The 81,146-nt window shown below is 38.3% G+C and carries 81 protein-coding genes, 14 tRNA genes, 1 rRNA gene and 1 pseudogene; 9 read left to right on the top strand and 88 right to left on the bottom strand.

Annotation, left to right across the window (positions count from 1 at the left end):
* From H9648_RS18375 to H9648_RS18310, 14 genes are all read right to left on the bottom strand, one after another.
* Positions 1-61, bottom strand: a 16S ribosomal RNA gene (locus H9648_RS18375); the annotation flags it as partial.
* A gap of 187 nt (positions 62-248) precedes the next feature.
* Positions 249-325: transfer RNA gene (locus H9648_RS18370), tRNA-Ile, on the bottom strand.
* 11 nt (positions 326-336) lie between these two features.
* Positions 337-410: transfer RNA gene (locus H9648_RS18365), tRNA-Gly, on the bottom strand.
* Positions 411-417: 7 nt separating this feature from the next.
* Positions 418-494 (bottom strand) — tRNA-Pro (locus H9648_RS18360).
* Between the two features lie 10 nt (positions 495-504).
* Positions 505-581: transfer RNA gene (locus H9648_RS18355), tRNA-Arg, on the bottom strand.
* A gap of 34 nt (positions 582-615) precedes the next feature.
* Positions 616-701 (bottom strand) — tRNA-Leu (locus H9648_RS18350).
* Positions 702-752: 51 nt separating this feature from the next.
* Positions 753-836: transfer RNA gene (locus H9648_RS18345), tRNA-Leu, on the bottom strand.
* A gap of 15 nt (positions 837-851) precedes the next feature.
* Positions 852-927 (bottom strand) — tRNA-Lys (locus H9648_RS18340).
* Between the two features lie 42 nt (positions 928-969).
* Positions 970-1,044: transfer RNA gene (locus tag H9648_RS18335), tRNA-Gln, on the bottom strand.
* 15 nt (positions 1,045-1,059) lie between these two features.
* Positions 1,060-1,135, bottom strand: a tRNA-Asp gene (locus tag H9648_RS18330).
* Between the two features lie 34 nt (positions 1,136-1,169).
* Positions 1,170-1,244: transfer RNA gene (locus tag H9648_RS18325), tRNA-Glu, on the bottom strand.
* Positions 1,245-1,247: 3 nt separating this feature from the next.
* Positions 1,248-1,338: transfer RNA gene (locus tag H9648_RS18320), tRNA-Ser, on the bottom strand.
* A gap of 3 nt (positions 1,339-1,341) precedes the next feature.
* Positions 1,342-1,416, bottom strand: a tRNA-Asn gene (locus H9648_RS18315).
* 175 nt (positions 1,417-1,591) lie between these two features.
* On the bottom strand, positions 1,592-2,050 hold the full coding sequence (locus H9648_RS18310) for a SprT family protein (protein ID WP_191755230.1): 459 nt from the start codon (positions 2,048-2,050) through the stop codon (positions 1,592-1,594).
* Between the two features lie 96 nt (positions 2,051-2,146).
* Here H9648_RS18310 and cmpA point away from each other — a divergent pair, with 96 nt between their 5' ends.
* Entirely contained in the window at positions 2,147-2,269 is a 123-nt protein-coding gene (gene cmpA / locus H9648_RS18305) for a cortex morphogenetic protein CmpA (RefSeq protein WP_137792088.1), read from the top strand.
* 31 nt (positions 2,270-2,300) lie between these two features.
* Here the strand turns inward: cmpA and H9648_RS18300 are convergent, their stop codons facing one another.
* The 15 genes from H9648_RS18300 to acpS all read right to left on the bottom strand — a co-directional run bounded on the left by H9648_RS18300 (position 2,301) and on the right by acpS (position 13,750).
* Positions 2,301-4,430: a Tex family protein gene (locus H9648_RS18300; protein ID WP_191755234.1), complete on the bottom strand. Its 2,130-nt coding sequence runs from the start codon at positions 4,428-4,430 to the stop codon at positions 2,301-2,303.
* 129 nt (positions 4,431-4,559) lie between these two features.
* Positions 4,560-4,724, bottom strand: coding sequence for a hypothetical protein (locus tag H9648_RS18295; protein ID WP_191755229.1), 165 nt, complete (start codon positions 4,722-4,724; stop codon positions 4,560-4,562).
* 32 nt (positions 4,725-4,756) lie between these two features.
* The gene (locus H9648_RS18290; RefSeq protein WP_191755228.1) at positions 4,757-5,368 is read right to left on the bottom strand and encodes a SpoIIE family protein phosphatase; all 612 of its coding nucleotides are present in this window, start codon (positions 5,366-5,368) and stop codon (positions 4,757-4,759) included.
* Positions 5,365-6,156, bottom strand: coding sequence for an RNA polymerase sigma factor SigB (gene sigB, locus H9648_RS18285; RefSeq protein WP_191755227.1), 792 nt, complete (start codon positions 6,154-6,156; stop codon positions 5,365-5,367). The genes H9648_RS18290 and sigB overlap by 4 nt, the downstream gene beginning before the upstream one ends.
* A complete protein-coding gene (gene rsbW / locus H9648_RS18280; protein ID WP_191755226.1) occupies positions 6,122-6,607 on the bottom strand; it encodes an anti-sigma B factor RsbW in 486 nt (161 codons plus the stop codon). The genes sigB and rsbW overlap by 35 nt, the downstream gene beginning before the upstream one ends.
* On the bottom strand, positions 6,604-6,936 hold the full coding sequence (locus H9648_RS18275) for an STAS domain-containing protein (protein WP_191755225.1): 333 nt from the start codon (positions 6,934-6,936) through the stop codon (positions 6,604-6,606). The genes rsbW and H9648_RS18275 overlap by 4 nt, the downstream gene beginning before the upstream one ends.
* Before the next feature lie 63 nt (positions 6,937-6,999).
* Entirely contained in the window at positions 7,000-8,007 is a 1,008-nt protein-coding gene (locus H9648_RS18270) for a PP2C family protein-serine/threonine phosphatase (RefSeq protein ID WP_191755224.1), read from the bottom strand.
* A gap of 11 nt (positions 8,008-8,018) precedes the next feature.
* The gene (locus H9648_RS18265) at positions 8,019-8,420 is read right to left on the bottom strand and encodes an anti-sigma regulatory factor (RefSeq protein ID WP_191755223.1); all 402 of its coding nucleotides are present in this window, start codon (positions 8,418-8,420) and stop codon (positions 8,019-8,021) included.
* 2 nt (positions 8,421-8,422) lie between these two features.
* Positions 8,423-8,779 (bottom strand): STAS domain-containing protein, encoded by a 357-nt coding sequence (locus tag H9648_RS18260; RefSeq protein WP_066239455.1) that lies wholly within the window; start codon positions 8,777-8,779, stop codon positions 8,423-8,425.
* A gap of 17 nt (positions 8,780-8,796) precedes the next feature.
* On the bottom strand, positions 8,797-9,615 hold the full coding sequence (locus H9648_RS21020; protein WP_318243560.1) for an STAS domain-containing protein: 819 nt from the start codon (positions 9,613-9,615) through the stop codon (positions 8,797-8,799).
* 403 nt (positions 9,616-10,018) lie between these two features.
* Entirely contained in the window at positions 10,019-10,369 is a 351-nt protein-coding gene (locus H9648_RS18250) for a type II toxin-antitoxin system PemK/MazF family toxin (protein ID WP_066239453.1), read from the bottom strand.
* A 3-nt stretch (positions 10,370-10,372) separates the two neighbouring features.
* A complete protein-coding gene (locus H9648_RS18245; RefSeq protein ID WP_066390801.1) occupies positions 10,373-10,654 on the bottom strand; it encodes a CopG family ribbon-helix-helix protein in 282 nt (93 codons plus the stop codon).
* Between the two features lie 141 nt (positions 10,655-10,795).
* Positions 10,796-11,968: an alanine racemase gene (gene alr / locus H9648_RS18240; RefSeq protein WP_191755222.1), complete on the bottom strand. Its 1,173-nt coding sequence runs from the start codon at positions 11,966-11,968 to the stop codon at positions 10,796-10,798.
* Positions 11,969-12,256: 288 nt separating this feature from the next.
* Positions 12,257-13,264: a LolA family protein gene (locus tag H9648_RS18235; protein WP_144704754.1), complete on the bottom strand. Its 1,008-nt coding sequence runs from the start codon at positions 13,262-13,264 to the stop codon at positions 12,257-12,259.
* A gap of 126 nt (positions 13,265-13,390) precedes the next feature.
* Positions 13,391-13,750 carry a holo-ACP synthase gene (acpS, locus tag H9648_RS18230; RefSeq protein WP_191755221.1) on the bottom strand — a complete coding sequence of 120 codons (360 nt, stop codon included), beginning with the start codon at positions 13,748-13,750 and terminating at the stop codon, positions 13,391-13,393.
* A gap of 228 nt (positions 13,751-13,978) precedes the next feature.
* On the opposite strand from acpS, the gene H9648_RS18225 reads away from it, so the two are divergent.
* Positions 13,979-14,584, top strand: a complete 606-nt coding sequence (locus H9648_RS18225) for a rhomboid family intramembrane serine protease (protein ID WP_191755220.1) — start codon at positions 13,979-13,981, stop codon at positions 14,582-14,584.
* A 16-nt stretch (positions 14,585-14,600) separates the two neighbouring features.
* Here the strand turns inward: H9648_RS18225 and H9648_RS18220 are convergent, their stop codons facing one another.
* From H9648_RS18220 to H9648_RS18170, 11 genes are all read right to left on the bottom strand, one after another.
* On the bottom strand, positions 14,601-15,371 hold the full coding sequence (locus H9648_RS18220) for an STAS domain-containing protein (protein WP_191755219.1): 771 nt from the start codon (positions 15,369-15,371) through the stop codon (positions 14,601-14,603).
* Complete coding sequence (locus tag H9648_RS18215) at positions 15,368-16,018, bottom strand: cobalamin B12-binding domain-containing protein (protein WP_225218984.1); 651 nt, start codon at positions 16,016-16,018, stop codon at positions 15,368-15,370. The genes H9648_RS18220 and H9648_RS18215 overlap by 4 nt, the downstream gene beginning before the upstream one ends.
* 20 nt (positions 16,019-16,038) lie before the next feature.
* On the bottom strand, positions 16,039-16,419 hold the full coding sequence (locus tag H9648_RS18210) for a hypothetical protein (protein ID WP_191755218.1): 381 nt from the start codon (positions 16,417-16,419) through the stop codon (positions 16,039-16,041).
* Positions 16,416-16,721 (bottom strand): antibiotic biosynthesis monooxygenase family protein, encoded by a 306-nt coding sequence (locus H9648_RS18205; RefSeq protein WP_191755217.1) that lies wholly within the window; start codon positions 16,719-16,721, stop codon positions 16,416-16,418. Before H9648_RS18205 ends, H9648_RS18210 begins: the two co-directional genes overlap by 4 nt.
* Positions 16,722-17,016: 295 nt before the next feature.
* Positions 17,017-17,499, bottom strand: a complete 483-nt coding sequence (locus H9648_RS18200) for a DinB family protein (protein WP_191755216.1) — start codon at positions 17,497-17,499, stop codon at positions 17,017-17,019.
* A gap of 52 nt (positions 17,500-17,551) precedes the next feature.
* A complete protein-coding gene (locus tag H9648_RS18195) occupies positions 17,552-18,655 on the bottom strand; it encodes an HD-GYP domain-containing protein (protein ID WP_191755215.1) in 1,104 nt (367 codons plus the stop codon).
* A gap of 145 nt (positions 18,656-18,800) precedes the next feature.
* Entirely contained in the window at positions 18,801-20,009 is a 1,209-nt protein-coding gene (locus H9648_RS18190; RefSeq protein WP_191755214.1) for a D-alanyl-D-alanine carboxypeptidase family protein, read from the bottom strand.
* A 186-nt stretch (positions 20,010-20,195) separates the two neighbouring features.
* Positions 20,196-21,131, bottom strand: coding sequence for a magnesium transporter CorA family protein (locus tag H9648_RS18185; RefSeq protein ID WP_191755213.1), 936 nt, complete (start codon positions 21,129-21,131; stop codon positions 20,196-20,198).
* Positions 21,132-21,169: 38 nt separating this feature from the next.
* Complete coding sequence (locus tag H9648_RS18180; RefSeq protein ID WP_191755212.1) at positions 21,170-21,472, bottom strand: hypothetical protein; 303 nt, start codon at positions 21,470-21,472, stop codon at positions 21,170-21,172.
* Between the two features lie 47 nt (positions 21,473-21,519).
* Complete coding sequence (locus H9648_RS18175) at positions 21,520-21,930, bottom strand: NUDIX hydrolase (RefSeq protein ID WP_404825771.1); 411 nt, start codon at positions 21,928-21,930, stop codon at positions 21,520-21,522.
* 99 nt (positions 21,931-22,029) lie between these two features.
* Positions 22,030-22,932: a hypothetical protein gene (locus H9648_RS18170; RefSeq protein WP_191755210.1), complete on the bottom strand. Its 903-nt coding sequence runs from the start codon at positions 22,930-22,932 to the stop codon at positions 22,030-22,032.
* Positions 22,933-23,156: 224 nt separating this feature from the next.
* On the opposite strand from H9648_RS18170, the gene H9648_RS18165 reads away from it, so the two are divergent.
* Together H9648_RS18165 and H9648_RS18160 are read left to right on the top strand one after the other, a co-directional pair.
* Positions 23,157-24,422: a helix-turn-helix domain-containing protein gene (locus H9648_RS18165; protein ID WP_191755209.1), complete on the top strand. Its 1,266-nt coding sequence runs from the start codon at positions 23,157-23,159 to the stop codon at positions 24,420-24,422.
* Between the two features lie 16 nt (positions 24,423-24,438).
* Positions 24,439-24,651, top strand: a complete 213-nt coding sequence (locus tag H9648_RS18160; protein ID WP_191755208.1) for a hypothetical protein — start codon at positions 24,439-24,441, stop codon at positions 24,649-24,651.
* A 28-nt stretch (positions 24,652-24,679) separates the two neighbouring features.
* Here the strand turns inward: H9648_RS18160 and H9648_RS18155 are convergent, their stop codons facing one another.
* The 4 genes from H9648_RS18155 to H9648_RS18140 are packed head-to-tail and all read right to left on the bottom strand — an operon-like array spanning position 24,680 to position 26,579.
* A complete protein-coding gene (locus tag H9648_RS18155; protein WP_404825772.1) occupies positions 24,680-25,018 on the bottom strand; it encodes a L,D-transpeptidase in 339 nt (112 codons plus the stop codon).
* A gap of 44 nt (positions 25,019-25,062) precedes the next feature.
* A complete protein-coding gene (locus H9648_RS18150) occupies positions 25,063-25,560 on the bottom strand; it encodes a DNA-3-methyladenine glycosylase I (RefSeq protein ID WP_191755207.1) in 498 nt (165 codons plus the stop codon).
* A gap of 51 nt (positions 25,561-25,611) precedes the next feature.
* Positions 25,612-26,169, bottom strand: coding sequence for a signal peptidase I (gene lepB, locus H9648_RS18145; RefSeq protein ID WP_191755206.1), 558 nt, complete (start codon positions 26,167-26,169; stop codon positions 25,612-25,614).
* Positions 26,170-26,177: 8 nt separating this feature from the next.
* Positions 26,178-26,579: a VOC family protein gene (locus H9648_RS18140; protein ID WP_191755205.1), complete on the bottom strand. Its 402-nt coding sequence runs from the start codon at positions 26,577-26,579 to the stop codon at positions 26,178-26,180.
* Positions 26,580-26,691: 112 nt separating this feature from the next.
* Between H9648_RS18140 and H9648_RS18135 the strand changes: the two genes are divergently transcribed.
* Positions 26,692-28,527: an LTA synthase family protein gene (locus tag H9648_RS18135; protein ID WP_191755204.1), complete on the top strand. Its 1,836-nt coding sequence runs from the start codon at positions 26,692-26,694 to the stop codon at positions 28,525-28,527.
* Positions 28,528-28,573: 46 nt separating this feature from the next.
* Here the strand turns inward: H9648_RS18135 and H9648_RS18130 are convergent, their stop codons facing one another.
* Positions 28,574-28,750, bottom strand: coding sequence for a hypothetical protein (locus H9648_RS18130; protein ID WP_191755203.1), 177 nt, complete (start codon positions 28,748-28,750; stop codon positions 28,574-28,576).
* A gap of 77 nt (positions 28,751-28,827) precedes the next feature.
* Between H9648_RS18130 and H9648_RS18125 the strand changes: the two genes are divergently transcribed.
* Positions 28,828-29,574 carry a metallophosphoesterase family protein gene (locus H9648_RS18125; protein WP_191755202.1) on the top strand — a complete coding sequence of 249 codons (747 nt, stop codon included), beginning with the start codon at positions 28,828-28,830 and terminating at the stop codon, positions 29,572-29,574.
* Between the two features lie 60 nt (positions 29,575-29,634).
* Here the strand turns inward: H9648_RS18125 and H9648_RS18120 are convergent, their stop codons facing one another.
* From H9648_RS18120 to H9648_RS18070, 11 genes are all read right to left on the bottom strand, one after another.
* The gene (locus H9648_RS18120) at positions 29,635-30,090 is read right to left on the bottom strand and encodes a VOC family protein (RefSeq protein WP_191755201.1); all 456 of its coding nucleotides are present in this window, start codon (positions 30,088-30,090) and stop codon (positions 29,635-29,637) included.
* Positions 30,091-30,113: 23 nt separating this feature from the next.
* Complete coding sequence (locus H9648_RS18115; RefSeq protein WP_191755200.1) at positions 30,114-30,509, bottom strand: VOC family protein; 396 nt, start codon at positions 30,507-30,509, stop codon at positions 30,114-30,116.
* A 13-nt stretch (positions 30,510-30,522) separates the two neighbouring features.
* A complete protein-coding gene (locus H9648_RS18110) occupies positions 30,523-31,548 on the bottom strand; it encodes an S-adenosylmethionine:tRNA ribosyltransferase-isomerase (protein WP_191755199.1) in 1,026 nt (341 codons plus the stop codon).
* Complete coding sequence (locus H9648_RS18105) at positions 31,548-32,273, bottom strand: SDR family NAD(P)-dependent oxidoreductase (RefSeq protein ID WP_191755198.1); 726 nt, start codon at positions 32,271-32,273, stop codon at positions 31,548-31,550. The genes H9648_RS18110 and H9648_RS18105 overlap by 1 nt, the downstream gene beginning before the upstream one ends.
* A gap of 161 nt (positions 32,274-32,434) precedes the next feature.
* Positions 32,435-33,400: a UV DNA damage repair endonuclease UvsE gene (gene uvsE, locus H9648_RS18100; RefSeq protein WP_191755197.1), complete on the bottom strand. Its 966-nt coding sequence runs from the start codon at positions 33,398-33,400 to the stop codon at positions 32,435-32,437.
* Positions 33,401-33,541: 141 nt separating this feature from the next.
* Complete coding sequence (locus tag H9648_RS18095) at positions 33,542-34,000, bottom strand: C40 family peptidase (RefSeq protein WP_191755196.1); 459 nt, start codon at positions 33,998-34,000, stop codon at positions 33,542-33,544.
* 123 nt (positions 34,001-34,123) lie between these two features.
* Entirely contained in the window at positions 34,124-35,287 is a 1,164-nt protein-coding gene (locus H9648_RS18090; protein WP_191755195.1) for a GerMN domain-containing protein, read from the bottom strand.
* On the bottom strand, positions 35,274-35,819 hold the full coding sequence (locus H9648_RS18085; protein ID WP_066390760.1) for an RNA polymerase sigma factor SigX: 546 nt from the start codon (positions 35,817-35,819) through the stop codon (positions 35,274-35,276). Before H9648_RS18085 ends, H9648_RS18090 begins: the two co-directional genes overlap by 14 nt.
* Positions 35,820-36,264: 445 nt before the next feature.
* Entirely contained in the window at positions 36,265-36,876 is a 612-nt protein-coding gene (locus H9648_RS18080) for a TetR/AcrR family transcriptional regulator (protein ID WP_191755194.1), read from the bottom strand.
* Positions 36,877-36,933: 57 nt separating this feature from the next.
* Positions 36,934-37,842 (bottom strand): GNAT family N-acetyltransferase, encoded by a 909-nt coding sequence (locus H9648_RS18075; protein ID WP_191755193.1) that lies wholly within the window; start codon positions 37,840-37,842, stop codon positions 36,934-36,936.
* A 171-nt stretch (positions 37,843-38,013) separates the two neighbouring features.
* Positions 38,014-38,316: a hypothetical protein gene (locus H9648_RS18070; protein ID WP_191755192.1), complete on the bottom strand. Its 303-nt coding sequence runs from the start codon at positions 38,314-38,316 to the stop codon at positions 38,014-38,016.
* 111 nt (positions 38,317-38,427) lie between these two features.
* Here H9648_RS18070 and H9648_RS18065 point away from each other — a divergent pair, with 111 nt between their 5' ends.
* Positions 38,428-40,827, top strand: a complete 2,400-nt coding sequence (locus H9648_RS18065) for a transglycosylase domain-containing protein (RefSeq protein ID WP_191755191.1) — start codon at positions 38,428-38,430, stop codon at positions 40,825-40,827.
* Between the two features lie 30 nt (positions 40,828-40,857).
* On the opposite strand, the gene H9648_RS18060 is transcribed toward H9648_RS18065, so the two are convergent.
* Positions 40,858-41,727 (bottom strand): metal-dependent hydrolase, encoded by an 870-nt coding sequence (locus H9648_RS18060; protein WP_191755190.1) that lies wholly within the window; start codon positions 41,725-41,727, stop codon positions 40,858-40,860.
* Between the two features lie 132 nt (positions 41,728-41,859).
* On the bottom strand, positions 41,860-42,204 hold the full coding sequence (locus H9648_RS18055; protein ID WP_191755189.1) for a hypothetical protein: 345 nt from the start codon (positions 42,202-42,204) through the stop codon (positions 41,860-41,862).
* Between the two features lie 271 nt (positions 42,205-42,475).
* Between H9648_RS18055 and H9648_RS18050 the strand changes: the two genes are divergently transcribed.
* The gene (locus H9648_RS18050) at positions 42,476-42,652 is read left to right on the top strand and encodes a YjcZ family sporulation protein (RefSeq protein ID WP_144704659.1); all 177 of its coding nucleotides are present in this window, start codon (positions 42,476-42,478) and stop codon (positions 42,650-42,652) included.
* Positions 42,653-42,694: 42 nt separating this feature from the next.
* On the opposite strand, the gene H9648_RS18045 is transcribed toward H9648_RS18050, so the two are convergent.
* From H9648_RS18045 to sigW, 27 genes and pseudogenes are all read right to left on the bottom strand, one after another.
* Entirely contained in the window at positions 42,695-43,693 is a 999-nt protein-coding gene (locus H9648_RS18045) for an ABC transporter permease (RefSeq protein WP_191755188.1), read from the bottom strand.
* Complete coding sequence (locus tag H9648_RS18040; RefSeq protein ID WP_191755187.1) at positions 43,690-44,544, bottom strand: ABC transporter permease subunit; 855 nt, start codon at positions 44,542-44,544, stop codon at positions 43,690-43,692. The genes H9648_RS18045 and H9648_RS18040 overlap by 4 nt, the downstream gene beginning before the upstream one ends.
* A gap of 9 nt (positions 44,545-44,553) precedes the next feature.
* Positions 44,554-45,048 (bottom strand): hypothetical protein, encoded by a 495-nt coding sequence (locus tag H9648_RS18035; RefSeq protein ID WP_191755186.1) that lies wholly within the window; start codon positions 45,046-45,048, stop codon positions 44,554-44,556.
* Between the two features lie 136 nt (positions 45,049-45,184).
* Positions 45,185-45,607: a pyridoxamine 5'-phosphate oxidase family protein gene (locus H9648_RS18030; RefSeq protein ID WP_191755185.1), complete on the bottom strand. Its 423-nt coding sequence runs from the start codon at positions 45,605-45,607 to the stop codon at positions 45,185-45,187.
* Between the two features lie 168 nt (positions 45,608-45,775).
* Positions 45,776-47,485 (bottom strand): ABC transporter ATP-binding protein, encoded by a 1,710-nt coding sequence (locus H9648_RS18025; protein ID WP_191755184.1) that lies wholly within the window; start codon positions 47,483-47,485, stop codon positions 45,776-45,778.
* Positions 47,486-48,315: 830 nt separating this feature from the next.
* Positions 48,316-48,933 (bottom strand): hypothetical protein, encoded by a 618-nt coding sequence (locus H9648_RS18020; RefSeq protein WP_191755183.1) that lies wholly within the window; start codon positions 48,931-48,933, stop codon positions 48,316-48,318.
* Between the two features lie 43 nt (positions 48,934-48,976).
* Positions 48,977-49,645: a hypothetical protein gene (locus H9648_RS18015; RefSeq protein ID WP_191755182.1), complete on the bottom strand. Its 669-nt coding sequence runs from the start codon at positions 49,643-49,645 to the stop codon at positions 48,977-48,979.
* A 298-nt stretch (positions 49,646-49,943) separates the two neighbouring features.
* Positions 49,944-50,087: a hypothetical protein gene (locus tag H9648_RS18010; RefSeq protein WP_191755181.1), complete on the bottom strand. Its 144-nt coding sequence runs from the start codon at positions 50,085-50,087 to the stop codon at positions 49,944-49,946.
* Positions 50,088-50,414: 327 nt separating this feature from the next.
* Positions 50,415-50,576: pseudogene (locus H9648_RS18005) on the bottom strand (hypothetical protein); the annotation flags it as partial.
* Positions 50,577-50,622: 46 nt separating this feature from the next.
* Positions 50,623-51,729 carry a DUF3800 domain-containing protein gene (locus H9648_RS18000; RefSeq protein ID WP_191755180.1) on the bottom strand — a complete coding sequence of 369 codons (1,107 nt, stop codon included), beginning with the start codon at positions 51,727-51,729 and terminating at the stop codon, positions 50,623-50,625.
* Positions 51,730-52,491: 762 nt separating this feature from the next.
* Positions 52,492-53,676 (bottom strand): GIY-YIG nuclease family protein, encoded by a 1,185-nt coding sequence (locus H9648_RS17995; RefSeq protein WP_191755179.1) that lies wholly within the window; start codon positions 53,674-53,676, stop codon positions 52,492-52,494.
* A 15-nt stretch (positions 53,677-53,691) separates the two neighbouring features.
* The gene (locus H9648_RS17990; protein ID WP_191755178.1) at positions 53,692-55,761 is read right to left on the bottom strand and encodes a DEAD/DEAH box helicase; all 2,070 of its coding nucleotides are present in this window, start codon (positions 55,759-55,761) and stop codon (positions 53,692-53,694) included.
* Positions 55,762-58,527 carry a class I SAM-dependent DNA methyltransferase gene (locus tag H9648_RS17985; RefSeq protein ID WP_191755177.1) on the bottom strand — a complete coding sequence of 922 codons (2,766 nt, stop codon included), beginning with the start codon at positions 58,525-58,527 and terminating at the stop codon, positions 55,762-55,764.
* Positions 58,528-58,666: 139 nt separating this feature from the next.
* A complete protein-coding gene (locus tag H9648_RS17980; RefSeq protein WP_191755176.1) occupies positions 58,667-62,494 on the bottom strand; it encodes a hypothetical protein in 3,828 nt (1,275 codons plus the stop codon).
* A 310-nt stretch (positions 62,495-62,804) separates the two neighbouring features.
* The gene (locus tag H9648_RS17975; RefSeq protein ID WP_191755175.1) at positions 62,805-64,676 is read right to left on the bottom strand and encodes a TnsD family Tn7-like transposition protein; all 1,872 of its coding nucleotides are present in this window, start codon (positions 64,674-64,676) and stop codon (positions 62,805-62,807) included.
* A gap of 47 nt (positions 64,677-64,723) precedes the next feature.
* Positions 64,724-65,971, bottom strand: a complete 1,248-nt coding sequence (locus tag H9648_RS17970) for a TnsD family Tn7-like transposition protein (protein ID WP_191755174.1) — start codon at positions 65,969-65,971, stop codon at positions 64,724-64,726.
* A gap of 20 nt (positions 65,972-65,991) precedes the next feature.
* Entirely contained in the window at positions 65,992-66,669 is a 678-nt protein-coding gene (locus H9648_RS17965) for a TniQ family protein (protein WP_191755173.1), read from the bottom strand.
* A gap of 26 nt (positions 66,670-66,695) precedes the next feature.
* On the bottom strand, positions 66,696-68,420 hold the full coding sequence (locus tag H9648_RS17960) for an AAA family ATPase (protein WP_191755172.1): 1,725 nt from the start codon (positions 68,418-68,420) through the stop codon (positions 66,696-66,698).
* Positions 68,404-70,569 carry a Mu transposase C-terminal domain-containing protein gene (locus H9648_RS17955; protein ID WP_191755171.1) on the bottom strand — a complete coding sequence of 722 codons (2,166 nt, stop codon included), beginning with the start codon at positions 70,567-70,569 and terminating at the stop codon, positions 68,404-68,406. The genes H9648_RS17960 and H9648_RS17955 overlap by 17 nt, the downstream gene beginning before the upstream one ends.
* A 13-nt stretch (positions 70,570-70,582) precedes the next feature.
* Positions 70,583-70,867 carry a TnsA endonuclease C-terminal domain-containing protein gene (locus H9648_RS20795; RefSeq protein ID WP_225218983.1) on the bottom strand — a complete coding sequence of 95 codons (285 nt, stop codon included), beginning with the start codon at positions 70,865-70,867 and terminating at the stop codon, positions 70,583-70,585.
* Positions 70,868-70,876: 9 nt separating this feature from the next.
* Complete coding sequence (locus H9648_RS17950) at positions 70,877-71,422, bottom strand: TnsA endonuclease N-terminal domain-containing protein (protein ID WP_225218982.1); 546 nt, start codon at positions 71,420-71,422, stop codon at positions 70,877-70,879.
* Positions 71,423-71,827: 405 nt separating this feature from the next.
* On the bottom strand, positions 71,828-73,630 hold the full coding sequence (glmS, locus tag H9648_RS17945) for a glutamine--fructose-6-phosphate transaminase (isomerizing) (RefSeq protein WP_191755170.1): 1,803 nt from the start codon (positions 73,628-73,630) through the stop codon (positions 71,828-71,830).
* A 480-nt stretch (positions 73,631-74,110) separates the two neighbouring features.
* The gene (glmM, locus tag H9648_RS17940; RefSeq protein WP_191755169.1) at positions 74,111-75,451 is read right to left on the bottom strand and encodes a phosphoglucosamine mutase; all 1,341 of its coding nucleotides are present in this window, start codon (positions 75,449-75,451) and stop codon (positions 74,111-74,113) included.
* An 18-nt stretch (positions 75,452-75,469) separates the two neighbouring features.
* Positions 75,470-76,792: a CdaR family protein gene (locus H9648_RS17935; protein ID WP_191755168.1), complete on the bottom strand. Its 1,323-nt coding sequence runs from the start codon at positions 76,790-76,792 to the stop codon at positions 75,470-75,472.
* Complete coding sequence (gene cdaA / locus H9648_RS17930; RefSeq protein WP_191755167.1) at positions 76,776-77,609, bottom strand: diadenylate cyclase CdaA; 834 nt, start codon at positions 77,607-77,609, stop codon at positions 76,776-76,778. Before cdaA ends, H9648_RS17935 begins: the two co-directional genes overlap by 17 nt.
* Positions 77,610-77,837: 228 nt before the next feature.
* Positions 77,838-78,500: an anti-sigma factor family protein gene (locus H9648_RS17925; protein ID WP_191755166.1), complete on the bottom strand. Its 663-nt coding sequence runs from the start codon at positions 78,498-78,500 to the stop codon at positions 77,838-77,840.
* A 5-nt stretch (positions 78,501-78,505) separates the two neighbouring features.
* On the bottom strand, positions 78,506-79,081 hold the full coding sequence (gene sigW / locus H9648_RS17920; protein WP_144704627.1) for an RNA polymerase sigma factor SigW: 576 nt from the start codon (positions 79,079-79,081) through the stop codon (positions 78,506-78,508).
* Between the two features lie 200 nt (positions 79,082-79,281).
* Here sigW and H9648_RS17915 point away from each other — a divergent pair, with 200 nt between their 5' ends.
* The gene (locus H9648_RS17915; protein WP_171005666.1) at positions 79,282-79,452 is read left to right on the top strand and encodes an aspartyl-phosphate phosphatase Spo0E family protein; all 171 of its coding nucleotides are present in this window, start codon (positions 79,282-79,284) and stop codon (positions 79,450-79,452) included.
* A 32-nt stretch (positions 79,453-79,484) separates the two neighbouring features.
* On the opposite strand, the gene rocF is transcribed toward H9648_RS17915, so the two are convergent.
* From rocF to H9648_RS17900, 3 genes are all read right to left on the bottom strand, one after another.
* Positions 79,485-80,384 carry an arginase gene (gene rocF, locus H9648_RS17910; protein ID WP_191755165.1) on the bottom strand — a complete coding sequence of 300 codons (900 nt, stop codon included), beginning with the start codon at positions 80,382-80,384 and terminating at the stop codon, positions 79,485-79,487.
* A gap of 599 nt (positions 80,385-80,983) precedes the next feature.
* Positions 80,984-81,059, bottom strand: a tRNA-Ala gene (locus H9648_RS17905).
* A 13-nt stretch (positions 81,060-81,072) separates the two neighbouring features.
* Positions 81,073-81,146 (bottom strand) — tRNA-Gly (locus tag H9648_RS17900).

Here is an 81,146-nt window from a genome sequence, read left to right as displayed (position 1 = left end):
CTTGCATGTATTAGGCACGCCGCCAGCGTTCATCCTGAGCCAGGATCAAACTCTCCATAAAAGTGTTTGTCTTGCTCGATTTTAAAACTGACGGAATTAATTCTTAATTCCTTACCTATTTCTTTTGTTCAGTTTTCAAAGAACTGTTTTGCTTGTCTTTTTCCGAGACAGCTTTATTATCTTACCGAATGGAAGTTATAAAGTCAAGCACTTTTTGAAATTCTTTTTTGATCATTTTTACGATCATATGGTGGGCCTAAATGGACTCGAACCATCGACCTCACGCTTATCAGGCGTGCGCTCTAACCAGCTGAGCTATAGGCCCGTAAAAAATAATGGAGCGGGTGATGAGAATCGAACTCACGACCAGAGCTTGGAAGGCTCTTGTTTTACCACTAAACTACACCCGCATAAGTATGGTCGGGAAGACAGGATTTGAACCTGCGACCCCCTGGTCCCAAACCAGGTGCTCTACCAAGCTGAGCCACTTCCCGTAAGTAAATATGGCGCGCCCTGAGAGATTCGAACTCCCGACCTTTTGATTCGTAGTCAAACACTCTATCCAGCTGAGCTAAGGGCGCATATTTAAATGTATTCTATGTTATGAATTAAAGTTGGTGCGGTCGAGAGGACTCGAACCTCCACGGGGATACCCCCACTAGCCCCTCAAGCTAGCGCGTCTGCCATTCCGCCACGACCGCGCGGCTAGATGCCAGCGCATGAGCACTGCAACTTATTGAGAAAAATTAATATGGTGCGGGTGAAGGGACTCGAACCCCCACGTCAAAGACACTAGATCCTAAGTCTAGCGCGTCTGCCAATTCCGCCACACCCGCATATTAATTTGAAAATGGTGAGCCATGAAGGATTCGAACCTTCGACCCTCTGATTAAAAGTCAGATGCTCTACCAACTGAGCTAATGGCTCTCACTCGAAGTGTTTTTAAACACTTATCTTAAAAAGAAAAAATGGCTGGGCTAGCTGGATTCGAACCAACGCATGTCGCAGTCAAAGTGCGATGCCTTACCGCTTGGCTATAGCCCAACACCTTAGAAATAATGGCGGACCCGACCGGGGTCGAACCGGCGATCTCCTGCGTGACAGGCAGGCATGTTAACCACTACACCACGAGTCCATCAATCTATAGGTATTACTTTAATAAAAGTATATGGTGACCCGTACGGGATTCGAACCCGTGTTACCGCCGTGAAAGGGCGGTGTCTTAACCGCTTGACCAACGGGCCACATGGCAGAGAAGAAGGGATTCGAACCCTCGCACCGCGTTAGCGATCTACACCCTTAGCAGGGGCGCCCCTTGAGCCACTTGGGTACTTCTCTGTATGGCTCCACAGGTAGGACTCGAACCTACGACCGATCGGTTAACAGCCGATAGCTCTACCACTGAGCTACTGTGGAATGTCTTTTAAGGACAATTAATATCATAATCGTTTTCGCCTCAGATGTCAACTAATTTTAGAAGTTTTTCTGAGCCGCATTCGCTTTACGATACCTGCTTTTAAAAGCTATGTAATAGGTATGTCTAACAGCGACTTTATTAAATTACCACATACCTATATTCGAAGTCAACACTCTATTTTAAAGAAACCTGTTTTAATTTCCCTCTGCACTTTCCACACACATATCTTTTCGTGTCAATTTTCCTTTTTCTTTTATAAGACTGCATACAGTCCGTACATAAATAAGCGTATTTATAGCTCTCTGTTCTTCTTTTTTCCGGGATGGACTGACAAAAACGAGACCCACCTACTTTATGAAGCCAATATTTAAAGTCATCGTCACCATGTTTATACCCTCTGCCCTCGATATGCATATGATAGTGCACGAGCTCATGCTTAATTACACCGATTAATTCTTCCATACCAAATGCTTCATAAAGATGAGGATTCATTTCTATATCATGAGATCGTAACAGATAACGTCCACCTGTTGTTCGCAGCCTTCTATTGAATCTCACTTGATGGCGAAACATTTTATTGAAGAACTGAATCGAGATCTCCTCCGTTAACTTCTGCAATTCTTCATTCGTCATGGTCAAGCTCCTTACATTTCTAGTTCACATTAACAAGCTCCTATACATAGACTAATACACAAATAACGGATTGGGAAGTTCAAGGAGGTTCTCTATATGCCAACATGGTTTAAAAGACAGCTCCGTCGTGCTTATTATCAAAAAGACCGTTACCAAATCCGCTTACTTAATCAATGCTGGTTCTTTTATAACAAAAAACACTCCTCCAGTGAAGAATAGTCCACTGGAGAAGTGCTTTATCTTTTAGTCCTTACTTAGGGGCGATCATGGTTAGAGCGATTCGTTGCTTGGATACATCTACTGAATCTACCCATACAGTAACGACTTGCCCTACGCTAACGACATCCATCGGATTCTTTACGAAGCGATCCGTAAGCTTCGAAATATGAACAAGCCCGTCCTGTTTTACGCCAATATCTACAAACGCACCAAAATCCACAACATTTCGAACGGTTCCTTGAAGCTCCATCCCTTGTGACAAGTCCTCCATCTTAAGAACATCTGTTTTTAGGACTGGCCCTGAAAAAGCATCACGAGGATCTCGCCCAGGTTTCATAAGCCCCTCGATTATATCCTTTAATGTTGGAACGCCAATATCTAATTTCTCTGATGTTGCTTCAAGTGAAAGTGATTTTAACTGTTCCCCAAGAGCGTCTGAACCAATATCAGCAGGTTTGAATCCGAGTTCTTTTAATAAAGCTTTCGTTGCCGGATAGCTTTCTGGATGAATCCCCGTCTGATCAAGTGGTTGATCTCCGTCAACTACACGTAGAAATCCGATACATTGCTCATACGTTTTTGCACCGAGACGAGGAATTTTCTTAAGTTCTGTTCTGTTTTTGAACTTTCCTACCTCATTTCGTTTAACGATGATGTTTTGTGCAACGGTTTTGGACAACCCGGATACATATTGAAGAAGAGACGATGATGCAGTATTCACGTTAACACCCACTTGGTTAACCGCTGTTTCCACAACAAAGGAAATTTCTTCACCAAGTCTTTTTTGAGAAACGTCATGCTGATACTGACCCACACCAATAGACTTCGGATCGATTTTTACAAGCTCCGCTAACGGATCTTGAAGTCTTCGGGCAATGGATACCGCACTTCTTTCCTCAACTTGAAGGTCTGGAAACTCCTCACGAGCGACTGTAGAAGCTGAATACACACTCGCTCCCGCTTCATTTACGATCACGTATGCTACCGATTTTTCTAGATCTTTTAACGTTTCAGCAATAAATTGTTCTGTTTCGCGTGATGCCGTACCGTTTCCAATCGCAGCGATCTCGACATCATACTGATCGATTAGTTTCTTCACAACCGCTGCAGATTTTTCTACCTCTGATCGTGGCGGCGTCGGATAGATCGTCTGGATATGAAGCACTTTACCCGTTTCATCTACAATTCCTAGTTTGCAACCCGTTCTATACGCAGGGTCAACTCCTAAAACAACTTTCCCTTTTAGTGGTGCTTGTAATAGAAGACTTCTTACATTTTCAGAAAAAATATGAATCGCACGCTCTTCCGCTTGTTCGGTTAGTGCCGCGCGAATTTCTCGTTCAATGGAAGGCGCGATCAATCGTTTATACGCATCTTCAATCGCCTCTATAATAATTGGTGCAGCTGGCGAGCTCGAACGTTTCACTACTTTTCTCTCCATCTTTGAAACGATCAGTTCTGAAGGAGCAGCAATACCTACTCTTAAGATATTTTCTTTTTCTCCGCGATTTACCGCTAAAACACGATGGGGAACAATCTTACGGATCGGCTCTAGGTATTCATAGTACATTTCGAACACTTTTTTCTCATCCAATTCCGTGTTCTTTCCATCCGTTTTGATCTCGCCTTTGGCAAAGGTATCTTCGCGAACCCATTTTCGCATATCTGCATCATCTGAAAGCATTTCTGCGATAATGTCTTTCGCTCCAGTCAATGCATCTTCAGCAGCGTTCACTTCTTTTTCTTCATTTATGTAGGATGCCGCTTCCGTTAATGGATCATCATTTCTTTGCTCTAGTAACCATAAAGCAAGTGGTTCGAGACCTTTTTCTTTCGCAACAGTTGCTTTTGTTCTTCTCTTTTGTTTGTATGGACGATAAATATCTTCAAGATCTTGGAGCTTTTGTGCTTTTGCAATTGCTGCCGTTAATTCTTCAGTCAGTTTTCCTTGTTCTTCTATTAAACGAAGGATCTCTTCTTTACGTGAAGCTAGATTTTGCAAATATGTCCATCGGTCCATAATGTCTTTGATCTGTACTTCATCTAAACCACCCGTTAATTCTTTTCGATAACGCGCAATAAACGGGACCGTGTTTCCTTCTTCTAATAGAGCGATAACCTGGTTAATTTGCTTTCCTTTTACGTTCAATTCGGATTCCATTGTTCTCAATGCTTGTTCACTAATAGGTTGTCCCAATAAGAACACTCCTTTTTCAATCAATTAGTACTATTATAAACCAAGGAAGTGGTGGCGTAAAAATTACACTCAAGTGAGTAGTTGGTTTCCGTTTCAGATGCTCGCTTTCCACGGGGCGAACGGTGAGCCTCCTGCCGCTTTGCGCCATTTGGAGTCTCCACCTGACCGCTCGTCCCGTAGGAGTCTCGCATCTTCCACTTCAATCAACCTGCATAGAAGAGTTAAAACCATGCAATACTTTAGTAAAAATCCATCCAAAACAAAAAACACCACCTAATGAAGGTGATGTTTTACGAAATCAATTTTATTTGCCCGACGAGACAGGTTGCATCGTCATTAATATCTTGAGGCAATCCACTGATATAGATGACCGATTCTTTTGGTGATATCATTTTCGTTAACAACGCACGGCTCTGTGTATGAATGTCCATTCCATCGGAATAAAGCATCAGTGTTAACTCATTTTCAAATTTAAAGTCTTGTACTTTAAATTTTTCAGGTTTTCCAGCGAGAAAACCAACTTTCGGCAAAGGGTGTATGGCTCTTTGTCTCTCAGCAGAGATCATAAAACGGATGTTACCAACTCCTGAATAAGTAGCTGTATGATTATGATAATCGACTTTAACAATGGCAATCACAGCACCCCGAGTATGTCTCAGCCCTTCATTACAAAGATGCATTAACCCCTCGACAGTTTCGTGATGATTTTGATCGATAATATCAGTAGCGGCCCCAGAAGCTTCTTTCGCCATCTTACCACTTCCTAGACCGTCCGCTACTGCACAAATCAAATAATCTTCCGTTTCTTTCACATAAAAACTATCTCCGCAAAGATCATTTCCCTTTTTTGGTTTTTGAAAAGAGGAAACAGATGCCTTGCTAAACTGATAGTGTTCGATCATTTAAGAGCCTCTGAAGGTGATACGCGCAAAGCTTCTTTTAGCTTTTCAAGTGCTCGTCGCTGAAGTCGAGACACATGCATTTGAGAGATATCTAAGCGTTCTCCCGTTTCCTTTTGGCTTAAATTCTCAAAATACGTACATTGAAGAATTTCGCGTTCGCGTTCAGAAAGAACAGCAAAAGCTTTTTCCAAAAGCATTCTTTTATCAATCTGATCAAAACCAACATCGTTGGAACCGACTAAATCGAGTAATGTAACTGTGCTTCCTTCTTGATCCGCTTCAATGGAACTATCTACAGATAGAGCTTGATAACTTTTACCCATCTCCATTGTCTCTAGAACTTCTTCTTCAGAAACTTCTAGGTACTCTGCGATTTCAAAAATTTTCGGTGATCTTTGTAAACGAGTAGTCAGTTCTTCAACGGCTTTCTTGATTCTTGGTCCAAGTTCCTTAATTCGACGAGGTACGTGAACACTCCATGTTTTATCACGGATAAAACGTTTAATCTCTCCGACGATGGTAGGAACAGCAAAAGATTCAAATGATCTTCCAAACGTTTTGTCATACCTTCTGAAGGCCGCAAGCAATCCAATCATGCCAACTTGTACTAAATCGTCATGAATGCTTTTGCCTTTAGAAAACTTCCGAGCTAGTGAATGAACTAAGTCTTGATACTGCAACACGAGGTTCGTCTGAATCTCTTCATTCTTTGGATCTTGCTGCAGTTCGTCAATCCAAGCATAGACTTGTTCTTTATTGTGAAGGCGCTGGTGAGATCCTGTCGACATGTTCCTCCACCTCATCTCTGTGAAGATACTTCGTCATCATTACAACGATACCGGCTTCACTGCTTATTTCTACCTTGTCCATTAATGTGTCTATCAGAAAGAGGCCTAAACCTCCCTCATGCAGTTGATCAACTGATTTACCATCTACAGGGCCAAGATTTTTTGAGATAGATTCGACGTCAAAACTTTTTCCTTGGTCGACAACCGTAATTTCCATGCGGTCATCATATATATTACAGCCAACACGAACTTGGCCTTTATCTTCAGTATCGGTATAGGCATGGTTAACAACGTTCGTTACAGCTTCTGATACTGCAATTTTGATATCTTCAATTTCGTCAAACGCAAAACCCATGCGGTTAGCTAGGCCAGAAATCGTTAACCTGACGACACCAACATAATCCGGTTTTGCAGGGACCTTCATTTCAATATAGTCGGACGCTGTTCTCATAGCGCCTCCCCCTTTACTCCACTTTCAATATCCATTACTTCCGTTAATCCAGTAATTTCAAAAATGCGCTTAACGCGTTCTGTCATGCCTCTTAATTTTAAAGAGCTGCTATTTGCTTTGGAAGATTTTAAAGCTCCCACGAAAATACCTAGCCCTGTGCTGTCCATATATTCAATTCCAGAAAGATCTACAATTACGATGTTTCCTTTCGTCTCTGTTAATGGAAGCATCACTTCTTTTAACTTAGGAGCCGTATAAGCATCTACTTCTCCTGTTAGCTTTAATTCGTATGTTTCATTTATTTGATCTTGATTTATTTGCAAATTCATTTTATTTCCCCCCAAGCTTTGTATGGAACCATATAAGGTACCTTTACCCTAATCAAATACTGTTTAAACCAGTCGTTTTAAAATAATTAAAGTAAAATCATCTCTAAGCTCAAAGCCTTGAAGGCGATCAAGCTCCTGAAATACATTTTCAACAATCTTTTGTGAGGGCAGATCCATATACTTTCGAATAAGAGCAACAACTTCTTCTCTTTCGATGAATCCTTTGCTTGTTCTGCACTCGGTCACTCCATCTGAAAGAAGGATAACCATATCTCCCACTTCTATCATCTTTTCGTATGGATGATAGGTGGTTGTCCTGGATACACCGAGAACAAGACCTTTAGCGATCAAGTCATGAAACTCGTCTTCCTTTGCGTGATAGAAAAAGCCTGGTTCATGACCAGCACCCGCATAGTAAAACTTATGACTTTCAGGTTCATAGACCCCATGAAACATCGTGATGAACATGTTGCTATGAACGTTTTGTTCCACAACACGGTTTAAGTTCTCTAAAAGCAGATGAGGCTTCATCTGTTCTTCAGGCAAACTGTCCATCGCGTATTTAATCATAGACATACACAGTGCAGCGGGTATGCCTTTACCGATGATGTCTGCTACCGCGACACTCAAACTGTTGCCGCTCTTAACAAAATTATAATAATCACCGTTCATTTTTTTTGCAGGAACACTGACAACCCCTATGTCCAACTGGTCAAATCCAGGGACATCACTGAGCAGTAACGTTTGCTGCATACTTGCGGCAACTTCAATCTCCGATTCAAGCTGTTGTTGCTTATCACGCAAGCTTTGATGCTCCCGATAAGCAAATCCGTAGCCGATCATCGATTCGAGCAGAAAGTCAAAAGAATCTCTCATTTCTTCAGACATATCCGGAAACAGCTGATCCATCACTTGAATGTGTAAACTCACAAGATCTTCTGGTGATATCTGCTGTTCTAATAACTTCCTGCTGAATTGTTGCCCTTTATAGAGGGTCGTCTCTGTTTTAGCTTTTAGATAGACCGATAATAAATCTTGGTAACGTTCCATTAGTGCGTCTTTTGCGGTCAAGAGCTCTCCTCCTAACGAAGCCATTTAGTAGCTGATATCTCCGTTCCCACATCAACTGTGGATTCGATTGAGAATTCATCCATTAAACGCTTCACGCCTGGTAACCCAGCTCCTAATCCGCCAGAAGTTGTATATCCATCTTCCATAACTTTTCGGATCTCTCGAATTCCAGGACCATTATCTAAGGCTACGATTCGCAGTCCTTTTCTTCCTAATTGATCGATTGGTTCAATGCAAATCTTACCTCGTCCTGCATATAAGTAGATGTTACGGGCGAGTTCAGATATCGCTGTTGTTATTCTTGCTTGATCAACGCTTCCGAAACCTAGCTCTTTCGCCATGTTTCTTCCAAGTTGACGGGCGCTTACGATGTCCCACTCGTTGCGTACTTCCACACAGGATTGGATGTCCATAATCATCCCTCCAGTTCCAGACGCAATTTATCAAGCCCTTGTTCTAAGTCAAGTGCTGTCGAAACTTCCCTCATTGAAATTCCAAGGTCAATTAAAGTAATAGCAACTGCTGGTTGTATTCCTGTTAATACAACTTGAGCTCCCATTAATTTTGACATCCTCACTACATCTCCAAGAACCTTAGCTATAAAGGAGTCGATCATGTCTACTGACGTTAGGTCAATAACAACTCCTTTCGCACCTGTATCGTGAATTTTATTTAGTAAGTCTTCTTGAAATTGAAGAGCTGTCTGATCATCCATCTCTACTTGAATGGTGATCAATAAATATTCGTGCAATTTTAAAATAGGAATTCTCATTTTTTTACTCTCACTCCCTATTTATTGCTTATTAACTGCTGATTTGTAATTTCCAGAGCGTTTTCCATACCCTTTTGAAGCGTACTTTTCGTCGGGAACAGACTTAGATCAATTCCTAAGCTTACGATCGTTTGTGCGATTTCAGGACGTATTCCTACTAGGATACACGTAGAACCTAATAAACGCACAGCATCTGCTGCTTGAATAATATGATGAGCAACCATCGTATCAACGACCGGTACTCCCGTAATATCGATCAATACCACTTCCGAGCGATACTTGATCACTCCGTTTAAAAGGTTTTCCATAATCAGCTTCGCACGTTCTGTATCAATCGATCCGATAAGAGGCATAACGCTGATATTTTTGAACACTGGGATTAATGGAGCAGAAAGCTCTAATAATGCCGTTTTTTGAACGGATACGGTTCTCTCCCAAATCTGAGAAGAGTTTTCAACAACGCGATTTAGAATCGGATCTAACCAGCGATCGATCTCACGGTATACAGCCGACACCTTCTCTTTGTCGTTTTCCGTCTCTACTAAAAGATTTAAAACGACACGGCGTGCCGCTTGTAGTCCTTGTGTTAAATAACTTAATGGTAAACCTGTATGAAGAACTTGATCAAAAAAATCATCAAGTGTTCCGTCTTTAGAAATATCGTGAAAATTAATGTGCTTGATCAACATAGCAAAAAACTGTTGGTCCGTTTCCTCACTAAACTTTAAAGTTTTCCCAATCAGTTCTTTTTCTTTAAAGAGCTTAACTTCTTTAAGCCAATTATTTTTTAGGGTTTCTTGATTTTCATTGATCATCTGTACAATCAAGTTGTCCAATTTTTCTTGCACCCCCACTACATGTAGTCTCAATTTCTATTATTTCACTTCTGTATATATTCTGCAATGTTTACTCTATTACTAACTTTGGATATATAACCCAAGTTTCTAATTGTTAAACATGTATTTTTTTACAAAACATTTAAATAGTATTCGTATACTTGTTTCCATTAGAAGGGGTGGGTTCCTTGTTATGTGGCAGGATGAACCAATATGCAACTTAAAACTGAAAAAGTCACTTCTATTCAGTTCCATACATCAAACCCGGAAACCTCTCATGAATCCTTGTGCATGAAAGGTAAACAGTACCTGTTCTTCCAGTTATCCTTGTTTTAAATCTGTTAAAAAAATAAAAAACCGCCAGACATCCCCGTCAGACAGTTTCCTAAATGATGTTATAAAATTAAAAATCAACCAGACCAGTACTGATCTGCAATGCGTCGTCTACCCTGCGCATCATATCTTCATCCAGTTGCGTTATTTTATCTGTTAATCTTTGCTTGTCAATCGTCCTGATCTGTTCAAGCAAAATAACTGAATCCCGTTCAAAGCCGTATTTTTTCGAATCTATTTCAACATGTGTTGGAAGTTTTGCTTTCTGAATTTGAGCTGTGATTGCTGCTACGATAACAGTAGGGCTAAAACGGTTCCCGATATCATTCTGAATGATCAGTACAGGCCGAATTCCACCCTGTTCTGATCCAACTACCGGTGAAAGATCTGCAAAGTAAACGTCTCCGCGTTTGACTATCAAGGACTACACCCCGCTAACTAAGCGGTCCAAGGTATGATCGGCTTCCTCCTCTAACATAAATGCTTCTGAAGCAATCGTTAGATTGATCTTAGCCATTTCCATGTAACCCTGTTTCATCTCATCACGAAACTGACGCTTATTCTTCCGCTCACGAAGAAACATCTCAGTAGCTTGATGGATAAATTCGCTGCGGTCCAAATTCTCTTTCTTTATGACGCGGTCTACCTCACTTAGTAATTTCTGAGGAAGACTAATCACTATTCGTTTTGTGTTCAATTCGGACACAACATACACCTCCAGCGCAAAGCTATACTACGATCAAATTCCTTTTAACCACATTTAATCTTATCACTTCAATAATCCATTTGCAAAGCGATTTCAAAGTATTTATTCTACAAAGTTTTCAATAGTCCTTCTAATATTCTGCTAAAAATTTAGAATTACATTCATATTTTCTAAAATTCGACCCTTTTTCGTATAAACTCTCGGCACTCGAGCAGAAATGAGGCACGGAATTTCATAATTTATCGTTTCTGCAATACGTGCGATCTCATCCATTTCTATTTTTCCCGCTTCCTGACTTCCTATTAAAGTGGCAACTTCACCAACATCTAATCTCTTTGAAAGTCTGACCATGCATTGATCCATACAGATCCTGCCGATGATTGGCATCCGCTCTCCCTTAATGAGCACCGAGGCTCCTGGGGATAATCTTCTTTGCCATCCGTCTGCATATCCGATCGGCAGTGTGCCTACCCACTCTTCTTTTGTTGCTGTATAAGTAGCTCCATAACTTACAGTATCCCCAGGCATCAATTTTTTAACATGAATGAGTCGAGAGTGAAGGCTGAACGCCTCTTCTAGGGAAAAAGGCAAGTCTTGTTTTAATTCGCTAGATGGTGCTAAACCATACATACTGATCCCAAGTCTAACAAGATTGAAAGGTCCTTCAACTTTTCTAAGAGCTGCTGCACTATTGGCACTGTGAATGAAAGATGGATTTAATCCCCATGATCGCAGCGAGTCTATATATTTAATAAACCTCTTTCTCTGTTGTTCAAAAAGCTCTGATTCCCATTCATCGGCAGTTGCAAAATGAGTAAACACCCCTTCTGCTTCAAAAAAAGAAGCTTGTTTGATGAAGTGCGCCACTTCTTGCAGCTCACTTTCTTCTCTAAATCCAACTCGCCCCATACCGGTGTCGATCTTCAGGTGAATCTTTATTTGATGTTTTGTTTCTTTTACATACGATTGTGCCTCAATCAGCCATTCTTTTTGAAAGACGGTAAGGCTTATTTCATTTTCTGCCGCAAGATTAGCATATTCCGGACGTACACGGTTCATAACTAAAATCGGTGCCGTGATTCCTTGTTTACGCAAAGCTAATGCTTCATCGAGCATGGCAACAGCTAGCCACTCAGCTCCTGATCTTACAGCCTCTTCTGCCACTTGAAGTGCTCCATGGCCGTATCCGTTCGCTTTTACGACAGCCATAATTTTTCGTTCAGGGAGATGTCTCTTAAAAGATTTTATATTTTGACTGATCTTATCTAGGTCGATTTCCGCCCAAGTGTCTCGATAATAATGATGTTTATCCATGATGTTGGCCTCCCCGGTTTAGATTACTGCCTTCTATTTTACCCTCTTACCGTCATTTATGTAAGCATCCTATCGCTTCAATCCATAAATATGTGTGTGCAATCCATAAGTTTTGAGAGTTTATCCACGAGTTTTCGTTCTCCATCCAAAAGTTTTGGCATTTTATCCACGAGTCTACAATCCTCGACAATTTACGGACGTGCAAAATCCAACATACCCGTTTTCAAAACCAAACAGGCTAGCGTCTTCGCCAGCCTGCTCTATCAATCCCTATATATAATGTAGAAATTATTTAATCGCCTCTCCGCTCACTGAGCGTGCAATCGCCATCAACTCATCCTGACCGAGATTATTGGAGACGAGCAAGTAATCTACACCGTTAAAATTCCATGTGATCGATTGATCTGTCATCGCCCCAACGGTAAAACCCAGATCAACTGGTTCTCCACTCGACATCGTTAGGCGCGAAGCTGTTTCTACAGCTGTGTTCTTCTGCTGCATCAATGTAAATGATTTATCTTCGTCCGCATAGTTCAAAACCACCTTGGAGTCATCTGCCCCTTGTGCCACTTCTCTTTCATTTACGATGTTTAAGTTCGCTGTATAAGTCGGATACAGCACTTCGAACTCTTCTCCAGCACCTGAGAACGTAGGAACCTCAAATTGAGCACTACTCATGTTCGACTCCATATCAAAAGAGTTCTTATCAAATTTTGCATTGAACTTAACCTTTGAGAAATCCAGTCTAACAAGCTCTTTTTGGTCTTGATCCATAATTCGTACTTGTTGCGGATCAAGATCTTTGTTTAATGTGATCTCTTGCTGATAGAGGTTTTTGTTTTGATAATTTGTTTTTGTATGGAAGACATAGCTTTTCTCTTTTGATTTAAACCCTCTGTCCGTATCATTTAAAATGTCAGAGATGAGTGATTGGAACAAATAAACTTGACTGTTGTTTTCTGGCCAGTCACTTTGGAAACGGAAACTTTTATTCAGAGCTGGTGTAAGAACGAAAACTCCATCTTTGTTACGCAGTATCATCTGACTTTGATCTTTTTCAGCATTTTTTAAGCTGACTCGGTAAAAATCCGGCTTCTTATGCCAAATTTCTAAATCATAAGTCAGTGGCTTTTCTCCTGTGCTCAATGTCATCTTGGCTTCCGCTTTGTAACCTGTCATGGATTCCATTCTTTCTTCTAATGAATCCAAAACATCGTTCTGGCTTTGTGCACCACATGCCGACAGAACCAACACGATCATGAACGCCGTCAACATCATTGACAGTGTTTTCTTCATTTTTTGCCATCCCCTTTGTCCCAAATTAATTTCGACATTGAAGGGGGACCAACTCTCTGCACCTTGCAAAGGACTACCCCTTCTACCGCATTACAATATATGAGACAACCCTGGACAATATGCAGACTAGCTTGACGAGCTTTCTAAAACCACTTGTGCGATCGCGTATTCTTTCGTATGAGAGATAGAAAGGTGACATAAATATGGATAAGGGGAAGTAAGAAACGGCTTACCCTTTTCATCTGATTTAATCTCCATGTCCTGCCATGAAAGTTCTGCGCCGATCCCTACACCGAGCGCTTTGGCCATTGCTTCTTTTGCGGCAAAACGCCCTGCAAGATATTCAAACCTTCTGTTGCCATTTAAAGAAAAAAATTTTTTTTGTTCAAACGGTGTTAACACCCGCTCCGGAAATCGAGGCTGGTGAGTAACAACCTGCTTGATTCGTTTTAGCTCGATCATATCGATGCCTGTTCCTACAATCATTAATAAAAGCTCCTTTACAGCTATATCTTTCGCCCTATCTACCAACACATGGTAAACTTAAGGAAGATGAATGAGTATGTTAAAAATTTGGTCTGTTTTCAAAAAACTTTATGGCTCTTGCATGAAGTTGATTTCGCTTGAGGTGCATCGCTTTCCGCGTGGCATGCGTTAACTCCATTCAACGAAAAAACAGCCTACACTTTATATAAAAAGGGTGATACTATTTCCATGTTTATAAGAGATGAAAGCTTTCAGACCTTTATCAGGCGTTATCCTATTGTTACTTTTTTAGTAGCTGCACACATTATCGTGTTTCTTCTTATTAATTTTACCCCTTTTTCTACCTCTTTGTATCATTTTATGGTCGGTTCTAATTATTACATTACCGCTGGAGAGTACTGGCGTTTATTCACCCCCATTGTTACACATGAGGCTGCAGGTCATCTGATCTTCAACTCGTTCTCGCTGGTCTTGTTCGGTCCTGCACTCGAAGGAATCCTTGGGAAAGTAAGATTTATTATCGGGTATCTTGGGGCTGGGTTGATCGCAAATATTGCTACGTTACTTATGCTGCCACTTTCTTACGCACATATTGGTGCCTCAGGAGCTATTTTTGGTTTGTTCGGGATCTACGTTTATATGCTTTATAACCATCGTCAATATATCGACCAAGCTAACACACAAATTCTTCTTGTAGTGTTAGGAATCAGTTTAGTAACCACGTTCATGAATGCAAGGATCAACGTGATGGGTCACCTGTTCGGATTGATTGGTGGCGCAGCTCTTGCACCAATCATTTTTGCTTCCCTTCATCGCAAGAAAAAAAGATGGTAAAACAAAAAGCACCTCATCACGCTTGAGGTGCTTTACCTATTTGAAGATGATCGATCAATACATCTTTTAATGAAGTTTCAAAATAGACGGGCCAATCCACGTCTAGTGCAGTCAGCTGCCTAGCGTGCTTTGGCTTTACTCCGATAATCTTAACCGGTTTCCCATTCATGTATTGAAGCATGCGGAACAGTTCGCTTAACTTCTGAACGCCACCCTCATCAATTTCTCCTGTAGCAGAGAGATCAAAAAAGATTTCTTCAAATTGCCCTTCGTACGCCGCTTTAAGAGCGTTTCCTGTAACGGTAATCATCTTGCTCTCGTTCACATCACCAAAAAGAGGAACAAACGCCATCTTTTCAGAGATCGGTATGAACGGTCCAGACAATTCATCGAGACGTTTCATTGCATCTACTAAGGCTTCTTTCTTTTCGAATAACTCAAAATCTGTAGAAGATAACCTAAGTCTAAGTTCTAAAAGTTTTTCTTCAAGCCCCTGGACGTGTTTCCCAATTGGAATAAAAACAATGTGCGCGAATTCGCCTTCCCAACATATAGAGATGTCGCACAGCAAGAACGGCTGATTTCTAGCTTTTAGGTTTGCTTCAAATGTCTTTTCGCCTTTAAACGGCATCATAAACTTCATTAGCTTATTATGACTTTCTTCATCAAAACAATCTCGAATCGTTTCAGCTTGGACATCCAACATTTCGATGGCTTTTGAGGATCGATTAAGAATAACGCCATGTTTATCTATCTTTACGTAAGGTACGGGTAGGACACTGCTCATTTGTAGGCGTTAATCCTCTCTTCGGTATATTCATCCAGCCATTTTTCTGCCTGTTGGAGGTTTTTAATGATGATTCCTTGGTTATTTACATATGGTTCTAGATCGTATTTTTCTGTTAGCCGTCCGCCTACTAAGATAGCAGGCTTATTCGGTAGAGCTGCTAATGATCGAACATAGTTTTTTAGCACCGGTAGATTATATACGATGGAAACGGATAAGCCGATAACTTCTGGCTTCCATTGCAGTGCAGATTTCAATGCATATTCCAACGGCAAGCTTGCTCCATAGTATTTCGTTTCCCAGCCTTTTTCTTCAAAAATACTGTTGATCATTTTAATTCCAAGATAATGCTGTTCACCCTGCAAGCACAAGAACATCGCTTTCTTTTCACGTTTTGTTTCATCTGCGGTTACTTGAAACAGCCTAGAAAGAACAAAGTCACACACTCCCGTTGCTAGATGTTCATCAGCAACTGAGATCTCATTATTTTCCCAGAGGTCTCCGATCATATACATAGCAGGAGTAAACTGGTCTCTAAACAAAACCATTCGATTTTGGTCTGGCTGCTGTTTAATGAAATGTAATGCTTCAGCATGATTACCTTCTAAAAACAGACGCGCCAGTTTTTCAGCTTCTGAAATAGCCATGGATGGGACCTCTCCTTTATTTAATGTGATTCCACTTTACTACGTAGAACATCATTCGCTTGTTTTAAATAATCGGTATATATACCGATACGGGTATTTTCTATTCTTTGCTTTCCCTGCTCTTCTAAAAGAACTTCTATAATAAAGTCGAAATTATCCATTAAGAGCTGTGTGCTCATCCCAAACTTTTGTAGAATACCATCCAACCAGATCGCATAATCGATGAAGAATGCACTGTTATCGAGTTCGTATGCCGTCTCTAGGTGCTTAAAGTGATGATGATTATCTTCCACACACTTCGTTCTACCCTTATCTCCATAACGTTCAACAAGGGTTGGATCATTTTCATAAATTTTCTCAGTTACTCTTTCTACCATAACATTTATGTTAAATTCCGTCATTTGGCAACCACCTTATATTGCTTAACAGTGGGAATGACAGCTGCTAGTTCTTGATCAGGATACTTCTTTTCTAAATCATGAATCTTCTTAAATTCATCACTTCTTACCCAATTTAAATAAGCGTCCTTTGAAGTGAAAATGAGTTGAACGGTCAGCTCACCTGCGCGCTTGTCGTTCTGAAGCAACAAGAAGTCAACAAAGCCATCGGCGTTATCTACTGATCTAGAACGGTTCTTATATATATTTATTACTTCGTCTGCTTTTTCGTTTGGAACATCAAACGTAGAGAAAACGGTATACATGGAAACATCACCTCTTGGATGTATTTAAACGACACAAAATGTTTATCTCATAAAAGATTCAATAAAGACTATATTTTTCCTGCTAGCTAAATAAACTAGGAACACCTTTTAAATTTGAACCACTCATATTACAGGAGATATGCAAAGAAGTCGAATTTACGTAAAAATGCACCAGGAGAATTAAGCGCAAAAACAGCAATTACTCTTAATAAAAAACGTTTATTTAGCAAGCTTTTGAACAAAGAAAAAGGATAGAACCACCTCAATCGTGAGTTCTATCCTTTGGTTTTTTACTTTAGTAAAGATCAAACATATTCACATCGTGATTGGTCTGTTTTAAATAAGTAAACAACTGCCCACGATGATGATAGCTATGAGTGACAATTTCCACTAGCCATTTTGCCTGAGTAGCACCCTTCTCAGCATAAAACGCCTTCGTTTCTTTCTTAAGAAAATCCTCTTCGGAAAGAGATAGGAAATATGACTTTGCTAGATGATACCCTTCTTCTAATACATGAGTTAATTCTGTAACGTTTTCTGCTGATAACTTCTTTTCAAGCTGACGAATTTCTTGCTCTGATTTTTCCTGTAAAATCGCTAAGTCGATATGAGGAATCTGAACCAAATGATTGGCTAGTTCTAAAAAAGAACGCATGTTTTCAACAGGTCGAAAATCGTAAACAGAAGGATCTGCTTTTTTTAATAATAGATTGGTCGTACGAACCACAACATACAATTCTTCGAGTAACGTCTCTGTTAAGGAAGCCGTTGCATTCATCTTTTCTTTCCTCCTGCTATGTAAAATGATTACCTGTATTATCTTCTTCGTCTCAGCCGTTTTTTCCTTCGTTTAATCCAGAAGCAATCTCCCGATGCGCGGAGTTACCCATCAAAATATTTTCCGAATGGTCTTCACAGATTAAAAGCATGTCGTAATAAGCACGAACAAACACTTCTACGATAAATGGATCATACATTTTACCTGAATGGTTCTCGATCTCTTTCTTTGCTTCCCAAGGTGTCATCCCCTGACGATATGCACGGTTACTCGTCATCGCATCAAAAGAATCAGCGACTGCTAAGATACGCGAATAGATCGGTATATCTCTTCCTTTTAAACCATGTGGATAACCTCGACCATCAAATCTTTCATGATGATGCAGAATACCTGTTAAAACTCGGTCCGAATATCCGAAAGATTTTGCTAAAATCATCCCATCCACAGGATGCTTTTTCATAATTTCGTACTCTTCTTGAGTTAGTTTTCCGTTCTTTAACAGAACAGCATCTGGCGTTGAAATCTTTCCGATATCATGAATGAGAGCTGTCAACTCAAGCTCTTGCCATTCTACATTTTTGAATTGACCATGTTTGGCAAGAATCATGGCATAAAGTGCCACTCTCTTTGAATGTCCTTGTGTATAAACGTCTTTCGCTTCAACTGCTAAGGAGAATGCTTTCACACCTTGCAAAATCGCTTCTTTTTCTGCAACAGATTGATAAACAATTCGCTGCGCCATAAACAAAAGTGAACAGAAAATCACATAAATTGAGATAAATGCGAAATAGTCTTTCAATGGTTCGTTCGATAGCAAGAGGTAGGATGCTAATCCACCTATACTTGAAACATAATAAAGCCGCTTATCATTTAGAAGAAGAGCAGATACAGGCAAAAAGAAGTAAGCAGCCTGCACGATCGGATATGTAACGAAAAAGTAGGAAATGGAAACGATATAGATGCTGCACAAAACGAAAGTCAATTTTGTGTATGGTTCTTGTATACGGTTGACTCCCCAAGCAGGAAGAAACCCGATTAAAAATAAGAAAAGAAATGGATAGAAATTATCTATTGGTTCTATAAAAAAATGATGGAGAGCCTGAATGAAGGCACTCCCCACAATAAATAGCTGAGCTAGCTTAATATTACGTATCATGAATGAAACTCCAATTGTCGAATTTTGTAATTTAATGTAATTATATACTATAAAAGCTTTTTATCCTATAGGTATTGATATGAAAAACATGTTTTACATAGCTCACTCTATTTTTAACAAGCAAAAAAACCGCCTATTGACGGTTTTATTTCACATAACTGCGTGCAACTTGTCTCATTTTTTTATGTTTGTGCTTTTGACTCCGCATCCTTAAGATCACTAGGAATGCGAGCAAGAGGAGCAGTCCGCTGTATAGGAAGATACCTGCCTTAACAACTGATTGCATGAACGTCGAATCTACTGTTTCAACTGATTTACTATCGACCGTTGCGGAAGCTTCTTTTTCCTTTTCCTTCTCTTTAAATAGTGTATGTGAGAGTAACACATGTCCAGAAGAATCTTTTAGTTGAAGCTCTCCATCTGAACTCACTTCTTGAACCGGTTCTTCTCCTTTTGGCAAGGTAACGGCCAAATCTTCTTTTAGCGGATAAGTCTTTCCGTTTAACGCTTCTATCTTTGTACCAGCAGATAATGTTTGTCTTTCAAAGCTCTTAAATCCATAATCCCCAAGTGCCATCGTGTCCCAATATGCCGCTCGACTAGTAGGAGCCTTTAGTGTAACGATGATCACATCCAAATTATTGCGTGAAACTGCCGTAACTAAAGTGTGCTTGGACTCATCAACGTATCCATTCTTCACACCAATCGTACCCTCATAATCCCACAAAAGCTGATGGTGATTTCTTAATGTCGTCTCCCAGCCTTCTCCGACCCAAGGCAATTCTTTCGTTGATACGATCTCTCGAAATTCTTCATTCTGCATCGCGTATTGAGTAATCTTCGCCATATCTTCAGCTGTTGTATAATGTTCTTCATCAAAAAGTCCGTTCGGATTAACAAAATGGGTATTGTCTGCTCCCACTTTTTTCGCGAACGCGTTCATTTGATCAGCGAATGTATCTACGTCGCCTGCCACGTATTCTGCAATCGCAACTGCTGCATCATTACCTGAGTTGATCAAAAGGCCTTGAACAAGCTTTTTCAGTGGTACTTGCTCACCTTCCATCAAATAAACTCGTGTCCCTTCAGCTCTTACTGCGTCGCTGCTTACAACAACAGAATCATCCAACTTGCCTGATTCTATAGCCAGAATTCCTGTAATGATCTTTGTAATACTTGCTGGATACATTTGCTCCGAGCTGTTTTTTTGATATAAAATATCTCCTGTTTTTGCATCAATCATTACAGCGCTTTCGCTTTTAATATCTGGTGTGTTCTCCCCCGTCGCTTGAACAAACTGTGTGTTCACAAGCATAACCAGTGAAAAAACAAGAATTAGGCTAAGTTTTTTCATTTAATTCCGCTCCCGTTAGTCATTTAATCTTCATATCTCTTCGTTGTTTGTTTAGGTTCTTTTATGGTTGAAATCAAAATGAAATCTAGTAATATTCGCCATAAAAAAACAAGCGTTTTATCAATTGATACCGTTCGACAAAATCCGCCTGTTTCCTTTTATATATCGTTCATATTTTAAGTTTATTTAGTCAAAATGTTTTCGGCTTTTCTTTCCTCTTAATAAATCTCCCGTCCACCCTTTCATTCTCATCCAAACGTACACACCAATTGTAGAGCCCACAATTAATAACATGGCATATAAATATCCAAGCTTCCAATCAAGCTCAGGCATATTCTTGAAGTTCATACCCCAAATTGCGCCTAGCCCCATTGCTGGAGTGAAAATAACGGTAAATACAGTGAGTGTTTTCATAATTTCATTTCCACGATGAGACGAAAGAACTTCTTCAAGGTTTAACAAAGTATCGATGTCTTGTCTATAATGAGATAGAAGCGAAATTGTTCGGTCGATCCTTGTTTCAATTCGCTTATATGCACGTGTTTCGGTAATTTCATCTAGGAAAGCTTCCTTAATGGCCATCTGCGCTTCATGAACGGGGAGTGTTAAATCGCTCCAGTTGATCAACTCAATTCGTCGATCATAGATGCTGTTCAATAAATTCGTATGATTATTTCTTTGAACATCCCTTTGCAGTTCCTTAAGCTTCACTTCTAATGCATCAATGCCATCCAAGAAATAATTGACCAATTCACCGAGTAAAATGATAAAACCTTCCACAGGTGTTTTTTCTTCTAAAATCAAATGATCACAATTTTCACGATGAGCTCCTTGAATAAGAGAGAGGTCTAACCCTACTGTTATTAAAGATTTGGGACGGATATAAAAATGAAATACCTCAAAATCAGATTGGTTCTTCGGATCTTGTTTATACGTAAGAGATCCACGAACAATTTGATCACCGTCACTGTCTTTTTCAATTCTTAAATAATTGACTTTATCTTCTTTAATATTACTAAGCCAATTTTTGCAGCCTTTCGTATCTGCGATCAAATCATGAATTGTTTCTTCGTGGCACTCATGACGATGCCACTTCCAACCATAGACACTTGTTTCTTCCATAGTATTAACCATCCTTTGTATTTTGTATAATGATCGTTTTAGATAACGGTATATTCTTTTGCACCTTGTTTTCTTAACCATCTTAGTGAGAATTGCATGAGATCTGGGTGGTTTTGATAATCTTTACTCTTGGCGTAAACCCAAACGGAACCCTTCTTCTCTGTTTCCTGTACCTTTAATAAGGCGACTGCCACGATTTCATGCTCTCCTTCTGCGATAACAACGGCTGTATCATCACGATTCTCTATATAGGAAGAGAGTTTTCTCTGATATTCCTGAGCGTCACTACACCATTCCAATAAACGGGTAAGGTCTTCCTTTTCTGCGAATATCGGTTTCACTGTCATCCTCCTCCATTAGAGTTCCCTTATAAAAATGTGAACAAACACTATATTATTTTTTCTGATGGTGCCAGATAGCTTTGTAAAAGTTCTCGGTCTTCTGGAAAGGATAAGGTGAGTGTCTCTAACTCTTTCAAGGATACCCACCTTATATCGTGTATTAAACCATCCGGATCTTGGATGACCGAAAAACCGCTCACTAGATCTGTTAGAAAATAGTGAACTTTAAATTGTATGTTTTGAGAGATACCTTCTTTTATATGTAGCTTTTTAACAACTTTTACGACATAACCCGTTTCTTCCCACACTTCACGCATGCCGCATTCCTCAATACTCTCGTTTCTCTCTCTGCCTCCGGAAGGAATACTCCACTTCTTTTCCTCATCGGCTGTTCCCTGTAAAACCATCAATAATTTTCCATCATTCACACAAATACAACTAGCACCTTCCCATTTCATACCCATTCCCCCTTTACAGCTATTTTCTGGACATGAAAAAAAAGTCCTGCTCTTAAGATACAGGACTTTTCTACAATTATATGACGTTAAATTACTAAACTATATGACTTTAGTTTGTTCAGCTACTTTTTGAGTGTTCACAATGCAACATTTGCAATGATCCCACGTGTATAGTGTCTTGCTGTTTTGTTCTAATAAAGACAGAGAATCATCCGTACATTCTACGATCTTCGAATGTGGAATATCATGCTCCTTTTGTTCACCTGTCTTCATATCGATGTATACGATTCGTTCGCTCTTTCCCGTTGCAAGATCCAATTCGTAGACTAACAGCTGGTCATCTACTTGGTAAAGAGCACGGGGAGAGATGGATAACTTATATTCTGTAACCACTTTATCTTTGTCATTCAACACCATAATCTTCTTTGGGTCGCCGTTTAGAACGGGAGCACCTGAAACGTATACAAGATCTTCATGACATAAAATATCAGTAGGTGCCATGTTGCTACCCAAATTTATACGTTTTTTCTTACCGTTACGGATAATGTAGAGAACCGCTTGATCTTCTTCAACAATATAGGAAGAAATGTAGAGAACATCTTGGTTCATCTCTACTTCCCAAAGGAAGCCATTCACTTTCCACTCTTTTACTAACTCTGGGCCATCTTTAGAAAAAATTAAGACTGAGCCTTTTGAACCATCACCTTCACAAGCGACTACAACACTTGATTCGAATTCATAAAAGTTGGGTTGTCCTTTAATAACTTGAGATTTCAAGCAGCCATTTTTATGGTCAAAGATGAAGAGCTTGTGGTCCCTTGACTGATCATCTACCTTTTTGGAGAACCAGTAATTCTTCTGTTTGTCCATGAACACTTCGGAGTAGGCAAAAGCGCCTTCCTCATTTCTTACTATACTTCCGGCCACTTCAGGATCACGTGAGACATACAGCGATTGATTCTTCTCTGCAGTTCGTGATGACAATTGATACATTTTAGCCATAGTACTCTCTCCCTTCAAATTTGACGCCGGCTCGGTGCTGACATAGGATTTATGTAAAACGTTCTTTTCAAAATTATCAATTTCTAGCAAAAACTTTGTATTTTCTGTTATATTTATCTTATCAGACATTCCATTTATTCTGTATTGGGAAAAATAGTAGGATAGATACTTGTTTAGTGGGGGTCTTGCATGACAATTTTCCCAAGTTCTGAAAGGGGGATTTTATGGTCGGTCAACGAATAAGATATTATAGAAAAACCAAAGGCCTAACCCAGGAAGAGCTTGCACAGGGAATTTGCTCTGTTTCCTACTTAAGCAAGATTGAGAAAGGGGATGCCAAATCAAGCGAAGAAGTAATTAACCTGCTTTGCGAACGTCTAGGTATTTCGCCGGAGGATATCGATGACGATCAGATTCTAGAAATGCTAAATGAATGGCACTCTCAAATGGTTGATAGAAACTTTGATAAAGCTGAGATTTTTCTTCATGAAACTGTTAAGCCCAGAATGAAAAGTGTAATTGAGCCTAATTTAATACTTAGGTATGAACTTTTCTTATCTAGGTTCTACATGGTCCATAATGTCAATCCAGACTTAGAGGGTTCATATAAACAATTAAAAAGAGCGGAAAGCTTTTTTAACGAGATGACCCCCGATTTAAAGTTCTATTATCTTAACTTTCTATCAATGTACTATAATATTAAAAGAGAATACAAAAAGGCTTTAGATCTACTTAAAGAAGCAGAAAGTCTTTATAATACAAAAACAACAGGAATTACCCAAAGTGAAGGCGCAGTTTTATTTTACCATCTTGCGTTAACATACAATTATTTATGTAGAGTTACCTCTGTTAGTCAATATGCTTATAGAGCTATTAATATATTTGATAAAGAATACAATTATAGTCGTTCTGCAGACTGTCAAATACTATTAGGTTTAAGTAATCGAAGAGTAGGGAATTATGAGCAGGCTGAATTTCACTTGAAACAAGCATTAAAATATTCCACCACTTTTAATGATGATTTTACTAATGGTGTTATCTACCATAACTTAGGTTACGTTGCTTCCAATCAAAAGAACCACAGCAAAGCTTTAGAATATTATTTTAAAAGCTTGGATGCAAAGATGAAAGTACCAAACAATGAAACAAAGAGTACAATGTTAACAATAGCAAAAGAATATTACCTTACAAATGATATAAAAAATGCTAAAATATGGTTAGATAAATGTTTTGGGGTATTAGACATTACTGTTATTGATGATGTTTACTATCATATTATGACTCTTAAACATAGAATTGAAGATCGCATGGAAGATTTAGTAGAAATGTTATATAAGGAAGTTATTCCTTACTTTGAAAAGCTTCACATCTGGGAATATGTAGCAGAATATTCAGAAATGCTGGCTGATATCTATTTTGATCAGTCATTATATAAAAAATCAAGTCAGTATTATCAAAGAGCTAATAATGCTCTAAAAAATATAATATAAGAAAGGTTGGAGAAAAATGAAAAAATTAGGGTTAACACTTTCCTTCGCTCTTGCTCTTAGTGTAGTAGCTATTGGTGGAGTATCTTATACAATCGATAACGGTCCTAATCCTACTAAACATAGTGTTGTGATTGACAATGGACCTAATCCTACAATGCCTGCTAAAAACATTGCAGCTGGAAGCTATAAAATGATTCGTATGATTGATAATGGACCTAATCCAACATAAAAAAAGCTCTCAACCTGAGAGCTTTTTTCTATGCCCTAATAACCACCTTAGTCCCAATAGGTACAAGCTTCGATAGTTCTAAAACATGATTATTATACATTCGCACACATCCTTTGGATACATTTTTTCCGATGGATGATGGTGTATCTGTACCATGTATCCCGTAATGTGGCCGTGAGAGTCCCATCCACATGACTCCAAACGGTCCGCCTGGATTCGGTGCTTTATTAATTATCGTATAGGTTCCGGTCGGTGTAGGTGTTAGCATTTTCCCTACGCCGATCGGATAGCGTTTAATTACTTTTCCATCTTTTACGAGGGCTAGTCTTTTTCTTGTTGTTGAAATATAGATCTCATAAGGCATCATCATACCTCCCGCTTTAGCTTATGCAGGACAAATAGGAAATGACTCTATTTCGATGCCTTAAAGCATTGTTCACTGTGTGAGGCTTGTATCCTCCCTGTAGCTTCTAAAAAGCTCTCTGCCGTTGTTAAACCTACGTGCTTGAATGTCTTTCTCAACACTTTTTGTTTTTCCCCTGTTTCAGGTGGCAGTTGTTTTAAAAACTCTTCGAAACTGCCAAACTCTTTTACAATTTCGTGGACTCTCTTTGCGTTTTCAATCGTCGCTTCAATCTTTTTTCTATGTCTGACGATCCCAGCGTCCTCTAGTAAACCTTCAACCTCTTTTTCACCAAACTGCATGACCTTTTCTATCTCAAACTGTGAAAACGCATTTCTAAAGTTCTCTCTTTTGTGAAGAATGGTCTTCCAGCTTAAACCAGATTGAAATAGTTCTAGTGTTAAACACTCGAACAATGCATTGTCTCCCGCTACATACTGACCCCATTCGTTATCATGATACTGTTGCAGCATCTCACTTTCTTCACTCCACTTGCATCGGTTCATCTCACATACTCCTTTTAAAAAAATAAAAAGCGCAGCCGGGCTGCACTTTTGTTATTGGGTTGCACGCATTTCTGAAAATGGATAGATGACGACTTCTGAACGACCTTCAATTGCTTTCGTTTCGATCAAACCTAATCCGTTTCGTGAATCCATACTATTAAGACGGTTATCTCCCATTACGAAAACTTTCCCATTTGGAACTTTAAGTGGTCCAAAGTCTTCTGTTAGATAAACCCCTAAGCTTTTCGCCTCCGATTTGTTTTCCTGAAGATAAGATTCCTTCACTTTTTTATTATTAACATAAAGGTCATCACTCTTCATTTGAATAATGTCCCCTTCTAAACCTATCACTCGTTTTACATACCGCTTATCGTCACCTTTAATGATGACGATATCGCCTTTTTGTGGCTCGGAAAACGCATAAACGATTTTATTAACATAAAGCTTTTCTTGATCATGAAGAGTAGGTGACATAGATGCACCTTCTACCATATATGGAGCAAAGAAATAAGCTTTTGTGATAAATACAAAGACTAAAGCGAAGCCGATCGCCTTTAGCCAGCTTACCCATTCATTTTTTTGCTTTGTTTCTTTTTCTTGTTCTATCATATCTTCATTCACCTCGGCGCAACGATTTCAATTTTTAATCGATCTGGATCTTCAAAGAATAAAGCATAATGATTTTTTCCACCTGCAAAAGGAAACTTGTCCTCATACAAAAAGGAAATATTTTTCTTCTTCAATTGTACACGAAGGTGCTCTATTTGCGCACGTGATTTAGCCCAAAAGGCCAGGTGATTAAGTCCTGAACGCTTTCGGTGAAAAGGTATATCATTATATAATTCATCTGTTTGTACAAAAACAAGATACGAAGATTCCATTTTGTAGCTAAAACCTTTTTCCCACTCTTGAAAAAGAGAATAGCCTAATTCCGGCAGCAGCCATTCATAAAACTCCTTCGTTTTCCTCAAATTTTGTACGTTCATTTCGATATGATGCAAGCCTTGAGGTGATGTCATGATTTCTCCTATTTACCCTCTACTTAAAAAAAGGTACTCTATCACTTTTAATCTTTCGTGAAATAGCCTACAATGGTAAAGATTTCCGTTTCACTACAGGAGGGTTATACCTATGAACGCTAAAACAAAACACGCAGCAATCTTCCTGGCTATTTCTTTGCTTTGGTTGAAAACCTATATTGTTTATAAAGTTTCATTTACGCTGCCTATCGATCATTTCCTGCAAGAAATTTTATTATTTTTAAATCCTTTAAGTTTTCTCGTACTCTATTTTTGTTTAGCTAACCTTGCTTCACCTGCTAAAAGAAGACGAATCATCTTTTGGCTTTCCTTTATTTATAGCTTTATCTTGTATGCGAACGTCGTCTATTATCGATTCTTTACCGATTTTCTTACGATCCCGGTATTGTTTCAAACAAAGAATGTTGGTGATATCGGGAACAGTGTTTATGAACTGATCTATTTCACAGACATTTTCTTTTTTGTTGATCTGTTTCTGTTAGCTTATCTATTAAAACAGACGAGATGGAAGTCTGATCATCTATTAAAACCAGTGGACCGGAGAAAATTATTCTTATGCGGTGTTGCTATTTTATCTGTTCATTTAATCCTTGCAGAAATAAACCGGCCACAGCTTTTAACTCGTACATTTGATAGAGAAATTCTTGTGAAGAGCTTAGGAACCTTCAACTACCATCTGTACGACATCATGCTCCAATCAAAGTCTTCTATGCAAAAAGCACTAGCAAGCAACATGGATGCAGAGGAAATTCTCCTGAATGTGAAAAAAGAAACAGCTAACAACCCTGAGCTCTATGGAATTGCTAAAGGAAAAAACTTAATCATGGTCTCTCTCGAGTCTACTCAAAATTTTGTACTGAATTACGAAATTAACGGTGAAGAAGTGACACCTTTCTTAAACGAACTTGCTAAATCCAGCTATTATTTTAATAACTTCTATCATCAAACAGGTCAGGGAAAGACATCCGATTCTGAGTTCTTGATCGATAATTCCTTATATCCACTGCCAAGGGGTGCTGTTTTTCAAACCCATCCATTGAACGAATACAACGCGATGCCCGAAATTTTAAAAACAAACGGCTATTATTCAGCAGTTTTTCATGGTAACAACAAAAGCTTTTGGAACCGGGATGTTATTTATAAGACAATGGGCTATGACAAGTTTTATAGTGAGGAATACTATAACGTTACGGACGAAAACTCGATAAACTATGGACTTAAAGATATACCTTTCTTTGAGCAATCCATGCCATATCTAAAGAAGCTGCCTCAGCCTTTTTATGCTAGATTTATTACGTTGACGAACCATCATCCTTATTTGATCAATGAAAAGGAACAGTGGATCGAGCCTTACCCTGTAGAAGATGGAACGGTTAGCCGCTATTTTACAACTGTTCGCTACGCGGACGAAGCACTGCGCCAGTTTTTTGAAGAACTGAAGAGCTCTGGATTATATGAGAATTCAGTGGTAGTCGTATATGGAGACCATTACGGGATATCAGAACGGCATCAAGAAGCGATGGCCGATGTATTGAGCAAAGCCACGCTCACAGCCTACAATCAAGTAGAACTGCAGCAAGTACCCTTATTCATTCACGTCCCAGGAAAAAAAGGCAAGCAGATTGATACGGTCGGTGGACAGATCGATCTAAAGCCTACGCTGCTACACTTGCTTGGAATTGAATCAAAGGATGATGTTCATTTTGGAACGGATCTATTTTCAAAAGAACATCATGAATTAACCGTTCTGCGTAACGGTTCGTTCGTAACAGAAGACTATATTTATACAAATGAGACGTGTTATGTGAAACCTTTCGGAGCACCTGTAGAAGAGGAAAAATGTAAGCCTTATATCGAACAGGCAAAAGAGGAACTCGATCAGTCAGATCAAATCATCTATGGTGATTTGCTGCGATTTTTAAAATAATTATAGCCCCCTCGTGAGGGGCTATGTTTTTTCTTTTAATCCATTTCTATCTATAACCGTCTTTTATTTCTTTAGATAACCTCAAGGCAGAACCAACAGCTACGAGTAGGAATGTTAAGAAAAAAATACTCTTCCACTCATCTATGTAGATAAAGTACAACATACCTAATAGGGAGATTAGTAATAAGAGTAATTCAAAAATAAAATCAAACTTCTTTCTCATTTCCTTAACCTCCTAAGTCTTTTACAAAGAAGCAGTCTTATTTTATTATAAAAGATATATTTGTTGAAGGTGGAGATATGTTGAAACCTCTTTTTGCTTATTTTACAGATATTCATGGTAATTTGGATGCACTTCAAGCTGTTATTGATGACGCTACACGTATGGGAATCTCTCGTTTTATTAGTGGCGGTGACATGATTGGAATCGGTCCGTTTACAAACGAGGTGCTTGAACGGTTATGTAATCTCCCGTCTATTATGATGGTTACGGGAAATCATGATGAATCGATCTTGGCGTTAAAATATGGTCTGCCTCACCCAAAGAGTCACAGACATGCGAAGCAACATCATCAATGGATTGCTGACCAGCTAACAGATACTTATGCTCATATATTGAGCACACTTCCCCGAGAACTAATAGTTGAAGAAGATGGTTTCCGTTTTCTCTTCACGCACTATCCCTTCAAGGAAGGAAAAAAAGAATCTCCAATAGTTGAAGATCCTTTTATGCCAATTATTAGTGAACCGGATTCTATAGCGATGAAAGAGCTTTTTAAAGGCTTACTTACCTATGATTTTATAGGATTTGGGCATCATCATATCCTTCATGACTATAAGGTAAATCAAACTCATTTAGTGAATCCTGGTGCACTAGGTTGTAATAAAGTTGCCGAAGCGCGTTATGCCATCATCTCTATCACAGATGAAAAGGATCTTAAGATTGATTTTAAATCTGTGGCCTACGATCAAACAAATCTGTTTAAGGCATACAAAGAACTTGAAGTTCCAAATGGTCCCTTTTTAATGAGAGCCTTTCATAGTTAACGTATAGCCCTTTTCTTTGCTTCTCATTTTATTACTGTTCGTCTTTGTAGTAGAAATCATTTATTTTGTTTTATTCCATTCATCTAATGTCATCATATTAAATTCTTCTTTTACATCCAGTCTTAAAGGAGCAATTAATTCAATGCTATTTCCATCTGGATCTTTAAAATAAATAGCTGCGTGAGCTTGTGGGTTATTTGGTAATACTAATGGTTGTTTTTCTGGTGGATATCCAAAATTAGTAGAGACTTCTATAGCCCGTTCTTCTAACCATTCCTTCATACCTAACATACTATTTCTATCAATTTGAAAAGCGATATGCCTTAACGATGGGTGATAGGGTGTTTTAACCTTTTCAGTTTCCCATAGTCCCAACCAGCTTCTTCCTTTCTCAATCCAGAAAAACACTAAATTTTCTTGTTGATAAGCGATCTCTAAATCTAGTTTCTTATAAAAGTCTATAGATGTTTTAAGATTACTTACCGGTAAATGTGCTTCATATAGTCCTTTAATCATTGGATCACTCCTATTCACTCATTCTATATCTTATCTTCTAATCTTTTTTGGGATGAAAAACTAGAGATTTGAGTTTTGGTCGTTTGTATAAATTCAATCTCTTCTCCGTCTGGGCCATCATAAAAAACCGTTCTCCAACCGTTTGGAAGGTCATAGGGTCCCTCTGTTAAAAAGATCTTCTTACGAGTTAGTTCCTTTATTTTTTCCGTCACAGAAGTCACGCTGAATGCGATATGGCTGCGTGCTGCATGACTCTCTGAGTTAGATATCAATTCAAGCTGAAATCCTTCTCCTACTAAAAAAACAATCTCTGTATCGTTCCACATGAAACTTTCTTTCTTTTCAAGAGGAAGAATCTTTTGATAGAATTCACAAGACGTTTTCATATCACTTACATACAGCCCGATATGATGCAGCATCTTATTCCCCCACTTACAAAATTAGATTCATATCGCCGAACTCGTGCCAGAGGTAGCGCTTTTGAATCGCGTCATTGTAAGCTTTATATAACTTGGATCGGTCTACGAATGCAGAAAGCAGTTGCAGATGACTCGCCTCCGGTTCATGCATCCCTGTAATCAACCCATCACATACGGCCAGTTTCGTATTTTCAGTAATATATAGATTCGTCCATCCACTAGCTGCCTGGACCCTTCCGTTTTGCTGTGCTACTGTCTCTAGCGTTCTTACAACAGTTGTACCAACTGCGATCACGCGGTCTCCATTGTTTTTCGTTTCAGAAATGAGCTCAGCCGTTTCATTCGGTATATGATAGTTTTCAAAGTTTTTGTCCGGTCCTTTATGCCACTTATCATCCAGCAAATAACTTAGACCCGTATGGAGCGTAATATAAGCGATCCTAACGCCTTTTTTCTGAAGCCTAAACAGAAGTTCCCAACTGAACGCCCTTCCAGCAGAGGGCATCTCAACAGACCCTGGAATGGTAGCGAAAACCGTTTGATAGTAATCCAAATTCCAAGGCTTTTGAATGTATTCGTACCTGACAGGCTCTCCTAGATCATAGATTTGGTTAAACAGCGAAGAGCAGCATAGATTAAAGGCTAATGATACAAAAGGTGTATCTTCTGACTGTTCTATAATAGTAGCCGTTAATGTCGGCGAAAAACGGATGATATCACCCTCTTTTACAGTTCCGCTAACGGGAAGTGCTTCCCATGTCGATTCATTCTTTCTGTGAGCCAGCCGGATCTCTACCTCAGTGCCATCTGCTTCTATACGACTTTTTAAAACGGCTGGAACTGTTCGGCTCGCGTTAAGTACAAGCAAGTCACCTTTTTTTAAGTACCTATCTAGTTGATAGAACTGAGTGTGATTGGTCATTCCAGTGTTTTTATCGAGCACCATCATTTTCACATAATCTCTGCGTAATCCTCTTCGTTCTGGTGGTTCTTTTGCGTTCAGTTCATCTGGAACCTCAAACTTCATCGCTGCTTCCATTAAAACTCACTCCCCTCAAGCTGAAACGTCTGTGCTTCAAATCGCTTTCCGGTAATGAGTGAGGATGCATCTGATGCCAAGTATCCAAAAACAGCCGTCAGATCCTCAGGTTTTGCAAGCTCATAATCACAGTCTGGTACAGCACGTGCATGCATGTCTGTATCCATCTCACCTGGATCAACCATGTTCACACGCACACCAGATTCACTTACTTCGTCTGCCCACGTTTCTGTTAGCCCTTCAAGTGCAAATTTTGAGATGCCATATGCTCCCCAGCCCGCATACCCAGTTGCCCCTGCCTCTGATGTGATATTAATGATGCTTCCTTGTTGTTTTTGAAGCATGATCGGTAAGACTCTTCTTGTTACTAAGAAAGGTCCGATCGTATTAACTCGGAGAACTTCTTCGAAATCTTGTTCTGGATAATCAAGCAAATAAGGAATCGGGCTAGGACCGATGATAGATGCGTTGTTGATCAACACATCTATTGCTCCAAAATGCTCTTCTGTCAGTGCTACGAATCGTTCTACATCTTTTGACTTTGACATATCTGCTTCTATCGCGAGAACGTCTGCTCCAAGCTGAATCGCTTCAGTCTTCACTTTTTGAAGGGCACCTTCGTTTATTGCACATATCGCCAAGTTATATCCTCCCTGGGCAAAATATAGAGAAAGCGCTTTACCTAAACCTTTAGAAGCACCTGTGATCATAATTACTTTTTTCATTACGTGTTCCTCCCGAATTTACATTTTATACTTTTTATACATTTATGTTTACTAAGTATTTTTATTATAGTGACACTTCTTTTCATTCGTCAATGATAAAATTTACAAATTTTTCGACAAATTTCCCGGAAGATAAAAAAACCTCTGCGATAGCAAAGGTTTTACTTAAGGCGAAAAGATGCTCCGTCTAGTATTTCAACGTCTTTCCTCTCTTTAATTTCCCTCATAAGCTGAAAAAGGGCTAAATCTTTTTTCTTCGATTCAATCATACAATCTATTCTCTCCACACTACCTTTTACTTCTTTTAAAAAGTCAAAAAACATATTAACATCCACATAGTCTGCATGATTTCTAAATTGTTTCTCGCTCTTTGGACTCGAGATATGCATCTTCAATGGCAACGGAGATGTTTTCCATGACTCTACTACTCGTGGCCAATGCTGGATCCAGTTCTCGTCATGATGGTATGCAAGGTGATGATGATAATCGAACACAAGGGGAATCTGCAGCTTTTCACAAAGGTACAGAGCATCCGCCATTGTAAAAGAAGTATCATCGTTCTCAAGCATGATCATCCTTTGAATGGATAACGGAACGCTTCCCCAATTCTGCACGAATCGCTCAAGGGCTACATCGGTTTCTTTATAGTTTCCACCTACATGCATCACGCATCGATGCTCTGTATCCATTCCCATGCTTTTGAGTATTTTGTAGTGCAGCTGTAGGGTCTTTAGAGAGTTTTTTAGAATCTCTTTTTTCGGAGAATTTATTAGTACAAAATGGTCCGGGTGAAAGTCTAGCCTCATATTATGTTGTTTTGCATATTGTCCCATCTCATGGAGTGCATCATGCAAAGGACTAATATAATCCCAGTCTAAGAGCTCACTATGATTGGCTAGCGGAATGATTCTGGATGTCATTCGATAAAACCTTACATCGTTAGCCACGGCATGCTTTAACACTCGTATCGTATTGGTTATATTGGCATGCGATATGCGCTCAAGTTTTCTTAAACCCGCTTCTCTATTCTGCAGCTGACTGAATTGTTTATAGGTCATCGTTTTGGATGGAGAAGCATTTTTTAATTCCATGCTCATTGCCACAAAACCAAGCTTAATTATGGTCATCTGTCACACCTCATTTTCATCATTAACAGTATGACCCTATTACTTTTGTTTTTAACCAATAGGCTGAACAGGTGTTGAATTGATTGCTCCTGAACTACGAAAAAAACTGCCCTCAACATTGGGGACAGTTCGCTTATCTATTCAGGGTAAATATCTTTTCGAACCTACATACGTTCCTTTCCAGTACTTAGAATCAAGTGTTTGTATTCGTACCCCTTTTGAAGTAGCCGCAATGAACTCTCTATTTCCCATATAGATGCCTACAAAGGAAACACTTTTGCCATATGTTTTAAAGAATACGAGGTCACCTAATTTTTCTTTTCCTTTTGAAACAGGTTTACCGCCTTTATATTGATCAGCAGACGTTCTCGGCAAACTTTTGTTAACTACAGTTGTTTTGAATATATATGTGGTAAACCCTGATGAATCAAATCCTTCTGGTGTTGTGCCGCCCCATTTAAATGGAGTTCCCTTATATAGTTTAGCTGTTTCTGTCACTTCTTGATCATAAGATGGAGATGCTTTTGCTACAGATACACCGCCTAAAATGAATAGAGCTGCGAGTCCTAATGAAACTACTGCAACGAGTAAACGTTTCATGTTTAACTTCCTCTCTTTAATGAACTACTTCATCTATTAGTCGCAGAACACAGTAATAAAGTTACTTTCATTGCATAGAAAAAAGACTGCAAATTGCAGCCTTTTTCGACACTCATTTTTATACTATTGATAGAAGTTTGCACCGGTCACTCCTTCAATCTCTTCATCAAGCTGATAAGGACCGATTGAATCAAGTTTCGTATTATTAAACTTTACCGACTCAAAACCGTAGCTTTCAGCAGTTAATAGAATAGCATCGATCATCATCAGATCTTCTGTATCATCTGCTGATAATTTTATAGAGTCAGGAAATGTAATCTCTACATCATCCTTGTTTAGTACTTTTACACCTAGTACTGTGTTTTTTGGTAACAGCGGTTTAAGGCCACGCTCTTGCTGATCATCCATCATCTCAAGAGCATCTTCAAACTCCTTTGGCATCGACTTCGTGTCTATCCCCGTTGCATACAGACTTACGATAAATGCATCTGTTGATGGGGCATCATAACGAAAATGAGGAGCACCAGGAACTTTAAGATCCCACTCAGATACTGTTCCATAACGCTGGAATTCGTAGCCTTTGTCACCATTCATACGCAGTTCAACTTTCGCCTTCTGATTCTCGTTAGCAAAAGTCATCGTGATTAAAGCCTGAAGCAGAGGTTCTTCGGCTCCATTAATAGACCCTGCTGGCAGATCAACAATCACCGTCTCTTCTTCCTCAGTAATTTTCGCCTTTTCTAGCGGACTATCCGCTAATCCAACATTGTTAGGATTGAATGCTTTAAGTTCTTTATTCACTTTATTAACATAAAAGTCTTGATCAGTTAAGAAACTAACAGGTATGACAAGCTGTGCTTGATCATCCAAATAACCTACAGTCACCCAGTCTTTGTTCATCGCTTTCAAGTTCTTTTCTAGATTAGGCGCATGATACGCAACAGATGGTTCAGCTTTCATGATTCCAGCAGAGTTTTGGTCTTTATCCGCTAAGTCATCTAACGATTTATCTTCCCTCTTATCCGATTGCTCAGCAACTTTGGAGTTCTCCATCTGTATCCCGTTCTTTACAAGATCCGGAGCGAAGACACCAAATATGACAAGCGCGCAAGCAGTAGCGAGTGCCGGTATACTCCATGAAGGAAGCCGCTTTCCCTTATTGTCCTTATAATTAATATTTGCCTGAACCTTTAAGAAAAGATCCTGCTTAGATCGACGGTCTCTTATTGGGGGCAAATGCTTAAGATGCTCTTCAATTTTTTCATCATTCCACTTAATTGGTTCCATCTTTCAATTCCTCCTCCAGGCCCGGTTGCTGATCCAGCCATTTGCGCAGTTCTTTTATAGCCCGGTGCTGGGTGGTCTTTACTTTACTTTCGGTCCAACTTAGTATTTGCGCAGTTTCTGAGATCGATAATGATTGAATGTACCGAAGTACAAGCACTTGCTGCTGATCGAGTGAACAACGTTTCATCATTGTATATAAATCTCGGTAAGACTCTTTTTTTGCAACTAATTCTTCTGGAAGGGGATCTCCATCACGCAATACACTTTCACTTTCTTTTATATCAAAGAATAGGAACCGTTTGTTGCGTCTGGATTGTTTTCTAAGCCAGTCAATGGCCACGTGCCTGGCAATGGAATACAACCATGTTTTCTCTGAACTCTTGCCTTCGAAACTTTCGTAAGCGTTTAATACCCGGATATATACTTCTTGCACAAGATCTTCTGCCGATTCGCGATTTCGTACCATATAGAAGATAAATTGAAATAACGCCGTATGATACTCATCGTACAATCGGTCGAACGTTTCCTTCACTTCGGATGGCCCCCTATCTCTATGTATTTATGTAGTCGAATTTACTTATAAAAAGTTACATTACAAACATGTTACTTCTAAGTCTACTCTTTTTTATATCATCTCGATAGGACCATTTGGTCGATAATTCCCAACAAAAGTGGAACTTCTTAGACAAAACTAGCCAGTAAATATGTCTTGATCCGGATAGGTGGTTTTTAGGGGAGAGAAAGCGAACCAGCATCGATACGTAGCGGGGTATTTTCGATATTTATTCAAGAATTATTTATAATAATCCCTGAAGTTTTGAATTTATTTCCGCGAATTTTGAGCATAATCCCGCGAGTTTTGCTTATATATCCGCGAGTCGACTTATCTCGACGTTTTTGGATATCCACATACCCTTACTACCAAAGCATCCGTTAGCACATACAAAAAAGACACCAAAAATACTGGTGCCTCCTCTTTATTTCGTTATTACATAACTTAAAAACATTTCTTCAATGGTATCCCAGGCTATCCGATATTGCTCTTCTTCTCCTAAAAAAGAATAATGAAGCACGTTACCATCACGAAGAGCCCAAAAGATTCGTGAAATGTTCTGCGGATCTAACTCTTTTTTGATTTCTCCTGATTCCTGACCATCTTTAATAATCTTCACGATATATTCGATAAATCGATTATATCGCGCTGCAAGAATAGTTCGTAGATCATCTTGTCGTGATCCATAGAGCCAGAATTCAATATATACACGCATCGTCTGCTGATCATCTTCTTTTAACTCTTGCTTTTTCCAACGTTTGAATAGATTTTCAAGCTTTCTGCTAGCACTTGTAAGAGAAGCGTTCTCTTGTTCCATATCTTCAAAGAATTCATCTGTTCTTTTCTTTAACAGCTGAAGATAGATCTCTTCTTTACTAGCAAAATAGTTATAGATGGCACCTTTACTGATGTTCGAATCTTTAACGATGTCGTCTATAATCGTAGCTTGATATCCCTTTTCACTAAAGCATTTTAAGGCGCTCTCAAGAATGTGGTTGCGTTTCTCTTCTTTATACTCAGCTGAAACTTTAGGCATGATGCTTCCTCCATTTATGACACGTCTTCTATAAGTATAACAGAGTTTTCAGTCTATTTAGGAAAAAGTTTTCACTGCTTTCGGCTCGGATGTTTGACTGATTACCCGTTCCATATGTACTTGTTCAACATACGTCGTAAATCCTGTATCACGCAAAAGTTTGTTTAATGAATCCTCTTTTTTAGGTATGTTGATCGTTAACCTTTTTACAGATTCCTCAGCTGAGGCGAATGCGGTTTTTACTAATTCTCTCACCGTCTCCTCTTGGAATTCATTCTGTTCGTCGGTTACACATTGATAGAGTAGAATTGCGGATAGCTTCCCTGTTTCATTATGCACTTTTTTATACACAGCATATCCGAGTGGAATTTCGTCTTTCATTCCTACCACACAAATACAGTCTCTTAGACTCTGAAATTGCGTCTGCCATGCGGTACTAGGTTTAAAAAAGGACAATCGTTGTATATCAAACAGAGATACTTCTTTGATCTGTATTTCTGAACTTGCACTGTTCCAAGCTGTAATGAGCCCTTCATGCTGAAGATATGTCAGTTCTTCAAACGTCTCATAACCCATGCTTTTATATAGTTGAATAGCAGGTTCATTTTCTTTTATCGCTTCGAGCCTTGCGATTTCGACCTTTTCTTCTGCATATATGTTTAGACAGACGGTTATGAGTTTCTTGCCAACACCCATTCCTCTAAAATCTGGAGCGATCGCGGTCCCTCCGTTCCATACGTATCGTTTGCCGTTAATCGTTCGAAAACTGTTCAGTACAAACCCTGCCAACTTGCCATCGTAAACAGCCACGACTGACTTTTCTAAGGAAATTCCTTCACCTGCAATCTTTTGTATGAATCGATTAAGGTCCATGGTCATATCAGAGAAATAATGCTTCCACGATTCGTTCCATAACGAAATCGCTTCATTAAAGGTTAACTCACTAAATCGTTTAATGACTAACACTACAATCACTCCTCAATCTTCTTTTTAAAAACGACTGGTCGTTTTATTAAATTTTATAAAAAAAAGAAATGTATGACCAACATAATCGTTCGACAAAATCAGAATTCCTTTTCTCGAAATTAAAAAACTGATATCCAGAGAAAAATCCCCCTAGATATCAGCTTTCCACATTTATGATCTTTCTTCATTAAATAACATCTTAAAATGATCATAATACTCTTCAACTTTTCGATCTTCTTGCTTTAAATAATCGTTTAATTGTTGTTCTGATGACAATTGAAGAGCCTTCTCTCCAAATTCACTCATATCATCTAGTACACCAGAAGTTTTCTCTCCGATCTCAACATCTTCTTTTAATAGTTGAGCAACTTCCGTTAATTTATTGAGCTGTTCTTCACTTAAGCTTTTGTTTTGATGAATATCTTCCAACATGGAGTAAATAATCTGAGCTCTTTCTTTCGTCTGTGTTTTCATAAAATCACTCCTCTAATTTAACTGTCCCCCATCCAGTCTCTTTATAAACTGTTTTATATTTACAAGTATTGGGTAAATCAGGAGTAGAAACTTAGAGAAAGGAAGAGTGCTATGGCGAAACGGTCTGTACTTCGTCAGAAAAGAAAACGATCACTTTGGATTCGGCGAACAGCTATTATTACTCTCATTCTTTTCTTATCCAGTGTGACATTTGGAGGGGCCATGATCTATGCATACGTGAATGGAACTCCGAAGCTTACAGCTGACGACCTGAAGGATCCTCAATCATCGATGATCTACGATATGAACGATAAGTTCATCACGTATGTAACAAGCTCTGAACGACGAGAATATATCAAGATTGATGACATACCAGAACTTGTTCAACAAGCATTTATCTCTACAGAAGACGTTCGATTTAAAGATCACATGGGAATAGACGTGAAGCGTATAGTCGGAGCCGCGGTTGCAAATGTACAAGATGGATTCGGTGCTGAAGGAGCAAGTACGATCACACAGCAGGTTGTAAAAAACTCAGTTCTATCGTCCGACAAGACACTCGAACGAAAAGTGCAAGAAGCTTATCTTGCTATTCAATTAGAACAAAAGTACACAAAGAATCAAATCCTGGAGATGTACTTAAACAAAATCTATTTTGGCAGCGGAGCATATGGTGTTGCGACTGCCTCAAAAACCTATTTTAATAAGCCTCTTAAAGATCTATCGCCCGCAGAAGCCGCTCTTTTAGCTGGTCTTCCTCAAAGGCCGAGCAGTTACGATCCTTTCCTTCACCCTAAAGTGGCAGAAGAAAGACGAAATACCGTACTGCAGCTCATGTACAAGAATGGTGCAATTACTAAACAGCAAAAAGAAGAAGCTCTCCGTACATCCGTAACGGAATCCCTCTCAAAAGAAAAAACGAAGCGATTAAAGTATGATGCTTTTATTCAGCAAGTGATTAAGGAATTAAAAGAAAAAGGAGTTTCTGAGAGAGCGATTTATGAAGGCGGATTAAAAATTTACACAACGCTTGATCCAAAAGCTCAAGCTCATACAGAAAAAGTGCTATCTACTGAAGAATATGTAAACTATCCAAATGACAAATTCAAGGCCGGTGTCGCGCTGCTCGATACAAAGACAGGTGTAATTCGCGCATTAGGCGGGAACCGAACAAGCGGTGAGCAAAACATTGAAAAAGGATTTAACTATGCGACTGATATAACACGCCAGCCCGGTTCGACCATCAAACCCATCTTAGATTATGGTCCAGCAATAGAAAAGTTTAAATGGTCTACGTATAAACAGATTAAAGATGAAGAGTTAGAGATCGACGGTTGGGAAGCCGGAAACTGGGATGATGAATTTCATGGAGAGGTTTCCATGAGAGAAGCACTCGTTCATTCCTACAACATACCTGCGATCAAAAGCTTTATGGAAGTTGGCTCAGAAGATGCTGTAAGCTTTGCCAAACAATTAGGTATTCCTATTAAGAACGCTCATCCTGCCTATGCCATTGGCGGATTTGGCAAAGGGCCCTCACCGCTTGAACTAGCAGGCGCTTATACGGCATTCGGAAACCAAGGTGTCTATCATAAACCGACCACGCTTCGTAGTGTAAAATATCCGGATGGATATGAAACGAAGTACGAATCAAAGCCTGTTGCAGCCATGCATGATTACACGGCTTATATGATTACAGATATGCTTAAAGATGTTGTTAAACGAGGAACAGGAACGCTAGCCGCTGTCCCCGGGTTAGAGGTTGCAGGAAAAACAGGAACGACGAATATGCCAGATGGTCTTGATCATATTGAGAAGGGCTCTAGTGACTCTTGGTTCGCAGGTTATACAACAAATTACACAGCCGCTGTATGGACAGGTTATGACAAAACAACAGCTGAGAGCTACCTAACACCTGAAGACCAAAAAATCGCAAAATACATTTTCAAGTCAATCGTCTCTGAAGTATCAAAAGATAAAAAGACTGCTGGATTTTCTAAGCCAAAATCTGTTGAGGAAGTATACATCAATAAAAATACTGGATATGTAACGAAAGATGAAAACGGTTCTAATGTAACGAAAGAGCTCATCGTAAAAGGGACATCGCTTAAAGAGATGACTGCTCCGGTTAAAACAAAGAAAGCCGCTAAGAACGAACGGACAAAGACAAACAAAAAAGAAAATAAAGAAATGAAGGATGATAAAAAGAAAGATTCAGATAAGGTTAAAGAAGAAGAGAAAAAGAACGAAGACGAAAAACAAACAGAGCCTCCTCCAACAAAGCCAGAGGACGAGGCTGATCCTCCACCACCACAAGATGATAACCCGGATGATCCTGATACAAAACCTGAACCGGAGGATCCACCAACAGTACCAGATCCACCACCAACGGAACCTCCTCCGACAACAGATCCGCCACCGACTGAGCCACCACCAGCGGACGGTGGTCAAGGTACGGGAACAGGAACAGGAGCAGATGCTGGAACATCTGGAACAACAACTACACCGTAATCAAAGAAGTAACCCGCTAATGTAGGCGGGTTACTTTTCTATGAACTCATACAAAAAGGATTCTCCATTGCGATAAAAACGAGGATCATAGATCCCTAGTTTCTTTTCTTCTTCAACCACAACAACGAACGGAGACCAATCATAAAGAGTTTTTGCTTTTGGATTCTCTTCAAAAAGCGGCTCTAGATCAGCTTCATCGCTGGAAACCAACACATGCTCTACCTCAGGCTCAATAAAAAGACTATCTTTTACAATCTCTACTTTACTATCTTTTTTACCGATCACTTGAAACTGGGTAGGAACAAAGCCTGCCGCTAATGCTACCTCATCATACTTTTCTTTTGCTTCATTATAGATGACATAACCTTGTAGCGACTGAACTGCAACATGTGCAACCATCAAAATCCATACCACGCGGAAAACTTTAAAACGATCTGATGGTTCTTTTTTTCTTGAAACGATAAAACCAGCGAGCATCAAGAACCAATATACAAAATCAACAATGGGAATCGTACCAAATGTGACTCGATAGCTTGAGAAAGGCTCGAGATATCCTGTTCCCCACGTGTTAAAGAGATCACTCGTATTATGAATAAACACGGCTAAGAGCGCCCAGTAGAAAAGCCTTCGATCTTTCACCTTAAATAAAAGCCTGCTAAGAAGATAGATGATAATGCCCCAAACAGGGACGAGGAAAAAAGAATGTGTTAATCCTCTATGCCACATCTGCTGCATGATTCGGCCCGTTTCCGTAAGGTTTACGACCACATCAATATCAGGAATCTGACTGCCAACCACTGTAGTAAACAACAAAGCCCTCTTGTGTGACTTGTCCATGTTCATTTTATTCGCAGCGCCATACAACGTTAAACCAAACAATGTGTGAGTTACTGTATCCATAAGTCCTCTTTCATTCATTTTTCTTTTATGTTAACGAAAAAAAGAACTTCTGTCTTGATAGAAGCTCTTTTAAAGGTTTCCATTATTTCCTAAGATAATTTCCGGGGAAATTCGACTTTATTTCCTACATATTCACACTTCTTGTTTGAAGAGTTCAATCCCTTTATTCAAAAGGAATTTTTCAATTTGATTTTTATGATGATCATCGTGTTCAATCATACCCTTAATATATTCACATAATGTAATCCATGAATGTCCCAACTGAAATTTTTCTTCCCACATCCTATTCGGCAGTTCTTGAAGTTTTCTAGATAAGACGAGTCGACATTCAATTACTTCATCAATCAAAGCATTCTTGGAGATACCCGATTTTGCTTCATGGGCAGCATTTTTATTTATTTCTTCTACATCCCCTATTTTAGGTGGTGTGTTAGTACTTTTTAGAAAATAAGAAAACCTTTCATCCCAAACGAACACATCCCATGCTTTAATATGGGCGATGATTTCACCTAGACCACTTATCTTCTTGAATAGGCTCCAGCCAATATTCTTCAGGCATTCTTTGTAGCTCCTGAAGCCAATTTACTAAACTGTTATACTGCATGATCCCTTCACTCATTAGCATTGTCCTCCTAGCATTCCATGAAACTTTTTCAAGTTCATTAGGATTTTGTCCATGTCACTCCTTCTTCTGGGACATACACTAAGATGAAAGCATAAGGCACAAGAAAGAAGGAGGACTTACAGCATGTTTGGAAAAAGACAGAAACAACAACGTAACTGGGGCTATCCAGGTTACGGATATGGTTGCTACACCCCATGCAGCGGTTACGGATATGGCGGCTACGGCGGAGGAGGCGGCGCTTTCGCTTTAATTGTCGTGCTATTTATCCTTCTCATCATCATCGGTGCGTCGTGGAGATAGTAGTTTATTAAGAAGCAAGAGTCTGTGCTCTTGCTTTTTTATTTAACTGATCTTTTTCTTATTTATAAAGGTAAACGAGGCATCCTTTGCAGTAGGTTGTACTTTACTGAAATCTTTCTTTTTTACCTTTTTCTTCACAAATGTTTGATCACTCGCACGCTTAATACCTTCAGCCATAAAGTTAAACGCCATAATTACGGTTGCAAAACTGAGTACTGGAAAAATCACTAGCCATGGTGCAAGTCTTAGCTGATAATAATAGCCTCCTAGTAGTCCAGACCATTCGTTTGAAACTGATACAGGTATTGTGAATTCCATCCCGTATTCCCGAAAAATCGTCCCTCCAAAGAAGATTCCTAATATACCAAGATGCGCTAGCAAAAGTAACACCGCAATGACTTGCTGAACATACATAAGAAGAAGCTTCGGCCATAGGTGTGGCATAACATGCTTAATTAGAATTCGCAATCTGCTCCCACCCATCAGTTTTGCACTCGTAATGAATTCTTCCTGCTGGATGAGGTTAATTTCCTCCTTGATTAAAATGGCTGTGTTTGGTACAGCAATCAGTACTATTAATAAGAGTTCAAAATATACTTTGTCCCAGTATGTAAACTGATCTGAAATAATGACTGGCCATAGAATCAGAGCAATGAGCAAAGCTGAAGGGATATAATAAAAGGATTGTCCTAAACCTTTAACCACTGGTAGAATTCGACCCGCACTCAATAACAAAATGCCTCCTAAATAGGAAAGGATCATCCGAAGGAAACTAGCTAAAAAGGCAATACCTAATGTATGTTTGGCGCCAGATATGATTTGATAAAATAAGTCTGCTCCCATCCTGTCACTGCCGAACCAATATTCACTGGATGGAGCAAAAGGCGCTTTATCAACCGGTGTGATACCTTCGTAAACGATTTGATTTTCATAGATTTCGTTATCCATAACATAATAGTGGTACAAGCTAAAAGTAAGCAATGAAAAGACAAATAAAAAACCTATTATAAAGAATGGTTGCTTCCATATCCCCTTTATCACTTTTGGCCCACCCACTTATATGTAAAGATTCTAAGACATGTAAAAAACAGAAACATGGGTATAAACAATAACAACATGGAAATCGTAAAAATTTCAGGACTTCCCATTTGTCTGACTAGAGTTGTAATTCCATAAACATTAAACAAAAATTCAACCATTAATAAGTTCGATAACATAAACCAAAGGATATTCCGTGATTGATGAAAAACACTGAGTAGTGTATTGGGCAAAACATGCCTGTAGAGAATACGAAATCCTCCTATTCCTTTACTTTTGGCTGTATCGATATAATCTTTTTGAAATTCATCTTCCATGTTAAGAAGCAAAATGCGTAAGATCATAAACAAAGGAACAATGGTTAAACAAAAAATAGGAACAGCATATGTCTTCTGATCATGCAGTGACACAATCTGAAATAAAAGAATATTCGTCTTTTTAAAAAACCATACAATAAAAAACTGTATGCCTATTGCAATCAATACATCGGGTATAGATTCAAATACAAATGAAAACACACGTATCTTATCTTTTAAGCGTGATGGCAGCATAAAGATGGTGATAGCCAAAACAATCGCTGCGATAAGTGCAATGAAAAACGCAGAAAACAAAAGTGTTAATGAATAACCATAAATGTTCCACATGCTTGGGAAAAGTGAGTACTTACCGCTTTCCGTAAAATACATAATCTCTCCTGGATGCATCAGTCCCTTAAACAATTCACCAATTCCATTCAAATAACCATTCGTATCGAAGGACATGTTAGTAAACATGAAAGGAATGGAACCAAGGAGAATGATCCCAATTATAGATAGAACAAAAGAAAACACACTATCTCTTAAAATGAACGGCATAAAATCCCCCTATTTATTGCTTTTATATTCCGCTTTCGCAAGATTATAATCTCTTGATCCAAACGGAATGACAAAAACATTATTCAAATCTCCCTTACATCCATCTAATGCTATATGTCTGTTTGAATCTAAAATACTTATACATTCAATGTCACCTGTTGGCATAGCAAATGTTTTGTTTTTATTCTTAAAAACAGTCTTATCTTTATTTACAAAGTGCAGCTCGCTTGTTGTCGGCTTACCGCTTTTTGGAAAAATCGTTATTTGCAGTTTGCTCTCCTTATTGGCTTTTACATCATCCAAAAAAGCAAACATAGGAACCAAATACTCTGTTTTTGTCGCACCTGTCATGATTTCATGTTCTTTATCAGATAAGTTCTGTATAACTACATGATCCTTTTTGATCGCATCTTTAATCGTGAACTTCGATTCCTTTTCAGCTTCTTTTTCAGAGCAGCCCGTAAGAAGAACCCCTGCAATAAATAAAGCACCCCATTTTTTCAAAAGTAATCCCCCTTTTTATTCATCAATATTCTTACTTTTTAAGATATATCATCTTCCTTTTTATTACAATTACTTTCCTTTCAAGAATTTAGACGTACAAAGGCCCCTCTTTTATTCAAAAGAGAGGCCTTTATTTTTATAATTCTAATGTTTGTGGTTCGTGTTCACTATCGTTCATAAGTCGGATCAAGCTTGGTTTGATCTCAAGCAAGATATAGTTAGGGTCATTTGGACCTTCGAAATAGTGTTTCATTTGATCGTTCCAAAACTTTTCTTTTAACCCTTGATCATCTCGAATTGTAGCTGTACCTTCGATTTCAAGATAAGGATCATTATATCCTTCACCATCATAACCGACAAGTACGTGAACATTTGGGTTATCTTGAATTTCGTCGGCTTTATGAGTCTCGATACTTGTTGGTGTATAAAAAGTAAGCTCGTCGTGGAAGAAGGTCATGTATCGAGAATGTGGCTTGTTCTTCTTAACCGTAGCCAGCACGCCCGTCTGCTTTTTGTCTACTACTTCAAATACTTTATTTTTCATCTGCTCTTTATCCATGTCATCCACTCCTTAAAAGTTTGGCTCTATTATATCTACCTTTTAGGATGGAAAATAAAACATCATGTTATACATAGATTAGACAGAGAGTTTTATATTTACAAGTTCGTATTCATTAACCTTGCTATTTCAAAGGTATCTATAAGATCATGGGCCACTTAAGTCAACTCATCCAAACTGCGCTGCATGTAAACGGCTATAAATGCCTTTTGATGCTAACAGATCGTGATGATTGCCTTGTTCTGCAATTCCTTCATTTGTCACTACCATTATTCGATCCGCATTTTTTATCGTTGCAAGTCTATGTGCAATAACGAGTGTCGTTCTTCCTTCTGTTAATTCTTCTAATGCTTTTTGAATCGCAACTTCAGTTTCCGTATCTAATGCAGATGTAGCTTCGTCCAGAATCAAGATCGGCGGGTTTTTCAAGAACATACGAGCGATGGCTAGTCTCTGTTTTTGGCCTCCCGAAAGCTTGACTCCTCTTTCGCCGATCACTGCCTGGAGTCCATCAGGCTGATCTTTAATAAAGTCATCCAATCGAGCTCTTTTCGCCGCATCCATAATTTCAGCATCGGTCGCGTCTAAGTCACCGTATGCAATATTTTCTTTGATCGTACCTGAAAATAGGAAAACATCTTGCTGCACGATACCGATTTGTTTTCGTAATGATTCTAGCTTCATCTCTTGAATGTTGATACCGTCAATTGTGATCGATCCACTTTGAACATCGTAAAAACGAGGCAGCAAACTGCATAGTGTTGTCTTACCTGCGCCAGATGGTCCGACAAACGCGACAGTCTCACCAGAGCGAATGGATAGTTCGATGTTATTCAGAACTGATCTGTGACCTTCATAACCAAACGTCACATCCTCATAACGAATCGCCCCTTTTAGATCAACCTCTATAGCATCTTCTGAATCAGCTATATCAGGGGCTGTGTCCATGATTTCAACGAACCGCTTAAAACCGGCAATTCCTTTAGGATAGCTTTCAATAACAGCGTTTATTTTTTGAATCGGTCCGATCAAAATATTTGATAGCAGAATAAAAGCAACAAACTGTCCATACGTTAATTCACCTGAAATGACAAAGTATGTTCCAAACAATAAGGTGAAAAGGGTCACTAACCTCATTAATACATAGTTTGACATAACGTTTTGAGCCATGATCTTATAGGATTGAAGCTTTGTAAGACGATACTTCCTATTGTTTTCTCTAAACTTTTCCTGTTCATATTTTTCGTTCGCAAAAGCCTGAACAACACGTATTCCACCGATGCTGTCCTCTACTCTTGCATTGATCTCCGCTACATCCTGAAACATTTTTCTAAATGTTATCGTCATTTTTTTATTAAAGTAAATAGCTAGAATGATCAATAAAGGGATAACGATAAAAGACAAAACAGCGAGCTTCCAATTGATCGTTAACATGAGTCCGAACGAACCAATCAACGTCATAATGGCCACAAACACATCTTCTGGTCCGTGGTGAGCGACTTCTCCGATCTCTTCCAAGTCTTTCGTAAGACGAGAAATACTATGACCGGTCTTATTGTTATCATAATAGCCGAACGAGAGTTTCTGCATATGTGTGAACAACTGCTGACGCATATCGGTTTCAATATTGATCCCAAGCTTGTGCCCCCAGTACGTGACAACAAAATGAAGAAACGTATTTAAAAGGTAAACGAGCAACAAACCTAGACAAGCCAAAGAGATAATCTCCCAGTTCCCATCGGGAAGAAGTTTATCGATCACTTGGTTTACAGCTAACGGAAAGGCCAATTCCAAAATTCCAACTAGAATGGCACAAGAAAAATCAAGTATGAACAACCATCTATAGGGTCTATAATAAGCAAAAAAACGAGCTAACACGTATAGACCTCCTTTACTGTTTTAATTGAAATAGCACTAAATGAAATCCATTCTCAATTATACAGAATAAAGGATTTTCTTACAATTTAAAATTACTTAACCGTTGTTCCTTTATGGGCTAGCCACTGCAAGTAGAAGGCGTGTCAAAGAAATGGAAACGTCCGAATGTCGCTCTCCTCCTGTCCAGTGGGAAGAGAGCAGCCTGGAAAGGATATCAACACTACTTAAGCAACAAAGTTTACGAACACAGCCTTTTCTAAAAAGTGATTGCTAAAGAATTTCTTTGCACTTCTTATGCAAGTTGATTGTAGCGTAAGGTTGCCGACTCCTATGGGACGAGCGGTCAGGTGGAGACTCCTAATGGCGCAAAGCGGCAGTCCGAAAAGTGGAAGTGACTCGTTCAGCCCCGACAAGCAAAAGGTAAATGGGCTTGGAAGGCGCATTTTGCCTTCTTGACCGTTTACCTTTTGACCTCGAGGGGCTAGTCACTGCAACTAGACAGGAGGCTCACCGTTCGCCCCATGGAAAGCGCGCAACCTGGAGCGGAAAGCAACCACTTTCAAAGAAAAAAACCTCCCGTATCGCTACAGGAGTGTTCGCTGACATTAATGTGGGTTACTAAAGAATCCCATAATATCAGGGAATTTTAAATTATTCAAAAAAATAAAAGTACAATAATGTTGGTAACCAAAACTATGTAAATAAAAAATAAAATACCCCAGTTCAATTACAGGAAATCCAATTGACATTTAGTTACTATCTTATTTAAAGTGATAAAAGAGTGTCTCTTACACTTACAACTGCTTTAAAACACCTACTTATTAAACTTGTTATTTATACATAAAAGATACTGTATCCCTTAGTTTATAAATATTATTTTCCACTTTTACTATTCTTAATTTTTGGAGCTTATCTAAACTTAACTTAAAATCGTATTCACTAATAGTATTTTGTTCACGTTGTTTTAGTTGTATATTAACTTGATTAAATAATGTTATTTCATCTAATTGGATTTTATTTTGTTTTTGGTAAAGGTGCATTGTATAAACTATTTCACCTTCGATTATAGTTAAGTTTACCTTTAAAGGATTGAAGAGATTATTTATTACATGAACAACTGCAAATGGTATTAAAATTGGTAGACCAACCGCACCCCCTATTGCTAATGCTGAATTTGAAATAGAATCAAACAACTTTTTTAAGTTGAATTGAATATTTCCAAGTCTATAGTTAGCTCCTCCATAATGATTGTTGATAGAGGTTGAAAGAATTGTATAGGTCATAACAGTGTCTTCTTCTTTAAATGCTGGAGCTGTCACTGTGATTGAATCAATGATTTTCTCTATTATCATATCATTTTCGCTTTCAAAATTCGTAACTACACTTTGAATCTCATTTATTATTTCTTTTTGTTTTTCCATTTTTCTCTTGTTATCATAATTCCACATTAGAATTCTCCTTAGAAATATCTTATTAAATATCATTGTTATATTAATTTAGCTTTTCAATTACCAATCCGGTGTCTTTGTTTACAATTAAAATTTTATTATCTATAGTAAATTCAAATTCCGTTTTTAAATTTGACTCTTCATTCTTTAATAATTCAAAACAATTAAAAGATGATATTAGTTGAGTTTTACTTACCTCAATAAAACTTTCTTTGGACATGCCATTTACAGAAAAGATTTTCGAATGATCTACACCGGCATAATAACCTGTTAACTCTTTCATTAAACAATTGGGTAAATAATGTGCACATTGAGCATTAATTTCTTTCCATGTATTTGATTTTGTATGGGAAATGATATGACCTTTGGATACAGCATCAATTGATGTGCCGCCACTAATAAGAAAATGTTTCAAGCGTTCACCCATCTTTACTTGATTACCATTTAATAAATAATATTGCGAAAATACATAAATAAAAGAGTTCATATAAATCTCACTATTTAATAGGTATATTAAGTTTTTCCTAACATTTTCATCTTTTATTTTATTTTCTTTATATTCATTAAATGTTTGTTCAATTGTTTTATTAGATGTTCTAGCAAGATTACCCGTTAATATTACGTAAACAAAAGTTATTACTACCAATAAAAAATTTATAATTACAGATAGCGCTCCACTATTTTCATTAAAAAATTCTACCAAACTTAGCATTAAATCCTCCTTTTTTATATTCTTTTTTATTTTACCTTAGATTAATAAATTTGTAATTATATGGAGTTATATGTAAAAAAATAAAATATTATCAAATAAAAATAGGGTGGACTTGTGTCCAAGCTTCTTGTCCTATTCTCGCTCTTCCTTCCCGCTTCTTTCCTTATTTAATCTGGCGTTACCTTACCTTCAATCAAACGGTTTGATAAGACCAAAGGTCTTCATGCTCGAACAAAAAAAGAACCGAGAAAACGTACCAACGGTACGCCTCCCGATTCTTTTGATGTTATATACGATCCTACTTGCCTCCGCTTTTCCTCCGATTCGGAACCAACTTAATTACAGCGGTACGAACTCGAGTTACATCGGGAAGAACTAACATGTGGTGAGGATCGATCTCAACCGGTATTTGGATTTTCTCTTTGTTCTTAATCCTTTTCATCGTCCCGTTCTTCCAACCTAAGGGAGCAACGAGTGCTAAAATACACCTCCCTCTCTTTGTCACCTTTTCTATGAACAATAACGGAGGTAGCTGAGAAGTTTTTGTCTTAATGGTTAAAATTTTCAATTAACCCTATCCGGTAACCTGTTGAATAAAAAAACAAACAAGGCATTTTCCAAGGAGCTCTCGCAAGTTTCCCTCAAATGTTGTTGTACATTTCAAAATTCGTTAGGGACTTATGTATTCTTTTTCCTATCTTGGGTTCCTTTAACTTAGCAGCAGGGAATGCGGAAGATATCTCCCTCATGAATCCACTTAAAAAGGGATCTAATGCATCAGACACATTTTTCCAAGCCCGCCGGTTTTAAATAGTCTCCCGAATTGATCAGTTAACTCTTCGCAGCCAATTTTGCCATCAAGTCTGAGATCCATTGCCCCTGTGGCAAAAGTATACCATCGTGAGAAATCATTAGGAGTTGTAAGGAAGCGAAAAACATCTTCTGAAAGACTTCCAAATTGAAATCATTATTAGAACTTATAAAAAATCATATTCCAAAAAGAAGCTAACCTTTAATTCAAACTTATTGCTTCCAACACCGTGCTTAAATCCGGTACTTATATCAAGAGAATGAAGCAAAATTTTCTGGAATTTTTTCATTTTGATTTTTTGTAATTCTGAAAGCCCCTTTAATATTTCACTTAAATTTTGAATATTAACAGATTCCAAAAAAGCCATCCAATAACGCAAAATACCTACAATTAAATCAGATACTTGCACTAAGCGTTCATCTTTTGAATCTACAAATTTATAGTTTATTACTTTATGTCCTGATAATTGTATTGGGTTAGCATTCAAAATTTCTTCAACATATAACTCATGATCAAAAATATGGTCTGCATTAGGATAAGTAACTATTAAGTTAGCATAAAAAGCTGAATAATCACTTATTGCGACCTTATCTTCGTTATCTTCCAGAAATACCAGCTGCCGGTTTCGATAGTTTTTTAGTGATTGCCTTAAATATTCAAGATAAAAATTATCACCAATGTTTACAGACCATATCCAATCAACAATCTCCCCAACAAACTTTTTATGATTTTTGACGTTAGGGTAATCTAATTCAATTAGTAAACTTATAAACCAATCTTGATGTTCCTTAATCAATGAATAAAAGTGATCTTTGAGTTCTCTATTTAAACCTGGCCCACCAAACCACGACTCCTCCATTGAATCCACTATATCAACGATTGTGTAATAAAAATTATCAATATAAGAATAATGAATTAAATATTTTTTTTCGAATAGCCACTCTATAAGCATATTTACTCTCGGTCTTGAAAACAAAGATATGAAGTCCTGTGCATTTTGACGAATATGCTTAAATTTAACCTCAGTTGCATTTCTTTGTAATAGAAATTCAGAAAATAGTTCATCAATATCATCGTCAGAAACCAACTTATCCGATTCAAATCCAATTCCGCCTAGAATAAAGAATTCGTGTTCATTAACGTTAAACCCATCATCTGTCAATCTAAAAGTACGAGGATTATTAGTTTCGTCATAATACAATATGTACTTTTTATCTATGTTTGTTACACCTCCTTCAGAGGCAATATAATTATATAGTTGAGAATAATCCATTTCGACTCCCCCATTCAATATATTGTACAAGAAGTATATTAGGATTAATTAGATTCGAATACGAGTTATATTTTCAATAAAACTCCCCACAAAGTATATATTTTATATAGAACCTTCCATAAATAAACCCTAGAGGAACACAATAAAGAAACTTTTTGAACATATAAAAGTCTAAAAGGATCTATCCTACCAATCAATGCAGTACAGAATATGTCTCTAGTAAGTTTCTAGCATAATATGGACCTAACACTGTGAGATTATTACTATCATCACCTGCTAGTTCCCATAACCTATTTTCCATATTTTGAACGTTATGAAAAAAAAACTTGATATAAATCCCTTATGGATTCGTATATTGTATAGTCACCACATACTATGTTTGCTAAATTATTTCTTTCCAAATACCATATTCCCCCATCTTCTTTTATCTAATAATACCACGATGAAATATGAAGAAAAATAAAAATTCTTTTTTAAGTTATGATTGGTAACGGCCATTGTGCTTGTCATAATGTATGTGGGCGAAACTACGTATACTTTGCCAAGTAAATGACAAGTTGAAGAAGTTCAGGTATTAAACACAGAATACTTTTTGCGAAATAATTGCCAGGTACATAAACAAAAAAGAGAGCTACAATTAGCCCTCTTAGTAAAATACACAATAAAAAAATATCATTTAAATGATGTTTTCGCTGAGTGATAATATACCTTGAACAGAACACAAAATATCGTCCATACCACATTTCATCATCTTACCCATCTCTATTGAGCAATGCTGACCAAACAAGCGGTCTTGGGATCATAGACTACATTGGTAATTGAACCATCTCGAATACGACACACAGCTTCGTCTATCACATGCAGTGGCACGAGGAACCACTCCTTTGGCCGTACAGGACGTCCAAAGCGATCATGTATGGTGAGATCGAGCTGAGCTGGTGCAAATATACGGTGGAATATACTTTCCAGTTTAGTGCGGTTGATGCCGGCTAATTTGTAGCTGGCAATGACTTCAACATCTGCTAGCAGGTAGGTGGCAGCGTGCGCCGCATTCGCGATTCGAGTTTCAACTTTGCCGCCTGTAACCCCGATTTTGTGAATTAGTTTGCGGTGCTCCGCAACAAAGGGGTGATCGGACATGCTGCGAAGGACATAGATCGTACCACTTTCGACATCGTCTTCATCCAAGGTTTCGCTAAACAATGGCCCCAAATCAGGCTCGGTCAAACGACGCCCAGCCTCGTCTTTGTACAACGCACGTTGCAAAGACCTAAGCAGGAGATTACTTTCGGTACCGTTGGAGTAGATGACTCTAAGTCGCGCATCAGGATGTCCATTCGGTGCTTTGAACTCATCACCTTTCTCAGCAACATAGACAAGTTGACCGCCCAAAATAAAGAAATTACCTTCATTGACACTTGCATCGTTGCTAAACGGCCGCGTTTGCCGAATACCAGAATTGATTTCTCGTTCAGTTAGCTCAAACAACGATCGGAAGCGATCGAAGTCCTCACACTTCTCTCGCTTGGCGATTTCCTCTGCAGCCTGAATTTCGACATGGGAACGGACATGGCGAAGTTCTGTAATGCTGGAATGACCAGCGTTGCCTACAAGTTCGGCAAGCAAGTCATCGTCATCCAACGATTTCAATGGGTCGACATGGTCAATTACTGCTTTATTCAGTATGCCTTGGTAATCGAGTGACGCAAGAAGAACCTGGCATTCCTCCTGCTCAAGTATGCGACCAAGCCGCACAGCGAAGAGCCTCTCAAAAACGTCACTATCTTCACCCTGCTGTGGAGTACGGCCATAACGCTCGACAAATCGCTGGATTTCCTCAAACCCAGTGATAATACGTTCCTCACGTGGCGAGTAAGAGCTTTTCTTTGCTATCTCCTGCTCCACACCAAGCGCATTCAGTAGTTCATCATCAGAAAGCTTAGGCAATTTTTTTCACCTCCACTACCTTTCTGTAGCCTTTTGCTGCTCGCGATAGCGTTTCAAGGTTGCGACACCTTCAGCCATGCGCTTTTCCCACGGATCTTGCGCATTTATGTCAGGCAGTCGACCGCGTTCCTTCTTAAATTGCAAAGCTCGTTCAGCTAACGCTCTTGCCTCTTCGTAGGGAATGCTTACACGCTTAGCCGCAATTGCAGCAGCAACCTGTTTAAGACTGTCCTCACTTATTGCTTTCGCAAGAATTGCATAGGCCTCGCTGAAAGGATTGATGCGGTCGATGAGATCGATGTCTAGTTCACGAACATCCATCACAAATTTGCGCAATCCATCGATTAGTGCAGTGTTGGCACCCGGTTTACTATTGTCCCCATCGCCCCCAAGCGTAGTTCGTTTGGCCTGTTGTGTTAGGTTGAGGGCAGCGATGGCGTGCTGACGTACCGATTCCTGGTCCTCTATGTCGAGCTCAGGATACCTTTCCTTAATAATCTTACCCATACGAACCTGAGTCAACTCTTCCGGCACCATTTCATAGTCAAACAAGCCACGTTCGATGGTGGTCTTGTCCTGAACAAATGTCGCGATCACTTCGTTCAGGTCCTCTCTACAAATACGCACGGCCTCCTCGCTTTTGGGCTCAGAGAGACCCTTTATCTCGATCTGCAACTGCCCCGTTTCATGGTTGAAACCTACATTACACTTTCCTGTATCATAACCGCCGTCCCCATAATCGAAACCTTGCACAGGACCACTCGCTGGATTCTTAGGCTTAAACTCTAAACGAGGAGCAAGCACCTGTTCCATCAGCAAGCTGGCAGCAATTGCCTTCAATGTATCGTTCACGGCCTCGGTCACTGCCTGCTCAGAGGCGTCTAGTTCGGCAATCAGGTTAGTGAAGCGTGCACGGGTTTTGCCTGGTGCGTCGCGGGTCGCGCGACCGATAATTTGCACGATTTCGGTGAGACTGGATCTATAGCCAACCGTCAGTGCATGCTCACACCAAATCCAGTCAAAACCTTCCTTCGCCATTCCGAGGGCGATAATGATATCAACATGCTCGCGGTTGTTTTTATGGGCAGGGTCTTTCAGCGCCGCAGACACCCGGTCCCGCTTAGCTGGGTCATCATCCACAAGGTCGGCTATACGGAGTATTCGACCACCTGGCGTTTTGATTAACTGGAAACCGGTAGCTGGATCGGTCCCTTGCCATTCGCCAAGTTCTTCAATGATGTGTTCGACCTCTCGAATCTTGTCCTTCGTGCTCTCGCGGGAATTTACATTTGGAATATGGATGATGGTTTTTTCGACCGGATCGAGCACCTTGAGTATGTCATCGGTGTATGAACCGGAGTAGAAGAAGTATCCAATATCGAGCTGTTTCAAATAATCGTAGCCATTGAGTTGCTCGTAATAGGTATATGTGACAGTATCGAACTTTGACTCATCCTGCGGAGCTAGCACTGCCTCAGCATCGCCTCGGAAGTAAGAACCGGTCATCGCGACGATATGTACACGATCACGGGTGATGAACTGCCCTAAATGTATACCTAGTTTATTGTCCGGGTTGGACGAAACGTGGTGGAACTCGTCGACCGCAATCAGCCTGTCATCGAACGCTTCCACCCCAAATTTATCAACAGCAAACCGGAAGGTAGCGTGGGTACAGACCAAAACCTTATCGTCGCTTTTGAGGAACGCGCCAACCGAATTAACCTTTCCGCCATTATCCCCGCCAGGCGCATTACATAGGTTCCATTTAGGCTCTACACTCCAATCTGCCCAAAAGCCAAATTGGCTTAACGATTCGTCGTTGAAGCTCGAACCGATTGACTTTTCCGGCACTACAATAATCGCCTGCTTTACCCCTTGATTCTGAAGTTTGTCAAGGGCGATGAACATTAGCGCCCGACTTTTGCCGGATGCAGGAGGTGACTTGATAAGTAGATACTTCTCACCGCGTCGCTCATATGCGCGTTCCTGCATCTGTCGCATACCAAGCTCATTGGCCTTGGTCGAACTTCCGTTACGGGTGTAGGTTACTGAAACGGAAGGGATCAATTTATTCCCTTTATTCATTTATTTACCTCCCTTTCCCTTACTTGATAGGTTTTGTTGTAGTGTCATTTTGGTGTAAATCTGGAACAACTTTTCCATCCGTTCGGTATCGTTGTGAAAACGACGGCCGATATAGATACGCTCTAACACTTCATCGTTACGCTCGTGTGCCTCACGTAGTTCAGCAGGCATGTTTTCATAGAGTTCTGCAATAGTCGCCGGAAAGTGCGCCTCGCGTGCCAATAAAATGCCCTCGGCACAACGCGTAAGATCTGCCTTGTTTTTCTCGGTTAGCGTTGGAACAGGAAAGGTATTCCATCCAAGTGTGTTTGAATAACGGAAACGGGTTTCATGCTTGCCACAGATTGTTGCAATCCACACCCAGTGGAGACGGGAAGTAATCAACGCCATGTTCCATAAAGGCGCATCGTAGAGGGCGAATGCTTGGTTTGTCGTAACTGCCTCAGATCTCTTTATGTCGGTCGGAATATATTCCCTCCGCTCAGACGATACAGTTGGCACTAAAATCAAATGGTCTTTTGCGACATTCCGATCCCTATATTGATGCGAACGTATCGCGAGCTTGTTCAAAGAAGTATCTCTGCTTTTCAATCGAGTGTTTCGTACGGCTTCAACTCGGTTAGCGACCATAGGCTCACTTATGGCTAAATCCAACATATCATCGTCAATCCAAAGACAGAATCTACTCAAACCTTTGATAAATTCCTGCGCTCCAAAAATTGGCCGAATAATAGCCTTGAGATCGGGTCGCTGAGCGATAAGTTTGGATGCTTCTAACGAGCTAAGAGTCAAATGATTCCCATCCCCAGGATAATTCCCATAGTTCATATCAGCTATATTTGAAATCGGGCTAGATAGCTTGTACACTATTATATTTCGGCCAGCAACCAAGTATGGATTGATGTTTTCTACCTCTTTTACAATCGCATCATTTCCTTCTGAAATTGAAAACAATTTCCGCGTCTTTGAGGGGTGGTTTGAAATACCTATGACTACAACAGTGACTCCCGCATTATGGCTAGCAAGATTTGTCCATTTGAAGCTCGTGTGAGCAAAAACTATTTCGTGTCCTGTTTCGAGAATAAGAGGCCAGAGAATCGGCACATGCTGGCCCTGACATATAGAATTAGTAGTTACAAATGCACTGACAGCATTGGTTTGCGTTCCGTAGTCCGCTGCCTTCATGAGCCAACCGGTAACATAATCAAGTGACTTCCAACCTCTTACACGGTTGTCAAATATGTGTTTTAAATCCTCTTTTTGTTCTGGTAATTGCTCGCGTGCGCCCTTATAAGGTGGATTCCCACAAATATAAGTCTCTCCTCCCTCGTTATCAAAGTCGACCTCCGCCTGGTCAAGCGGCGTGTGAAACAGGTCATCAGCGAGGAGCTTCACATCTGTTCCAGTTGGTGGACAGATACTAAGCCAGTCCATTCGCAAGGCATTACCGCAGGTAATCCAGTTGTCAGTTGAGAGTGGCAAAAATTCGGATAGAGCTAGTGTCATTCCACGATAAAGCACGTCACACTGAAACTCTGCAATAATGAGGGCAAGGCGTGCAATTTCGGCCGAGAAGTGACGTAGTTCAATGCCGCGAAAATTGGTCAGTGGTATGTCACTCTTAAGCCCATCTTCACCTCGTCGCTCGTTAATGATGTTTTCAATCTCTCGCATCTGCTTGTATGCGATGACGAGAAAATTGCCTGAGCCACACGCAGGATCAAAAACCCTTATCCTAGATAAGCGCTTGCGCAGGTTGAGCAACATACGAGGATTGTCACCCGCTGCATCAAGCTGCGCTCTTAAATCATCCAAGAATAGTGGATTTAATACTTTTAGGATATTCGGCACGCTCGTGTAGTGCATACCGAGAGCACCACGTTCCTCATCATCCGCCACAGCCTGAATCATGGAACCAAAGATGTCGGGATTTATCTTAGTCCAGTCCAAATTACCGATGTGCATCAGGTAGGAACGCGCTATCTTGCTGAATATTGGAACATCTATACTACCCGAGAAGAGTCCTCCATTCACATAAGGGAACGCATCAGCCCAGCGTGGTAATTCTGCATTTTTACGATCAAAAATCTTCGTATTCATAGCGCGGAAGATTTCACTAATAACTTCATGCATGTTTGAGGCATCGCGGGTACTCATCTTCTCGATAGTGTCGGAAAACAGACCCGGCTCTCTGAAAATTCCAGTGTCCTCGGCAAAAAAACAGAAGATCAGCCGCGACATGAAATGGTTCATCTCGTGACGTCTTTCTGCTGTACCCCATTGCGGATTGCCTTTTAACAACTCGACATAGAGTCGATTTAACCGGCTCGTGGCTCTTATGTCAAAAGAACTATCGCGAACCTGCTTGACTGTAGTAATCCCGGCAAGCGGCAAGAAAAAACCAAAATGATCTGGGAAATCGTGATATTCACAGACAATCTTTTCGCCGGACTCCAGCTCTTCGGCTTCAAAGTCTACTCCGTCAGTAGCGAGTATATAGCGCGCCTTCGCCCTAGACGTTGCTCTGCTTTCTTTTAGAGCAACAAGTGTATTAGTAACTTCGCCAGTTTTTGCTACCACGATATGGATGTTGTTCGTCTGTAAAATCCCCCCCAGGTCAGACTTATTTGATTCGCCAGACCGTAGACGCTTAATTGTCGTCTCCTTGTTCCCAAATGCTTTCAAGAAGGCGAACGGAAAATCCACCTTGTCAAAAGGTTGAATCGCCAAATCTGAGACTGCTGCTTCGATTTCAACTGGATTCATTTACATGTTCCCCCCCGCTTTAGATTCTGTAGCCGGCATGAAGACACATTCACTTCTTTGCGGCGAAGTAAACTCCAATCCAGCAATAACCAACTATTAAAAATATGATTTATTTAATTTTCAATCACATAGCGTACAATTATTTATCTTTTAAATAGGTTAGTACCTCTGGTGCTATTTCAAGATTGAACCCCTTATTAATCACAAGGAGAATCTCTTTAAAAGTTGTTTCCTCGTTCTGAAGTAACTCTTTAAATTCCTCATCAATTATATTAGTATTAGAAAAACATTCTCTATCTTTTACATACCTCTGTATCCAATACTCTTTATAGTAATTGTTAATTATCTTTTCTTTTGCAATGGAATTTCTTTTAAATGCTTGTTCAATCCACAAAATTGATTTAAAGTGTAAATCTAGTGCCTGTTCAGGTGTACAATGGAAAGCAACTGTTATATAGGATATTCCTTTTAAAATTGTATCATATTGTTCATCAACATTTGAGAAACGAGCCATTATTTCCATCGGATTACTTGAAGTTGCAATAATCAAATTAAATAAATCCGCTATACCTCTCCATAGTTGAGAATATTTTTTATTATTACTATACTTTTCTGTAGCTTTGACAACTTCATTTACTAATGATTTTGCTTTAATTGGATCACGCATAACTTGCTTACAAACATAAAGCATGATTGGTACAATGCTACTTTCTACCGCGGTCAAGTAAGCGATATTTTTTTCATCTTCATTGGTTCCTAAAATCTTTTCTTCATTGATATCTTCAACTAAATAATTTAGGCTATTTTTTTCTTTTAAAAAACTTGCCCGAAGAAGCATATGTGCTTCAAATGCTACATCTATTGCTTCAAATACGTTATCTTCAAGTATTAGATAAGGTGATAGGTAGCACAAGTGAACTGCAGAAATACTATTCTTCACACGAGACTCTTTTATCATCTCATAGCCTTTATACAGCCATTTTCTTGCATGTTTATAATGTTTTATATTATCTGCATAAAAGAAAAGTAGAGTCGCTAAATGGACATCTTTCCCTTGATTAAAAATTGCTTCTAGTTGCTTATTTTCCGATAAAAACATTCCTCTATAAGGCTCTGTATAAACCCCTTCGTCTGAGACTCCTTTTGTAACCTCCCCATTACTTACCATCGAGGAATAATAACCAGTGACATGTCCTAACACGGTCATAACGCACTTCCAAGATGCGTCTCTATTATCACTATTTAATAAAATTTCAGCCGCACTTTGTAAAGGTTCAAACGCTTCTTTTATTTTCCCCTCCATCCAAAGGCTCATAGAATATTCGCCATATATCTTTGCTTTTTGCGAGTCTATGATATGGTTTGTTTTTTCAGCAATTACTATTGCTTTTTCTAAGAGTTTATTCGCTCTTCTACTATCCTTTAATCCAACGCATTTGGACATTTCCAATAATGCATCTATACGTTCAAGTGGATAATATTCAGTATTAATAGTTAAGACTTCCTCGAAATAATGTAATGCTTTTTCAAAGTAATTCTTGAATACAAACTGTTTACCTATTATTGAATGAATTAAGAACTTTTCTGCATTTGAAAGGTTATACCCAGACAGAAAAGCATGAGCTAGCTGCTCTGCATCATCTATTTTGTCTAAATACTCAGCTAACACAACTATTCTTGCTCTTGCTATACACACTTTTAATAATTGAAAGTTCTTCTCTTCTGATACTTGCTCCAATATATTAAAATGGTTAATTACTTCATCCCAGTTTCTTTCCTCTTTCTTTTTGTTATGCTCATTTAACCAGATCCGATTTGCAATTGCTAAACAACAATCATGAGTAAGTTCACTTTTTATGGCCCTTTTAACTTGGTCATGCGTTAAAGAATTAAGCATATCAATCCATGCATCTATCTCAATAGCACTATTTAATGAATGAGAAAGAAGCCAGATCATTTCTTCAGGAACAATATCTACACCTGTTAATTCATATAACCTATTATCATACGTTGTTAATGCTTCTTTCATATACTTAATTGATTGTATCCTATCTAATTTTAAAAAATGAATAGCAAGTAAAAAGCATGCAAATGTTCTTGTCATGCTGTTCTCTTCCTGATATACCGTATGAAAAAGTAAATTCTCTAATTCGTTAAAGAGATAATCAACATTTTCTCCTAAATTTCTATTCACCATTACTTGTTTTACCCTAAGCAGAACTTTTAAGTTATAATCAATTTCATTTGGTAAAGAAGTATTTTTCCATATTAACGTTATTCCCCATGGATCTTTGTCAATTTCTAATTCTTCCATCCTAACTAATGCATTGAGTAAGACAACAACAGCGTTATTATAATCTTTTGCATTCAATAAATGTGTAATCAACTTTATAACTTCCAGCGGATTGAGCGATTTGTTAGCTGCTATTAATTTAGCAATAATTCTATGAACTTCCATTTTGACATTTTCACTTACATTTAGTTCTCCAATTTTAGTAACCAAGGGAGAAACGGTATAGTTTTTATTATCTTTTGTAATCCAATAACCCAAGAGTTTATTAAATTTTTCAAAGGGGGAATTTATCACAGGTTCAACTTTTGAAATTTCTTGTAGATATTGGTTATTAAATTTATCATTAATTAATGTTAAACGATATAGTAATTGCTTCGCTTCATGATCATTAATATTTTCTATTAATAGATTTTGAATTTCAGTTATTAATTCATCTAAATAAAACCCCTGCTGTAAATTATGAAAAACATCGAGATCCACTTTCCAATTTTCCATGGACAAATATTCTGCAATTGCACTTACAATCATAGGGTTATTCTTTGAAAGTACAGCTATCCAAGTAGCTAATTTGTCTAGATTTTGATTAGGTGCACCTTTTAGGTGTAACAATTCTTGAATTTCCTCGTTATTAAAAGGTGGTATCCTTTCAGATTTAATTAGACTTGGTCCTAACTGTTGTTTCATTTTTTGGCCTATTTCATAAGCTCCAGCTGTTACAAGTTTAACCTTATTTTTTTTACATAATTTTGCTATTCTGATGAACAAATTACTAAGTGTGCTTTTCGTTGTAAAGTTAGGCAAATCATCAATTATAATTATGTCGTTACAATCCATTTTGGCTATTGATTTTTCATACCATGTGTCATTGATGTAGTTCGGTTTAACATTTGTATAAGTAGCTAATGAAGTATTAATTATTGGGATTGCTTGTTCCTGGGTAAGCTCTTTTAAACTAATCCAAACAGTACCCTTAAACCTTTTGGATAGGTGCAATAACAATTGGGTCTTTCCAGATCCAACCTCGCCTTTTATGTGAAACCAAGTTTTATCATCCATATCTTTTATCAAAGAATCAATAGTTCTATACCTGTCCACACCGTTTATTACGATTTGTGGTGGTTCCATACTTCCCATATTTAACGTTTGATTACTCAATGCAATATCGAAGCCAATAGCATCCTTGAATTTGTTTAACGTTTTGTTTAATGTTTCAGCAAAATAAGATCTTAGATTTAAATTGTTCAGATCAATTTTTTGTTTAATTTCTTGATGTCCTTTTTTTGTTTCCTGTATAAAAGCTTTATCTGATAGTATTTTATCTAAATAATAATCCTGGTGCATTTCCACATTTAGTATATTGATAAAATCAATAACCGCTTCTTTTGTTGGATTATCATATCCATCAAAACTTCTAAAATCAATATCATCAACATTAATATTGTCAGTGCTATAAAAAAGAGATTTAACTACGGTATCTATATTTTTTTGACGTTCTAAAAAACTATTCAATTCATTTCCAAACTGATCGCCGTATTTTTTATAAAATTTGGTTTTTGCTTTATCATAAGCCTCTTGGACTTTTCCTATAAGTAATTCATCGTTCTTAAATAGAGCATCATAACTAAGATTTGTAAAAATACCTGTTGCAATACTTAATGCTATACTTTCTAACATTTTATACCCCCTTAAATAGAATTTTTTTTGTATATAGTGTGATAGTTTTGTTTTTATTGTAATTTAATTTCCATAACGAAGGAAGAACTAGGAAAATTAAACGTTGTCACCTAATAAAGTTTTGTGCATACTGATGAGATCTTACAACATACTAAAATAAAAAAGTACCTAGATTCATATAGAATTAAGGTACTTTCTTGTTTTCGATTCAATACTCTTTATATTTATTCGACGAGCTAAACCCAACAATAATTTCCTATAATTTTCTCCTTAACGCTTATTTCTATAATAATACCAAGCTCCTCTACTATTAATTCATACCATATATTTCTCTAATAATTACACGCTTTAGTTTTACTGCATTCTTTTTTTTCAGTCCTGTTGCTCTAATCACTTGCCATTCTTTGATTGAAGGATTTGTTTTTCTCATTTCCCGCACAACATTTCTTATTCTTCTTTCTTGAAATTGTTCAGTAGTTTCTAAACTTTGATTAACCACTTTTAATGTCATAGGAAGGTTATAGCAATTTTTATAAAGTGACGACAATATCCCTAATCTCCTACCAATTTCATTTTTTGTTACTTTAATTAAAGGTTTTTTTTCTTTTAGGATGTTACTTACAATAGATTCCACCCTCGCTACCATATCTGCATCTCTTTTTTTCCAATTTACTTTTAATACCGAGTTATTTCTATTACCTTTTTGGATAGTAGGAGAATTTATTTTAAGCCATTCTTTATCATTTCGATACAACCACATATAGACCTTCTGGTTTTGTAAACGTATATCTTTAATGGTTTCCTCTTCATTAATTATCATCATTTTAATCCATTGATTCCTGTAATTTTGCTTTTTCTCTTCTTTTTCTTTTTCAAAAGAATTATTGCTCTGTTTATGCTCCACTTTTATGGTTAACTTCTTCTTTATAGTCATAGGATCCACCCCAAGTAAATCAGCCATTTTTCGTAAGGATAATCCCTTTAATGCTAACTCTACTAACTTATCTTCCCATACAATCCCAAACTCCTTTTTCCTACCGATTTTGTACTGGTCATTAAATGTTTTATCTGGTCCTCTTCTAGAGAAAACAAATCCACACGAACACGAAAAGGTGCCAATAGGATGACCAGATTTATAATCTCTTGTGATTACACATGAAGTTACGATAGGTTGATGAAAATGGTCTGCAGCTTTATTTAGGCAAATCCACGGTCCATCTCCAAAAGGTTTATATGATTTGGTATCGATTTGAATAACCATTGATGCGATAGTTTCTCCTAGAAATCCTAAAAACAAAATATGTCTTAAGGGATGACAACTTACCCGAGGCTTTCTAAGTAACTTATGTATCCATGTATCACTTTTATTAGGATAAATATAACTGTCTAGAGTTTCTAACAACTGTTTTCCATAATAAGCATTAAATTTGGGAATCAACTTCTCCCATCGAATTCTACCTCCTAAAGTTACTAATTGTCGTTTATTCAGTTTAGATGTGTAAAAGTTTTTTAAGTTCTCCAAACCAAGTGGCTTAAAACTCCGGTTAAGCAAGTGCTCCGTTTGTTCGGCTACATATAAAAAATGCTTAAACTCTGTCTTAAGGTTGATATCTATACTGCTTAAATCAGCTTCCCTTATGCTATCTTCTAAAGATATAAACTCATGCTTATGCTTTCTTTCAGTAAATGGTATTAATGACTCAACAAGCCAGGTTTTATGAATAGGGCAAACTTTAACACCCTCTATCTGATGGCTTCTATGCCAGTAGCATTCACCTTTGGTTTGTTTTTCTTCATCAACACAAGATAGACAATACTTTAGTTTTTTTTCATTTTTAACAGTACTTGCAGTTCTCCCAGATTTCATAAATATATTTTTTCCGTCTTCGTTTTTCATAGTTTCTCTGAGTTTACTTGCACGATCATTGGCTAAAAAAGGGGAATAGTAAGGAAGCAGGGTATGGTTGTTTATAATGTAATCAGTAGAATATGCATTGGGGGATGGGAGTTTTTCACATAGATTCTTTAGATTTGTAGGAAATATGGTTGATGCGCAAGTTGAAGACGAATTAAAAATTTCCAACATAAAGTCTTTTTTGTTTTCATCACCAGAATATTTAAAATATCTTGCTAATGCACTAAATAGCAATTCATCTTTGTATAGGTTAGGAAAGAAAATCATAACTACTTCTCCATTCTTTTTCCATCCATTATTTACATTTTATTTTATTACCATTCTGAAAAACCCCTTTCTAATAAATAATTTTTAATTTTCTTTTGTGTTTCAGGATTACAATTACTATAGTTAGTAGAATAATTCTCTAAGCTTTTCAGTGTTATATTCTTTCGCCCTTTTTTTAACAAGCTAGCAATAACAAAAGGTAACCTCCTAATGAGATATTCATTCATTGTTTCAATGTTTACATTTAACATTTCTGTACTTAATGGAAGACGTATAGGATTAGAGTTGTTTAGTCGGTACATTTCTAGCTTAGAAAGTTTATTTAGGATCGTTGTTTTTTTAATCTGTCGTGGGCAAGTCTTATATAATTCCTTACTAACTTCTTGAATTTTTATTGTTAATTGCTCATCAAAGAGTTTTAAGTTTTCACGTACTTTTTTATTAGTTTCTTTTGGGGGCAAGGCTGATTCTAACCATTCTAAATCATTCATTCTCAGCCATTGGTAAACATATGGAACTTTTTTTCTCAAGTTAAATCTACTTATATATTCACAAGAATTAAGGATGTTAATAATCATATTACGAAATTCTTCTTTTTTATAATCTGACTCATTAGTACTAGAAGATTCTAAATGCGCTTGAATAATTTGCATTGCAGCATATTTATTTTTTCCATTCAAAATATTGGAATTCCCAACAATTCTTTTCAAGTTATTTCTTACCCCAAATTCTGAACACTCTAGTTTTTTGGCTATTTCATATGAAGAATCCCCATTTAGATATAATTGCAACGCTCGATTAATCCACTTCCTTCCCATTGTTTTAATCATTACTTTTTCCTTATTATCCTTATTGGGATGCCATCTTTTCACATAAATTTGTTCACAAAGGGGACATTCAAATTCTGCTGATACTACTATACCACCGGAGATTTTAGACCTGCGTTTATTTTTACTTATCGTATAATCATTAAATCCATCACATATTTTATTAAAGCATTTCCAAGGCCCTTTCCCGAAAGGTATTGGGTTTGCAATATTAATATTGTATTTCAAGAAATTTTCTTGTGAACGAAATAAATAAAGAATTAATAAACAATAAAAAATAATATTACGGTTAAGTTCCTTTTCCTTACTTAGTACACGGGGCAAATACGATTTATGTTTAATTTGTTCGGGATTTACTGAAATCGCTTCTAATTGCAGGTTACCATACTCGGAAATAATTGACGAAATCAACTCCTTTTTTAAAATTCTCCCTTTATATTGAATAAAGTTTTTTTTCCATAATCCCATAAGGATTTTATGAGTTATTTTTACTGAATTAAAATACGATATTGTTCATTAAAAAAACAAAAAAGATTAAATACATCAATTTTTAATTTCTCAGATTCACCAACCGAAATGGATATATAATCATTTGTTTGATCGTGGCCATTTTTACAACTCGGACGTCTTTTTAACCCAGTATAGGATAAATTGGTTAAGTCCGTATGACAACAACTACATTCATCAATTAACTGTACATTATGCCTATGACAATAGTTCATAAAGTTTATTTGGTGTTTTCTATGAATAAATGATTCACCATATAACTCAGAATCCTCCTTTAAACACAATGGACAGTAACGAATTGTGGGTGAAAATAAATTATTGGTTCCGTTAACAGACATGTAAAATGAGTTTTCACTCCCAAATTTAATAGCTTCTGTAAGCTCTTTCCTCTTTTCATCATTCATGAAAGCAAAAATCAAACCATACCACGTATGGTTTGAAATAAAGTAATCTAGACTATATGTATGACCAATTGGTAAATTCCTTAAAAAAGTTATTAGTTTGGTTGGAAATACCGAGTACTTCCCAGATTTTTTTTCAAATAAATCTATATTAGTTTCTGTCAGTGTCCTGTTAGAAGATCTAATATGATAACGATAAACCAAACTCCTGAAGTCTTCATCAGGATAAGGTTCTGGAAAAGACGTTAATGGTGTCATTTTTCCCTCCGTAAAGTGGCTAATTTTTAGATGATTTCAGACATTTCATCATATTCTTTTACTAAACCCGCTTCAAACAAAGCTTCTTCGGAAGACAATCCTTTTTTTAATCCTTCATTGACTATAAAACGAATATCACATTGCTCTAGTAAAGGTTTAACTTTTTTGGGCTTTGCTAACTTCGGTAAATTACTTTCATGATTAACATTCTCGGTTACTGAGATTGGCAACGTATTATTCAATGCTAGTTGTGCTAAATGAGCGAACATGTTTGTCTTATTCCCCATCCCCTCACTCCCTTGAAAAACAGTTAGTGCGAGTGATTCTGCTAATTCATTACTTGAAACTATGTTTAAAGCAAATTGGACTAGTTCAGTAAGTATTGAGTCTTTATTTTTTTGTTGAATAACACGAGAATGATCCATTGCTGCTTTACCATATAGATTTACACAGTGAGATGCTTGTTTAAAATAGTCGTTAAACGAACCCCATTCTAAGTTGACGTCATCCAATTCGTCTAACAACGAAATGGAGCTCCCCCTTCTTATCCTTTCAAAAATTGGTTGAAGAAGCTTTAAACTCTTTGAGGCTACATCATTTAGAAGTGGTACAGTGATTTCTTCTCCATTTAATATCGCTTTAGCCTGTACATGCATAAATAACTTCACAGCTATATCAGGTATGCCTAACGTTTGGTAATACATTACCTTTTTTAAGTCTTCTGTTAGTGGAGTATATTTTACAGTGTATTGCAAATCCCAAAGATTCTTTAGGAATTCATTCCATTCCCAACTATCATCCAGCATTAGAGTTGTGACATTTTCATTGTACATATCTGGAATGCCTCTACGTGAAACAGCTAATGATTTTTTGTATAGATACATTGCTTTAAATGTCCCTATCACAATGACTGGAATTCCTATTGTGTTAACCAATTCCGTTATGAAATTAATTATTCTCTCATCACCACCAGAATGCGCCTTTTGAACATTCTGTATCTCATCAATAATTAGTACACCAAGATTAATTTGAGCTGCCACCCTAACCATTCTTTTCGCTAAATCATCGATTGTCCCACCTTTTGCTCCGTGTTTTTCATAAAAACTACTTCCCAGTAAATCATCAACAGCTGCATAAAAGTTTTTACATAACGCACCTAAGGATTTACCGCTTGGGCACTCAATTTTAAGCCAAACCACTTGTGTCGTAAGTAACTTTCTTCCTTTGTACTCACTATGATGAATAACTTGTGGAAACAATAGTTTTAGTATCCGTTCGTATACTTTACTCTTCCCCATACCACTTAAACCAATTTCAGTTGAACTTTGGGCAGTTTGAATGTTACCTGCAATATTTGCACCGGTTTCATCTAAACCTGTAACAAGGATTTTATCCCAGCCCATAGCAAATTGTCGGTTATACATTACCGTAATAGGATTTCTTGATTGATAACCTATTTTTATCATATTGTAAAGACTCCTGTATTTATCATAATGATTAGGAAGGGGTAACCAAAAGCTAGGCTTTATTTGCTGTACAAGTTCCAAACGGTCTTCAATTCCTAATTCCAAGTTTTCTGTTTTAAACATGGGTACTGAATATAATTTGTCGTAAAAGCTTTCAATATCTAAACGGTTTGGTATCGCTTCAATAAAAGGATTTCCTTGATTTCGATCTACAATTTGTTCATTATACTCAGCCTTGCAATGAACACCATTTAACAATTCTTGACCTTCATTCCAGAGATTCACGTCCACTTCTCCTTTCTTTATTCATAGCGCCAAAAAGTTTCTGTATTTTTGTCGCATCATTTTCAATTTTATTTGGAAAGGTAATAACTTCAGCAGTTTCTATCTTTTCATTATTTGTGTCCAATAATTTCTTTGCAGTGAAAGCATTATGGCTACCTACAAACCTACTTTCTGATTTTTTTGTATCCCTCCTGTCTTTTTTCCTTTGTGCTAGACTCAAAAATTCAGTAGCTTCCTTTGTTTTTCTTATCGCTTCATTAGCCAAATTTTTTGAGTATGCGTGTAATACTGCTTTGTGTTGTTTCTCTTCACTCTCTTTGTTCCTAATTTCATCTTTTTTATATTGCATGATTGCCTTAACATCCTCTAGATGTAAACCATCATATTCTTTATACTTTTCTGTTAGGAAACACTTTTCGATCTTTCCATTGTTCATACGGATAAAAATACAACTAACATTTCGAGGATCATACCTAATTTCAATTTCCTTCTTTTGATCAATCTTTTCATCCACAAACCAGCCGTACTTCAACCCTAAATCACTTGTATAGTACATATTCGAAAACTTAATTCCTCTTCTAGTTACTGTTGATTGTTCTTTCGGTAAAAGATTATATATAAGCACATCCTGCTGTTCTTCATGTAAGGCTGATTTACTTTCTCCCCATTCCCATATTCCTTTTGGAGATAATTCTACTTTTTCCTCAAACATTTCCTTAGTCACCAAAAACTCTTCTGGAAGGGCGCTTTTATTATAGGTAAGGATTTGTAGAATCATAAATTGTGTAAATTCATAAATGGTTAACGCAGCTTTACCCGTAGGATCTTCATCACCTCTTTCTATCATTTTAGGAGGTTTTGCTCCTGCCTTATAAAAAAGCTCACGAATTTCTTTATTAATTATCCTGAAATGTTGCTCTACAAAGGGCTTTAAATCACCACGATAAGAGGGTGCATTATCCACATCAACCTTAAGGTTGACTAGATTTTCAGCCCATTTACTTTTCAATTCACCACGGTCACCTGACAAAAATACCGGTAGGTTTTTACAAGGCCAGTCATGTTCTTTTATCTCAATTCCGTATTGCCTACAAAACTCTACTTTTTCAGACGCTGCATTAATCATTGCTACCATGAGTTCAATTCTAGACGCAGGACTTAAACTGGCATGAAAACCTGTAATCATACGACTATAAACATCTTTAACTATATATAAAGTAGGCGTACCAATTATCGTTTCCCTGTCCTCTGCAACCAGAATTATATCTGCCGGTGTAGAATCAATTTCATATAGATGTCCTATACCAATTGCCCTCGCGGTTGGATTTCCTTGAATCGGTCTTACGTCCATTTCTGCTTTTCGTTTACCTCTTCGATTTGAATACCTTTGCATAGGAGAAATTTCCTTTTTATACCAATATGTAAATTGCCGTAAAGAAGGAGCATTTCTAAAGTCTACTATCGGCACCATTACTCCATGTTCACGATAAAAACCAGATTTATACCATTCTTCACACATATGTTGATGTGTCGCTGTAAGATCCATCTTTTCTTTTGTGTGAAATTTTTTTATAGCTTTTCTGAAGATTTCTTTATCCTTTTCGGTAACAATCCACTCATTACCATCTTTTGATTTTGGTCCAGGTTTCTTTGTATAATTCCTTGGTTTAAAACTACGGCCACATTCAAAGTAGTTTTTTAGGAGAGCATTTATTGTTTTTCCATAGAACCAATACTTCTTGAGAAATTTATATATTTCTTTTTTAGACTTCCCTGTCTTCTCTTTCGTTTCCTCAACTAAAGTTCCGCGGTAAATCGATATGTATATTTCCGGTTCCTGGCAAACAATATCCTTAATAATATTCCAGTTATTGTCCCTGTCTTTTTTGTACTTTTCCAAATAGGCTGGATCTGGTGAAACCAATCGTAGATCCGGATCTACTTGTACTACTTGCGCTCTATCATCTTCCAAATCAGTTAATAACTCCGTATATTTTAAAGGAAATGGGAAAGTCATCTTTTTATAGTCGCTTATATCCACCACATAAATATCTTCTTGATTAGGTGATATCCAGAGGACTCGAATAATTTTTTCTGTTTTTAAATCTGAGTCAAGCAATTCAATTATGCTATTTTGGTAGATAATCATTTTTTTACTCCCTTCATCCTACATTTTTATTACGAGAAATATTTGGTTCTTTACAATCAACTATTTTTAATGGATTCGAATTTTTTATTTTTGTATTCATGTCGGTACTCCATTTTTTAGTTGCAAGCATGTGCTTCAGGATAAACATACTTGTCCCATTTTCTATGCCTAATGACTTGTCACATCTGAGGCACAATTTACTTATGGACGTATTACCTTGATCGTGAATTATAACTTTAAAAAGGTCTTCATTAATTAGCGAAATAAGCTCTTCATCTATATTAGGTCTAGTATCCAAGTACCTTGCTTAATACATCCACTCTACATTTGATATAAAAATATCTGGCATTCGTTGTTCGGTCACAATACCCCAATCTATACCCTGTTCTACGAAGAACCTTCTTTCGATTTCAAATAACTCTAAAGTCCGTTTAGTTAATTTTGAGGCAGGTTTAACCGTTCGTACAATATCAATTAACCCTTGTGAAGTTCGTAATGTTATCAAAAAGTCAGTAGTCATCACAACGGGTACTCCATCTACGTGTGCATGTTTTATACCAAGCTGCTTGGCTATTTCTTCTGTTCGGTTTAACGGTAGTAAAGGAAACTGTTCTCTAATGTCAACAACTGTATCAATCCATTCCAAAAAATACAGGTATTTTCTTTCATGACTAGACAATGTATGGTGGATTCTTTGTGTTTTCCAACCAAGGTGTCTAGTTAACCAACCTTCAGATGCAACCTTATTGTCATGTGCTTGTATAAAGGGTAAATAATCCTTTCCAGACCCCTGTCCTCTTCCGTCATTAATTTGTTTTTGTTGTCGTTTTTGTAACTTTGTCCCTTTCAACATTGATACATTCCTCTCAGTTTTTTTTAAAAGTCAAAGTAAAATAGCAAAATAAAAAGCACCAATTAACATTAAACTTAGAAAAAGGTAAATTAAAAAAGCATTAGTTTATATACTAATAATTTCTAATGCTTATATAATTTCGAAACCTTTTCTTAAAGTTTTTAAATGTTAATTGGTGCTTTAAGGTTAAGATTTAACCATTAGCAACAATTTCGCCCTGGTAAATTTAATTACCTAATAATACATGTTTGACAGAAATTTATTTAATTATACTTATATCACTATTTTGGTAACTCACTATATTTGTTTTGTTTAGTTACCTACTACAATCAAGAGTTACCAACAATAATGTTTAGTTACTAACATTATTGTTGGTGAACAGGAGGTTTTGTGTTATTAAATGATCTATTCTACTGTTACTGACTTCGCAAGGTTACGCGGCTTATCTACGTCACAGTCGCGGTGAAGCGCTGCGTAGTAAGAGATCAGCTGCATTGGAAGTACAGATACTAACGGCGTCAAGTATGGGTGGATCTTCGGAAGAACGACGCGGTCGCCTTCTTCTTGCAGACCATCCATAGAGATTACGCATGTGTAAGCGCCACGTGCCGCTACTTCTTTCACGTTACCACGGATGCTTAAGTTAACATGCTCTTGAGTTGCAAGAGCGATAACTGGTGTACCGTCTTCGATCAATGCGATCGTACCGTGCTTTAATTCTCCTCCAGCAAAACCTTCTGCTTGGATGTAAGAGATTTCTTTTAATTTTAGTGCAGCTTCTAAACATACGTAGAAGTCAGCAGCACGCCCGATGAAGAATGCGTTACGAGTTACAGCTAAGAACTCACGAGCAATCTTCTCCATCTCTTCTTTTTGATCACAAAGAACTTCCATCGCGTTTGCAACGATTGCAAGCTCTTGCAGTGGATTGAAGTCTAACTCGATGCCTTTTGCACGAGCTGAGTCAACTGCTAGGATCGCCAGTACTGCGATTTGAGCTGTGTATGCTTTTGTGGATGCTACTGCGATCTCAGGACCTGCATACAAGTTAAGCGTGTAGTTTGCTTCACGAGAAAGTGTAGATCCTGGAACGTTCGTGATCGTTAATGCTTTGTGTCCGAGTCTCTTCACTTCAACCAATACGGCACGGCTGTCCGCAGTCTCACCGGACTGTGAGATGAAGATGAACAACGGCTTTTGTGATAAAAGCGGCATGTTGTAAACAAACTCACTCGCGATGTGTGCTTCAACAGGGATGTTCGCGATGTTTTCAATGAGCTGTTTTCCAACAAGACCTGCATGGTAGCTCGTTCCGCAAGCGATGATATAGACACGGTCCGCGTCTTTCATTGCAGCACGAATATCATCATCCAGCTTAAGATCGCCATTTTCATTTTGGTATTGATTGATGATGTTACGCATTACGAAAGGCTGCTCATCGATTTCTTTTAACATGAAATGAGGATACGTGCCTTTTTCGATGTCGCTTGCATCTAATTCAGCTGTATATGGTGCGCGCTCAACAACTGTACCGTCAAGAGTCTTGATCGTATAGCTGTCGCTTGTCACGATTACAATTTCTTTATCCATTAATTCAACGTATTGATCGGTTTGAGAAAGCATAGCCATTGCGTCACTCGCAATAACGTTAAAGCCTTCACCCTTACCTACCAATAACGGGCTCTTGTTCTTACCAACATAGATGGTTTCAGGGTTTTGGTTGTCGATTAGTCCGATCGCATAAGAACCTTTTAATTCTGAAAGCGTGCGGCGGAATGCTTCTTCCACTTCCATGCCTTCGTTCACAAAGTATTCTACTAGCTGAACGATAACTTCTGTATCTGTTTCAGACAACAATTCAACACCTGAGATGTATTGTTTCTTCACCTGTTCATAGTTCTCGATTACACCGTTGTGTACAAGTGTAAAGCGTTCTGTTGAACTTTGGTGTGGATGAGAGTTAACTCTGCTTGGAACTCCGTGTGTTGCCCAGCGTGTATGTCCGATACCAACGGATGCATCTACTCCAAGATCTACGTTTTCACGAAGATTTGCAATACGTCCTTTTTCTTTGAACACATGAACTCCGTCTTCATTAAGTACAGCGATACCAGCTGAGTCATATCCGCGGTATTCTAATTTTTCTAATCCGCGTAAAAGGATTTCCTTCGCGTCATTATTCCCAATATATCCAACGATTCCACACATAAATAAGCGTCCTCCTTAAAGCCATCACACTCTGCTGACGGCTTTCATAAGGGGGCCGTGAGCGGGGCTCACAACCCCACCTATGTTCTCTATTTTTATTTTTTTCACTTGCTTTCGTCTTTGTACAGGAAGTCACCTTACCTGGTTTGAACAAAAGCTTACGGAAGTGATGTTCCGAGAGGCATCCGCCGAAATATCGATGAACCTCTTCCTCGTCAACTGCTCTTTTCCCGGTCAGCAGTTCAGGCGCTTTTGGATGAATGATTAACTGTAAACTCCTTCCTTTTATTTGAAGTAAACAAAAATAATCATACACGGGTTTTTCAAAACCGTCAATTATTATTCTTTCCCAATCTGAGAAAAAATTGAAACATAATGTTCCATAATAATAAAAATATGCATACACAGCTCTTTCTGTGAGCAGCATATGCATATGTTTCGTGCCCTTTTTTATTTTATGAGGGACAATTACTATTTAATTTAAACAAGCTCAGCCTTTACCACTTCTACGATTTTATCTGCATGTTCTTGGCAGAGTTCTTCGGTTGGAGCTTCAACCATTACACGCACGAGTGGCTCCGTTCCAGAAGGACGTACAAGTACTCGCCCATTTCCTTCAAGCTCTGTTTCTACGTTATCGATCGCCGCTTTGATAGCATCGTTTCCGTTTAACTTAGACTTATCCGCTACTTTTACATTAATAAGAAGCTGCGGGAATTTTGCCATCTCACCTGCAAGTTCGGATAGTGGCTTTCCAGTAGCTTTTAAGATCGAAGCAAGCTGAATGCCAGACAGAAGCCCGTCTCCTGTTGTCGTGTAGTCTAAGAAGATGATATGACCAGACTGTTCTCCACCAAGGTTAAAGTCGTTCTTACGCATCTCTTCCATTACATAACGGTCACCTACAGCTGTTTGTGCAGATTTCATCTCGTTTGCTTCTACAGCTTTATAGAAACCTAAGTTACTCATTACTGTAGAAACGACTGTATCCTGCTTCAAACGTCCTTGTTCTTTCAGGTGCTTTGCACAGATGAACATGATTTGGTCTCCATCGACGATGTTTCCTTTTTCATCGATCGCGATCAAACGGTCTCCGTCACCATCAAATGCCAGCCCCATGTCGCAGCCTTTTTCTTTTACAAGTTCAGCAAGTTTCTCTGGATGTGTACTTCCTACACCTTCATTGATGTTTAGACCGTTCGGACTTGTACCCATCGTAGAGATGTCTGCTTCAAGATCAGCAAACAAGTGTGGAGCATGTGACGATGTTGCTCCGTGCGCACAATCTAAAGCGATATGAAGACCAGAGAAATCTCCAGGAACCGTTTGTTTCAGATAATGCATATACTTTTGTCCGCCTTCGAAATAATCGCTGACAGACCCTAAGTCTCCGCCTACAGGACGAGGAAGTTCATCTTTTTCATTATCTAATAGTGCTTCGATTTCCGCTTCCTGCTCATCTAACAATTTGAAGCCATCTGCTCCAAAGAATTTAATCCCGTTATCTGCTACCGGGTTATGCGAAGCTGAAATCATAACACCTGCTTGTGCGCCTAAAGCTTTTGTTAAGAAAGCAACTCCAGGAGTAGAGATTACGCCTAAACGCATTACTTCCGCACCGATGGATAGAAGTCCCGCTACAAGAGCACCCTCTAGCATCTGCCCCGAAATACGTGTGTCACGCCCGATTAAGATTTTAGGTCTTTCTGTATTTTTTGTAAGAACATATCCTCCAAAGCGCCCTAATTTAAATGCTAATTCAGGCGTAAGTTCTGTATTTGCTACTCCTCTAACTCCGTCGGTACCAAAATATTTTCCCATTATTGCTCTCTCCTTCAACTATTGACTGCTAGTCTCTGTTTGAATTTCCACACTGGCTTCCTGAACTGTACCTGTCAGTTCAACATCCCCTGGATTTTTCCAATCTATCTTCACTTTATGGGTCCCTTGATCGAGTGAACTCACATCTACGATTCCTTGCAGATCTGACTTTTTCAGAGAGTTAAGCACACTCTTTTTTCCTCCTACCGTTACATCGACAACTCCATCTGCTGGATCTAGAAACGTTGCTTGTTTGTCAGCGTCACTTCCGAGCAGTGTTAATGGAACATCACTAAATGTTTTTGTCGACTCTTGATCAGCCGCTTCTGGTTCTGCTTCCGTTTCGGCATCGGCATCTGCTTCTGTTTCCGTCTCAGTACCCGTTTCTTCAACGTTAACTTCTACTGTTACCTCTTTTAAAGAAACGTCGTCGATCCCATCTGGTACAGGAACATCAACAGTAAGTGTCGTATCTTTTTTGATCTCACTTAAATCTATCGTTATCTCTTTAAAAGAATCAATTTTTTCTAGAGAAGTTGTTGTACCTGTTAATGTGATCTCGCTCGGATTCGATGTGATCGATTGAAGAGAAAGTCCCTCATCTAATTTCCCTTTCGTTTCGATAGAAATCGGTACCGTTTTCTTTGGCTTCTTGATCGGTACGGATACTTCAGCTACTCCTGGGTTGATCTGAACATCGATTAAATCTCCTTGCTGATTGTATGCACGCAGTGGAACTTTTGTTTGAATCGATTCATCTGCATCCGTTACATCAACAAATCCTGTGATGAATGAGATCTGATCGATCATCCCTTCTGCACCCGTCACATCAACCGTTCTCGGTGAGAACTCAACTTCACCTGCTGTATATCCTTCAGGCATTTTTCTTTTGTTCTTCAGGTCCACGTTCACGTTCATTTCTTTTGTTACTTTTTTATGCAGAATAACATCTACGTAATCTGGATTAATCTTAGCCTTTACACCCTCAGGCAGACCTTGAACTTGAACTTTTACCCGCTTGTTCCCAGGTTTCATATTCGTGAGGTCAATATAGACTTCGAATTCTTTATCTACTTTTGTCGCTTTTGTAATCAAACGGCTGGATCCTGTTAGAGTAAGATCAACCGATGATGGCATATCGGTAAGTACGTATTGGTTGTCATCAAAGTATGGTTTGATCTGTACGTTCTCAATCGTCTCACTTTCGGTATACATTTTAGAGAAGATTGAATTGTTCGCTGCTTCTTCCTGCGTCTCCATCGTTACGATCGTGTACATCATGAGGGCTAGGAGGAAAGCAATAATTTTTACAAACCATGAACTACTAAGGAGTTTGTCCATTTTTCTTTCCCCTCCAATTCCAGCGAGTTGAGGAAGTGGACTTGTTGGCAATAATCAATTCTGCGTTTAACAAATTTCTTAAAGACTCTTCGTCCAGGTTACGATAGATCTCTCCGTTTTTCGTAAGTGAAATCGTACCTGTTTCCTCAGAAACGATAACCGTTATGGCATCTGTTACTTCACTGATCCCTAGTGCAGCTCTGTGTCTAGTTCCAAGCTCTTTTGAAACAAACGGACTTTCCGTCAATGGTAAATAGCACCCAGCTGCATAGATCTGACTTTGTTTAATGATGACTGCCCCATCATGTAAAGGCGTGTTCGGCACAAAAATATTTGTCAACAATTCGGAAGATAGATGCGCTTTAATGGGTATGCCGGTTTCCACGTATTCACTCAATCCCGTTTCTCGTTCGATCGACATGATCGCTCCTATTCGTCGCTTAGACATATAGTTCGTCGATTTACAGATCGCGGCAATGGCTTTTTCCGTCTCTTCTTCTTCAGGCAGTCCTGTACGAGAAAAGAACTTTCCACGTCCAAGCTGCTCTAGTGCTCGTCTTAACTCTGGCTGGAAAATGATGATGATGGCAAGAAGACCGTATGTAATCACTTTGTCCATCAGCCATGACATCGTTCTAAGATCGAACGAACTACTTAGAAACCAAACGACGATAATCACGGTTATTCCTTTTAGCAATTGAACAGCTTTCGTACCGCGAATCAGCATGATAAGCTTATAGATCACATAGGTTACTAACAAGATATCTATAATCTGAGTAATGTAATTGAATATATTAAAATCAGCGATTGGTAACATAAATTCCCTCCCAACCCAGTTTGTCTTCCAAGTTGAAGTATTTAGTGGTTCTTTAGATGAAATTGTTTCGATAAAAACCTCATGAAAAGTAGTATTCCTTTAAACACTACTTAAAATAATTTTTTAACCTACTTATTATAGCATACCTCAATGTAAAGAAAACTTGGCATGACTTTCACATGTTTTACTCATGATGGTTGGATGATGGTTCTAATTTAGTAAATTTGATCAAGAAAAAAAAGCCGTGTGAGAACGGCTTTCCTTATGAGTGTCATTCATTGCTTCATCATTCGTACTAACTAAAGATTTCAACTTATACCATACCCATTCGACCACTTGACCAATTTCCTGACTGTGGCCTGTTACTTCCCCAGCCGAAGCAAGATATTGATCGCCTTTTATGACCGTTACGTCACCTTCGACTCTGCCTTCTATTCGAACATCTGCATTCTCTACAACTAAATCGCCTTTAATTGTTTCCCCAGCAGGAACGACAACTACGCGTTCATTCTTTTTGATCTGCAGGTTTCCTTCGCCTTTTACAACGGCGAGGTCTTGTTGATTATAGCTCGTGAACACAGACGCTGCCATAAAGAACACAAAAATCGCTGCAGCCGTTAGAGCAGGATGGCTCTTCATCCAGCGCATCCACTTAACTTGTTGCTTCTCTTTAGGCAATTTAGCCATTACAGCCTCTGTAAAGCCCTCTGGCGCCTTCATATGGGATTGCAGCTGCAATTCCTTCAGTGTAACCGTCAACAGCTCAAACTCTTCTCTACACGTCTCACAATCCTTAAGATGATTGTGAAAGTTTTGTTCTTCTTCTTTTGTTGCATCACCATCAAGTACTTTATTCATTAATTCATCATATACGGAAGCTTCACCATGCATTTTTATCACCTCGTTTTTACAACCATTTGAAATACTTTCTTCAACGCTTCCCGACCTCGATGTATACGAGTTTTTACTGTTGGAACGGGTATGTCCATAATCTTGCTGATCTCTTCTAATGAGAGATCTTCAACGTATTTTAAAAGAATAGCCGTCCTGTATTTTTCAGGAAGCTTCATGATCTCTGCCTGAAGTTCATTCCATTCTTCATTCTCTGTAACCACTTCTTCAGGTAAAGGCTCTTCACTAGAAAGCTGACTATACATAGTAGCACCGTCTGTTCCGGGCACTTCTGCATCCAGATAATAATCTGGCTTCTTCTTCCTTAACCTATCGATACAAAGATTTGTAGCGATACGAAAAATCCAGGTTGAAAATTTGTATTCACTGTTGTACTTACTTATATTACGGTAAGCTCTTAAAAAAGTTTCTTGTGCTAAATCTTCTGCTTCATGTCCATTGCCGACCATCCGGAAACAATGCCGGTATATTTTATCTTTAAACAGGTCCACAATGCCTTCAAACGCTTCTTGGTCCCCTTTTTTAACTTGGGTCACCATATTCGCTATTAAGGCGTCCATTATCTTATCACCACTCGGATTTTATTTACGTACCAGCATTTCATAAGTTTCAAATCTTTACATATTTTTTTATTTTATCATGTTGCAGAATTTGACGAAATAAAAAGGTATTTTTTTCTAAATAATGCGTTTTAAATAAATCTGACCTGGGAATATTAATCATATAAAATATTATGCTGAGGCAGAAAGGGGTAGTTTGTATGCATAGAGATTTATTAATCGAACAGATCGAACACTCCAGACAGCAAATGAATGAACTCTCAAAACATCTTCCACTAATCGCACAAGAAGTAGTTGAACTCTCACAAGAGATCGATCACCTGCTTAACCAATATCAACGCATAAATGAAAAAGAACAGTTGCATCTATAAAGAGGCAACTGTTTTTATTTTGTCTTCGTCTATTATAGTAGTTTCTCTCCAAATAAAGAACCCATTAAAGCTACAGCTACCGTTGCTGTCTTGTTCTTTTCATCTAAAATAGGATTAACTTCTACAAATTCCGCTGAAGTGATGATTTCCGCTTCAGCAAGCATTTCCATTGCTAAGTGACTCTCTCTATAGCTGATTCCTCCAAGTACCGGAGTTCCAACACCAGGTGCATCATGTGGATCTAGACCATCTAGATCCAGACTTAAGTGAACACCGTCTGTATGTGCTAAGTATTCAATCGTCTCTTCCATAACTTTCGCCATGCCTAGACGATCCACTTCATGCATCGTATATACTTTAATCCCTTTTTCTTTGATCAGCTCACGTTCTCCTTCATCTAATGAACGTGCTCCAATAATCACAATATTTTCAGGTTTGATCTTTGGTGTGTAGTCGCTTATGTTTGTAAGCCTTTCATGACCAATTCCAATACTTACCGCAAGAGGCATTCCATGAATGTTTCCACTTGGAGATGTATCCGCTGTATTCAGGTCCCCATGCGCATCATACCAAATGACACCTAGATTCTCATAGTGTTTAGAAACCCCAGCCAATGTACCAATGGCGATACTATGGTCGCCACCTAGTACAAGTGGAAACTTCTTATTCGAGATTACATTTGATACCGTTTGTGAAAGCTTTTCACTCGCTTCAATGACACCTTTCAAATTTTTTAGATTACCTTCGTTTTCAATACTTTGTTTTTCTGGACGAGCAATATTTATATCACCAAAATCTTCTACACGATAATCCAGGTTTTCAAGGCGTTCAACAACACCCGCATATCGAATCGCACTCGGCCCCATATCCACACCGCGGCGCATTTGTCCTAAATCCATCGGTACTCCGATCACTGTAATATCTTTCAACATTTTTTCTTCCTCCCTTATGAAAAACACATAAAACTTGAAAATCTATCTCTATTGTAGCTGTAAGGGATTTCATGGTTCAACTGGACAAAATGTTGCATAGATATACCAAAAAGAAAGCGCTTTCGGACTTTGGTTACATATTTATGAGGTTTTGGATAAAAAGAAGATGGCATTGAGCCATCTTCTTTCCTTAATGAGCAGCACTTTGTTTTAACTTGTCCGTACTGAAATCGGGTATCTTTAGAAGGTTCAAGTTTCATGAGTAGAAAAATAGACCGCTAAAACAAATACCATTGAGGGTATTTTTGCTCGTAATTCTAATAATATCAGCAATAATTCTAGATATTTCGCAAATAATACGGCGAATTTCGGCTATAATACGGCGAGTTTTGCTCCTATATCGGCGAGTCGTCATAGTTCGACAATAAAAATGAGTCACATACCCTTAACCCTATTCCATAACTGACTCAAGTATACGTGATCACACTATACACTAGGAGCCCGAAAAGTTAATATCTCTATCAAACGAGAAGTATTTTAAAGTCTTCTAAACAACAAAAAAACTTCAGGCATCGCCTGAAGTAAAATAATTATGTATATGGTGGAGCTTAGCGGGATCGAACCGCTGACCTCCTGCGTGCAAGGCAGGCGCTCTCCCAGCTGAGCTAAAGCCCCGAAGAAAAATAAATGGAGCGGGTGATGAGAATCGAACTCACGACCAGAGCTTGGAAGGCTCTTGTTTTACCACTAAACTACACCCGC

Origin of the sequence: Fictibacillus norfolkensis, from assembly GCF_014836645.1 — a bacterium.
Lineage (GTDB): Bacteria > Bacillota > Bacilli > Bacillales > Fictibacillaceae > Fictibacillus > Fictibacillus norfolkensis.
Note: the sequence above shows the minus strand (reverse complement) of the source record. Positions and strands in the feature narration are given on the sequence as shown.

What these genes read in the sequence shown, in the direction of transcription:
- H9648_RS18310 (WP_191755230.1), bottom strand. Translation starts at nt 2,050, where the DNA reads ATGACGAATGAAGAATTGCAGAAGTTAACGGAGGAGATCTCGATTCAG.
- cmpA (WP_137792088.1), top strand. Translation starts at nt 2,147, where the DNA reads ATGCCAACATGGTTTAAAAGACAGCTCCGTCGTGCTTATTATCAAAAA.
- H9648_RS18300 (WP_191755234.1), bottom strand. Translation starts at nt 4,430, where the DNA reads ATGGAATCCGAATTGAACGTAAAAGGAAAGCAAATTAACCAGGTTATC.
- H9648_RS18290 (WP_191755228.1), bottom strand. Translation starts at nt 5,368, where the DNA reads ATGATCGAACACTATCAGTTTAGCAAGGCATCTGTTTCCTCTTTTCAA.
- sigB (WP_191755227.1), bottom strand. Translation starts at nt 6,156, where the DNA reads ATGTCGACAGGATCTCACCAGCGCCTTCACAATAAAGAACAAGTCTAT.
- rsbW (WP_191755226.1), bottom strand. Translation starts at nt 6,607, where the DNA reads ATGAGAACAGCGTCCGACTATATTGAAATGAAGGTCCCTGCAAAACCG.
- H9648_RS18275 (WP_191755225.1), bottom strand. Translation starts at nt 6,936, where the DNA reads ATGAATTTGCAAATAAATCAAGATCAAATAAATGAAACATACGAATTA.
- H9648_RS18265 (WP_191755223.1), bottom strand. Translation starts at nt 8,420, where the DNA reads ATGGACATCCAATCCTGTGTGGAAGTACGCAACGAGTGGGACATCGTA.
- H9648_RS18260 (WP_066239455.1), bottom strand. Translation starts at nt 8,779, where the DNA reads ATGAGAATTCCTATTTTAAAATTGCACGAATATTTATTGATCACCATT.
- alr (WP_191755222.1), bottom strand. Translation starts at nt 11,968, where the DNA reads ATGGATAAACATCATTATTATCGAGACACTTGGGCGGAAATCGACCTA.
- H9648_RS18235 (WP_144704754.1), bottom strand. Translation starts at nt 13,264, where the DNA reads ATGAAGAAAACACTGTCAATGATGTTGACGGCGTTCATGATCGTGTTG.
- acpS (WP_191755221.1), bottom strand. Translation starts at nt 13,750, where the DNA reads ATGATTGTAGGAACAGGCATCGATATGATCGAGCTAAAACGAATCAAG.
- H9648_RS18225 (WP_191755220.1), top strand. Translation starts at nt 13,979, where the DNA reads ATGTTTATAAGAGATGAAAGCTTTCAGACCTTTATCAGGCGTTATCCT.
- H9648_RS18220 (WP_191755219.1), bottom strand. Translation starts at nt 15,371, where the DNA reads ATGAGCAGTGTCCTACCCGTACCTTACGTAAAGATAGATAAACATGGC.
- H9648_RS18215 (WP_225218984.1), bottom strand. Translation starts at nt 16,018, where the DNA reads ATGGCTATTTCAGAAGCTGAAAAACTGGCGCGTCTGTTTTTAGAAGGT.
- H9648_RS18210 (WP_191755218.1), bottom strand. Translation starts at nt 16,419, where the DNA reads ATGACGGAATTTAACATAAATGTTATGGTAGAAAGAGTAACTGAGAAA.
- H9648_RS18205 (WP_191755217.1), bottom strand. Translation starts at nt 16,721, where the DNA reads ATGTATACCGTTTTCTCTACGTTTGATGTTCCAAACGAAAAAGCAGAC.
- H9648_RS18200 (WP_191755216.1), bottom strand. Translation starts at nt 17,499, where the DNA reads ATGAATGCAACGGCTTCCTTAACAGAGACGTTACTCGAAGAATTGTAT.
- H9648_RS18195 (WP_191755215.1), bottom strand. Translation starts at nt 18,655, where the DNA reads ATGATACGTAATATTAAGCTAGCTCAGCTATTTATTGTGGGGAGTGCC.
- H9648_RS18190 (WP_191755214.1), bottom strand. Translation starts at nt 20,009, where the DNA reads ATGAAAAAACTTAGCCTAATTCTTGTTTTTTCACTGGTTATGCTTGTG.
- H9648_RS18185 (WP_191755213.1), bottom strand. Translation starts at nt 21,131, where the DNA reads ATGGAAGAAACAAGTGTCTATGGTTGGAAGTGGCATCGTCATGAGTGC.
- H9648_RS18175 (WP_404825771.1), bottom strand. Translation starts at nt 21,930, where the DNA reads ATGAAATGGGAAGGTGCTAGTTGTATTTGTGTGAATGATGGAAAATTA.
- H9648_RS18170 (WP_191755210.1), bottom strand. Translation starts at nt 22,932, where the DNA reads ATGGCTAAAATGTATCAATTGTCATCACGAACTGCAGAGAAGAATCAA.
- H9648_RS18165 (WP_191755209.1), top strand. Translation starts at nt 23,157, where the DNA reads ATGGTCGGTCAACGAATAAGATATTATAGAAAAACCAAAGGCCTAACC.
- H9648_RS18160 (WP_191755208.1), top strand. Translation starts at nt 24,439, where the DNA reads ATGAAAAAATTAGGGTTAACACTTTCCTTCGCTCTTGCTCTTAGTGTA.
- H9648_RS18155 (WP_404825772.1), bottom strand. Translation starts at nt 25,018, where the DNA reads ATGATGCCTTATGAGATCTATATTTCAACAACAAGAAAAAGACTAGCC.
- H9648_RS18150 (WP_191755207.1), bottom strand. Translation starts at nt 25,560, where the DNA reads ATGAACCGATGCAAGTGGAGTGAAGAAAGTGAGATGCTGCAACAGTAT.
- lepB (WP_191755206.1), bottom strand. Translation starts at nt 26,169, where the DNA reads ATGATAGAACAAGAAAAAGAAACAAAGCAAAAAAATGAATGGGTAAGC.
- H9648_RS18140 (WP_191755205.1), bottom strand. Translation starts at nt 26,579, where the DNA reads ATGACATCACCTCAAGGCTTGCATCATATCGAAATGAACGTACAAAAT.
- H9648_RS18135 (WP_191755204.1), top strand. Translation starts at nt 26,692, where the DNA reads ATGAACGCTAAAACAAAACACGCAGCAATCTTCCTGGCTATTTCTTTG.
- H9648_RS18130 (WP_191755203.1), bottom strand. Translation starts at nt 28,750, where the DNA reads ATGAGAAAGAAGTTTGATTTTATTTTTGAATTACTCTTATTACTAATC.
- H9648_RS18125 (WP_191755202.1), top strand. Translation starts at nt 28,828, where the DNA reads ATGTTGAAACCTCTTTTTGCTTATTTTACAGATATTCATGGTAATTTG.
- H9648_RS18120 (WP_191755201.1), bottom strand. Translation starts at nt 30,090, where the DNA reads ATGATTAAAGGACTATATGAAGCACATTTACCGGTAAGTAATCTTAAA.
- H9648_RS18115 (WP_191755200.1), bottom strand. Translation starts at nt 30,509, where the DNA reads ATGCTGCATCATATCGGGCTGTATGTAAGTGATATGAAAACGTCTTGT.
- H9648_RS18110 (WP_191755199.1), bottom strand. Translation starts at nt 31,548, where the DNA reads ATGGAAGCAGCGATGAAGTTTGAGGTTCCAGATGAACTGAACGCAAAA.
- H9648_RS18105 (WP_191755198.1), bottom strand. Translation starts at nt 32,273, where the DNA reads ATGAAAAAAGTAATTATGATCACAGGTGCTTCTAAAGGTTTAGGTAAA.
- uvsE (WP_191755197.1), bottom strand. Translation starts at nt 33,400, where the DNA reads ATGACCATAATTAAGCTTGGTTTTGTGGCAATGAGCATGGAATTAAAA.
- H9648_RS18095 (WP_191755196.1), bottom strand. Translation starts at nt 34,000, where the DNA reads ATGAAACGTTTACTCGTTGCAGTAGTTTCATTAGGACTCGCAGCTCTA.
- H9648_RS18090 (WP_191755195.1), bottom strand. Translation starts at nt 35,287, where the DNA reads ATGGAACCAATTAAGTGGAATGATGAAAAAATTGAAGAGCATCTTAAG.
- H9648_RS18080 (WP_191755194.1), bottom strand. Translation starts at nt 36,876, where the DNA reads ATGCCTAAAGTTTCAGCTGAGTATAAAGAAGAGAAACGCAACCACATT.
- H9648_RS18070 (WP_191755192.1), bottom strand. Translation starts at nt 38,316, where the DNA reads ATGAAAACACAGACGAAAGAAAGAGCTCAGATTATTTACTCCATGTTG.
- H9648_RS18065 (WP_191755191.1), top strand. Translation starts at nt 38,428, where the DNA reads ATGGCGAAACGGTCTGTACTTCGTCAGAAAAGAAAACGATCACTTTGG.
- H9648_RS18060 (WP_191755190.1), bottom strand. Translation starts at nt 41,727, where the DNA reads ATGGATACAGTAACTCACACATTGTTTGGTTTAACGTTGTATGGCGCT.
- H9648_RS18050 (WP_144704659.1), top strand. Translation starts at nt 42,476, where the DNA reads ATGTTTGGAAAAAGACAGAAACAACAACGTAACTGGGGCTATCCAGGT.
- H9648_RS18040 (WP_191755187.1), bottom strand. Translation starts at nt 44,544, where the DNA reads ATGCCGTTCATTTTAAGAGATAGTGTGTTTTCTTTTGTTCTATCTATA.
- H9648_RS18030 (WP_191755185.1), bottom strand. Translation starts at nt 45,607, where the DNA reads ATGGATAAAGAGCAGATGAAAAATAAAGTATTTGAAGTAGTAGACAAA.
- H9648_RS18020 (WP_191755183.1), bottom strand. Translation starts at nt 48,933, where the DNA reads ATGTGGAATTATGATAACAAGAGAAAAATGGAAAAACAAAAAGAAATA.
- H9648_RS18015 (WP_191755182.1), bottom strand. Translation starts at nt 49,645, where the DNA reads ATGCTAAGTTTGGTAGAATTTTTTAATGAAAATAGTGGAGCGCTATCT.
- H9648_RS18010 (WP_191755181.1), bottom strand. Translation starts at nt 50,087, where the DNA reads ATGAAAAGGATTAAGAACAAAGAGAAAATCCAAATACCGGTTGAGATC.
- H9648_RS18000 (WP_191755180.1), bottom strand. Translation starts at nt 51,729, where the DNA reads ATGGATTATTCTCAACTATATAATTATATTGCCTCTGAAGGAGGTGTA.
- H9648_RS17990 (WP_191755178.1), bottom strand. Translation starts at nt 55,761, where the DNA reads ATGAATAAAGGGAATAAATTGATCCCTTCCGTTTCAGTAACCTACACC.
- H9648_RS17985 (WP_191755177.1), bottom strand. Translation starts at nt 58,527, where the DNA reads ATGAATCCAGTTGAAATCGAAGCAGCAGTCTCAGATTTGGCGATTCAA.
- H9648_RS17980 (WP_191755176.1), bottom strand. Translation starts at nt 62,494, where the DNA reads ATGTTAGAAAGTATAGCATTAAGTATTGCAACAGGTATTTTTACAAAT.
- H9648_RS17975 (WP_191755175.1), bottom strand. Translation starts at nt 64,676, where the DNA reads ATGATTTTCTTTCCTAACCTATACAAAGATGAATTGCTATTTAGTGCA.
- H9648_RS17970 (WP_191755174.1), bottom strand. Translation starts at nt 65,971, where the DNA reads ATGGGATTATGGAAAAAAAACTTTATTCAATATAAAGGGAGAATTTTA.
- H9648_RS17965 (WP_191755173.1), bottom strand. Translation starts at nt 66,669, where the DNA reads ATGACACCATTAACGTCTTTTCCAGAACCTTATCCTGATGAAGACTTC.
- H9648_RS17955 (WP_191755171.1), bottom strand. Translation starts at nt 70,569, where the DNA reads ATGATTATCTACCAAAATAGCATAATTGAATTGCTTGACTCAGATTTA.
- H9648_RS17950 (WP_225218982.1), bottom strand. Translation starts at nt 71,422, where the DNA reads ATGTTGAAAGGGACAAAGTTACAAAAACGACAACAAAAACAAATTAAT.
- glmS (WP_191755170.1), bottom strand. Translation starts at nt 73,630, where the DNA reads ATGTGTGGAATCGTTGGATATATTGGGAATAATGACGCGAAGGAAATC.
- glmM (WP_191755169.1), bottom strand. Translation starts at nt 75,451, where the DNA reads ATGGGAAAATATTTTGGTACCGACGGAGTTAGAGGAGTAGCAAATACA.
- H9648_RS17935 (WP_191755168.1), bottom strand. Translation starts at nt 76,792, where the DNA reads ATGGACAAACTCCTTAGTAGTTCATGGTTTGTAAAAATTATTGCTTTC.
- cdaA (WP_191755167.1), bottom strand. Translation starts at nt 77,609, where the DNA reads ATGTTACCAATCGCTGATTTTAATATATTCAATTACATTACTCAGATT.
- H9648_RS17925 (WP_191755166.1), bottom strand. Translation starts at nt 78,500, where the DNA reads ATGCATGGTGAAGCTTCCGTATATGATGAATTAATGAATAAAGTACTT.
- sigW (WP_144704627.1), bottom strand. Translation starts at nt 79,081, where the DNA reads ATGGACGCCTTAATAGCGAATATGGTGACCCAAGTTAAAAAAGGGGAC.
- H9648_RS17915 (WP_171005666.1), top strand. Translation starts at nt 79,282, where the DNA reads ATGCATAGAGATTTATTAATCGAACAGATCGAACACTCCAGACAGCAA.
- rocF (WP_191755165.1), bottom strand. Translation starts at nt 80,384, where the DNA reads ATGTTGAAAGATATTACAGTGATCGGAGTACCGATGGATTTAGGACAA.